Raw genomic sequence first — 115,343 nt, 5'->3', positions numbered from 1 at the left:
CCTCATAACCTCCGTTTAAACTGACACTCAGGTATTTGGCCACCTTAAAGTTGGTGCCAATGGGAATACGGTGTCTGGCCCCGACCCGGGCACCTTCGAACATTTTGCTGGTAAAAAAATCCTCCTCATTGGTGGTGATGCTGTTCTGGGCGTTCACATCATATTGAAAGTTGATGTTCTGCAAGATTCCCTTTTTTATTCCATCGCGTTTCGCAAATGGGAAAATACGTTCCATACTGGCCTGAAAGGTTGGTAGGGACATATTGATGGTCCTTTCCTCTGTACGGGTATTTTGGGTATGTGTCAACGTAAGACTGGCATTCACGGAAGGGTATTCCGGAAAGGTTTTGGAATAACTAATGGAAGATGCAAAGGTGTTCGTCTGCGAATTGTTCCTATTTATTTGATTGAGCGAGTTGGTGTAATATTGGCTACTTCCTAAGTTCACGGATGCCGAGAACCTCGAATAAGGACTGGCCTTTGGGTCTTGGGTGTGCGATATACGGATGTTGTAGTTGCTCGTTCTACTATAATCATCAAAGCCTTTTTGACTTTGGATCAAGTTTTCGAAGTTAAAATTGACATTACCCCGGAACTTATAGCGCTTGGAATATTCTGATTGTCCCCGGAACCCATAACTGCCGTTGGTGTAGAAGTCCCCTGTAACGCTAAGGTCAACATACTCACTGATGGGTAAATAATATCCCCCATTCTGAAGGAAATACCCTCTTTGGGGGTCGTTTCCAAAAGTGGGGAACAAAAGCCCTGCCACCCGACCTGTCGTTAGTGGAAAATAGGCAAAAGGCAATGCTACCGGGGTGGGAACATCCACTATATACATGTTACTGAACCCAGCAATGATTTTTTTCTTGGGCACAAACTTGGCCTTTCGTACCCGTATGTAATAATCGGGATCAACCGTATCCTTTGAGGTGGTGAGTTTGGCCTCACTTAAAAAGTAAACCGAGTCGTTCTCTTTTTTGGTGACTTGGGCATATACTTTCATGGCATCACTGCCCAATTGGCCCAAACCGGCCTGTTGTTCCGTTCGGGAATTCCAGATAAGGGCCTTCTGGGTATCAAAATTAAAACGAATGGAGTCCGGGCGGACTTCATTGCTCCCTTGTTTAAAATAGGGAATTTGTGAGTAGGTGCCCGTGGAGTCCTTCATCCGGCCCGCATACACCTCATTTTTCACATAATCCATTATAATGACACCTGCTTTGAGCTCGGTATCTTGATAATAGATTTCAGCCTCGTCATACAGATAAATTTTGTTATCTTTCTGACTGAGTTTTACATATTCCTTGGCTTTATATTTAATTTTATCCAATAACAAAGGTTGTTTTTGGGATGCGGAATCCACCTCAACGGAATCCACCTCATTGGGGCCTTTTAGGAAATCTGAAGTAAGGATGGGAGCCGTTATACTATCCTTGATGGCTTTGATGGGCAAAGGGGTAATGAGGTCTTCCTGAGCCACCGAGGATATTGTGCCACAAAGAAGAACAAATAGGAAAACTAAAAGATGTTTGTTTGATTGCAACGTGATAAATCCTATTTTTGTGCTGGTTTGGCTCAGTTTTTGGGCTCAAACTTACATATATTTTTTGTTCTGATTATGGCTGATTACGATATTTTTAACCATTACAGGACACTATAATTACTCGGTTCTTATGAATAAAAGCAGGTCAACATTTTTGGTTTTTCTCCTTACACTCCTCACACTGACATCTTTTACCAAAAATAATACCGAAGTACCTCCCAAGGATAAATTCATTGTGGTTTTGGATGCCGGTCATGGCGGACATGATCCAGGGAACCTTGGAAATGGGTATCTGGAAAAGGATATATCATTGAATATTGTGCTGAAGGCTGGAGAAGAACTGAGCAAGGACCCCAACATAAAAGTCATATACACCAGAAAGGACGATACATTTGTTGACCTCTTCAAAAGAGGGGAAATTGCCAATCAGGCCAATGCCGATCTGTTCGTTTCGGTCCATTGTAATTCCCATAGTTCGGACGCCAGTGGAGTGGAAACCTTTGTTTTGGGAATTCACAAGAACAAGCAAAATTTTGAAGTGGCCAAAAAGGAAAACTCCGTAATCTATTTGGAAGATGATTATGCACAGCGCTATGCCGAGTATGACATCAATTCCCCTGAATCTGTGATTGGCCTTACCATTATGCAGGAAGAGTTTTTGGACCAAAGCATCATGTTGGGAAAAAGACTTCAGGACAATTTCACCAAAAAATTGAAAAGGAAGGACAGAAAAGTAAAACAGGCAGGGTTCATTGTGCTGCACCAAACCTTTATGCCCAGTGTTTTGGTGGAAGCGGGTTTTTTGACCAATAAAGGGGAAGGCAGTTACCTGAACTCCTCAAAAGGACAAGGTGAGATGGGCAAGGCCATTGCCAATGCTGTTTTGGCCTACAAGGCAGATATCAGTGGGGCACCTGGACCACGGGAAACAAGTCTCGAAATTGAAGATAGCGAAGTTGCCGTGAACCTCCCTGAAGAAACCAAACCCATACAGGAGGAAAAGAAGGAAGAGCCCAAGCCTCAGTCCACATCCCCGGTGGAAATCAAAAAAGAAACGGTGACCCCAACCACCACCAATAAATCGGATGTGGTATTTAAAATCCAACTTTTGGCCAGTGCCAAGAATATTCCGCTCAATGGTCAAAATTTTAATGGTTTGGACCAATTGTCACGGGAGCCGTTTAAAAATCTATATCGATACATGTATGGCAATGCAAGTACTTTGGAAGAGGCAAAACGCCTAAAATCCAATGCCGATGCTAAGGGGTATACCACTTCATACATTGTGGCCTATAAAAACGGAAAACGCGTACCCATATCACAGGCGGTAAATTAGGTGTGTAAAAACAATGACAGTCTTGTTAAAATTATTCCTAATTTTGTTTAGAACCATAAACCGAATCTTTTGAAACTATCCAGGGAAATCAAAACTGGGATTATAGTACTCGTTGGGATTTTGGCCTTCATCTTTGGGCTGAGTTATCTTAAATCCGCCTCCCTTTTTGAAAACAATAAAACATTCTACGCAGTTTATGACAATGTTGGTGGACTGCAACCCGGTACCCAAGTGTCCATCAATGGATTCACCGTGGGTAACGTGAACAATATTAAGTTCAAGGACAGCTCGGGAAAGCTGGTGGTTACCTTTACCGTGAGCAATGAATTTGATTTTTCCGGGAACAGTGTGGCTGAACTTTATGATACCGGTATCATTGGCGGAAAGGGAATCCAGATAAATCCCGTTTTTGATAATGCCCCTCTGGCAAAATCAGGAGATACACTTACTTCAAACATAAAACCTGGAATCACGGAACTGGTACAGCAAAAACTCACCCCTTTGCAGATGAAGGTGGAAGGAGCGGTTTCCAATGCCGATTCACTGCTGATGAACGTAAACCAGATTTTGGACGATCCCACCAAAAAAGAACTCAAACAGACCATAGTGGCCCTTCACGAAATGGTAAATGCCTTTAAGGGAAGCGCAGATAAGCTCAATGGGTTGTTAGCAAACAACAAGGAAGAATTGGATAATTCCTTGAAGAATGTGGACAAAATCACTACCAATTTTTCAAAACTGTCCGATTCATTGGCCAATGCAGGTCTGGCCCAGACGGTCTCCAATTTTCAGGTTACGGTGAACCGATTGAACTCGGTGCTCGAAAAAATCGAGAAAGGCGAAGGGTCTTTGGGAAAGCTTACGCAGGATGAGCAACTGTATAAAAACCTAACGGATGCCTCAAAGGAATTGGACCTTCTACTACAAGACTTCAGGCTTAACCCTAAACGATATGTAAATGTATCCGTGTTCGGGAAAAAGCAGAAAGAATATGCCCTTCCCGAAAATGACCCTGCCCAACAACAGGAAAACTAGCCTATGGAATACCTGCCCAACATTCTTTTTCTTATTGCCCTTATTGCGGGAATAGGTTTTTTTACAAGAAATGTGAAAAAGCTGTCCAGAAACATCAAATTGGGGAAAGATGTTGATGTAAGCGATAACAAGTCGCAGCGTTGGCAAAACATGATGCGTATTGCATTGGGGCAGACCAAAATGGTGGTTCGTCCCGTGGCCGGTCTAATGCACATTATTGTGTATGTAGGATTTATTATCATCAATATTGAAGTATTGGAGATTATCCTCGATGGGATTCTAGGGACCCACAGGCTGTTTTCATCTTTGGGAGGCCTTTACGATTTCCTCATAGGTTCTTTTGAGGTGTTGGCCCTATTGGTAATTGTGGCCGTCGTGGTTTTTTGGATCCGCAGGAACATTATCCGATTGAAACGGTTCATCAAACCCGAAATGAACGGATGGCCCAAGAAAGATGGGAACATGATCCTGTACATCGAGTTTGTTTTGATGTTGCTGTTTTTGACCATGAATGCCGCCGATTTTCAACTACAACAATTGGGAGCGGAACACTATACCAAAGCAGGCGCTTTTCCAATAAGCCAATTTATAGTACCGCTATTGGACGGATTGCCCGTATCCACATTGATGGTTATTGAACGCACAGCATGGTGGTTGCACATTTTGGGAATATTGGCCTTTTTGAACTATCTCTATTATTCCAAACACCTGCACATTCTTTTGGCATTCCCGAACACCTATTACGGAAGGGTAAAGCCCCAAGGGGAGTTCAATAACTTGGAATCGGTGACCAATGAGGTCAAATTGATGATGGACCCATCGGCAGACCCATTTGCCGCACCTGCGGAAGGGGATGCTGCAGTACCTGAAAAGTTTGGGGCATCGGACGTCATGGATTTAAGTTGGGTGCAATTGCTCAATGCATACACCTGTACGGAGTGTGGCAGATGTACTTCCGAGTGTCCGGCCAATCAGACCGGAAAAAAACTGTCCCCAAGGAAGATCATGATGGACACCCGCGACCGTTTGGAGGAAGTGGGCAAGGTCATGGATACCAACAAGGGAGAGTTTATCCCAGATGGTAAGCAGCTTTTGGGAGACTATATCAGCCATGAAGAGATATGGGCGTGTACTACGTGTAATGCTTGTGTGCAGGCTTGCCCCGTGAGCATAGACCCCTTGTCCATTATTGTGGAAATGCGAAGGTATCTGGTAATGGAACAATCTGCGGCGCCAACGGAGCTGAACAATATGATGTCCAATATAGAAAACAACGGGGCGCCTTGGCCATACAACCAAATGGACCGTTTAAATTGGGTGAACGAATAATTTTAGGACTATGAGCGAGCAATTGACAGTGAAGACCATGCAGCAATTCATGGCCGAAGGAAAACAGCCGGAAATATTGTTCTGGGTGGGCTCAGCTGGTAGTTATGATGATCGTGCCAAAAAAATAAGCCGGGCCTTTGTAAAGTTGTTGAATAAAGCCAAGGTGGATTTTGCCGTCTTGGGACCTGAGGAAAGTTCTACCGGGGATGTAGCCAAAAGGGCGGGAAATGAGTTTTTGTTCCAAATGCAGGCCATGATGAACATTGAAGTGCTGAACGGCTACGAAATAAAACGAATTGTAACCTGTGACCCGCATTCCTTCAATACCCTTAAGAATGAATATCCAGGCCTTGGTGGAAAATACGATGTAGTGCACCACACCCAATTCCTAAAGGAATTGTTGGATTCTGGACGTTTGACCATTGAAGGCAACACCTACAAGGGAAAACGCATTACTTTCCATGACCCTTGTTATTTAGGTCGTGCCAATTCGGTTTTTGAAGCCCCAAGGGAAGTACTATCCAAAACAAATGCCGATTTGGTGGAAATGAAGCGGCACAAGAGTAGGGCATTATGCTGTGGAGCAGGAGGGGCGCAAATGTTCAAAGAACCGGAAAAGGGAGATATGGACATTAATGTCTTACGAACGAAAGATGCTTTGGAGACCCAACCCAATATTATCGCAACAGGATGTCCCTATTGCAACACCATGATGACGGATGGCATCAAAGCCCATGAAAAAGAAGATAGCGTTTCGGTTTTGGATGTGGCCGAACTTTTAGCAAACTCCATTTAGTATGTTGACAGATTTTAAAGACCTTCCAGGTCACTCAAGAATATGGATTTATCAATCCAATAGAAGTTTTACGGATGCTGAACTCGAGGAAATTGAAGAAAGCTTATCGGCATTTTTAAAGGAATGGACCGCACATGGCAGTGAACTACATGCTGGTTTTGAGATTCGGTATAAAAGATTCATCATCATCGGGTTGGACCAATCCAACACAGGAGCTTCGGGATGTTCCATTGACACATCGGTGCACTTTATCCAAAGTTTGGAACAGAAATACAATGTGATTTTACTGGATAGAATGAACGTCTCCTTCAAACAGGGAGAATTCATCGCGTACAAGCCATTACAGGATTTCAAACGAATGGCCAAGGAAAAGGCGATATCCAAAAATACCATCGTCTTTAACAATTTGGTGGCCAGTAAATTGGAATACTTGGAGAATTGGGAAGTCCCTGCCAGCGATAGTTGGCATGCCCGTTTTGTGTAGCAATACTCTTAAATTATCTTAATTTCCGTGCATTCTTCGATGAAATGCAATATTTTTATATGCGATAAGTTCATGTCATAGGCAAGATATTTATGCGATTAAACTACTACTTTCCCCTTCTTTTATTGTTCAGTGTGTGCCTTCGCGGTCAAAATGACCCTTTGGTTGTAAAAGATTCCTTGGCCCAAGCCCATTGGGTGGAAGCACAATACCAGAAAATGTCCTTGGAAGAACGGGTGGGGCAACTGTTCATGGTGAGCATTGCTTCGAACCAAGATAAGGCTTCCACCGACAAAATAACCACATTGGTGAAGGAACAGGCTATTGGCGGGGTTATTTTTCTACCGGGTAGCCCTGTCAAACAGGCGAAATTGACCAATGCCTACCAATCAGAATCCAAAATTCCTCTTTTGATCGGGTTGGACGCTGAATGGGGACTCGCCATGCGATTGGATTCGACCTATGCCTTCCCTTGGAACATGACGCTGGGAGCCATTCAGGATAACAAAACCGTGGAAAAGGTAGGATATCAGATAGGAAAACATGCCAAACGCTTGGGGGTACACATCAATTTTGCGCCAGACCTGGATGTGAACAACAATCCCAAGAACCCTATTATTGGAAACCGTTCTTTTGGGGAAGACCCCATAAATGTGGGTCAGAAGGGTGTGGCCTTTGCAAAGGGTATGGAAGCCGCTGGAGTTCTTTCATGCGGAAAACACTTTCCCGGTCATGGAGATACGGCTACGGATTCCCATAAGGCATTGCCCATCATCGCTTCAAATAGGGAACGATTGGATTCCATTGAACTCTATCCGTTTAACAAGGCCATCAATAATGGTCTGAGTTCGGTGATGATTGCCCATTTGGCCGTTCCAAGCTTGGAAGAAAGGGAAGGGTTTCCGTCCTCACTTTCTAAAAGTATTGTGGTGGACCTACTTCAAAATGAAATGGGTTTCAAAGGATTGGTCTTTACCGATGCTCTTAATATGAAGGCCGTTTCCGAGTTCGCGCCGGACGGAGAGGTGGAACTACAAGCATTTTTGGCTGGAAATGATATGTTGTTGATGCCCGTGGATGTGCTATCGGCCAAGAAAAAGCTTATGGAGGCCTACGAAGCAGGGACCATTACCGAAGAACGTCTTGCTCATTCCGTGAAAAAGATTTTGATGGCCAAGTATAAAGCTGGGTTGTCTGATTATAAGCCCATTGATCTGGAAAATCTTTATGAGGATCTCAATGGTATTGAAAACGATGTCATTTACGAGGAAGCGATAGAAGGAGCCATTACGGTGGCTAAAAATAATTTCTCCCTGATGCCCATCAAGAAATTGGAGAACAAGAAAATAGCCTATGTCCAGTTTGGGGATGATGATGGAGCACCTTTTTTGGATGCATTGAACCAGTATTTCAAGGTTACGGCCATCAAGGCAAAGGATATTGCTGGATACCGGAAAGAGTTGGCCAACTATAATTTGGTGATTATAGGGTTTCACAAAAGCAACGCAAGCCCTTGGAAAGGGTATAAATTTTCCAAGAATGAGATTTTTTGGCTGGAGGAAATATCGCGTATGCGCACCAGTAATACCATTTTGACCCTTTTTGCCAAACCCTATGCCCTTTTGGATGTATTGAATTTTGATGCAATGGATGGCGTGGTGGTAGCGTATCAGAACAGTAAAATTGCCCAAGAAAAAGCGGCAGAGGTCATCTTTGGTGCCATTGGCGCCGATGGTAAACTTCCCGTCTCTGCACATCCAGAATTTCCAGTAAACACAGGAGAGAAACTGGAATCTTTGAAGCGTTTGGGGTATAGCATCCCGGAACGGGTAGGGTTGAGTTCCACAGGACTTGCCGAAGTAGATAGTTTGGTACATTCCGGTCTGGATTCCCTAATGTTTCCCGGAGCCCAGGTTTTGGTGGCCAGAAAAGGTAAAGTGGTCTACAATAAAAGTTTTGGAAAGCCTACTTATGATTCCACGAGACATGTGAATGCCAATTCCATTTATGACTTGGCTTCGTTGACCAAAATATTGTCCACCCTCCCGTTGATCATGAAAATGGAGGAAGAGGGAAAAATTGCCTTGAACAATACTTTTCAGGAATTGGTGCCAGAATATGGAGAGACGGAACTAAAGGACGTAACCGTCCTCAAGGCTTTGTCCCACTACGGGCGTCTTCCGGCTTGGATCGCTTTTTATCTGGACACGCTTACCAAGGAAAGAAAACCTTCCGATGAATTTTATAGAAAATCACCCACTGAAGGGTATTCTTATCAGGTGGCCGACCATTTGTATCTCACGAATGCCTATAAAGACTCCATCTACGATAGAATAGGTAGACAAAGTCTGAAATCCAACCGGTACCGATATAGTGACGTGGGCTACTATGTTTTTAAAAAATATATTGAGGACACCTATGGCAAGCCTATTGATGAGCTTATCAATGAGTTTCTCTATACGCCTTTGGGATTGCAGCATACCGCATTTAATCCCTTGCATAAGTTCCCGAAAGATGAAATAATCCCTTCAGAGGAGGATGACTATTTTCGATACCAGACCATTCAGGGATATGTGCACGATATGGGAGCTGCCATGCAAGGTGGAGTAGGGGGACATGCCGGACTGTTCAGTACGGCCAGTGATGTAGCCAAGATCATGCAGATGTACCTACAGGGCGGATATTACGGAGGGGTTCGTTTTTTGAACGATAGGACCGTAAAGAAATTCAATACCTGTTATTTCTGCAATAAAAATGTACGACGCGGGGTGGGATTTGATAAACCCCAGTTGGAAGAGAGTGGCCCAACTTGTGGCTGTGTATCCCATAAGAGTTTTGGGCATAGTGGCTTTACCGGAACGTATACGTGGGCAGACCCGGACGCGGAGTTGGTCTATGTGTTTTTGTCCAATAGGACGTATCCATCGGCCACCAATACCTTGTTGATCAAGTCTGGTCTTAGGACGAGAATACAACAAGCTATTTATGATTCCATTATAAATTAAGAAGCAAATATTACCGTAGCTTTGTTTTCATGAAAATTGCAATTGTTTGTTATCCCACCTTTGGAGGGAGTGGTGTAGTGGCCACCGAATTGGGAATAGCCTTGGCAGAGAGAGGGCATGAAGTACACTTTATTACCTATAAACAACCGGTTCGATTGGGGCTTTTGGGTAACAACATCCATTTTCATGAGGTCCATGTTCCCGAGTATCCCCTTTTTCATTATCAACCCTATGAGCTGGCATTATCCAGTAAGTTGGTGGATACCATAAAAATGTATGAGATCGAGTTGCTGCATGTACATTATGCCATCCCCCACGCTTATGCGGGCTATATGGCCAAAAAGATGCTTCAGGAGTATGGGATTTTCATTCCCATGATCACCACTTTGCACGGAACCGATATTACTTTGGTGGGAAAACACCCTTTCTATAAGCCTGCAGTTACCTTCAGTATCAATAAATCCGATGTGGTCACCTCGGTTTCCGAGGCCTTGAAAAAGAGCACTTTGGAGTTGTTTGAGATTGAAAGGGATATTGAGGTAATTCCAAACTTTATAGAAAAAAACAAGTATAGCACAGAATATACGGATTGCCAACGCTCTTTGATGGCCAAGGACAATGAGCGTATCATTACCCACATCAGTAACTTTAGAAAGGTAAAACGGATCCCTGACGTCATTAAGGTTTTTCAGCGTATTCAAAAGGAAGTGCCTTCAAAATTGATCATGGTGGGAGAGGGGCCCGAAAAGGAAAATGCAGAGCAGATGTGCGATGATTTAGGTCTAAAGGATAAGGTGTTGTTCTTGGGTAACAGTACCGAGATAGATAGGATTCTCTGTTTTTCAGACCTCTTCCTGCTACCTTCGGAAACGGAAAGTTTTGGTTTGGCGGCCTTAGAGGCCATGATTAACAAGGTTGCGGTCGTTTCCAGTAATACGGGAGGTATTCCAGAAGTGAACATTGATGGAGTTTCAGGTTTCTTGTCCAATGTTGGCGATGTGGATGATATGGCCTCCAAGGCCCTCCAGATATTGAAGGACGACCAGACTTTGGAGAAATTCAAGCAAAATGCCTACAACGTTGCTTCCAAGTTTGATATTGTCAATATATTACCCCTGTATGAAGAAATCTACGAGAAAGCCTATAATTCCAGATTCAAGAATACCGTCTAATATATGAGATATGCTGTGTCTTTACTCATGTTGATCGGTTTGCTTTCCTGTAAGGCGCAATCCCTATATGGTGAAAAGATGGAAGATTTGGTTTTGGTGACACATGATGGATATAGTGGTATCCCAGAGTATGAGACCAAGGTAATACAGGATACCAAATCGTTGAACAAATTCTATGCGCAGATCAACAAGACTAGAAAGCCTGGTCTTCCTGTTCCGATTATTGATTTTTCCACGGAAACAGTTTTGGTAGTCTGCTTGGGAGAGCTTCAAGGAGAAAAAGAGCCACTTTTGTCAAGAATTCAACAAACCGAGGATGAACTATTGGTGGCAATAGAGCTGTCCACACCGGCTAAAAAAGGAGAATCCCAAGCTGTTTCGCACCCTTTTTATTTATATAAAATGCCACACTCCTCAAAGGAAATCTATTTTAAAAAGGTAGGGTGGTAAAGCCAAAACAAATCACTCATTTATTGCGTCTCATCGAAAATTAAAGCACTTGAAAGTGCAAAATTTATCTTTTTGAACAGTTGGTATAGCTTTGTTCTTGATAACCTCAAATCTTACATAATGAATATTTCAAGATTGGCCTGCGTGGCTTTGGCATGTATTTTCACCACATCTACTTTTTCCCAAGAACCAGAATTGGAGCTGACCAAGAAAGATAGTATTGTAAATAGCTATTGGCTTGTTTCTTTGGGAACCAATATGGTGGACGACTCTGGCCATGAATTTAGCAGACTTTTTGATATAGAAGGTGCTTGGAATATGGTTCCATATCCATCCAGGGTCAGTGTGGGTCGCTATTTTAAAAATGGATTGGGTCTGGAAGCCATCGGCAGCTACAACAAGTACAAAGAAGGAAAGATTGTTGATCAAGTGATAAACCCAGAGGATAAGGATTATTTTGGACTTGACTTTAGGGTGAGCTATGATCTTAACAAGATATTAGGGGAGACTGGTTTTTTTGACCCTTATATAGGAATTGGTGCGGGGTATACCGATGCAAACAACCAGGGTAGGGGGACCTATAATGCTGTAGTAGGATTTAGAACATGGTTTTCGGACCATTGGGGTCTAGATTTTAGTTCTACAGGGAAGTGGGCCATGAGTACGGAGAATGCAACCAATCATATACAGCATGCCGTAGGAGTTGCATATAGATTTGAAGTCGAAAAAGAACTTTCCCGTAAGGGCAAGGAAAAATTGGCCTTATTGGAAGAAATGGAAAAAGAGCAGCAAAGGGTACAGGATTCCATAGCGAAAGCTGAAGAGGCCAGACTATTGGCAGAGCGCCTGCAAAGAGAAAAGGAGGCTGCGGAACTTGCTGCAGCTGAAAAGGCCAGAAAAGATGCCGAAGATGCTAGACGCGCCGCTTTACAGAATAAAATCAACCAATTGGGCAATGTATACTTCAAGTTGAATTCATCATACCTTACCAGTAAGGACAAAGAATTGTTGGATGAGCTTGTGGCCATTATGGAAAATGAGCCTACCATAACCATAAAGATTACCGCCCATACGGATTCCCGAGGAACCCATAAATACAATCAATGGTTGTCAGAGAAAAGAGCTGAGCGTACAGTGGACTATGTCATCTCAAAAGGAATTTCTTCTGATAGAATAGAACATGATGCTTTCGGAGAAACCCAGCTGATTAATGATTGTAAGGATGGGGTGTATTGCACCGAGGAGGAGCATTCCAAAAACAGAAGGTCAGAGTTTATGATAGAAAATTATTGATTCAAGTGCATCATCGAATTAAAATTAAGTTTCACCGATAATCTGAATGCTTCGTAAAATAAGGGTTTACCTTAAAGGTTTTTATGAAAAAACGTTCCCACTCACTTTAATTTATTATTAATATGGTCATACTGGGATTAAACTATTTTTTTCATGACTCTTCTGCCTGTGTGGTAGAGGACGGTCAACTCAAATCTGCAATAGAGGAAGAGCGTTTAAACAGGGATAAACACACAAGGGAGTTTCCAAAGCTCGCAGCTAAAAGATGTCTAAAGGAATCTGGATTATCTTTTGAAGATGTTGATTACATAGCAGTTTCTATAAAGCCAAAACATAACTGGTCCAATAAGTTGATATATGTACTTACATATTTTCTTGGATTGCTTAGGTCAGGGAACCTTTTGCGTTTTGTTGGACATCATGTTGGACATACCTATCTGATGCAGAGAAATTTTTGGGCTTGGTACAACGAGAATTGGGGAAAGAGCGATAAAAAGCCGAAAGTATATTTTATTGAACACCATTTGACACATGTTGCGGGTTCTTTCTATATTTCTCCTTATGAAAGTGCAGCACTGTTGGGAATAGATGGTGCGGGAGAATGGGCAACTACTTGGATTGGCCATGGGAAAGGAAATGAAATTAACAAGATAAGTGAAAATTTTTACCCACATTCCTTGGGTTCTTTTTACGAAGCTGTGACCCAGTTCTGTGGTTTTAAACCAAATTATGATGAGGGTAAGACAATGGGACTTGCTCCTATGGGTAATCCAGAAACCTATTTGGAAGAAGTAAATAAGATAATAAAGGTAGATCATAAGGGAAGGTTCAAAATAGATTTGAGCTACTTTAATTTTCAGTATTTGGCGGCCAAGCGATATTCAGAAAAATTTGAAAAGGTGTTCGGTCCTGCTAGAAAACCAGATGAGAAGTTTACACAGAGACATCAGGATGTTGCAGCTGCTTTCCAAAGGGTTTTGGAAGATAAGGTCTTGGAGATATGTGAAATTCTCTACGAAAAAACAAAGGAAGATTATCTGGTTATTGCAGGAGGGGTTTCACTTAATAGTGTAATGAATGGAAGAATAGTAAGGGAAAGTAAATTCAAGGACGTTTACGTTATGCCTGCTGCAGGAGATAACGGAACGGCCCTTGGAGCTGCGTACTATTTGTATAATGGTCTACTGAACAAGGAAAGAAACTTTGTACATGACAACCCTTATTTGGGAACAGAATATTCCAACGAAGAGATTAAGGCTGTTTTAGATGGGGCCAAATTGAAATACAGTTATGTAGAGGATGTTTGCGACCATGCTGCAGAGTTACTGCAAAAAGGCAAGATAATTGGATGGTTTCAGGGCAAAATGGAAGTTGGGCCAAGGGCATTGGGAAGTCGCAGTATTCTTGCCAACCCAGCTTTTCCAGACATGAAAGATAAGATAAATGCAGAAGTAAAGTTCAGGGAAGCCTACAGGCCTTTTGCCCCATCGGCTATTATTGAGGCAAAGGACAAATTTTTCGACCTTGAAGTCGAAGCACCGTTTATGCTCAAAGTATGTAATGTTCTTGAGGAGAAGCAGAGTGTCATCCCTGCGGTTACCCATGTGGACGGAAGTGCAAGGTTACAGACTGTCCGAAAGGAATTACATCCCAGATATTATGAAGTTATCGAAAAACTTGGGTCAAAGACAGGGATTCCTGTAGTTTTGAACACAAGTTTCAATATTCAAGGTGAACCTGTGGTAGAATCCCCAAAAGATGCCATTCGGTGTTTCTGGTCAACTGGATTGGATGCTCTGGTCATTGGTAATTATGTTTTAACAAAGTAATCCTACTGTATGCTTTTTAACTCGTTGGAGTTCTTTATTTTCTTGCCAATAGTATATTTCGCGTATTGGTTTTTGAACAAAAAATCTTTAAAGCTTCAAAATTTATTGGTCCTTGTGGCCAGCTACATTTTTTATGGATGGTGGGACTATAGGTTCTTATCTCTCATTCTATTTTCAACCATTGTGGATTATTTTGTAGGTCTAAAGATGGCAGAGAGCAAGAATGTGAAGTCCAAGCGAATGTATTTATGGATTAGTTTGGCTTCCAACCTTGGCTTGCTCGGCTTTTTTAAGTATTACAATTTCTTTGTTGATTCTTTTGTAAATGCCTTTACATTTTTTGGTTATCAGATAGAGAATGTATGGACGCTTAATATTATTCTTCCGGTTGGGATTTCATTCTATACTTTTCAGACCCTTTCCTATTCATTGGATATTTATAAGGGTAAATTGAACCCAACAAAGGATTTTATATCATTTTCAACCTTTGTTGCATTTTTCCCGCAATTGGTAGCAGGTCCTATTGAGAGAGCAACTCACTTACTGCCACAAATAGAACTTCCGAGAAAGTTTTGTGGGGAACAACAGCGAGAAGGAATCAAGCTGATGTTATGGGGATTGTTCAAGAAGGTGGTAATTGCGGACTCTTTAGCCCCAATTGTGGATGACATTTTCATGAATTCTGCAGGATATCCATCTTCGACTTTAATCTTGGGAGCCATATTTTTTGGTTTTCAGATTTACGGCGATTTTTCCGGATACTCAGATATTGCAATTGGTACCGCCAAGTTATTTGGGGTTGAACTGATGTCCAATTTTAAATTTCCCTATTTCTCTAGGGATATTGGGGAATTCTGGAGAAGATGGCACATTTCACTATCCACATGGTTTAGGGATTATCTATATATACCCTTGGGGGGGTCTCGTACTTCCAAGCCCAAAGCAGTACGAAATATCTTCATCATTTTTTTGGTGAGTGGATTTTGGCACGGGGCCAATTGGACCTTTATTTTTTGGGGACTTTTTCATGCTTTTTTATTTGTCCCATTGTTCTATGCTAAAGCAAATAGGAGGTATTTGGATACTCCTGATGTTTTTGAATCGTTTAAGAGTTTTGCTTTAGCTGGAGGGCGTATAGTAAAAACATTCTTTTTGGTGACCTTGGGTTGGGTATTTTTTAGAAGCAAAGACCTTTCAACAGCTTTCGATTACCTTAATAATATGTTGTTAGGATTCACTTACGAACCATATATGCATCCTAGGGGATATAGAATAGTGGATTATATCATTTTGTTAATCGCATTTATTGTTTTCGAATATGTTATAAGAAGGGATGAGCGAAACCCGTTTCGTTTTCAGAATAGGTACATTAGGTTTTTCATATATGCATCTTTGGTTTTTCTAATGTTGCTGTTTTATGATGATGGTGTTGACCGTTCCTTTATATATTTTCAATTTTAGACATGAAAAGATTATTGCCAAAAATAGTTTTGTACGGAATTTTAATGTTGGTCTTCTTTGAAGTACTGGTACGCGTTTTTCATTTGTATGATGATCGCCCTATCCGATACACTGATGAAAAGGGAATCCTTAAATGGATACCTGGCCAAACTGGTTATTCTGTGCACGGAAACCGTAGACAAAACTTTGCCGAATACCATATAAATAATTCGGGCTTCAATTCCTTTAGGGAGTTTGAACCATCCGCTGATAAACTTGAACTGGCGATAATTGGGGACTCTTTCATAGAAGGGTTTCACCAAGATTATACCAACTCACTAGGGAAAAAAATTGAAAACCAACTACAGGGTGTAGAGGTGTATGAATATGGGCACTCCAGTAACGATTTTGCTGATGCCATGCATTTGATTGAATCCTACAAGCAAGATTTTGGCAAGATTGATAAAATAGTCATATATCTGGACTATGAAGGAGATTTGGATAGAGCAGAATATAAGTATGTTGAAAGAAAACTGACCCTTCCATTTCTAAACTATTCCAAGTTGTATGTGTATGCAAAAATGATTGGGCTTTTTGATCCAGTTAAGAATATGGCAAAGAACCTAATAACACTTAAGTTTTTAAAAAAAGACACTAAAAAAGAAGACCATCTTGAAAGACCAGATACCTTTCCAATAAGAGCTGGCAACTTTGAATCGGTAATAGAGAAGTATGGATTTGACAGAAAAAAGATGATTTTTTTGTTGAACTCAGATCAGACCGATGAACGTTTCGTATCGTATCTTAAAAGCCAGAACTATGACTATATGGATTATGCCAATGTTTTTAAAGAATCAAGGGAACCTACCACATTGATATATGACCAGCACTGGAACAATAATGGTCGGGAATTGTTGGCAAAGCTGATTTCAGAAAGGTTGGCATTGGAAGGTTTTGCGGTAAAGAAATAGACTTCAGCGCGATTACAAAACAAAAAAATAGCCTCTTTGAGGTTATTTTTTTGTGCCGACAAGTTTGAGTTTATGAAACCAGTATAGATCAACAAATTTTGATCATTCTATCACATTTTGAAAAGATTAAACCATGCTGGTAATTATCGAATTGAGTTACATCATGGTTTCCTTTGAGCCACGATATATAAATAGCAGCTGTATTGATACCCGCTTCGTGTGAAAAGGGGTAACCACCCCCAAATCGCGGATTAAGTTCCAAAACATAGGTCTGACCATCTTTAACAAAGACATCGCAGTCCATATTGCCCAAATGTTTGGAATTTTCCCCTAGAGTTTGACCAATTTGGGATAATGTGTTATCAATGAAAGACATGGCTTTATCTGTTTCTCCAGATCGCATCGATAATTTTTTCCGGGCAAAAGTTCCAAAATACTCCCTGTTAAAATCATTGAGCACATCAATGCCGAATTCTTCTCCGGTGATTTTTTCCTGGAAAATAAAAGCATTTTCAATGTCGATGCTACTAGCGATATTAAGGATAGACTTTTTAAGCTTTATGTTCAGTAATTCATGAATCAATTCCAGTTCACGCATACTTTCTGGAAATTCGATTCCTATGGAGGCGCTTCCCCACCTAGGCTTTACTACTAAAGGAAAATTAAGTGTTCCTTGCTCTATAGCTTTGATGGTATCAGAAAGAGTTCGGTAAGTCTTAGGAGATTTAAGCCCTATTTTTTCAATAAATTTTACCGTCTCCCACTTATCAAAAGCAATGTCTATAATTTCCGGATCGGAAACTAAAACCTTGGTTCCTTGAGCTTCCAATTCGGACCTATGGCGCGAAAGTATTGGAAGCTCCAAATCGTTCAGTGAAATGATGGCGTTTATCTCGTATTCCTTGGCTTTGCTCTTTAAGGTATCAATATAGTTCGGGGAATAAATGCTAGGCACTTTAATGGCAATGTCAGCATCTACCATTGCCGGAGCAGACATGTTTTGATCTGCAGCCAGTATATGGCCCTCACCATTCAAGGCTTCCTTGAAATAGTTAATGAGATAATTTCGCCTTCCGGCGCATGTAAACAGTATATTCAATTTCCTTGTATTTTACACTATCCTATATCGGGGGAAAAAATCAGAGTCTACACTCTTTTGAAAATCAGTTTGTATAGACTCGTAGATATCTGGAATTGCGATATACTTCCATATTCTATAATCTATATAATTTTGGGTAAATGATGATTTAAATTTCATTAAAGAACCTTCTCTGCCTCCACTACCTCCACCAAGAACCAAATATTTTATTTGCTCATTCTTCAATATTGCCCTTGCTTCGTCATAAACAATCCTAGATGGTCCATATTTACTAAAATCTTCATTTGTACATATCAATTCAAGATGGCAAATTTCACAGGAATGAGTGGCGAATGCAGCTGCAATTGTTTCCTTGGTCTCATCATCAATCGCAAATAGAATCTTACAATTAAACAGATTTGAATTTACTAATCTATCAAAATATTCGTTACCATAGTAAAATTTTTTATGAGCTCCAAGACGGTCCATGGTTTGATGATATATTTTGATGAAATCATCAATGTCTTTGGGAGTTTTCCTTTCTACGACTGTTGCGGTCTGTCTTAACTTCTTTAAGCTTCTCCGTGTGTTGCGGCTATAAAAGGATTTTTGTGTTTCATCATCCATCTGTTGATCAAAATAGACTAACTCCCCAATGGCCTCTATATTTCCTAGGGCATTGAGCACTTCGTCTTGTCCTTTAATAAAGGGATTAAGTTTGGAGAAAGCGGTAATGATGTTTTCGGAAATCAACAGGTTTTCAAAACTGGATTTAAAACCAGCATTGTCAAAATCCGAATCAACGTTGCACTGTATTGGCCCTAAGTAACCATGAACACTGGTAATGTCTGAGTATTTTCCATATACATTTTTCTTAATGAAGGGAAATGCAATTTTTTTCTCCTGTTCCCAATATACAATAAGTATAGGTATTTCACCTTTTTTGGCAAGGGCCACATGGTAGTCATAGGTATGATAGAAATCATATTTTCCAATTTCCAACAAAACCTTGTTCCAATCCTCTTTTTTGTATATAATGTCTATCATACGCCAAAATAATTAAACATGCCCCCGGTATACCAGAAAAGGATATCACCGTCCACGGGATTTTCTTTCAGTATTTCTTGCATTCCATAAAACGCTTTTCCAGTATATGTAGTATCCAACAGGATGTCGTAATATGAAAGGGAGTACTTTGCAATATTTTCTATAGCATCATTGTACTTTTGGTATCCACCACATAAGAAACTATCATCGACAATGATTTCCCCATTACAAGGAATATCATATGCTTCACATAATCGATGGTAAAATTCTTCAACCTCTTTTTCTGCCTTTATTTTGGATCTTCCAACCGAAATGCCAATCACTTTGGTATTTGCACCGGACTTAGAGATTCCCGCTAAGATTCCCGCCTGTGTGGAACCTGTTCCAGTGGGTAAATAAATCTGTGCGGGTGTAAAACCGTTTTCTACCATTTTCACCACGGCATCGATATAAGCCTTTCCGCCATCCAGCGTGTGCCCCCCACCATACAAGTAGAAGGGTTTGTAGCTATTTTCCTCATATTCCCGCATCGCGGCGTCCATGGTTTCGGATATCTCATCCGGATCACAGAAGTTAAGGCTCGCGTTTGTATCACGAATTATTTTAGCATTTCCCAATTGTCTGTGGAATTCAGATTCATTGCCATGCAGGACCAATGTACATTCCATTCCATATTTTTGGCAATAAACAGCGGTAGCCCTGCAATGATTGGACTGAATACCTCCTGTTGTCACGATAGCATTGTATCCTTGGGTTTTGAGTACTTTATCAAGCGCCATCATCTTCCTTGCCTTGTTTCCTCCACCCAGTGAAGGATAAAGATCATCCCTATAGATGAAAAAATCTTGTACTTTTTGTATGTTCTCGGATATGAAACTCATCTTACATCGAACAGTAATCGTTTATATAAATATTGCGTTATTGTAGGTTGCGAATAGTATCTGCTAGCGGAGGAGGCAACAACCTGGTATTTCTTGTGCTTTTTTGAAAAAATTTTCTTTATGGCAATATCAAAACAGCCTAAAGCTTTGATAGTCTGAAGTATTGGATATGTGCAGAAATTATCCTTTTTAGATTTTTTAATTCTTTTTTGAACTATTATTTTTCCGGTGTCAATTCCGGTGTCCACAAAATGAATTGTTGTGCCAAAATTTGAAGTGTCCCCATGGTGTAAAGACCAATAGCCTCCGTGAATCCCTCTATATTTTTGGGTTATGCCAATATGAAAATTGATAATGGGGCAGCTGATGTTTTTTAGAAAATTTTCATTGATAATCGATGTTCCATGAACAATTATAAGGTCTGGATTGTTTTTATTTACAAAGGATAGAGTGTGTTCTGAGTTAATGTCTTTGGCCCTATAAAGATTGCCATGATGCTTTGGTTTTCTAAGGGTAACTTTTTTAAGAAGCTTTTTTCTTCTGTTTCTGGATTCATATTTTAATATAGGGACGCAGACTTTGGTAAAGCACAGTTGCAGAAAGACCTTGATATACCCATATTTTGAAATCCTCTTTTTTACCTTTCCTATTCTAGATTGTTTTTTTTTATAAGTATCATCAATGACCACAGCAGTAATATTGAACCTCCTGTTGAGATATCCATATACAATGTCGCATTGTAAACCTTGACCAGAAAGTAGTACTATTTTCATTTTTTTGTTGTTCGGTACTCATCAAAAGTTTGCATGGTGTCATCCAAGATCACATTAGAGGCCTTAAAAACTTTCTCAACGGTCTTAAATAATATGGATATATCCGTGGCCATGGATAGATTCTCAACGTATTCAACGTCTTTTTCCAGTTTTTCGTCCCACCCTATGGCATTTCGTCCGGACACTTGCGCCAAACCGGTAATGCCAGGCCTAACCGTATGGCGTAGTCGTTCTCTTTCCGTATAATAGGGGAGATAATGTGTCCTTAAAGGCCTAGGGCCAACTAGACTCATATCTCCTTTGATAACGTTGATCAATTGAGGTATCTCATCCAATGACGATTTGCGCATAAAATTACCCAGTTTGGTCAATCTTTTTTCATCTGGAAGCAAATTCCCATTTGAATCGCGCTCATCTGTCATAGTCTTGAACTTGACTATTTTGAATACCTTTTCATTTTTTCCAGGTCTTTCTTGAAAGAACAGTGGATTTCCCTTGTTAATAAAAAGAACAATTAAATAGAGTAAGGCAAATACAGGGAATAAAAGTGTAAAGCCTATTAACGATAGAATAAAATCAATAAATCGTTTTATGTATTTAGAGTACACGTTGGTTGATTTGGTTTGATGGAACAGATAAGCTTCCATTTAATTTGTATTTAACAATTTCCTTGACTTACAAAAAAAAAGACTTGCTTCGGTTAACGGATTTTTTTTAGCCCAAAGGCGAAATAATAAGTTAAATTGCAACTGACGTCACGTTAACGAAATAGATACTTCTGTTGCACCAACGGTTGGCCAATTTTTTTGGTGCTCTAATATTCTATTTATAGGTGTATATGCAATAAAAAAGGTGCGGTTGAACTACGGTGTCGTGTTATGGTGCATAACAGACTTGATTACTTTTCCTGGGTTTCCAACAACAACGGAATATTCGGGAACATCTCTAATGACTACGGCCCCAGCTCCAATTATGGACCATTTTCCAATAGTGACCCCTTGAATAACCGATGCGCCGATTCCTATGTGTGCCCCTTCCTGAATATTCACAAAACCAGCGACAGCACTATTTGGTGCCACATGGACAAAATCACCAATGGTTACGTCATGACCGATAATGGCACCAGCGTTTACAATACAATGTCTACCAATCGCTGTCATTGCTTTTATGGAACACTGTGGCATGACCACGGTTCCTTCCCCTATGCTAGAATATTTGGAAATAGTACTAGAGGGATGAATAAGTTTGGGATAATTGACCTTGAAAGTTTCAGATAAATCTTTTCTTGTTTGATTGTTTCCAATGGCGATATGGAAGTCTTGGTTCTTCGAAAACTGATGGTCATTGATGTTGCCAACAGGTATTCCCATTATCTTACCATTTTCATTATCGTCGAATAGACCGTCAACATCAAACTCAGAATCAGAGACGACTAAATCTATTATGGCCTTTCCATGACCGCCAGCGCCAAATATGTACATGCAGTAAATTATTTTTTGGTTTTAAGCTATATGATATGAGGTGTATAAAAATACTTCTATGAATATACGTTTTCAATGAGCGTTTAGTTGACAATGAACCTCTTTTTTTTTGAGCTATCTATTATGCGAATCATACCTCCTCCTTTATCAATGACCGATAGTTTAGTAATATTTCATTGTGGACATAATTTCTGGAATAGTTATCAATCATGAATTGCCTTATTTCATTTGAACTCTCCAAGTCATTTTCACACATTATATTGACCATTGCGGATTTTAACTCAGGTATGTTTTTTACTGGTATGACAAGACCATTTTTTTTATCTCGAATGAGTTCATTGCAACCATTGATATTGGTTACCACACTTGGAATGCCCATAGCGCAAGCCTGCATTACTACATTGGGAAACCCTTCTCTATAACTTGGAAAAATCAAAGAATTGGAAATGGAAAAAAAAGGCCTTACATCGGTTTGCCAGCCAACTTCAATTATGAAATCCGATTTTTTGATATAGTCTTCGTTCTCTGGGAGTATGGGGTCCAATTTTTTTTCAGGTGCGCCAACGAGCAATAATTTAATATTTGCATATTGAATTGTAAGATCTTTGAACGCTGAAACGAGTTCATTAATTCCTTTATCGCTCACAATTCTACCTACAAAGATAAAGACATAATCATCGGGCTTTATATTAAATTTTTTCCGTAATGCTTGTTTATCGTCATTGCTGAATAGTTTTGGATCAAAGTAATCAGTATCTATTCCATTAGAGCTACCTTTACCGATAACTTTGAGCTTTCCTTCATTCGTATACTTATTGTTTAATATTATTTCTTTTAGGCCAAATGAGTTCGGGTACACTTCTGTGGAAAAGCGATAAGTCAGCTTTTCTACGAGGTCCAATATTTTTCTTTTGTTCCCTTTTGCCTCCAGAAGGGGTAATCCAGCAACAGTGTGTAATCTATGCGGTACTCTTGCCATGTATGCTGCTATCATTCCCAAGGTTCCGGCCTTTGGTGTGTGTGTATGGACTATTATAGGTTTTTCTTCCATAAATATTCTATATAGCTTCCAGACGGCAATTAAATCTTTCAGGGGTGTGATTTTTCTTGTCATTTCAACAGGAATGACCCTAATGCCTTCTTGTTTACTTACATCAGAAAGGGACCTGGAGTCTCCTGGGGAAGAAATTCCAATTACTTCAAAATAATGGTTCATAAACTTCAACTGCCCTTTTAAGAGTCCTCCCAACGATCCGGGAACAGTAGTGATCCTAATCAATTTTGGTTTAGCCATTATTTAGATATGTAGGTGTTGAAATACCATTTTTGAAAGCAATAGAAAGTCCATACCTTAAAAGTGTTGTCCGCAGTACCTGACAGGTGCTCCCTGACAAGTTTGGTAATGGTGTCTGCATTGAAAATACCTTGTTTCTTAAGCTTGTCAGTTTCAATATATGATTTTAACTCTGCACTAAGCGAAGTTCTAAGCCAATCCCCAACCGGGGCGCCAAAGCCACTTTTTGACTTGTCCAGAAAGCCTTTAGGGAATTCATCTTTGAATGCCTCTTTTAAAAGAAATTTTTTGTTCCAACCATTGAGCAAAAAGTTTTCAGGTAGTGTATTTACATAATTCCATAACTGTTTGTTGAGAAATGGAGCCCTGCATTCAAGTGAGTTCAGCATGCTGGTTCTATCTACTTTGACAAGCATATCCCCTTCAAGGCTTATATGGCGATCAACCAACCGAAAATCAGTTAAACTTTTTGGTGAATTAATTCCTAAGGTGTCTTTGTATATTTTGAACGGGGTGGCAACTTGGTTTTCGGAAAGCAAATATTCATTGATTTCACCGTTGGTATATCCCAAAGAGATAATATCCCAATAAAAACCTCCATTATAGTCAAATGAGTTCAGTAATCGTTTAATTTGATACCTTCTACCTCTGTTGTCATTTGAGGTGTTCAAAAAAGGCATACTGATATTTTTAACAACATTATGGAGTGGTTTAGGAACCCAACTTGTATATCTGCTGTTCAATTTGCCCATGTAGTATTTGTTGTACCCTCCAAAAACTTCATCGCCCCCATCTCCAGTAAGCGCAACGGTTACATGTTCCCTGGTTTTTTTGGAGACCAAATATGTAGGGAGTGCTGATGAATCTGCAAATGGTTCATCAAAATTATTCAAGATTTGATGCAAATCTTCTTTGATATCCTTTTCGTCAATTATAAACTCGTGATGGTTACTATGAATCATCTTGGCAACCAACTGGGATTTATCGGTTTCATCAAAAGACTTTTTCTTAAAGCCAATTGAAAAAGTTTCAATAGGTTCGGATTTGTATTGGGATAGGCATAATGAAACTATGGATGAGTCAACCCCACCGGAAAGGAAGGTGCCGAGAGGAACATCTGAAATAGATCGGGAAACAACACTGTCCCTCACAAGGTCTCTTACATTGTTTTTGGCCTTGTCCAAACTGATTTTGGAGTTGGTTTTGTCAGGATAGGTCTCGGCCTCTATCTCGCTTATTATATAATTGTTTTCTGATAAGTCGTATGTGATATAAGAGTAGGGAGGGAGCTTATGTACACCCTCGTAAATACTATATGGCGCTGGAATATAAGTTAGTCTAAGATAAAGGTTGAGCCCTACTTTGTCTATTTTCAGAGGGGTGGCAGCATCATTGGTTATGGACTTTAATTCCGATGCCCATTTAAAACTTCCATTACTCTGCGTATAGTATAGCGGCTTTTCACCAAAAAAATCACGGGCAATGAATACCTTGTTCAGTCCTTTGTCGTAGATACTAAAGGCGAACATGCCGTCCAACCTTTTAAAAGATGAGACACCGTAATTCTCATACAGTTTTAAAATAACCTCCGTGTCACTGTTGGTCTTGAAGGTTACACCTTTCTTGATGAGTTCCTCCTTTAGTTCAAGGTAATTGTATATTTCCCCATTGAAAACAATTACCAATTGGTTGTCTTCTGAAAAAATAGGCTGCTTTCCGGAATGAAGGTCAATAATGGATAACCTGCGCATACCCATGGCAATCGTGGTGGTTCCATTATTTTCATGGAATATGCCATCGTCATCCGGCCCCCGATGAACAATCAGGTCGTTCATGTGGTTTATCCTAGAAACCGATTCTTTTTCAGATAAGGTTTTTCCGTAACTAATAAATCCGTTAATGCCGCACATTTATCAATATATTTTTAAATAAAACTCTTGTAAGTTTCTTGCGTTTTCAACAATATCATATTGCCCTTGAACGATGCTGTTCAACATATTCTTGCGTTCATAGGTTAGATTTTTGTCAACTTCTTCGGCCCAATGATCAATGGGGTCTGTTAAGCCACAGAATGTGATCAAACCAGTTAGGTCCACTTCATTGGTGATGGTATCTGAAGCTACAATTTTCAATCCCGAAGCCTGTGCTTCAATTAGGGTTACGGGAAGCCCTTCATATAGGGACGGGAACAAAAAGAGGTCAAAGGCCTGCAATAGTTCGGGGATATCCTCCCTAAGACCCAAAAAGACCACTTCTTTGGTAATTCCCAACTGTTTCACCTTATTCTGAATCTTTGACCTTAGGTTGCCGTCTCCGACCAATAGCAATGTACAGTTGGGGTTTTTCTGTAAAAGGCTATGGAAAATATCAATGAGGAGAAAATGATTTTTTTGCTCATTAAAACGCCCCACATGCCCAATGATTTTTCTACCCTCCAGTCCCAACTCATTTTGAACTTTTTTTCGGATTTCGGGGTTGTATAGAAAATCTTTGGCATTTACTGCATTGTTTATGATTTCCACCTTATCCCTGTTGGATTTTCCGAACAACCAGTCTCCGGCCTTTTCCCCACAAGCAAAATAGTGGGTGGCTAGATGTCTTACCCTTCTACGGATAAGTGATTGTGTGCTGTCCTTGATAGTCGCTTTAATATCGGTGTTTGGCTTGAACACCTTTAAAAATACAAAAGGTTCAACCGCTAAATGGCTATGGGCAATCCGTGTTTTTATACCTTTTTTCTTGGCCACCCTAAAAATAATGGAGCTCAATGCATTTAGATGGGAATGCACAACTTGGTATTCTGGGTGCTCATCAAAAAATTGTTCCAGTTCCTTTTGGTACTTGAAGTAGTTTTTAGGTGAAATGGAGGGCATTCTGTAAATTTTTCCTCCAAGGGACAGGATTTCATTATCAAAAGCGCCGGTTTCCTTTCTATGGAGCAAAAAGTCAAATTGGACCAATTCCCGGTTAATGTTCCGGTAATAGTTCATGACCATGGTTTCGGCACCTCCCCGGTTCATAATGGTTAAAACATGTAGAATTCTAATTGGTCTGGCTTCCATGTACCCTAAGGTTTAAATAGATTTTCGTATTGTCCAAGAATCTTCTTGGGCTCAAATTTTGAAATAACAGATTCCCTGATTTGGGCAGGGGGAATGTATTTATGGTTTTCAAGACACTCCAAATAGCTATCCTCATCCTCCACCAAAAAACCGTTTTCATTGTGCGTAATGATTTCTTTGGTTCCTCCCGGCACGTTGAATGCCAGTACGGGGGTTCCTACCATGCAACTCTCCAAGACTGTATTTGGAAAACCTTCCACATAGGATCCTTGCAGAAAAAGGTCGTTTTGTTCCAAATAGCCCTGAATGTCTTTACTGTGATCCACAAAGGTTATCTTTCCCATGAGCCCAAGGGAATCGGCCAGTTTTAGGAGTTCCTCTTTTTGGGGACCGTCCCCGAGAATTGTATAGTGGAAATCCCTTTTGAGCTTTGATAGAATTTTTAGCAACCTTGCCTGTCCCTTTTCTTTACTTAGCCTGCCAATTGTAATGACCTTTAATGTACGAGAATCACTTTCTACACTTTTTAATTGGAGTTTTGATGTAAGTGGGTTGGCAATGGTTGTAATTTTTCCTTCTACACCCGGATAGTTTAATGCAAAATCTTTTGCCATGTCTTTGGATTGGCATATTATCCCTGACACCCTATTGTATGCAATTATTGCAAGACGCCCCCTTAAACGACTCTTCCTTTTGGAGTATTTACCCATGCTACTGACTACACTGGCCTCCCTTATGAAAACTTTTGTACGGCCAAGAAAGAAAGATAAAAGACCCAATACGGTATTTAGGTGACCTATTGAGCTTAGTATAAAATCAGGTTTCTCTCTAAGAAGAAAAAAGTATAGTTTAGGCACAGCATGGAGTACCCTCTTTTTATTAAAGAAAATCAAATCGATTCCTTCCACGCTAAATGCGGATGAGCTTTCATCTCCCAGGATCAATAGTTTCGAATCAAAGCTATTTTTATCAAGGTTTTGCGCTATAAAAGAAATAACTCTTTCGGCGCCACCAGCTGTTAAAGTTGGTAACACAAAGATTATTTTTTTGCGGGCCATATTAAAAGTTATTTTTTGGGGACATAATGGCTTTGGGCATGGATAAAAGCCAACAATGGTTGGCTTTATATGTTTGTAAAAACACTATTATATATGTTTTATTATCTTTTTGATATCGATTTCCTTTATTTTTTTTGCTGGATTACCCGCAATCAAGATTCCTGTTTCTTCAAAGGATTTGTTCACAACGGCATTTGCACCTATAGCACAATTATTGGCAACATTGATTTTGCCATAAATTTTGGCGCCAGGGGCTATGTATACATTATCTCCAATCTGGGGCGCGTGACTTGTTCCTCCCGATGCACCGATATTGGTACATGCATGTATTCTGCAATTTTTACCAATCCTTGCATTTGTGTTGACAACGATGGTACCATAATGTACAATGGCCAAACCCGGGCCAAATACGTTTATGGGTATTGAAAACCCCAATTTGATTGATATTTTCCTGAATTTATACTTTAAATAGTAATACGTTGGTTTGCTCCAAAAGCTGTTTTTACAATTGTAGTAGTACTCCAATTTTCGAAGGGTTTGCTCAAATCTCCAAATGTAATTGGGAAAAAGGAAGTCTTTTATTTTTGAAGAAAAATGGTCATTACGGACTCCCAATGCAATCCTATCCTGTTCTAAATATGACTTATATTCACTGTAGGAGCTGATCATACTAAAGTGTTGTTTGGTTCATTATAGATTCTTCGTTTCAAGGTTTCATCAAAATATTTTTCCCCGTAGTTCAGACTATCAAAAAATGCAACACAGATAAGGACCGCCCTTTCATAAAATACGTTGTGGGCAATAAGCCCTTCAAAAACGAAAAGAGAATAGAAAACAAAACAATAAAACTGATTTCTACTGATGGATATCTTTATGCCATATCCAATTAGCCACAAGTACAATACCAGTCCCAAAATACCATAATTCACGGCTAAATAGAGGTATTGGTTATGGGTGTTCAAACTATTAAACTCCCTGTCATCGGTAAATCCCGTCCCATATCCCAAAGGATTGGACATGAAGTCATCCATGTACTTTAAAAATAAATCTCCACGACCGCCCCCTGAACCGGTATCCTCGGCAATTACCCCTTTGTCACTTTGCCCCAATAAAAGATCCATACGCTCACCTGCAGCCCCTCGGGTAAATGCTGGGAAGTTTTCCCGAATCACACCGGCTAATGTAAGCAATGCCACATAGAGCACGGAAAATAGAATAACAATTCTAAAGAAACTTTTTATGAGCCTTTGCACATCGATTTGGAAGGTTGATTTCCAATTGTTCATCGTGCCAAGGATTAAGATAAGAACGGCAGAAACAGTTCCACTTCGCGAAAAAGTGATGAAAATTGTGGCTACCAATATGGTAATGACCAGATATTTTTTTGTTTTGGAGTGTTCCAGAAAGAAAAGGACGCCAAGTGCCAAAAACTTTATTCCGGAAGCAGCTTTGTTGGGGTTTTCACCAAAACCACCCTTTCTGACACTTTCGGCCAAAGTTCTGTTGTATTTTGGTAATCCAATCAGGAAGTCATACCAAACACTGCCAGCAAGTACAATCAAGGAAATAAAGACAACTATAAATACGGTTTTCTTGTCTTCCTTGATAAAGAAATGGAGCATAAACAGATAAAGTATCAGGGTGATGACATCAAGTGAGATATTTGTTCTGATGACTTCAGGATCCGCATTGGAGAAAGCAGAGAAGATGGTGGACAGCATAAGCATCAAAAAGAAAAACTTCGCTGTGTGCGATTTAAACAGCGATAGAACCTCCTTCATATTATACCTTAATACGAACGCACCCATAAATAGGGGGATGAGAAGTGAAGCAGGAGGCAAAGGGTTAATGCCTACACGATATAAAAATATATCTGAGTAGGTTGCGAACAAAATTATTAAGACGCCTAGTACATATTTCATTTCATCAATAAATTAATCACTTTATTTCAGAGTTTATTTTTGATGATACCATAAAACCTGTTCACAACATGTCTGAACCCCTTGCTCAAAGCCAATAGGATCAGAAAATAAATGCATGAGAAAAACATGCCCAACTGTATCAAATGGACCAATAACTCAAAAATCCCCGTATTTTTTGACATATCAAAGTTACGGGATGCCATTAAAAATAGAAGTCCGGCTATGGATAAATAAATCAAATGCATTAAAAATCCTTTCCAGTAAACCCTTGAACTGATTTTCATCCCGGATGTAAACAAAAAATAAGGCCTCCATATCAAAACAATGGCCACCTGACTGACTATGGTCCCGATAAAAACGCCAATGATTCCATATTCCAGGACCAGAACAACGGACAGTATTAAATTTAAGACACTTTGAACCACAGGGGACCAAATGTCATCAAAAAGCCCATATGCCTGTTTAAAATCATCTACAGGTTGCCTGATCTGTAAAATAAAAAATATGGCAACCAATGCTAAAAGTATTGTTTCGGAAAGAATATACTTTTCTCCCAACCACAATATTATAAAATCATCAAATCCAATGTACATAACCAATGAGGCGGAACCGGCAAAGAAAAACCTTAGGGCCATCATTTCCCAAAAAACCTTCAGGGTGTTTTTCAGGTTGTTTTCTGCCACCAAGTTCCCAACACCGGCCTTGGTGCCTTCGAACAGTTTGCTTACCAATATATTGATATTGTTCATTACCATTTGATAATTTCCAACGTAGGCCACTGTGGCTGGATTGATAAGTGCGAATATCAGTATGTTATCTGTTCCCGTAGACACGAAACTTCCCAGTTTATGAAAGCTGATCTGTTTTATTTTGGTCAATAAGGACCTGTTTCTTTCCTTAATGGGTTGGGTTACCTCAAATTTAAGATGCAGCCAGGGGTAAGCTTTCCGTATCCGTTTTCTAAATATAAGGGCATATAGGAACGCGGAAAGCAACTCAATTGATATCCAAACGATAATGTTTTCAAGATAGATAAGAACAAAGCACTGAACGACTAGTTTTAAGATATAAGTAGACCTATTGATGGTGGTATTGATATATCCCCTTTGATCGGCTTCCAAGAGAAACATATGATAGGTGAAAAAATAGTTGATCAGATTGCTTGTCAACAGCGCTAAAAACAGAAAAATGACTATTCCAATGTTCACTTTTTCATCATCAAAGAACAGCGGAAAAAACAATATGAGCACTACACCGCCCAAGAGCACAAACAAACCGATCCTTTTGTATAGGTAACCCAGATAACCAATGAGCTCATTTATTTTTTCACGGTCTTTGTTAAACAACGGTTTGTATAGGGCAAAACCTACAGCAGTACCTATCCCAAGCTCCGATAAATTTAGAAACATCAATATGCTTTTCAGGGTGCCTTCAGTTCCTACAAAGTCATCACCCAGATATTCCAAAAAGATATTCCGGGAGAAGAACTGGGTCACAATATATGCCAACTGAAAAACTAGGGCAATCCAGCCATTTTTTAAGGTCAATCTCAGTCTGGACATGTGCGATAAAACTATTTTAGTTTCTGATTTACCGAAGATATGATTTCTACAATCAAAGAGGGCATGAAGATGACCAGGAAGGTTCGTAAACTGAGTCTTTTGAAATTTACCGCATCGAGGATTGCCTTCCTGATTTTTCTCCTATATTTTTTTTGTGGATCTACATGTTTGTTTCTACTTAAAAGAAAATAATGGTCGGTATAGTATGAAACCACATAATTTTTGACCACCTCTTGAACGGACGGATTTTTTGGTGTGTTCTCTATAATATATTCAGTGGCCCTTATTCCTGTTTCAATCTTGTTCTTTGAATACTTACTTCTAATAATGCTCAGGTTTTCTGTATTGTAGAAATAGAGAGGACTATTTAGGAAACCTATGGATTTTACCTTGTTCATAACATCAATGGTAAAGAAAACATCTTGATGTATGATTCCGGGAATAAACCTCATGTTTTGGACAACCTCTTTTCTGTAGATCCTCCGCCATACCGAAAAACATGCACCACGAAGGATTCTCTTGATTGCAGTATTGCCATCCTCGATGGCAAGGGTGTTGTCAAAGCCATTCTTGTTACCGAAAATTATTGGGGAAATTTCCACAACATCCAGATCATTACTTTCCATGATGTCAATCATCGTTTGAAACATAGATTTGTCTATATGGTCATCGCTGTCCAGAAATGCTATCACATCGCCGGTACAAATTTCCATCCCAGAGTTTCTCGCCACACTGGATCCACTATTTTCTTGATTGACTACAATAATCCTTTCATCTTCTTGTGCATACCTTTCACAGATTTCCTTACTGCTATCAATAGATCCATCATTGACCAGAATAACCTCCATGTTTTGGTAGGTTTGACCAATAATGGATTCAATGCACCGTCCAAGATATTGCTCGACATTATAGACGGGGACAATAATGCTGATTTTGTTCTTTTGCTCCATTATCCTTCGCTAAATGATTTAAATTGGACTGAAAAAAGTGTTTTTATATTCTATTATTTCGGCCAATACCCTATAAGCGTCCATTATATTCTTTGGCAACCCCTTTTACATCATAAATAATACCATCTGGATTTAAAAGGTCTTTTAGATTTAAATCAGTGAATTCTTTATGGGAAACGTTAAGTACAATGGCATCAAATGTTCCATTGGGCATTTCTTGGGTTGTGGTTAGGTCGTATTCTTTTTTTACATCCTCAGGTTTGGCCCAAGGATCGTAGATCATTACATCTGTACCGTAAGTTTGTAAATCCTTGATTACATCAACGGCTTTGGTGTTTCTTACATCGGGGCAGTTTTCCTTAAAAGTTATGCCTAATGCTAGAATGCGAGCGTCCTTGATTCGAATGTCATTTTTCACCATTAGTTTGATGATTTCCGTAGCCACATATTTGCCCATACTATCATTGACTCTCCGTCCGGCTAATATAATTTCTGGATGATATCCAACTTCTTGGGCTTTTTGCGCAAGGTAATAAGGGTCCACACCAATGCAATGGCCACCTACCAATCCAGGTTTGAATGGTAAAAAGTTCCATTTGGTACCAGCAGCTTCCAACACGGAATGAGTGTCAATATCCATTAGATTAAATATCTTGGCCAGTTCGTTTACAAAAGCAATGTTTATATCGCGTTGTGAATTTTCTATTACCTTGGCAGCTTCCGCTACTTTAATGGTGGGGGCTAAATGTGTTCCAGCGGTAATGACTTCCGCATACAATGCGTCGATTTTTTTTCCAATCTCGGGTGTTGATCCAGAGGTTACTTTCAGAATTTTCTCAACTGTATGCAGTTTATCTCCTGGATTGATTCTTTCTGGGGAATATCCAGCATAGAAGTCTTCATTGAATTTCAGACCGCTCACCTTTTCCAATACGGGAATACATTCATCTTCCGTTACTCCTGGATATACTGTGGATTCGTAAACAACGATATCCCCTTTTTTCAGGACCTTTCCAACCGTTTCACTGGATTTATATAGAGGGGTCAAATCGGGCCTGTTATTTTTGTCTATTGGGGTGGGGACGGTAATGATGTAATAATTACAGTCTTTTATTTGGTCTATGTCGTTTGAACAAAAAAGGCCTTGGCCTTCAGGGGCACTTTCTTTGATTACACTCTGCAGGTCTTCATTACTGACCTCAAGAGTGCTGTCCACCCCTGATTGTAATTCTTGTATACGTCCCTGATTGATGTCAAAGCCTATTACAGGATATTTTGTGGCAAAAAGGCGAGCCAAGGGCAAACCTACATAACCAAGTCCAATTACTGCAATTCTAGTTGTATTCATAGATATTATTTTTTTCCTATTTGAAAATATTCAAAGCCTTTTTTAGAAAGTGTTGTATGGTTGTACTGATTACGACCATCAAAAATTATGGGTTGTTTCAGTTGTTTTTTCAATTCCTCAAAATCTGGGGATCTAAACTCTTTCCATTCAGTCAAGAGAATCATTGCATCGGCATTTTCAAGAGTTTCATATTTAGAGTTAAAATATGTAACGTTTTTATTTCCTTTTAAATAGAAACTCTCGGCCTCCTCTCTTGCTTTGGGATCATAGGCCTGTATCTTGGCTCCTTTTTGGGTGAGATGGTTTATAACATAGATGGAAGGTGCCTCACGCATATCATCTGTTTCCGGTTTAAAGGCAAGACCCCATATCGCAAAGGTTTTTCCTTTCAGGTCTTCACCAAATCTGGAAACAACCTTTTTGGCAATGACCAATTTTTGCTTGTCGTTTACGTTCTCAACCGCTTCTATTAGATTTGCGGTATATCCATTTTCCGCCGCGGTTCTTTTTAGGGCTTTTACATCCTTTGGAAAGCATGAACCGCCATATCCACTGCCAGGGTAAATGAAGCTATAACCAATTCTACTGTCAGACCCGATTCCAATTCTAACTTTGTTGACATCGGCATCCACCAATTCACAAATGTTTGCAATTTCGTTCATGAATGAAATCTTTGTAGCCAACATGGCATTGGCAACATATTTGGTCATTTCGGCGGAACGTACATCCATAGTGATCAGGCGATCAGTGCTACTTCGAAAGAAGGGGGCATATAATGCCCGTAATTTTTCTTCTGCCTCCACATTGTCTGACCCAATCACCACTCTGTCCGGCTTCATGAAGTCGTTAATGGCATCCCCTTCCTTTAAAAATTCTGGATTTGAGACCACATGGAATTCAATTTTCTCTCCTCTATTTTCAAGTTCTTTATTGATGGTGGCTTTTACTTTATCCGCGGTTCCTACAGGAACTGTGGACTTATTGACAACAACAAGGGGGGTGGTCATGTACTCACCAATTTCTTTGGCGACCTGCAGTACATACTTTAAATCTGCAGACCCATCTTCTCCCATAGGTGTGCCAACAGCAATAAATGCAATGTCCGTATTGTGCAAATGATCTTTAAGGCTCGTACTGAAACTTAAAGTTTTATTATAAATGTTGCGGGCAACCATAGGTTCAAGACCTGGTTCGTAAATCGGGATTACCCCTTGCTTTAATTTTTCAATTTTTTGGGTATCAACATCAATACATGTTACGGTGTTTCCCATTTCGGCAAAACAGGTACCACTTACCAAGCCTACATAGCCGGTTCCAATAACGGTTAAATTCATTCTCTGTGTTTTTTATTTAAGGTTTTCCCAATACCAGTCCACGGCTTCTTTGAGGCCGGCTTCTATGCTATATTGAGGGTTGTATCCCAATAGTGTCCTTGCTTTTTCAATAGAGGCCAGTGAATGGGGGACATCACCTTTTCTAATAGGCCCATATGTAACTTCAATATTGGATATTTCGGGGTCAAAATTACTTAAATACTTTTTCAACAGGGCCACTAGCTCATTGAGGTTGGTTCTTTCCCCGTACGCGGTATTGTATACCGTATTGATGGCTTTGTTGTTGTTGGACACAATTGACCTCACATTCATCTCTATTACATTGTCAATATAGGTGAAGTCCCTGGAATAGGTACCATCGCCATTGATATTGGGAGATTCATGATTCATCAGCGTCATTACAAATTTCGGTATTACGGCGGCATATGCTCCATTGGGATCTTGTTTCCTCCCAAAAACATTGAAGTAGCGCAATCCAATGGTTTCCAAGCCATAAACCTTGTTGAAAATATCGGCATACAGTTCATTCACATACTTTGTAATAGCATAGGGGGAAAGGGGCTTTCCTATGACATCCTCAACTTTGGGCATACTTTCCGAATCGCCATAGGTTGATGAACTTGCGGCATATACAAATCGTTTTACGTTGGAATCCTTGGAGGCAACCAGCATATTTAAAAAGCCACCTACATTGACTTCGTTGCTCGTAATAGGGTCATTTATTGATCTTGGGACTGAACCCAACGCCGCTTGATGTAAAACATAATCTACCGTCTTACATGCATCTTTACAGTCTTCAATATTTCTGATATCGCCTTCCTTTAACGTAAAGTTTGGATTGGAAAGCAAATGTTGTATATTTTTTTTGTGACCTGTCGCAAAATTGTCCAAGCAAGTCACTTTATTCCCATTTTTTATTAGTGCTTCACACAAATTGGAACCAATGAACCCGGCACCTCCGGTAACTAAAATATGATAATCACTGTTTAAATTTAACCCTCTAATATCCATTTATAATTTATTTCAGTTGTAAAGATGCAAAGCTAAAATTGGTTTAAATTAAATTTTGCTATGAATTACAATATATAATCGTTAAGTGAACTTCTTACCAGCGGTACTATAGACCTATTTTAAAATAGGATTTGTACCATTCTATAAACTTGCCCACTCCTTCCTTGATTGAAGTATTTGGGCGGTAATCATAATCTTTAATGAGATCGTCAACATTGGCCCAAGTTTTTGGAACATCTCCAAGCTGCATGGGAAGCATCTCTTTTCTACCCTCTTTTTTCAGATTCCGTTCAATTTCTTCAATAAAATCTAACAGTTTAACTGACTTATTATTGCCAATATTGTAAATCTTATACAAGTTTTGTGGGTCAATTTTGTCCGTAACAGGTTTTTCAATGATCTTGACCACACCTTTGACGATATCGTCGATATAGGTAAAGTCGCGTTCCATTATACCGTGGTTAAAGATTTTCAAAGGTTTATTGTGTATTATGGCATCTGTGAAGAGGAACATTGCCATATCGGGTCTGCCCCATGGTCCATATACCGTAAAAAAACGCAGTCCTATAGTTGGTATTTGAAATAAATGGCTGTAAGTGTGGGCCATAAGTTCATTACTCTTCTTGGTGGCAGCATAGAGACTGATAGGCTGATCAACGCAATCAGTTACTGAGAAAGGAATTTTTTTAGATAGACCATATACGCTGGAACTGCTTGCATATACCAATTTACTTACCTTATGGTTCCTACAGCATTCCAAAATGTTGAGAAACCCTGTAATGTTACTATCCACATAGGTCTCGGGATTTTCAATACTATATCTGACACCTGCTTGGGCGGCTAGATTACATACTACATCAAATTTTTCGGAAATAAATAATTTGGGCAAAGCTTCACGGTCTTCCAAATTCATTCGCACAAACCTAAACTCAAAGCCATATTTTGTGCTTGCATTGATACTTGAAAAAGAATGCGAATCTTCCTTTTTAATTCCCAGTTCATGGAGACGAGCATATTTTAGGTCAACATCATAATAGGAATTTATGTTGTCCAAACCTACAACTTGATGACCCTCTTGAAGCAGCATTTTTGAAACATGGTAACCGATAAATCCTGCTGCACCAGTCACTAATATTTTCATGGATAAAAGGTTTGTATTGCAAATATGATAAGACTAATCCTAATTCTACGGTTTTTATTGTGAAGAAAATATTTATGGGTTTGTTTCTTTCGTCTAAAGATGGATGCAAAAGAAGTCTTAGTTGTTAACAAAAGGTGTATTTCATCGATTAAAAGAATATAATCTGTTAAATCAAAGTTAAGGCGAAATCCTAGGGCGTTAACCAAACGTACAAGTCAGAGTATCAAATAAATCTAAAAACAGCCCTAGTGGCTGCATTTCATCGAATAATTAAAACATTTTATCTAAAAAAATTTTTTATACACTAATTTTGAACCCCAATATCCCTATACCCATGACAAAATCATTTTTAGCCTTTTGCCAAATGTTGCTTTTACTTGTTTTATTTTTGACTTTTAATTCTTGTTCAAAGGATTCCGATATATTTTATGAATCAATCAGTGAAGAAATCGATGATAATATCGGAGGGGGAAACTCTGGCGAAGGTGGGCAGGAGCAACCCGATGGTTCAGGTGATGATTCGGCCAATAAAGATGATGTTATTTCTTCTGAATTAAAGGCATTTCCAACCGCATATGGGGCAGGAGCCTATGCAACTGGTGGTAGAGGAGGCAATGTTTACCACGTTACCAACCTGAACAATTCTGGTGAAGGTAGTTTTAGATGGGCGTTGGGTCAACCAAGACCAGCCACCATAGTTTTTGACGTGTCAGGAACCATTGAACTTACCTCATGGCTTACTGTTACAGGTAGAGATTTGACCATTGCCGGCCAGACGGCACCTGTTGGCGGTATTACCATTACTACTACCAACTACTCAAGGTTCTTGTTCGATGAGGTTGAGAACATCATCATCCGGTATATTAGAATAAGAATGAAAGACTCTCCCAGTGTTGCATTGGATGTCTATGGCAATAGGGGAGTGGCACGTAACCTGATGTTTGACCATATGAGCATCTCCTATGGGGGGTTGCAGGCCTTTGTTATACGAGGTAACGAGAGTCGGTATGTTACCTTTCAAAAAGGATTGATAGCCGAAAGTAAGACCGGTGCTTTATTTGGTGATAGCCAAGACCATCATTTTAGTCAAGACAATAGTTTTATCAACAATCTATTTTATAATGTATCCCATAGGCTTCCCAACTCTGGGAGTAATGGAAGGGTGGACCATATCAATAATGTAATCCAGAACTGGAAATTTAGATTGTCATTTGTTAATGGGGACATTAAACTAAACCAAATCAACAATTATTACTGTGCCGGAGGAAGAAACTCCTTGGGAACAGGTCAAAAGAATGTGAATGCCCTAAACTCATGGCATGATAATCAAATATATACAGCAGGGAATATCGTTGACAAAGGATTGTTCCCTGACCCTGATGCCGATAACAGACAACTTTGGGTTGAGTTTGATGCAGGGGTACAAACAGATTACGCGCCTGCCAGTGAGTTTGTAGATACTCCCTATGAAATTCTAGGGCCTCCGATGCCAATCAAGACTGCACGTGAAGCCTACGAAGAGATTGTTAACAATCCTGATGTTGGTGCAAATGCATCCCTAAATGGAAATGGAACCATTGTGTATAGCCCTGATGCTAATGACAGAGAATATCTTGAGGTCGTTGCAGGGGGTGAGGGGTCATATGAACCTTACACTACCGGAAACAATGGATCGGACAGGAGTTTCTATTTTGAGCAGAGGTATATTAATTTCTTAGGTGGAATAAGTTCAAATCCAATCAACTCTAGGAGTTATGATTATGACACAGACTTCGATGGTATGCCAGACGTGTGGGAAAGAAGTAAATTTGGAGATTTATCCAGAAATGGTAAAGAGGACCATGATGGCGATGGGTATTCCGACCTTGAGGAATTTCTGAATTTAGTTGATGTTGACTAAGCTATATTGCTTAAAAAAACAAAATCTCCCCTCTTTCAATCAATTTGTGTTGAACTCATTGGTCCATTTACAAAGTACATATACTTTCCATATATTGGCAGTATGATCGACTTTGCCATCCATATGATCGGACAACATCTTTTTAAACATATTCGATTTAAAATTGGGTATGCTGTTCAAGGCTTGATCGTTGAGCGTGGATAAAAATTCATCTCTCAGCTCATTCCGCATCCATTTTCCTATGGGAACGGCAAACCCTTTTTTAGGTTGATTGAAAACCTCTTCTGGAATATATTCCTTTAGAATATCCCTTAGTATTCTTTTTTGATTGCCTTTTTGATACCTAAATGAAACAGGTAACGACCTTGCGTATTCAATGACACGGTAATCCAAAAAAGGACTTCTAACCTCCACAGAATATGCCATACTGGCTCTATCGACCTTGACATTGCTATCGTTTTCCAACCAAAGTTTAATATTAAGGTCCGCTGCTTTTTGTAGAAAGTCCCTTGACCATTTTTTATAGCCTTGGTAATATTTCATATACCCTTGTCTCTTTTCCTTCAGTAAGAAGCCTTTTCGAGAAAATATGTTTTCAATAAAATCGTTTCTTGTTTTTGTGCCTAGGGCATTTCTAACTCTATGTGTATTTAGTCCCGCTAGACCTAGGAGCTTTGGGTGGGATAGCATTTTTCTCAACGGATAAGGGATGTCCATAATGAACCTATTTCTAACCAAAGAATCAAAATAAGGGTAGCCCAAGAAACTCTCATCCCCTCCATCTCCTGAAAGAGCCACGGTTACATATTGTTTGGTAACTGAATTCAGCAGCAAGGAGGGTAGGGCAGAACTGTCCGCAAAAGGCTCATCGTATACAGAGATGAGCTTTGGTACCAGTTTAAGGATATCATTTGGCTTGCAAATAGTGGTCTTATGGTTGGCGCCAATAATTTCAGCATATTTTTCTGCAATTTTACTTTCATCGAAATCAGCCTCCTCGAATCCAATGGAAAAGGTGTTTATTGGTTTATCCGAAACTTCAGATGCTATACTGGATACCAATGCCGAATCTATTCCCCCGGACAGGAATGAGCCAATTGGGACATCGGATTGTAATCGAATCTTTACGGCATCTTTTAAAAGTTCATGCAACTCCTTCTTGGCCTGGTCATAATCAATTTTCCGGATAGCCACATCCTTGAGGTTCCAATATTCTGAAACTTTTAAATCGCCGGTGTTCAGATTAACCTCCATGTAGTTTCCTGGAGGTAATTTAAAAACATCTTCAGCAATAGTATAGGGGCTTGGGATGAACATGCAATCCAAGAATATGGATATGGCCTCATCACTTATTTTTTTACTTTCAAGAAGAGGTCTGATTTGGCTGCAGATTTCTAAATTGCCCTCCTTCCAATAATAGTAAAACGGTTTTACACCAAGTCTGTCCCTAGCACTGAAAATAGTGTTGTTCAACGAATCATAAATGGAAAAAGCAAACATACCATTGATTCTTGATAGAATATCCTTACCCCATTCTTTATAGCCCAAAAGGAGCACTTCGGTATCACTCTCGGTGTTAAAGTTATACCCGATTTTGGCTAGGTCTGCCTTAAGATCTTTATAATTATAGATTTCACCATTAAATACAATTTCGAGGTGGTCTTCAGCCATAGGTTGATTTGACCTGGGGTCAAGATCCAATATGGATAGGCGCAAGTGTCCCAATGTTACTTGATTCACTTTTTTTATGCCAGTATGATCAGGTCCCCGAAAGGAAATTGAATTCAGTTTTTGCTTGACAGTAGTGTCATCGTATTGTATGTTGGTCAAATAGATACCGCACATATAACTTAGGTTTCTTAATTGCGATTATTGTTTATTCCAGTACTCGGTTACATTTTTTGGGGTTAGGGCCATTAAATATGGTTCATCCACCAATTCTAGAAAATAACGGTCCGATGCCCTATCCCCATATCCATAGGTGTAGCTATATTTTTTACCTTTAAGATAATTTTCTAAAAGACTTCTTTTCTGATTTCCATAGCAGTTTAGACCATCTATGCTACCCGTAAATCGGTCATCTGTCCTTTCAAATTCGGTACCTATTAGAATATACCCCTTTGAATCGCACCATTTTTTTAGCCATAACCCCGAAGAGGCGGTCAAGATCATAATGTCATGCTTTTTTACGGTATGCCAAGATAGAACAATAGAGGCAGATTCACGACATAGCGAAGGGAGTACTTTTTCTGAAAATTCCTGACCCTTTTTTTCAATTTCCTTATAACCATGATTGGATAGATAATAAGAAAAAAAGAGTTCTTTGAGTCTTTGGTTTTTAATAATTCCCAAATAGAAAAGAATAACATAAGGAGACAAGGCCACCAAACCTAAATAAAACCGGAAAGTGCCGTTTACATATTTAATGAACTCTAAATAGGTATCCTTTGAGGTAATGGTCCCGTCCAGGTCAAAAACCGCAATATGGTTGCTATTTGTATTGGTGTCCTCCATTTGGTAACAGAAATAACTATACTATTTTGTTAAATAAATATGTAAGAAACCCATCTAGGACAAAACCATTTTTAAAGTGGTACACCCTCCAAGTCAACAGCAAAATAATGTACATAACGGCCAAGCTATATTTCCATACGGGGAGGCTGGTCTTTTTTATTACGGATTCTTTGGTTTTTGTTGGTAATAAAGTGGCCAGCACCAATAATAGTAAGACAAAATGAATCTGGATCCATCTTCCCCAATCACATACCAGAATAAAAAGTGGCAAGGAATACCCGATCAATAGCAGGAAGCTCCATAGTATTCTTTTTGACTCGGAAGGATGTTCTTTACGTAGATAATAGTATACATGCAACAGTCCTAGTATAAGGGATACTGAATAGAGGGAGTACCCCCATGGAGTTTCCAAATACCGATCTATACTGGATAGCAGGTCATTGGAAAAGTCAAATATGCTAAGTTGTCCACTTCCGAACTCTATCCCCCTTTGTTTTAAGATATTCAATGATTCTCCTTCGTTGATGGCCTTGCCAAAAAAGAAAACTATACAGGTGGGTATAAGGACGGACAAATAGAGGCGGGCTCCCTTCCAATAGTCTACCTTCTTATTGAAAAGCCATAGGGTAAGCACAAAGTATGGGGCATAAAAAATGAAGATTTCATGAAATAAAACCCCTACAAAAAGTAAAGCATAGACCAAATATTCTTTAAAGCCCTTGAATTGGTCTTTGCTGAGCAAATGGACAAAGAATGCGAATATGACAAATAAAATAATCTCTTTGCGTCCTACAATATGGATGTCATTTATGAAAAAAAGCAAGGTTAACGGTGAAAATATAAGGGAAACGAATAGTAAGGTTACTTTTTTCTTTTGTATTATCTTGACGAATAGAACAAAAAACAGAAAATATAAAACCATTTGTCCAATAAAGACAATCGTTTTTAGTCTTAACCCCGTAACATCTTGAATCATGAAGAATAGACTTCCCGTGAGCCCTCTTCTTTTAAACCCTCCGTCATGGTAATTAACCAACCAGTCCCCAAGAATAAATCCATGACTGGTCTCTATGAATTGATAGGTATGGTATCCAATCCAGCAAAACAAGAAGACAAAAAATGTGTAAAGTCCGTATTTGTATATGTTATGCCAGTTTTGGGATTCCATTGGGAGGGGTAAATTATTTTTGAAAATAGATAAAGTAAGCAAAGAGCATCAGCCAGACCAATAAGGTTGCCTGCAGAAAAACATCTCTACTTAAGATCTTTATGGGTGACCCCGATTTGTTCTCAACCAAAGAAATTTGTAAATATCTCATGATACCTATAAATACGGGTAATGATGTGATATATAGCTTGTCGGTTCCTACTCGGGCTATGACTTCTTCAGAAATTGTGTACAAAATATAGGCCATAAGGGTCACCGAAAAACAAATACTTTTGGCAATGTCTATAAAAGCCGTTGTGTATCCGCTTTGTGATTTCCTCAAGGTAACCCCATTCTGAATCGTTAGATCATCCCTGCGCTTTGCAAAACCAATGGACATACTCAAAAGAAAAACAATGATTATCATCCACTTGCTCACAACAATACCTAGTATAAGCCCACCGGCAAGAATTCTTATCAAAAACCCGATACTTATGCAAATGACATCAATTATTGCTATGTTTTTTAAAATGAAGGCATATAAAACATTCAGGACAAAATATCCTATGACAAACCATTTAGAATCATCCAGCGAATAAATAAGAGATACCGAAAGAACAAAAAGAAACAAGGCAATTGCCACTGCCTGTTTTATGGAAAAATAACCGCTGGCCAAGGGGCGGTTCTTTTTTTCTGGGTGTAATCGATCCTTCTCTACGTCAAGCGCATCGTTTAATATATATATCAGCGAACTGGTAAGGGAAAATGCAAAGAAAAGAATGATGGCCTTATAAATACTATGATCAAACAATACTTCGAGGAGTCTTCCAGAGAAAAAAACGGGAAGAAAAATCGCTAGATTTTTAACCCAGTGGTGTACCCGAATAAGTTTTAATATTTGTTTGATCATTTGTTGACCTGAGGTTTGGATGCAAAGAAAACAACAGGGTTCCTAATGTAAACATTACAAAGACGAAATACGGGTAAACTCGATAAAAAGAATGGTAATACAGGAATGGAAGTCGGATTTAGGTCGTAAGATTTTACTTTCCAGGAATATTTGATATTCTTTAAACCAAGGAAATGTTTTTAATGGTAAGTTGATCCAATAAGTTGTTGAACTACCTTGCTTGAGCATTTTTTTGAATGTACTCACCCTAAAATAGGGGTTGATCGGATGGATGGAATCAACACTTAATCGATTTTTTTTCATCTTGGGCGAATAGTAAGTGGAAAAGGGGCAACAGCTAAATTTTACTGTTACTTTTATCCTGATTAAAGTTATAATCACACCTACTTATATCAACCCAAAACTGAAATGGAAACTACTACTTTGAAAAAAATTTGGTTATCCTCGCCCCACATGGGGCATAATGAGGAAAACTATGTAAAGGAAGCTTTTGAAACCAATTGGATTGCTCCTTTAGGTCCCAATGTTCAACTTTTTGAAGAATCTATATCCGAATTTATTGGTAACGAGGTAAATGCGGCTTGTCTGAGTTCCGGGACCGCGGCAATTCATCTTGCCCTTGAGCTTTTGGGGGTTGGCAATGGCGATGAGGTTTTGTGCCAAAGCTTTACTTTTTCGGCCTCGGCAAATCCTATTACATATTTGGGAGCGACCCCAATCTTTGTTGACAGCGAAGAAGATACTTGGAACATTAGCCCTGAACTTTTGGAAGTTGCCATATTGGACAGGATAAAATTGGGAAAAACACCCAAAGCAATTGTTGCTGTACACTTATACGGCATGCCTTACAAAGCCCAAGAGATTCAGGATATTTCCAAAAAATACAATATCCCTGTTGTAGAAGATAGTGCTGAAGCCCTTGGAAGCATCTACAAAGGAATTAAATGTGGTAGTTTTGGGGATTTTGGAATCTTGTCATTCAATGGCAACAAGATAATAACCACATCAGGTGGAGGTGCTTTGCTAAGTAAAGATAAAGAGGCCAAGGAAAAGGCCATTTTTTTGGCTACCCAGGCTAGGGACAACGCACCGCACTATCAGCATTCAACCGTAGGTTACAACTATAGGATGAGTAATGTATTGGCTGGCATAGGGCGAGGTCAAATGGAAGTTTTGGAAGATAGGGTGCTTGCCAGGAGAAAGAATTTCGAGTATTACAAAAATCATTTATCGGATGTTTCAGGCATTCAGTTTTTGGATGAGCCAAAAGGATGCCTATCCAATAGATGGCTTACCTGTATCCTTACCCAGTCCTTTGAAGACCGGGAAAGAATTAGATTGGCCCTTTTGGAGGAGAACATTGAATCCAGACCGTTATGGAAACCGATGCATTTGCAACCCGTTTTTCAGGAGAATCCAAGTTATGTGAATGGTGTCAGTGAACATCTTTTTGACAAGGGGCTATGCTTGCCCAGTGGTTCAAACTTGGATGAGGATGACTTGGAGAGAATTTGCAATATCATTAAAAACGAACTAAAATGATAAGAAAATACTTGTTGTTTGTCAATCGTAGGCATTATGCTTCCAAATGGACGGTATTGTTCATTGACCTGTGCATTGTAGCGGTTTCGTTTATATTGGCATATTTTATCCGATTTAATTTGAGCTTTGGTTTTGATGTTCAAAAACTATGGACCCAATTGCCCATTGTGGTTGTTTTGTTCTTTTTGTCCTTTTTGATGTCAGGAAGCTACAAAGGTGTGGTAAGGCATACGGGAATCAAGGATGTCTATGCTATTTTCAACGCCACATGTATGGCCAGTATCGGGGCAATAGCGGTTGTGCTCGTTAATAGGTCCATGGATTTTATGGATGGGTTTACTATACCATTGTCAATCATCATTATCAATAGTCTACTTACGTTCATAACACTGACCTCATCAAGATATGTTTTCAAGATATGTTATGAAAGTCTGTTGAGCAGCAACGAGGCCCCTACCAAAAACCTTTTGATATATGGAGCAGGGGAATCAGGAATTATTGCATACAATACATTGACCAACCATTCAAAGGTTAGAGCAAAGGTTATCGGCTTTGTGGATAGCAACCAACAGAAGGTAGGTAAACAGATCAATGGGGTTAAGGTTTACGATAAGTCTATTCTTACCAAGGATTTTATCAGGTTCAATAATATTGCCGAGGTTATTTTTTCCATACAAAGTATAAGTCCAAAGCAATTACGTGTACTGGTCAACGAGATTGTGGATCTTCCGGTCAAGGTGAAGATTGTACCCCCCGTAGAGGATTGGATCAATGGGGAACTAAAGGTCTCACAGATTAAAAGGGTACAGATTGAAGACCTTTTGGACAGACCACCAATTGAAATCAAGAACAGTAAGGTTGAAAGGGATTTTGAAGACAAGGTGATCATGGTCACAGGTGGGGCAGGTTCAATAGGAAGTGAATTGGTAAGGCAAATCTGTAAGTACAATTACCGATCTTTAATTGTAATAGATCAAGCGGAATCAGCATTATACGATCTTCAGCAAGAATTGAAACAGGCCGGTTTCTTTAATTTTGTTCCCTTGGTAGGTGATATCAGGGATAAGAATAAAATGCGGGTTCTCTTTGAAGAGCATAGACCGGATAGGATTTTCCATGCTGCAGCCTATAAACACGTGCCACTTATGGAACAGAATCCGTATGAGGCTGTTAAGATAAACGTTGCTGGTACCAAGACCATTGTGGATCTTTCCGTGGAATATAATGTTGAGAAATTTGTATTTGTGTCAACGGATAAAGCTGTTAACCCAACAAATATCATGGGGGCTACCAAACGTATTGCAGAAATGTATATTAGCAGTAGACAGCAGGAGGGAAAAACCAAGTTTATCACTACCCGGTTTGGAAACGTTCTTGGATCCAATGGGTCGGTCATTCCACTTTTCAGAAAACAGATTGAAAAGGGTGGTCCCCTTACGGTTACCCACAAGGATATCACTCGTTATTTTATGACCATTCCGGAAGCATCCCAATTGGTACTTGAAGCCGGTGCCATGGGTAAAGGTGGGGAAATATTCATCTTTGACATGGGAGAGTCCGTTAAAATTATGGACTTGGCAAAGAATATGATCAGACTTTCCGGTCTTCATTACCCGGATGATATTGACATTAAGATAACCGGACTACGTCCAGGTGAAAAATTGTATGAAGAACTTTTGGCCAATGGTGAGAATACTTTACCTACCTATCATGATAAGATAATGATCAGTAAGGTTAGGGAGATTGACTATATCCAAACTAGGACAATGATCGATGAACTTTGCATATCCAATCTGTTCTTTAAGGATAACGTGGTACAACTTATGAAAAGAATTGTGCCAGAATATATATCCAACAATTCCGATTTTTGTAAATTGGACAAAAAGAAGAATACAAAAGAAGAACCCTTACATCAACTTAACAACTAAACTAAAAGTATATCTTCATGTATAAAAAAATAAATATTGCATACATGCTTGCGATGGTATGTCTTGTCTTTTCGTGTACACCTTCTAAGGATGTGGTTTATTTTCAAGATGCGAACCAATTTGAAACTTTGGTGGATGATGATTCCTTTACAAGTAAATTTAAGGTAGATGATTTGGTGAGTATCCACATATCAACTTTAGACGCCGAGGCTAGTGCTCCCTTCAATCTATTTAGAGGTGCGGAAGAGGGGGGGATACGTGCGGAACAAGTTAACTATTTGGTGGATAAAAATGGGGAGATTGATTTTCCTGTTATTGGGAAGGTGAAGATTGAAGGGCTTTCTCCGAGTGAAACAAAAGAGCTTCTTCGAGAAAAACTTGCGGATTACCTTAAAGACCCTATCATCAATATACGGATAAGAAACTTTACGGTTACAGTTATGGGAGCTGTTAGTAGACCAGGAACATATCCGGTCAACGGGGAGAAAATAAGCATTATGGAGGCATTGGGATTGGCTGGGGACATTACCATTAAAGGTAGACGTGACAATGTAATGGTGCTCAGGGATTTCGATGGAGCCAAAGTATATAATAGGATAAACCTTAATAGTAAGGAAGCTTTAAAATCCCCAGTATATTATCTTACCCAAAACGATGTGGTGTATGTGGAACCCAACAAATCAGGGAAAACACAGTCCAACTTGGACCAAAGGGCTTCCATTGCTGTATCGATTCTTTCTGTATTGATTACCTCCACGGTTGTGTTGTTGACAAGAAATTAATCATAATAATTGATTTTTCTGATAGTTATATATTATATACTCTCGAAGTAGATGAATAAAATGGAATTGGATTTAAAGGGCCTTTTAGACTCATATTTAAAACATTGGAAGTGGTTTGGTCTTAGTGTATTTATTTTGATTTTGTTGGCCTATGCCTATTTAAGGTATAGTACTCCACAATATAAGGCATCGGCCAAAATTCAAATAATAGAAAATAAGGGAACATCTTCAGAATTGAGCGTTCTTCAGGATTTGGATGTTTTTTCGGGTGGAAAGACACAGATTGAGGATGAAATTGAAATTCTTAAATCCCGGGGTAATTTAACCCAAGTTGTAAAAAAGCTTAAACTCAATGTGAGGTATTTTGTTGTAGGGAATATTCGAAATAGCGAATTGTATGGAGGAAACTTCCCTTTTAGCATTAATTTTATATCTCCCGATTCCATTGTCAATAAATCCGAACATAGTTTTTTTGTAAATCTTAATTCAGATACTTCATTTGAATATGGGGAAGAAGAGGACGCCCCTTTTAAGAAATATGATTTTGGCTCCAGGGTCAAGACAAAAATTGGTAGTATAATCCTTGTACCGGATGGTGAATTTCTTGATACATACAAAGGTAATCGGCTCAAGGTTGTCATAAGCCCAATTCCAAATGTTGCAGATGGCTACAGACAAAAGATAAGTGTTAGCCCTGCAGCAGAGTATTCCAATATTATAAATATTGCCTTGGTCGACCCAATTCAAAAAAGAGCCGTGGATGTTATCAATGAACTTATTTTAACGAATAACTCCAATGCTGTTGCAGACAAGAAAAATATTGCGGACCGCACCACAAAGTTTATAAATGATAGGATAACTGAAATTTACAGTAGTCTTTCATCGGTTGACCAAACTGCGGAATCTTTTAAAGAAAGTAGAGGTATTGCAGATCTTGGATCTCAATCCAATGTAAATTTCAGCCAAAGTGCGGCAAGTGAGCGACAATTACAGGAGACCAGCATTCAGTTGAATATTGCCAGTTCCATGAAAGATTTAATCAGCGATCAGGAGGGCTATGACATAATACCCACCAATGTAGGGTTAAATGATGCAGGAATAGCCAATGCTGCTCAAAAGTACAATGAATTGGTAGCCCAAAGAAATAGATTGCTGGAAAGCTCCAACGAGAAGAACCCAGTTATTCGAAAATTGGACCAACAGCTTGAGGATCTGAAAAGAGGGATGCAATCCAGCTTGAACAACGTTACCAACAATCTTGATTTACAGGTAAACAGTTTGAGCAAACAGTTGTCTCAGATTAATTCAAGAATATATGCTGCACCGAGTAATGAAAGAGCTTTGAGGGATATTTCAAGGCAGCAGCAAACAACGGAATCCCTTTATCTTTATTTGCTGCAAAAAAGAGAGGAGTCCCAGATTACTTTTGCCTCGGCCGCGCCAAAGTCCAAAATAGTGGATTCTGCATATGGTCTCAACCTTCCTGTTTCACCAAAGCCCAAATTTGTTTATTTGGCAGCGATCATGGCAGGTCTCCTGATACCTTTTTCCATTATCTATACTAGGGATTTGTTGGACAACAAATTGCACAATAAACTAGATTTGGAAAAAATTGTAGGAGATATCCCAGTACTCGCCGAAATCCCAAAAATTGGAAAGAAAGCCAGTAAATTGGTTAAAAAAGAAGACCGCTCCGTACTTGCGGAATCCCTAAGGATTTTAAGGACCAACTTGGACTATATCCATAAGTCCAAGGGAAAAACTGAAAAAGCCAATATTATCTTTGTTACTTCCAGCGTCCCTGGAGAAGGAAAGACCTTGATATCCTCCAACTTGGCAAGTATCTTTGCCAATACAGGAAAAAAGGTTCTGCTTATAGGAGCGGATATTAGGAACCCAAAATTGTATACGTTTTTTTCAGGAGACCTTGATGCCCCTGATTTTAAGCCCAAAAGGGAAGTGAAAATGGGACTGACGGAGTATTTAAGCAATTCAGGTGTACATTTAAAGGATATCGTTAATCCTGCACAAGATCTGTATGGCAATGTAGATTTGGTATATTCAGGTAAAATACCACCTAATCCTACAGAATTGCTAATGAACGATAGAATGAAAGAGTTGTTCGAAGAAGTATCTGAACTTTATGATTATGTTGTTGTGGATACTGCGCCTCTTATGGTGGTTACGGACACGCTTTTGATTAGTGAGTATGCCAACCAAATGCTGTATGTGGTCAAAGCAGGTGCTACGGAAACAAAAGTCCTTGATTTCCCTTTAAAACTCAAAAAGGAAGGGAAGCTCAAGAATCTCTCCTTTGTAGTCAACAATGTGAAGCAGACCAATTTAGGATATGGGGGTAAATATGGCTACGGATACGGGAAGACCGTTAAAAAGTGGTGGAATTTTGGTTAATCATATCAATAAAAGGTCTGTATCGTATTTTCAATGATCGGAAGTAAAAGGTTTAGGTTGCTTCTGGATATCTTGGTTTCCTTAATGAGGGATAATTGCCTAATGTTATGAACATCCGAACCCACATAGTCGATCAACCCATCGCTCAATAGTTTCAAGGCCGTTTTTTGAACCTCTTTCCCATAGGCAAGTGGGCTAAGCGACTGAAGATTCAACTGAAACAAAATTCCTTGTCGCTTTAAGGAAGGGTAGATTTTGTACTTTCTATGGTAATATATATAGCGTTCGGGATGGGCAAAGATTGGGAAATAGTTGTGCAGGGCTATCTTATCAATGGCCTCGTTAAAATTCAGCGAAGGCTGTAGGTAGGACATCTCTATCAAAAGATATTCTTTTTTAAGGGCCATGACCTGCCCACGTTCCAGTAAATTTTCAAAATTGTCATCAACCATGTGCTCAGCCGCCGGTTCAAGCGAAATATTGGCCATTTGCTTGGATATTATCTCATTCTCAAGCAATTTATGGGCCGCATGTATGGTGCTGGGGGTATTGTCGTAATGATTGTGCATGATATGGGGAGTGCACACAAAAGTTGTAATACCCAGCTCAGAAAAGCCATTCAGTAAATCAATGGAATCTTTTATGGTGCCGGCCCCATCATCTATACCGGGGAGGATATGGTTATGTATGTCCACCAAGCCATGCAGATAATCGGCCAAGAAGTATTTTTTTTGAAAAAAATGAAACATGCTTAAAATTTGGAAAACAAATATAAGGGATATGTGAAACAGGCTACACAAACCTTTCCCTATAAAAGAAGAGATTAAATAAAGAAAAGGGTACAATTAAAAAGGCCAATCCAATGGATTGACCTCTTCAGTGTTTTTCGGAAAAAGTTACACTACTTAATTCTTTATTAACTAAACTCAAGGGTAAAAATAAGGACTTGTCCAGTAACTTGGGATTAACAAAAAAACAAAAAGATTAATGAAAGATTAATCTACTTAACCAATGGGTAAATTGCTGGTGTTTTTTTACTTATTTCGCAATATGCTGACAAAGAGAAACGTATATGTTGTTGTTTTTGTGGTCTCTGTCATTGGACTTTTGGTGGTACAGTATCAATATTTGAAGGTAGGGTTGGGCTTGGCCCGGGTACAGTTTTCAAAAAAAATAGACGAAGCAAGAAGTCATATCAATGAGGAACTTTCCGAGTTCAATACGCTTTCCTATACCCTTGCCAATGCCATAACCAAGGATACTTCTGAAGTGAGAATCGGTTTGGACAGTCTGGAAAGAGCCTCACAGTTTTACCTGAATGATTACATATCCTATCAACTGGGCGTGTCGGGGATAGACGCTCCTTTTACGTATGCCTTGTACGCTAGGGACTCCACGCAATACCTTAGTTCTCAAAAGCCACATGTAAAGGGCAAGGACATACTCACCTATCCTATAAAGATTGAAGGGTATCTTCCCGAACATCTACAAAAGGAAGTAATCTTGGAGCTGGGCTTTGAGGATATCAATACGTATTTCTACCGTCAGCTGAATGGTCTTACCATTCCAGGGCTGTTATTCCTTTTGGCTATTATAGTGGTAGTGTTTTGGGTGTTGCGATCTTTTTATTGGCAGAGCAGTATCATTACCACCACCAACGATTTTATAAACAATCTTACCCATGAACTCAAGACCCCGGTATTTTCCATAGGCTTGGCAAGCAAAATACTGGAAGATGGTCTTCCGGAGGATAAAAAACCGGTCTTGGAGCTTATTCGTAGAGAAACAGATAGACTCAAACAGCACATAGATAAGGTCTTGGAGTTGGCTAGCTTGGAATCGGGGAAAAAACTGATGCAGTTCACCGAATTGGATTTTAGGCCTGAGCTTAACCGGATATGTGAGGATTTTAAAATGCTTGCACAGTATGAGAATACGGATTTTGAATATCAATTGGAAGAAGGTCCGTATCATATGCGCTTGGAAAAATTCCATTTGGAAAACGCCATTCTCAACCTATTGGAAAACGCCAAAAAGTATTCGGACGACCCCAAAGTACGGCTAAAGGCCCATGTGCATCGAAGGAAGTTGACCATTGCCATTTCAGATAATGGACAAGGTATTTCAGAAAAGGAACGAAAACGGATTTTTAGAAAATACTATAGGGTGCAAAATGGTGGCCTACACAAAGTAAAGGGGCATGGTATTGGTTTGTCCTACGTGCAAAAAATTGTGCGGATGCACCATGGTCATATTAAGGTGGATAGTGAATTGGGAAAGGGGACTACGTTCACGCTTTCTTTTAACCTAACAAAAAATGGATAACACGTATAAATTGATTTTGGTGGAAGACGATGCCTCCTTGGGGTATTTGCTTTCGGAGTATTTGGGGATGAAAGGCTTTACGGTCTCATGGGCCAAGGATGCCAAAGATGCACTCTTAAAAGTCAACGCCAATGTGTTTGATTTGGCCGTTTTGGATGTAATGTTGCCAGATATGGACGGTTTTGAACTATCCCAAAAGATTAAAAGCATAAACCCCCAGCTTCCCTTTATTTTTCTAACCGCACGATCCTTAAAAATAGATGTGTTGAAAGGGTTTTCCCTAGGTGCTGTGGATTACCTGAAGAAACCCATTGATGAAGAGGAGCTGGTGGTAAGGATCCATGCGCTTTTATCCCGTTTGTCAAGTACACAACCAGAGGAAGGGCAAGTATCCAGTTATCAAATAGGCGATTACACCTTGGACACGGATAGATTTAGTCTGAGATATAAAGATGAGGAGATAAAACTTACAGGTAAGGAGTTTGACCTTTTATCTTTACTGGCGATAAATATGAACCAACTTTGCACACACAAGGAAATCCTGACCACCATTTGGGATAAGAACGACTACTTTAACAAAAAGAGCCTCAACGTTTTCATCTCACATTTGCGAAAACATTTGGGCAAAGATCCCAGAATAAGTATTGTGAATGTAAGCAGGAGAGGATTTATGCTCCGCGTGGAAGAAAGGAAATAATCTTTTCTATTTTAAAGTCATGGCCCGGTTTTTGTGGATTTCTCTGGATAATCCAACCAACCATTTTAGTTAAATGTTTAAATTTTTACGTAGCGAATCAAAAAAAACACCATTGGCCCATTTGGATGAACTTTTTAAGCAAACCATTTCAAAGTTGCCGGTCAATGAACAAATTGCCTATTGCCAAAGACTTATAGAAAGTTCCAAATTCCAATTGACACAGCAATGTCCCAAAAAGGACTCATCCTATTTAAAGGGCCTCATTTTGGCAGCTGACGATGAAATCCAAAAATTAAGTTCAATAACCACAGATTAACTACACTTCCGTTTATAGTACCCTTCCATTTTGTAGATAGGAAATTAGTAATTTGCAAACAAAGAGAAAGCTTTGCATACTGCTGAAGAAAAATTAAGGGAACGGATTAAGGAATTGACCTGTTTGTATGAGGTAACGTCTTTGATCGTAAATTGCGACTATGAGCAAATTGAAGAGGTATTGCGGGCAATAGCCCATTGTCTTCAGCGTGCCTGGCAATTTGATGCCGATGCCCTTGTGGAGTTACAGACTTCATCGTTGAACATTAAAACAGATGAAGAAATGGGGAAATCTGTCTTTTTGCAGTCCTCCATCAAGGTTTTTAATGAGCAAGAAGGTTTTATCAGGGTAGGGTACCCTTCATCCAAATACACACAGTCCGATTTTCTTATAGAGGAACAACGGCTTTTGGACAATGTGTGTCTTGAAGTGGGAAATCTCTTGGAACGTAAGGAAATCAAGGAAAACCAAGTGGATATCCGTAGACAGGTAGAGCAAGCAGACCGCCTGCGTATTCTTGGGGAGATTACAGCAGGGATTGCCCATGAGCTGAATACACCATTGGCCAATATTTTAGGCTTTGCCGAATTGTTGCGGGAACGGATTGAAGGTGACGCTGATGCAGAAAAGGATCTGGACAAGATCATCTCCAACGCCATATTCTCTAGGGAAGTGGTCAAAAAGCTGATGTTTTTTGCCTGCGAAATGCCTCAGGAGAGGGCCAGGGTCAACATAGTACCCATTATTAAGGACGCCATTGACCTTTTAGGCACCACACTCAGCAGAAATGAGGTGAGTTGCGAATTGGAGGTCAGTCAGGAAAACATCACCCTAAAGATTGATAAGATCCAGTTGACGCAGGTACTTTTTAACCTTATTGTGAATGCCCTGTATTTTTCCCCTCCGAAGGGTAAGATAGTGGTAGCCGTCTGTGAACATCAAGAAACGGTGGTCCTTAAGATTTCGGATGAGGGAATTGGCATACCTGAGGACATGGCGAATAAAGTTTTCGACCCCTTTTTTACGACCAAACCCGTGGGAGAGGGTAGTGGATTGGGATTAAGTGTGGTGCACGGTATTGTAAAAAGCCATCAAGGCACCATCAAACATATGCCCAATAGCCCCAGTGGCACTATCTTTACCATAGAATTTCCCAAACTATAAAAAAAGTCAGGATGTTGAAGAAGGAAAATATACTGCTGGTAGATGATGATATACAGATTTTGGAGCTGCTGCAACGGCATTTAACATCCATGCACTACCATACCTATAGCGCTGTTTCGGTCAAGGAAGCACTGTACATTTTAAAAGATACGGCAATTGACCTCTTGATTACCGACATCAACATGCCGGACATCAATGGCATTCAATTGATCAAATATATGGCGGAACATTATCCGGATATTCCCAAACTGGTAGTTACCGGATTTCCATCAATCGATGATGCCATGAGTGTAATAAAATCCGGGGCCACGGAATATATTACAAAGCCTTTCACGAAATCGGAATTGGCCGATGCTGTTCAAAAATCCTTGGAATGTACCCAACACCGAAAATCCAAAGAGAAGGTGTTTCCAAAGGCACAGCAAGGCTATGGGGAAATGATCGGCACCTCGGAGGCCTTTAAAGAGGTTGTGGAGATCATTGAACGGGTAAAGGACAACCATGCCACCATTTTGGTCCAAGGTGAAAGTGGAACAGGAAAGGAGCTTGTGGCCCGTTCCATTCATTATTCGGGCAAGTTTGCAAGAGCTCCCTTCATTGCCGTCAATTGTGGGGCCATACCCGAGAATCTTCTTGAAGCCGAACTTTTCGGATACACCAAAGGGGCATTTACGGGTGCTTTTGAAACCCGGAACGGTTTTTTTCAGGCAGCCAATAATGGAACCATTTTTTTGGATGAAATTGGGAACGCCTCCCTAGCTGTTCAAGGGAAGTTGTTACGGGTTTTGCAGGAAAAGGAAGTTACCAAAGTAGGTTCACAAAAATCTGAAAAGCTTAATGTACGAGTCATTGCTGCCACCAACAGCAGCTTGACCGAACTTATCGAGAAGAAACTTTTCAGGGAAGATCTGTATTATAGACTCACAGTGGTCTCCATATCCGTACCTCCCCTTAGGGAGAGAATTTCCGATATTCCTATGTTGGTATCCAAGTTTCTTCAAAAGTATGGAGTGGAGTATAAGGACCGATTGGTAGGAATTGCTCCAGATGCGCTTGAAATACTGGAACGCTATCCATGGCCGGGAAATATCAGGGAATTGGAGAATGTTATCCAAAGAGCCGTTATAATGAGCGATGGCCAAGTGACCGTAAAACATTTACCTGAGCAGGTGAAATTTCAAATAGATTTTCCGGAGCAGGCCTTGAAACCGCTCAAGCAAGTAGAAAAGGAATATATAGAAAAGGTGCTGGTAGCTACCGGGAACAACAAGACAAAAGCGGCTGAAATTCTACAAATCGACCGTAAGACCCTTCGGGAGAAATTAAAATAGAGGTGAGGAGAAATGCACCATGCGGGTAATTTTTACCCATTCCCTAATTACGGACTTCCAAGAGTGGTATTTGTAATAGTCTAATTTTCAATTATTTATTATTTACAATGGTGGATGTGGTATTTTAGGCACACACTTTGCTTAAATCTGGAAGTATTGTCATGTGCTTATGTCACGGAGGCGAAGTAATATGGTAACTCAATGAATTGCTATGAAAAAATACATATTTGCGTTGATGTTTTCTGTTTTCACCCTTGGGCTTCAGGCCCAATCTGTCCATAAGGGTGAAATTGCTGTTGGGGATATTCTTGAGGTAGGTAAACCAGAATCCTCCCAATACGCGCACATTGAATTTCCCAAGCCCAATTTTATCATTAAACGTGGTGGATTGGCCAATTACAAAAGGGTAGAGGGGAACAAGGTTGTGGTTACTTCCGTTAAGGAGAAAAAAGATGGATCCCTACGGATAAAAATAAAAAAGACCGATGGCAGTCGTTTTTTTGGCAGCCATTGGCAAGTAGCGGCCAATGTCAAGGAAGCATTGGAGTCTGGCGAGCTTAGAAGAATCTAGTTTATTGATTGATGTGTTGTGCCCGACCCTGTTTCTCATTTGTTTGCTTTAAAGGTTAGTTACTGGGGTCGGGCTTTTCATTAAGCCCTTTTTTTTCTTTCACCGAATATTCTTTTGTGGCATAACCCAAGCGGCCATCTTCCGAAATGGCCTCCACAATGATGATGTATTCTCCCAATATATCCCCATTATAGAAACTACTGGAGGTATTCTGTGTTTGGTCCATGAAAATATTGGGTTGCCAATGTATTACCGATCGTAGGTCTGGTTTATCCTCTTGGGATGGAACGGGTTTGTCATATTTGGGAGCATAAAATTGTTTCACCGGTGTAAATAGGGATATTGCTGCCTTGAGGGTTCCTGGCTCTGGTCTGATAGGGGCCTGGACTCCCACGCCACCTTTGGTGGTTATGGAAATGATATGCCCCAAAGATGGTATTTCAAATAAGTCGGCCTGCGGAAATACGGTAAGGTATCGAGATTTGAAAAACTTGGCGTATTTTATGAGTTCCACGCGTTCCACTATCTCGGGAGACATGCTGGGGACATATTCGTAAAGATGGTTTTCCAGCAATTTTCCATCCACCATCAATAAAGTGGCTTCCCTGCTGCCGCCCCTTACGTGCGCCAACATAAACCCGTCCGGGAATCGCTCTATGGCTATTTGATCACCATAGTTGAACAAAAGGATGCTATATAATCCATACGACCATTCTTTTTCTTTGTCCCGTATATCATCACCAGAAATGATCACATCCGGTTCTCCGTATTTTTCATAAAGTTTTGCCCGCTCGGGAGTAAGAAAATGGTCTGAAACCACCACTTCGTCCAATTGGGTAACCCCATAAAGAGAGTCAAATACCATCTCGGTACGAAGTCTTTCTTTCCCAGCCTCCACTACGGCCTTGACCACGGTGTCCGATTCTCGTATGATAGGTTTCTGTGTGTAGGTAACCTCAGGTGGGCTTATCGTGTCCAAACGTATATTGTGGTTGACCTTTTTCCCCTTGGGGTCTACAGTGCTTAATAGATATTGCATTTTTGGACCGTAATCGTCATCCAATACAAAGCCGAATCGACCTAAACTATCGGCTTCCGTGGTGTAAAATTTGGTTGCTCTCCCAAAAGTGGCCAAGCTAACATTTATAGGTTCTGATGTATTTGATTTGTTTCGCAAAACTTGTACAGCCCCATTGATTTCAAGGCCTTTTTCCGGCCAAAAAAAAGTAGGCCCCCTTCGTTTTATGGGATATTGGTAATTTCTCCAACCCTGGGTAAGCAATAGTGCGTCCAAAGCCTCGAAACGTTCAGGGGTTTGAGCCCTAAAATAATAATCCGGATCTTCTATGTCACCCCGTATTTCTGAATCCAACAGAAGATAGGAACGGATGGTATTGATGGATTCTGGTTGAAAGTGTGCTTTGTTCAGGACAAGGACCGATAAACTGATGTTTTTTGATTCGGATGGTGGCCCAAGAATGTGCATGTTCAATTGGGTCTTTTCCCTGCGATCATATACGTTTTTATCTGTCTGGATTGAAATGTCCAAAGCTTCCCCATCTTTATGATTAAAGAAAAGTCGTTCAGCAATAGGCTGTTTAGCTTGATCCATAAGGGTAAAAACCAAAATCCCTTCAGGAAGTTCATTAGATGGCATATCCTTTACCAGTTTCCCATTTTTTAATGGGCCCTCCAGTAAAAAATAATCCTTCCCCCTACAGGCAACCTTGATATAAATTTTTCCTTTCAAGTGGTTTGAGGAGATTCGGGTCCAGATTTTTTCGCCAACTCGGGATACCGATAGGGTACTCCCTTTCGGGGATACCTTGGGCAACGGATGGATATGGGTAGTTGTTCCAGTGGAATCATTGGGTTCCGAAACTTTGGCATAATAGGTTCTTGCACTGTCAACCTGTATAGTCAAGGTTCCCATTCCTAAATGATTGGTTGAAAAATCACTGATAGGTTGCCCCTTATCGTTAAAAACAGTACCCTTTAGACGCGTTCCTTTGCTATCTATCCCTAAGGACTTAACGCCCAATTTGTTGAGGAGCCCATGAACCAGCTGCCCACTTTCCGGAAAAAACTGTACATCAACGGATTTTTTCCTTAGTATGATGGTTTCTGAGTGGTAAGAATCAGGGTTTTCTCCGATGGACAAGGTTATCCAATCCACATTTTTGGGAGTCTCATAATCCAAGGTATAAACCCCATCTTTCTTCTTTAGCTCCAAGGTATCCTTTCCCACTCCATAATTGAGATACACAGGAATTTGTTTTTGGTCGGTGACTCCGATAGTGGAGTTGATTTCTCCAGTCAACAGAAATTTACCGGATTCCAGTTCGGTGGTGGTCAATGTATGTAAAATGCCTTTTTCAGGTTGGGAATTGGGTGCGACGATGTTGACATAGTCTTCAAAAATGAAATCATTGCCAAAATTTCTGTTCCATTGGGTGTAGGCGCGAATGAGGTAAAGGCCTACAGGGTAATTTTTACCCAGTTCAAAGGAACCATTACCCAGACCAGAAGTCAGTTTGGTCAATTTGTGTTCAATGACCTTTCCGTTGGGGCCAATTAAATCAACATACAATACTTGACTTGTTGTACTTGGCAAGTGGTTTTCGGAGTCCACCACAATAGCTTTGAACCATATGTCCTGGTCCGTGGCATAGACCCCAGAGCTAAGTTGGATATAAATCTTTTCAGTTAAAGAAACATCTAATCGCTCATTGGTCTGTGCCATGGAAAGCAATGGAAATACAAAAAAAACTGCGAGTAATCCATATACGGATAGGGTCCAAAAGATTAGGACTGTCTTTTTATGTTCACGTATTCTCTTTTTGGGCAAGATGCAAGTGATTTAAATTGCTGAAATTTGGATGCTTACACTAAAATAGGGATTTGTTGGAGACTTTAGGCATGGCAACGCATATGATGCTTAAATGGGATCAAATCTTTGGCCAAGGGTAAATTTGGAGGTTTTAAGGAATTTATTTTCCGATGCAGAAATTGGAGAATATATTCCCCAATAAATCATCCGTGGTGACATTTCCAGTAATTTCACCAAGATGAAAGAGTGCTTGCCTGATGTCTATCGCCACAAGGTCACTTGCCAAACCAACATCCATGCCCTCCTTTACCTTTTGTATTTCCTCAAGCGCTTTCAACAGGGCGTCATAGTGTCTGCTGTTGGAAATGATAGTACTGTCCCCACTCAATGCCCCCGAGTCCACAAGACTTAGAAGTTTGTTTTGAAGTTCCTCCATACCGGATTGATGCTTGGCAGAAAGGAATAATAGGTTTGGGATTTCCTTTTTGAGCTGGCCCTTTTGTTCATCATTCAAAAGGTCTACCTTATTGCAAATAACCAAAAGTTGTTTATTGGGATATTTGTTCTTGATTTTTTCCAGCTCTGAACGGTCAAAATCAATGTGATCAAACAAGAAAATGATCAAACGAGCCTTTTCAATCTTGTCAAAAGTCCGCTCAATACCAATTTTTTCAACGACGTCCTCGGTTTCCCGTATCCCAGCGGTATCTATAAACCTAAAATTTATACCATTAAGACTGATATGGTCCTCCACTGTATCGCGGGTAGTTCCCGCAATGTCACTTACAATGGCCCTTTCTTCATTCAACAGGGCATTGAGAAGGGTAGACTTACCCACATTGGGCTGACCCACAATGGCCACGGGTATACCATGTTTGATGACGTTGCCCAAAGCAAAGGAGTCGATTAGTTTTTTGAGTACTTCGCTGATTCGGTTCAATAGTGCATTGAACTGGGTGCGATCGGCAAATTCCACATCCTCTTGTGAAAAATCGAGTTCCAATTCTATCAAAGAAGCAAAGTTGAGAAGTTCTTCCCTGAGTTTTTGGATTTCATTGCTAAAGCCGCCCCGCATCTGTTGCATGGCTATGTCATGCGCCGCTTCACTATCGCTGGCAATAAGATCGGCCACGGCTTCAGCCTGGCTCAGATCCATTTTACCATTCAAAAAAGCTCTAAGGGTGAACTCCCCGGCAGAAGCTGTTCGGCACCCTTTCTGTAGTATCAATTGTATGATCTGTTGTTGGATGTACGGAGATCCATGACAAGAGATTTCCACCACATTTTCACCGGTATAGGAGTGGGGTCCCTTAAAAATGGAAACCAACGCTTCATCCAAGACTTTACCATCATCAACAATATGCCCCAAATGAATAGTGTGACTCTTCTGCTTGGACAATTCTTTCCCTTTTACCGATTGAAAAACGGAATCGGCCATGGAAATGGCATCTGGACCCGAGATGCGAATCACGGCTATGGCCCCAGTTCCTGATGGTGTGGCAAGGGCAACGATGTTATCATTGTACAACATGGGGTCAAAAGTACAAATTAACCATGGGTTGTAACATTTTCCATAAAAAGGACACTAATAAAGTACATCATCAAAAATCAATCAGAAATGGAAGTCATCAATCAAAACGTTATTAGGAAGGACAATACCTTATTGGCCTTCACACACTTATCACAGCTATTACATTATGTTACTGGATTTGGAGGATCATTGTACCTCTTGCTCTTTGGCTGTCCACAAGACGAACGGTTGAAGGAATGGACGAGCACGGTAAGGCTATTATTAATCTACAGTTGAGTCTGTTACTGTACTTGATCATAAGCATTCCTGCTATTTTAGTCTTTGGGTTGGGACTGTTGGGACTTATGGGGGTTGGAATCTTAGGGTTTGTCCTGCCTATTGTAAATGCAGTAAAGGCGGCCAACGGCGAATCACCCATTTATTTTTTCACCATACGTTTCCTATAAAAAATGGGAGCCCTTTTAAAGGGCCCCTATTTCAAAGAAGTGATATCTTAAATGTTTTTTAGTATGAAAAATATGTTGCCCAATTGTTCCCCGGAAAGCTACACCCATCAGCCCATGCAGTTTCTTCACAGTCGGAGCACTCTATTGGATAACTAATAAGTAATGGTTGTTTGCCGGTATCATCAGGTAATATAATCAGACCTAACAATTCGCCACAATCTGGCATATAGTCTGTACCATTTATATTTGCTAAGTCTATGATTTCTTGTGCACGTTCTTCACTCCATTCACCTACATTATTACCACAAGTAGGGCATTGAGCATTTTCAACAAAACTCCAAATTGCTACTTGAACATCTCCAAAAGTAAAGGCTTCACCATTACTTGCCAGTGTACCAACAAAATCTTGGTTAATGATCCAGTTTACCTGATTCATATTATCTGTATATGCTATTGAAGTACTGCTCAAATCTGAATAACTTGAAACAACGGAGCCTTCGGCGCAAATAATCCCCAGTGGTTTGTTTGCATCCAAACACCAAGCATTATAATCGCCGGCTAAAAAAGAATTGGATATATTGATGCTCCAATAGCTCAAACCAGTATTAGTGCCCCTGTCAACTGCACAAAAGTCAATATCAACGGGCAAGTTTTCTGCGATACTTTCAGCCGACTCATTCAAACAATTAACCACAGCATGAGCGGCAATATAAGGACCCTTAGAAGTAGGCACCTCATAGGTAACCGTTTTGGCACAGTCAAAACTGTCCTTGTACTCAAAGTTCCCATTCTTTGGATTACCCGAATTGGTCATGGGAAAATCTTCGGGAGAGTTCACTACAGATAAATGGGTTTCCGAGATACACCATTCATCATTGGTAATTTCATAGGTTATAATATAATTGTCACCGGATTCGGTTACAGTTACCTTACCTACTTCCGTGTGTTGACCGGCTAAAAGAACTGCCTCGGATTTTTGACAATCCTCCGATAAGTCAAACTCTATTTGTGAGTTCGTATTTTTTGCAGCTTTTCCTTTCGCATCCACGCTTGTTAAGTCTTCACTCCCTGCAGACTCAACTTCACATGAGGATAAAACAAATGCGAAAATCGCAATTGCGGCTAGTGTTAATTTTTTCATGTTCAAAAGTTTAAGGTTAAAATCATTAATTGAATAAAAGTATAAAACATCTTATTCAGCGGATTTTATCCACGATGAACACAGGTTATAATCGATGAAAAGCACACATGGTCTGTGGGGTCACATGAAAAAAGTAAAAACTGTAGGAAACCCCTTTAATTATTGAGCATTACAGGCATAACCAGCATGGTCACGTGCTCTCCTTCATCCAGTCCATCAATAGGGGTAAGGATACCCGCCCTGTTGGGCAAGCTCATTTCCAATGAAACATCATCGGAAGAAAGATTATTGAGCATTTCTACCAAAAAGCGTGAGTTGAATCCAATCTGCATATCATCCCCTTGGTAGGAGCAGGACAGACGTTCCTCGGCCTTATTGCTGTAATCCACATCCTCGGCGGATATGTTCAGCTCGGCTCCAGCAACCTTCAAACGGATTTGGTGCGTGGTCTTGTTCGAAAAAATGGAAACCCGTCGCACTGAACTCAAGAATTGATTTCTGGAAATGGTCAGTTTATTGGGGTTTTCCTTGGGAATTACCGCCTCATAATTGGGGTATTTTCCATCAATCAATCTACAGATCAATACTGAACTGTCAAAAATGAATTTGGCATTGCTGTCATTGTACTCGATGGTTACCTCGGATTCCGAACCGGCCAAAATCCCCTTTAACAGATTCAAAGGTTTTTTGGGCATAATGAATTCGGCCACTTCCGAAGCGGTCACATCCTGCCTTTGGTATTTTACCAACTTGTGGGCGTCTGTGGCCACAAAGGTGAGATTCTCCGGGGAGAACTGGAAGAACACCCCGCTCATTACCGGGCGGAGGTCGTCATTCCCTGCGGCAAAAATGGTCTTATTGATGGCCGTTGCCAAAATATCACCCAAGAGCGTGGTAGAACTTGGATTGGAAACTTCAACGGCTTTTGGAAATTCTGCACCATCCGCGTAGGCCAAGGCATATTTACCATGGTTGGAGCTTATTTCCACTGTATTGTTATCTTCAACAACAAAGGTCAAAGGTTGTTCTGGAAACGTTTTTAGCGTGTCCAACAACAACCGGGCAGGAACCGCAATGGTGCCTTCGGCATCTGAATCCACTTCTAGTACCGAACTCATGGTGGTTTCCAGGTCGGACGCTGAGACCGTAAGTTGATTTTGTTTTAGATCAAATAGGAAATTGTCAAGGATGGGCAAGGTGTTGCTATTGTTGATAACTCCTCCCAAAACCTGCAATTGTTTCAATAAATATGTACTGGATACAATAAACTTCATCAAAGAAATTCTTTAGCTATGTTGTCCGTTGGATGTTTCATCCAAGTAAACGGGCCGTGTAATCGACAAAAGCAAATATATCTTAAAACGATTAAGCAGAGAAACAAATTTATTAACAGCTACACTGTGAATTTTCGCTTTCTCACATAGTTGAAGAAAATACCAAAAACCAATGTCAATACAACTGGTATACCGATGTTTATTAGCTGCCATCGTGTTTTTTGGGTTACGATTTTTTCAACATCCAAGAGTGGGATGGACACTTTCCTGTTTCGAATGTTTATAAGTCCGGTATTGTCCAAAAGGTAATTGGTGCAGTTCACCAAGAATTCTTTGTTGCCATAGAAACTATTGGTCCATTTGTCATACCCAAGTTCCAAGGGTCTGCCGTTACGCAATTGGTTTTTGATGACATCCCCATCGGAGATGACGATCATTTTGTTTTCTGGACCTTGTTCCTCGGTATTTTGAAGTTCCAAAGGCTTAACCCGGTTCTTGTACATGGAAACAAAATCTCCCTCAATCAAAACGGCCAAGGGTAGGTCACCATTAGTGTACGATTCCCTATCCGGAGGATTGTTCAAAATATCCAAACTGATCTGTCTGGGGATACCATCGGTTTTTGATAGAGGAGAGCTCTGGAGCAAAACGGTCTTTTGGTAATCATTGTCCAATACCTCCATGGGACTGGTGAACTGGTATCGAACCGCTTCTATATTGGTGTTGATGGGGTGGTTGTTCCTTGAAAACACCATGGGATTGTAATACCAAGGAAGGGGATTGTATTGGGAATCATTTCCTTCCCCTGTGGCCAACACAATTTGGGTAAAGTACATGTCGTTGACCAATACCGGGTTAATCCTTACCCCATATTGAAAGAAAAAATCCTTGAGGTTAAGGTCACGTGGCAAGGCAAATGCACTTCCTTCGCCACTATAGATGCTATCCATTTCCATGGCCACTTGATCCATCAACCAAATGGATTTACCACCCTGCACCACAAATTGATCCAATACGTACTTTTCTTGATCGGTAAAGGCTTCTGTGGGTTTGGCCACCACAGCCAAGTCAAAGTTTTTAAGTTGGTCCAGGACCTTTTGGGGGCTGGTTGCCACGGAATCCAAAGTAATGGCCCCAATATTATAATAATCGCGAATGGTGGTCAGGTAATCGGCCAAATATAGATCATCGAGCTCTCCATTTCCTTTGATCACGGCAATACTCTTTTTATCCGTAATGCTCAGCTTGGTAAAGGCATCGGCAAAGGCGTACTCCAATTGCTGCACCGAATTGTTGATGCGGTCTTCGGCCGTTGAGCCGAGTTTGTTCTTTAAAAGAGGGACTTTAACGGTATTGTCCCTATAGTTGACCATGGCCCATGGGAATACCAATTCTTGGGAAACCTTTCCGTTCTCTTCAACCGTGACATTGGCGGGTTGAAGTCCCAGACCTTGAAGTTCTGCAATGGTCTGTTGGGCCTGACTCTCATCTTCCAAAGGATCTACCAAATTATATTTGATGTTGCTGTTTTTTGAAGCAAAAGATTCCAATAGCTGAATGGTCTCGGTTTTGAGTTTGGAAAATTCTGGAGGGATGTTTCCATCCAACAATACATCCACAATGACAGGGGAATCAAACTTTTGGACCACCTCCACGGCAGGTTGTGACAAGGTGTAGCGTTGGTCTTCGGTCAAGTCCAATCGGGTATATACAAAACCGGCAATAAGGTTCAGTATAATGACAACAACAACGGCCTTGAGCACGGAAACAAAAAACTTTGACATCATCTGGGCAATTGTTTTAAGCGTTGATGGGTGAGGTACAGAAAAAAGAGGGTCAGGGAGATAAAGTATATCAAGTCCCTGGTGTCCATGACCCCTCTGGCGATACTGTCAAAATGCGATTTGGCTCCCAGACCCTGTATCCATTGTTGGGTTTCCCCATTGGAAAACAGAGAGGACAAGGCATCAAATCCATTGAAAATCATGAAACAAATGAGTATGCCCACCAAAAAGGCAATGATCTGGTTATCCGAAAGGGTAGAGGCAAAGATTCCAATAGAGGCATAGGCCGCTATGAGGAACAACAATCCAAAATAGGAGCCGATAACCACTCCTAAATCAAAATTACCCTCAATGACCCCCAAGTTGGAAATCGCAAAAACATAAATGATAGTGGGAACCACGGCAATGACACATAACAGAAATGCGCCCCAGAATTTGCCCAAAACCAACTTCCAGACCGAAATGGGTTTGATCAGCAACAACTCCAAAGTACCCATTTTACGCTCCTCTGAAAAACTCTTCATGGTAATGGCCGGAACCAAAAAGACAAAAATCCATGGGGCCAACAAAAAAAAGTTGCCCAAATCCGCAAAGCCGTAATCAAAAATATTGTACTCCCCTTTAAACACCCATAGAAAAAGGCCATTGAGCAGTAAAAAAGATCCTACGATCAAATACCCAATGGGGGATGTGAAAAAAGACTGGACCTCTCTTTTAAAAATTGCAAACATTATTCTGGAGTTGAGGAATTTACCTTGGCTACGCTCCAAGCTTCCGGTTTATCGGCAAAAAGGGTTTTGGTATGTCCCCAAACCGCTCTAAAAAAATCTGATGTCCTATAGTTTTCCAAATCTGATTCCTTTTCCCAGAAGCTGTACGTAAAAAACACGCTTGGATTCTTGAGGTCTTGGTAAAGGTCCACCTTGGAACACCCTTCAAAAGCCAAAATCCCGTTTTTCGATTCATCAAAAATTCGCTCAAAACTAGGAATATTTTCGGGTTTAAAGGTGAGTTTTACGATGCGTATCAGCATTTATGAAAAATTTATGGTTACAATGTCCCTGTAGTTCAATCCCAAAAGGGTAGAAGCCCCTCCTACGGAATTCAAGTCACTTTTATAAATGGCAAGCTCAATATATCCGGCAGAATTGAACAAGGCCAGGGCGTCACCGGGACCTTTTCGTTGACTCCTGTCCAAGTCGAAATTGATAATGCCGTTATAGCTTTTCTGGATTTCCTTGATCTTGGTGGTGCGGGCGGTCAGTTCATAGTCCCGTCCATTGCGATAGGCTTCAAACAAGCTTCGCTGTATGTTGGTGACCACATTGCCGTAGTTGTCAATATAAATGACATTTCCAGAAATGGTCCTTCCATCATTGGAGACACGGGGTTCAAATTCCTTGAGTTCCTTGAGTGCGGCAAAAGGTTTTCCAATCACCTCCAATTTACCGCCCCGGGCAATATGGCAGGCCACTTGTACAAAGACATTCAATACGGGAAAAGAACCGGATTGGGTATTGGGCAGTTGTATTTCCACTACTTTTTCGGGAGTCACCTCCGATGTGATCAATGAAATGACCCCACTATTGGCACTTACAAAATAATGTCCATCCACCTGCACCACAATATGCTGGTTTTCAGGGGACAGTTCGGAATCCACCCCAACAATATGCACGGTACCCTCAGGAAAGGAACGGTAGGCATTTTTAAGGATATAGGCACACTCTTGGATATTGAATGGGCTTATAGCATGGGAAATATCAACAATGTTCACCTCGGGCAGACTACCCAGAATGGTCCCTTTTACAGCACCTACAAAGTGGTCTTTATAGCCAAAATCTGTAGTTAAGGTTATGATTGCCATGCAATACTGTTGATATGTTTTTCCACGCTCGAATTGATTTTTGGTTAAGTTTGTGGAGTAAAATTACATTAAAAAAGAAAGAATCCAATTCTTCAAAAAATAACTCTAAACACCCCGTTTTTTGAACGAACTTATAATTGAACTCACGGATATAAGCCCACAGGACTTCTTCGGGCAACAGAACGAGAATATTGAATTGCTCAAAAAATATTTCCCAAAACTGAAAATCGTTGCCCGTGGCAATAAGATAAAGGTGTATGGGGATGAAGAACTCTTGGAAGAGTTCGACAAGCGATTTGATATGCTCACGAGCCAGTTTGCCAAGTACAACAAGCTTGATGAGAACATGATCGAGCGCGTACTCACCAGTGATGGAAATGAGGACCATGTGGCATCCAAAAGCAGCGGGGACGTCTTGGTCCACGGTGTAAGCGGCAGATTGATAAAAGCCCAGACCGTAAACCAAAGAAGAATGGTGGATGCTTGCAAGGTGGATGATATGGTCTTTGCCATTGGTCCGGCCGGTACAGGAAAGACCTACACAGGAGTGGCCTTGGCCGTAAAAGCCTTGAAGGAAAAGCAGGTACGGCGCATCATCCTTACCCGTCCCGCTGTGGAAGCAGGGGAAAACCTTGGTTTTTTGCCTGGTGACCTGAAGGAAAAACTAGATCCTTATATGCAGCCTTTGTACGATGCCCTCCGGGATATGATTCCCGCTGAAAAATTGGCAAAGTACATTGAGGATGGCACCATTCAGATTGCTCCCATGGCCTTTATGCGGGGACGCACCTTGGACAATGCCTTTGTGATCTTGGATGAGGCGCAGAATACCACCCATGCCCAAATGAAGATGTTCCTTACCCGTATGGGAAAGAACGCCAAGTTTTTGCTAACGGGTGATCCTGGGCAAATAGATTTGCCGCGACGCGTCATTTCGGGCTTAAAGGAAGCTTTGCTTATCCTTAAGAATGTGGATGGCATCAGTATCATTTATTTGGATGACAAGGACGTCATTCGCCACAAACTGGTCAAAAAGGTTATCGACGCCTACAAAAACATAGAACACCAAAACCAATTCTAAACAAGATTATGGGGCAAAATACAGTAATGGCCACGGATTTTCATTTTCCGGGCCAAAAATCGGTATACAAAGGAAAAGTAAGGGAAGTATATACGCTGGAGAACGATATTCTGGTCATGGTGGCCACGGACCGACTTTCGGCTTTTGACGTGGTCATGCCCAAAGGCATACCTTACAAAGGGCAGATTCTGAACCAGATCGCTACCCAGATGATGAAGGACACCGAAGATATTGTGCCCAATTGGTTAATGGCCACCCCGGACCCCAACGTGGCGGTAGGAAAGGCCTGTGAACCCTTTAAGGTTGAAATGGTGATACGTGGATATCTTTCTGGTCATGCGGCCAGGGAGTATAAAGCAGGAAAACGTTTGCTATGCGGGGTACCTATGCCCGAAGGGATGAAAGAAAATGATAAGTTCCCAGAACCCATCATCACCCCGGCCACCAAGGCGGAAAAGGGAGATCATGATGAAGATATTTCCAGGGAAGCGATTTTGGAGCGCAGCATTGTCTCGAAAGAGGACTACGAAGTTTTGGAAAAATATACCCGGGCCCTGTTTCAGAGAGGGACAGAAATTGCAGCCAAACGTGGATTGATTTTGGTGGATACCAAATATGAGTTTGGGAAGACCAAGGATGGGGAGATTGTACTCATCGATGAGATCCATACCCCCGATTCCTCACGCTATTTTTATGCAGATGGATATGCAGAATTACAGGCTAAAGGAGAACCTCAAAAACAATTGTCCAAAGAATTTGTACGTCAGTGGTTAATTTCAAATAATTTTCAAGGTCTGGAAGGTCAGGTTGTGCCCGAAATGAGTGATGCCTACATCGAATCGGTTTCCGAACGGTATATTGAACTGTATGAGAGTATTACAGGAAAAGATTTCGAAAAAGCAGATGTTTCAAACATTGATGAACGCATCAAATTCAACGTTTCGGAGTATTTAAACAAACTTTCTTGAAAATGTTATCCCTTATAATTTTGAGTGGTCTTTTCTGAAGATTTCATATATTTCAGCCACTAAAATTATAAAATGGACATTAAGCAGAGAGAAAAGTATTGGAAAGAAAATTTAAAGTACCTGGGCATTCTTCTTGCCATTTGGTTTTTGGTTTCTTTTGGGTTTGGGATCCTTCTTGTGGATCAACTGAATGCCTTTAAATTGGGAGGCGTTAAATTGGGCTTTTGGTTTGCCCAACAAGGATCGATTTATGTATTCGTGATCTTGATCTTTGTCTATGTCCGACTCATGAACAAATTGGATAAAAAATATAACCTGGACGCATAATGGATATACAAACTTGGACGTTTATTATCGTCGGGCTCACTTTCGCTTTATATATTGGAATTGCTATTTGGTCCAGAGCGGGATCTACCAAAGAATTTTACGTTGCAGGAGGAGGAGTGTCTCCCTTGGCCAATGGATTGGCCACAGGCGCGGACTGGATGTCCGCGGCATCTTTCTTGGGAATGGCAGGAATTATTGCTTTTGCAGGATACGATGGTTCCGTATACCTTATGGGATGGACCGGGGGATATGTGCTTTTAGCATTGTTATTGGCCCCTTATCTGAGAAAATTTGGAAAATTTACGGTTCCTGATTTTATCGGAGATCGTTATTATAGCAACGTGGCCCGTACCGTGGCCGTTGTTGCGGCACTGTTCGTGTCGTTCACCTATGTGGCCGGGCAAATGCGTGGAGTGGGTGTGGTCTTTTCCCGTTTCTTGGATGTAGAAGTGAATACTGGGGTGTACATAGGTATGGCCGTGGTATTTTTCTATGCGTTCTTAGGAGGGATGAAAGGGATCACCTATACACAGGTAGCACAATATTGTGTGTTGATTTTCGCATTTATGGTACCTGCCATATTCATCTCGCTAATGGTTACTGGAAATCCAGTTCCTCAATTAGGGTTTGCATCTACAGGAGAAGATGGGGTGTATTTATTGGATAAATTGGATGGGTTGATGACTGAACTGGGCTTTACGGCCTATACGGATGGAACCAAGTCCATGACCGATATGTTGTTTATCACCGCGGCCTTGATGATGGGTACCGCAGGATTGCCTCACGTGATCATCCGCTTTTTTACAGTGCCAAAGGTTAGTGACGCCCGTAAGTCTGCCGGTTACGCATTGCTGTTTATCGCTATTTTGTATACCACTGCTCCGGCCATAGCCGTATTTGCACGTACCAACCTAATCGAAACCGTGGAGGATACTCCCTATGAGGAAATTCCAGCTTGGTTTACCAAATGGGAGAATACTGGTCTCATCGCATGGACGGATAAGAATGGGGATGGAAAGATCCAATACCTTCCGGGTTCAGCGGTTGAAGGCAGACAACCCGAGTTTGTTGAAGGTAGGGGAGCACAAGGACAACGGATGATTTCCAATGCCAGCGCTTCAGCCAACGAATTGTATGTGGACCGTGATATCACCGTTTTGGCAAACCCTGAAATTGCAGGATTGCCCAATTGGATCATCGCTTTGGTTGCCGCAGGAGGATTGGCAGCAGCTCTATCTACTGCAGCAGGATTACTTTTGGTAATTTCCACGTCAATTTCGCATGATTTGATCAAAAAGCAGATTGCTCCGGACATTTCGGATAAAAAAGAACTATGGGTTGCCCGTTTCTCAGCACTTTTGGCTGTAGTGGTAGCCGGATATTTTGGTATTCACCCTCCAGGCTTCGTGGCCTCGGTGACTGCCTTGGCCTTTGGTTTGGCCGCATCTTCATTCTTTCCGGCCATTATCATGGGAATCTTTAGCAAGCGTATGAATAGGGAAGGAGCCATCACAGGTATGGTAGCCGGACTTGGTATTACATGCTATTACATTGCCCGTTTTAAACTCGGATGGATTGGAAACCCGGAAACCAGTACCCAAGAGCACTGGTGGTGGGGTATTTCACCTGAAGGTTTCGGAACCATGGGTATGTTGGTCAATTTTGCTGTGTCTATTTTAGTTTCAAGATTTACACCAGCTCCTCCGGAAGAAGTACAGGGTATTGTGGAAAACATACGTATACCTAGTGGGGCCGGAGAAGCAATTGAGCATTAATTCTGGTGAAAGTCCCTCTCTTTTTTTAATTTTAAAGGCACATAAAAATTTACTATAACTAATGAGTAATTACCATATTAAGCATCTGGAAGAATATTTTCAGGTGTATCGTAAATCTGTTAGAAACCCTGAGGATTTTTGGGAAGAAGTAGCGGAAGAACATTTTTTTTGGAGAAAAAGATGGAACTCCGTTTTGGAATGGGATTTTACAAAGCCCGAAATTAAGTGGTTTGATGGAGCACAGCTCAATATTACCGAAAACTGTATAGACCGCCATTTGCGTAGTCGTGGCGATAAAACTGCCATTCTTTTTGAACCCAATGACCCCAATGAGGAAGCAGAGCATATTACCTATCGTGAGTTGCACGAAAGGGTTTGCAAATTTGCCAATGTTCTCAAAGATCAAGGAATAAAGAAAGGAGATCGTGTGGTCATTTATTTGCCCATGATTCCTGAATTGGCCATCTCATTGTTGGCCTGTGCACGTATCGGTGCAGTTCATTCCGTGGTGTTTGCAGGATTTTCTTCAACGGCCTTGGCCACACGTATCAACGATTGTGGAGCCAAAATGGTATTGACTTCGGATGGTTCGTACAGAGGCACCAAAACCATCGACCTAAAAGGTATTGTGGACGAAGCGTTGCAGCATTGTCCAAATGTGGACACCGTATTGGTGGCCAAACGCACCGGAGAAGAAATCCCGATGCAAAAAGGTCGTGACAAATGGTTACAACCTCTTCTGGACAAAGCATATTCTGATTGTGTTCCGGAAATCATGGATGCGGAAGACCCGCTTTTTATTCTGTATACTTCCGGTTCTACAGGTAGACCCAAAGGAATGATGCATACCACTGCAGGGTATATGGTCTACACGGCCTATACTTTTAAAAACGTCTTTCAGTATAAGGAACAGGATGTATATTGGTGTACGGCAGATATCGGCTGGATTACCGGCCACTCCTATATTGTATATGGGCCTCTGGCCAACGGAGCTACCACTGTAATGTTCGAAGGTGTGCCTTCCTATCCTGATTATGGTAGGTTCTGGGAAGTGGTTGAAAAGCATAAAGTTACCCAATTCTATACGGCACCAACGGCAATTAGGGCCTTGGCCAAGGAGAATTTGGATTTTGTGACCAAGCATGACCTCTCCAGCCTTAAGGTTTTGGGAACCGTTGGAGAACCCATCAACGAAGAAGCTTGGCACTGGTACAACGATCACGTTGGGGAGAAAAATTGTCCCATTGTGGATACGTGGTGGCAGACAGAAACAGGAGGAATCCTGATTTCACCCATACCTTTTTCAACACCTACAAAACCCACATACGCCACACTGCCTATGCCCGGTGTGCAGCCTGCTTTGGTGGATGAGAATGGGAAGGAGATAAAAGGAAACCAGGTGGAGGGTAGATTGTGCATTAAATTTCCATGGCCTTCCATTGCACGGACTATTTGGGGAGACCACCAGCGTTATAAAGACACCTATTTCTCTGCTTTTGAAGGGAAATATTTTACAGGTGATGGTGCCCTTCGGGATGAAGTAGGCTATTACCGAATTACCGGTAGGGTGGATGATGTGATTATTGTTTCCGGACATAATCTGGGTACGGCACCCATAGAAGATTCCATCAACGAACACCCAGCGGTGGCAGAATCTGCCATTGTTGGTTTCCCTCACGATATTAAAGGGAACGCGTTGTATGGCTATATCATCTTAAAGGAAACTGGGGAGACCCGAAACAGGGACAACCTCAAAAAGGAAATCAACCAATTGATCACGGAACATATTGGACCTATCGCCAAGCTGGACAAGATTCAGTTTGTGCCTGGTTTGCCCAAGACCCGTAGCGGTAAGATCATGAGACGAATCTTAAGAAAGATTGCTTCCAAGGACACTAGTAATCTGGGAGATACTTCAACTTTGTTGAACCCGGAAGTGGTCGAGGTAATCATGAAAGAAAGTCTATAAGACTTAAAGCCCAAATTTTGGGGGATTTTGTTTTTTGAACAGATCTTTCAAATTTTTGGGCTTTAACTTTTCCACAATCGCCAGAAAAGCAATGGCAGTGATCAACGTGTCGCCTAAAGCGGTATGTCTATCTTTTTTTGAAATCCTGAACTTTTCGGCAAGCTCATCCAAAGAATACGTTTCTTTCTTTCGAAGTACCGTGGAAATGAGTAAGGTACGTTTATAGAGCAGACCGGTATCCAAGGTTTTATTCAGCAATTGGGGGAGACCGTTCCGTTTAAGGGCAGCATTGACCATACCCACATCAAATAGTACATGGTGGCCTACCAGTATATGGTTTTTGGCATAGGCCAAAAATTGTTGCAATGCCTCCAGTTCGGTTACCCGCTCCTTCTTGCTCTTCTTCAAGATTCCATGGATTTCGGCACTTTCAGCATCATAATGCTCCTGCTCCACATATACTTCAAAACTTTCCTTTACGACTATGGTGTTGTCCCTGAGCTTTAAGGCACCGATGCATAGCATTCGGTCTTTGGTCATATTGAACCCAGTGGTTTCGGTATCGAGCACCACAAAAGTGTTCTCGGATATCGTTTCCGGAAGTTTATCCTTGAAACAATTGGCATAGGTTTCCCAAAACCCGGGAAGTTCCAAGTGCTTCTTTTTTGAGAAAAACCCCATCATCGCAAAAGATTTTTTACTTGAAACCGTATTTGCAATAGCTCTTGGATTTCTTTGATGGTCTTGAACGTACGTTTGAGCTTTATTTTTTCCTCCTTGTTCAATTGGTCCAAGGCGATGTATCTACCAGAATCATTATGTTGTAGGCCCTGTCTTGTCCTGAACTTTAAAAGAGCCTTGCTGGCATACGAAGCTGCTAAATAGAGTTCTTTGTTTTTAGGCTCCAGTTCGGCCAGTTTTTCATAGCGTTCCGCAGTGTTGTTGATGGATTTTATGGCATGGGAAAGGATAAGGACCCTTGCGGCATCAATAATAGGCATGAGGGCACGAAGTTTCAAATCAAAGAAATCCTTGTGTTCTCCATCTTGTTCTACCAAAAAGTCTCTAAAAAATCCGGATGGGGATGGATTTTGAAGTGCTCCACTGGCCAAATGGGTCAGGAACTGGGGATACTTTTTCGCATTCTCAAAAATGTGCAGCGAAAGTTCATCGGCGAGTGCCTTTTCCCCATAGTTCACATTGAAATCGAAGAAAATGGAAGATAGGAGGATCTCATCCGGACCAGGATTGTTCATCCAGTGGGATGTAACCTCTTTCCATTCCTCCAAACTATGGCACCACAGCGGATTGGAGGCCATCATTTCAGCCGGACAATATTCAAACCCTACCAGGTTCAGTTCTGTTGAAATTCGTTTGCCCAACCGTAAAAAATAGGTTTGGGTCTCTTCCTTTTTTTCCAATGGTACATCTTCGTAAAGGATGGCATTGTCCTGATCGGTAGTGAGTAACTGCTCGCCCCGCCCTTGACTCCCCATGGCCAACCATGTAAACTTTACGGGAGGAGGGGTCTCCATCTGGTCAACACAAATTTGTATGACTTGTTTGATGGTGGCATCATTGAGTTCGGAAATGATTTTGCAGACCAATCCCATGGGAATGTTCTGTTCCAAATAGCCCTGCAATAGGTTTAAAATACTATGCCGAATGGTCCGTAGTCTTTGGGAATCCGTGGCCCGTTTTATGGCCCGCATGAGTACGGCAGGGTTGTTTCCAAGGGCCACCATGACATCGTGTTTGGAAAGAATGCCAATGGCGGGAGTGTCCGTGGTTCCATCCTCAGTTAGGCACAGATGACTGATTTGACTTTTCATCAATGCCATTTGAGCTTGGGTAATGGTCAGGTCCTTGGAGTAGGTAATGACTGGGGAAGACATAATGGCTTCGGCATTTTCCATTATGGAAACCAATCCTGTGGCAACCTTGTTCCTTAAATCTTTATTGGTGATGATTCCAATGGGAAGTCCATCTTGGGTAACCAGAACACAGCCTACATTTCTTTGGGTCATGGAAGCGGCCAACGATTTTATCTGGGTTTCCTTGGAACAGGTCACCAAATTGGTGGAGTAACGAACGGGCTGTAGGTCCAGCATTTTGGTTTCGGGGTTTCCTTCCGCTTCATTGGGAACCCCGTACAATTTGCCCCTATGTTTAAGGGAATAGGGGTTCCGCGTGTTGGAGGCAAAGCTTTCTATTAAAAAATCCCCAACTTGTTGATTCTCCAGAGCAATGGGCTTGAACTCTTGAATGGGAATGGCATACAAAATGGTTTCTTCGCGTGCTGTGGCCTGAAGCTTGTAGTTTTCGTGCGCCAATAAGGGACGGAGACCAAAAATATCTCCTTCGTCGCAAATGTCCAGCATTTGTTGTGACCCTTTTTTGGTTAGGGCCACAGCCCCTTTGTGCACCACATAAAAGTAGTTATGGGGAGGCTCCTTTTCAGAAAAGACCAGGCTATTGTTCTCCTTATGGATAATGGTGACCTCGTAGGACAATTTTTCCAATTGGTGTTCCGCCAGAATATTGAAAGGAGGAAATTTTTTTAAAAAATCGGCAACTCTTTCAGAAATGGTGTTCTTCATACCATAAATGTAATGGTAAAACCCATGGTAAGGATGCACTTCAAAAGAAAAAAGACCATCGAACAGGACGGCCTTCCAAATATGTATACGGAATTAAGGTAGTTTTTTCTAGAGTGTTGAATAGATATCTTATAACAAGGCCAAACCTAGGCCTATCAATAGCATGGAAGCTACCATAAGGATTTGAACTGTTTTTGTTTTCCCTCTTTTTGTAAGTAAGATTCCTAACATAATTCTCTTATTTTGAATTAAGATACGATTTTGTTTTTATATACCGCTTAAGAATGTGGTTCCATATACGGATTAAAAAAGGTTAGGAAGATGAGCTTACAAACAAAAAGGGGAGAATTTTTTGTGGGAAATGCACAAGAAAGGTGATAAAAGAAGAAGGGCCAACAATTTGATAAACAATTGGTTGACCCTCCGTGAATGTAGCGAGAGGGAGACTTGAACTCCCGACCTCAGGGTTATGAATCCTGCGCTCTAACCACCTGAGCTACCTCGCCGTGGTTTCGCTAAGCGGGTGCAAATATAAAGTTTAATTTTTGCTGAATCAAAATTCAGGATTAATTTATTATTTGATATTTATTTTTTTATCTTCCCAAATTATATCAATTGTTGAAAAGGGATAATAGAACAGTATAATGAGCGATAAGGTAAAATTTGAAATTGAGTTTGTAATCCAAGCATCCCCACAGTTGCTTTACCAATATATTTCCACTCCATCCGGACTTTCCGAGTGGTATGCCGATAATGTGAACTCCAGAGGTGAGATATTCACTTTTATTTGGGACGGGGCCGAAGAACAGGCCAAAATGTTGAAACGAAAAAGTGAGGAATTTGTCAAGTTCACTTGGGTGGACAATGAGGATGATTCCTTTTTTGAGATGCGTATCATTGTGGATGAAATCACCAAAGATGTCTCTCTCTTCATAACGGATTTTGCCGAAGACGATGAAGTGGACGAGGCCAAGATGCTCTGGGAAAACCAAATCTCCGATCTTAAACAGGTATTGGGCTCCAAATAGTGGTATTCTCAACTAAGCCGTATATTTGACCTTGATTTTTCAAGGTTTTTTTATGGTAAATTTCAACGGAGAACTTTTTTCAGCTGAATCGGATATCCTCACTTCTGCCAATAGGGGGCTTAAGTATGGAGATGCCCTTTTTGAGACCCTCAGGTGTGTCAAGGGAGACCTTTTCTTTTGGGAAGACCATTATTTTAGGTTGATGGCTTCCATGCGAATGCTACGTATGGAAATTCCCATGACGTTTACCTTGGAATTTTTGGAAGCGGAAATCAAGAAGACCATTAGCGGAAATCAATGGGATGATGAAGCCGTAAGGGTCCGTATCACTATTTTCAGGAATGATGGGGGATTGTATGCCCCATTGACCAATGATATTTCCTATCTGATTGAAGTGGGGGCGATGGTATCTCCATTTTATCTCATCCAAGATGACGGTTATGAGGTGGAGCTTTTCAAGGACTATTATGTCAACAAGGATATGCTTTCCACACTAAAGACTACCAATAAAATCCTGAATGTGGTGGCCAGTGTATATGCCCAAGAGAATGGTTATGCCAATTGCTTATTGGTGAATACGGATAAAAATGTGGTTGAAGCCATTAATGGCAATCTTTTTTTGATCAAAGGGAATACGGTAAAAACCCCGCCACTGGGTGATGGATGTCTCAATGGAATCATTCGAAAAAAAATCATGGAGATAGTGGAGTCCATGGAGGGCTTTCAAATGTTGGAAGAATCTGTCTCACCTTTTGAGCTTCAAAAGGCGGATGAGCTTTTTATAACCAATAGCATTATCGGCATTCAGCCCATAAGCAAATACCGCAAAAAACAATTTGTAAACACCGTCAGCAAAGGTCTTGTGGGCAAATTGAATGCCAAGGCCCGAATGGCCCAGACTAGTTAAGAGAAGGGTTTTCAGGAGCATTGGACCATAAGAGGTAATCGCCACCCAATTCCACCATTTTTTCTTTCCAGAAAGAAATTGAGGATTTCCCCAAAATACTGCTTTCGTACTCGTTTTTGACTACTACCCAGGACTTGGAGGAAAGCTCGTTGTCCAATTGCTGCGATCCCCATCCGGAGTACCCCAAAAAGAAGCGAATGTCCTGTTCGGTAATGATGCCGTTATTGATGAGCTCAACGATTTTCTCAAAGTTTCCACCCCAAAAGATACCATCGGAAATCTCAACACTGTCCTCAATCAATCCGGGAACTTTGTGGATGAAATAAAGATTGTCCTGCTCCACGGGACCGCCATTGAATACTTTGAACGGAATGGTAATTTCGGACACAAGGTCACAAATGGTATAATCCAACGGTTTGTTAAGGATAAACCCAACAGAGCCTTCATGGTTATGCTCGGCAAGTAAGACCACGGATCTATTAAAAGAAACATCACCCGTGAGCGAAGGTTCTGCAACAAGCAATGTGCCTTTTTCTGGTTTTGGACTTACCATTTTCATGGACTACTTGACTTTAATTGCAGTATAATATACAACATTTACAAAAACAAAAAACCCTTATAACTAAAAAAGCGCCTCCCTAGGGAGGCGCTTTTGTATATTGTAATTACTAATTGATTAGTTTACTGCACCGCTCAATTCTGCTCCTGCTTTGAACTTTACTACGTTCTTAGCTGCAATTTTGATGGTCTTACCAGTCTGTGGATTTCTACCTTCCCTGGCGTTTCTTTTAGAAACGGACCAAGAACCAAAACCAACCAAGGAAACTCTGTTTCCTTTTTTAAGCGATCCCTCTACATTTCCCAAGAAAGATTCCAATGCTTTTTTGGCTGCTGCCTTAGTGATGCCCGCATCGGCTGCCATAGCATCGATTAACTCTGTTTTGTTCATAATGGAATTAAATTAATTGTTGTTAAAATAATTTTAATGCTGAACAAATTTATACGGATTTGCATTTAACGCAAGTAAAACCGCGGGAAATAGGGGTTTTTGTTGATAACTTGAAACGTTTGTTGATAAAGTCAGAAAAAACAACCACTTTTTTCCCAGCCCTTTCATAGCAAGGGTTTAGCGCAGATGGGCATTTTCATCCAAGTTCAATCCATTCAAAACTTCGGAAACCTTCATTTTGCGCTTGCCGGGCAACTGTAGTTCCAGAATCTGTAAATAACCTTCCCTTACGGCAACCTTGAGCGTTTTTTTGTCCGCCAAGAGTTTTCCTGATTCCAGATGGTGTTCGCCGAACTCCATATGAGTCCCGTAAATTTTGATGGGCTCTTCCTTACCGTCGTTTACCAGATAGGTCCAGGCAGCAGGATAGGGGCTGAGACCCCGAATGAGATTATGTATATCCCCCAATGGAACATTCCAGTCAATCTGGCAAGTCTCCTTATGTATTTTATGGGCTGGCTTAAGAGGGTTGATTTCCTTTTGGGGCAGACCATCCACGGTGCCGGCAGCTATTTGGTTACAGGTCTCCACGACAAGTTCGGCTCCAAGTTCCATAAGCCTATCATGCAATGAACCCGCATTGTCTTCTGGTAGGATATTCTCTTCCCTTTGAAGAATAACACTTCCGGTGTCAATCTTATTATCAATAAAAAAGGTGGTCACCCCTGTTTTGGTCTCTCCGTTGATGATGGCCCAATTGATGGGTGCCGCCCCACGATACTGGGGCAGGAGTGAGGCATGTAGGTTAAACGTACCGTACTCGGGCATTTGCCAGACCACCTTGGGCAACATCCTAAAGGCAACCACTACATGTAAGTTGGCATTTAACCCCCGTAATTCATCCAGAAAGGATTCGTCCTTTAAATTGGTAGGTTGCAACACCTTGATATGGTGTTCCTCAGCAAACTGTTTTACAGGAGATGTTTGGACTTTCCGTCCGCGACCTGCTGGCCGGTCAGGAGCCGTGACTACCCCGACGACCTCAAAACCCGCTTCTAGGATACTTTTGAGACTGGCCACCGCAAAATCTGGGGTGCCCATAAAAACAATTCGCAATTTATTCTTTGATGGTATACTCATTAATTTGGTTTAAAACAATCACTTCATCCTCCAAAAGTCCCTGTAAGGCCAATAATAGCACTTTTTCATCCACTCCGGTAGCCTTTTCCAACTTTCTGGAAGTGCTTGGGCCAAGTTTCAGAAGGGCCAAGATCCGTTCCTCTAACTTAATGGGGGATTTTAACTTGTTCTGTTTGGTGCAAATATCGCAAGTGCCGCACTTTTCCTTGGCATTTTCCCCAAAATACTTTAGTAAATAAACGCTTCTACAGATTTTCTTGTTTCTGATATAGCCTAGCATTGCCTCCATATTTCCTTCTTTCACGGCATTGAGCTCCCGAATCCTTTTGGCAAATGGGTTTATGGTGTGGTCGTCTTCCCTGGGCACCAAAAAGGTAATTTCAAGGTCGCTGGTATTGTTTTGGTATTCCACGATACCGTCATCCTGCAACTGTTTTAGAAGTTTTTTCAAGGATTTTTCGCTCTTGTTGGTTTTCTTGGACAACAAGTACAGATTTATCTTTGTTTCATATTCTGTAATCCCACCGTAAGTACGAAGTATGGTCTGAATGATGGGAGCCGATTTACGGTTTTTATCCAGATATGCAAAAATACCTGCCTTTGGGGCTACAAACTGAAGCAAGGTCTTTTCCCTAAAATTCTCCGAAAGGGCTATTACAGAGTTTTGGTCCAATACTCGTAAGGCGTTGAAAGCCTTGTTGGGATTGAATCCATAGCGGTTACAGAATTTATTGAACTTAAAACCCAAAGGTTCCTCGACCCATTCCCCGTAGGAAATTTGAAAAAAATTGTTCAGCTTGGAATATACGGTCTTCACAAAAGCCACATCGGGTAAACCTGACAGAAACTGTTGCTTGGCCCTTTCTTGGTCTTCCTTGGTGGTTAATATAATAGCAGTGGACGGTTTTCCATCCCTTCCAGCCCTTCCGGCTTCTTGAAAGTAACTTTCCAAACTGTCCGGAACTTGATAATGCACGACCAAACGAACATTGGGTTTGTCAACCCCCATACCAAAGGCATTGGTGGCCACCATGGTATTGATGTTACCTTCCAACCAAAGGTTGAGTTTTTCCTCCTTCTCGGTTTTGGAGATGCCCCCATGAAAAAATGTAGATCGAATCCCGTTCCGGTTCAAAAACTCCGCAAGTTCTTGGGTCATTTTTCGGGAACGTACATAAACAATGGAGCTTCCAGGGAATTTCTCCATATATTTTTTCAACTGATATAGCTTGTCTTCGGCACGCTTTACCTTAAAGGCAATGTTGGACCTGGAAAAAGAATCCTTAAAAATGGTAGCATTGTCCAGTTTCAAGTTTTGGACAATATCCTGAACTACTTTAGGTGTAGCCGTAGCCGTCAACGCAATGGTGGGAGTATCGGGAACAAGTTCTTTAAGTAGGGAGCAATCCAGATAGGCCGGTCTAAAGTCGTTACCCCATTGCGAGATACAATGGGCCTCATCAATAGCGATAAGATTCACGTTCATTTCTTGGATACGCTCCTGGATCATGGATTGTTGTAACCTTTCCGGGGACAGATAGAGAAACTTGTAATTGCCATACAGACAATTGTCCAAAAGGTCGTTGAGCTCCTCAAATGGGATTCCTCCGGTTAGGGCAATGGCCTTAATACCTCTTGCCTTTAATTGTTTTACCTGATCTTGAATCAAGGCCACCAAAGGTGACACCACAATGCAAATGCCATCCATGGCCAGTGCGGGGACTTGGTAGCAAATGGATTTTCCACCACCCGTGGGCATCAATGCCAATACATCCTGTCCGGAAATGACTTTGTCTATAATGGATTTTTGGGATCTCCTGAAATCATCATAGCCCCAGAATTCCTTTAAAATAACCTTTGCTTCTTTTTGCACTAAAGTTGATTAAGGGTTTCCAAAATAAAATCAATCCGCTTAGGGACTGCATCTTTTGGCACTTCAATGGGGTTATAGCCAAATTGGGTATACGTATTCATCAGCGCATCATGGATATTCTCAGCCTCTTCAAAGGTTTCCAGACGCTCATTGTCCGAAACATAAATTTCCTGCCATGGCGGAACAATAAAAATGGTGTCGTATCTATTTTTCTCACAAGTATCAATGAACTCCTTGCTATAGGATTGTCCAAAGAAATCCATGTAAGCCAATACATCTGGGATTCCCCTGTCAAAAAAGCTCAGGGGAACGTCCATCTCTAGGGACTTTTGATAATGCTTTGCCCTTCCATAAAGGAGGTCCTTGTTGAACTGCATGGCATCTTCCACAAACACCAAAGGATTTGAGATGTGGGTGTGTTCCTCCCCTTCAAGCCTGGCCTTGGAGGTCATGTCCCTTATAATTTCATGGAAACAATGGAACCCTTGCTTTTCCAAACCGTGGATTATGGATGTTTTTCCGGTTCCCGGAGCTCCCGTTACAACTACTTTGTTCTTGCCCAAACACTGTGATTTAGTATTACAAAGTAATGAAATCAGCCGATGGAAAAAAAATTGGGCCGTAAGCCATATATTTGTAAAAAAAAGATGGAAAAAGACAATCCGGACGAATTCTATGCGCGGCTCAAGGAGCAATTATTGGAAACCACCAGTTGGCCTTCCAATTATTTGTTCAAATTTATTGTGCCCACGGACGAAAAGCGCATTGGTGAGATCAATGCCATTTTTGACAATACGGGTGCGGTAATTGAGTCCAAGAAGTCAAAAAAGGGTACATACACCAGTATTTCCATCACCGTGAACATGAAGGATCCGGACGAGGTGATAGCCAAATACAAACAAGTTTCCACTGTGGAGGGCGTTATTTCCCTTTAAAACCGCAGATTGCCATAATTTTATTATTTTGCAGGCGTTATCGGATAGACTTCCCGATAATTTAATTTCAATAAACATTTCAATTTGAACCTAGTAGAGAATTTAGAATACAATACAGAGCGCCCGAAGCTCTTCATTCCCGAATATGGCCGTCATTTTCAAAAAATGGTGGATCATGCTGTTTCCATAGCGGATCGGGAAGAACGCAATAAAGAGGCCCAGGCCATTATCAGTGTCATGGGAAATCTTCAGCCCCATTTAAGGGATGTCCCCGATTTTCAGCATAAGCTTTGGGACCAATTGTTCATCATGTCCGATTTTAAATTGGATGTGGATTCTCCTTTTCCGATCACTTCCAAGGAAGTGTTGCAACAGCGTCCCGAACCTTTGGAATACCCACAGAACCACCCTAAGTATCGATTTTATGGGAACAATATCAAAAGAATGATCGATGTGGCCGTAAAATGGGAGAAAGGTGATATGCGCTCCGGGTTGGAGTATGCCATAGCCAACCACATGAAAAAGTGCTACCTTACTTGGAACAAGGATACTGTGGAGGATACGGCTATTTTTAACCATTTGAAGGAAATGAGCAATGGGGAGATTGATTTGGCCAATGATGGCGAAAACCTGACCGAGAGCGGACAGTTCCTTAAAAATAGACAGGCCAAATCCAACAGGAGTAATGGCAGTGGCAGTAAAAAAGGGCAGCGCAACAGGAAAAAAAGGTATTAAATTCCAAAGGAATCCATGGGAACATTTCGAATAGAGGGTGGACATCAATTACATGGTGAAATTACACCCCAAGGTGCCAAGAATGAAGCACTTCAAATTCTTTGTGCCGTACTTCTTACCGAAGAGAAAGTCACAATCCATAACATCCCGGACATTGTCGATGTAAACAAACTGATTGCCTTGCTGGAAGATTTGGGGGTAAAAATCCAAAAGAAAGGCAAGGGATCTTACTCGTTCATTTCGGATGACATCAATCTGGAATACCTGCAATCGGCCAAATTCAAGGAAGAGGGTAGGGGACTTCGTGGATCCATTATGTTGGTGGGACCTTTATTGGCCCGGTTCGGCAAAGGATATATTCCAAAGCCCGGAGGCGATAAGATCGGAAGACGTCGATTGGACACCCATTTTGAGGGATTCATAAAATTGGGCGCTAAGTTCCGCTATAACAAGGAAGAATATTTCTATGGCGTGGAGGCCACAAAACTCAAAGGCACCTATATGCTTTTGGATGAGGCATCCGTGACTGGTACGGCCAATATCGTTATGGCCGCTGTTTTGGCGGAAGGCACCACTACCATCTATAACGCAGCCTGCGAGCCTTATTTGCAGCAATTGTGCAAGATGCTTAATCGCATGGGGGCAAAAATTTCAGGGGTTGGTTCCAATTTATTGACCATTGAAGGTGTGGACAGATTGGGTGGTACGGAACACACCATGTTGCCCGATATGATTGAAATTGGCAGCTGGATCGGATTGGCAGCCATGACCCGCAGCGAACTGACCATCAAGAATGTAAGTTGGGACAATTTGGGACTTATCCCCAGTGTTTTCCGTAAGTTGGGTATTACTCTTGAAAGAAGGGATGATGATATTTTCATTCCCAAGCACGATAAGGGTTACCAAATCCAAAATTTTATTGATGGCTCCATATTGACCATTGCCGATGCGCCATGGCCTGGGATGACACCGGATTTATTGAGCATTATTCTCGTAGTGGCCACTCAGGCCAGGGGAGAAGTGCTCATCCACCAAAAAATGTTTGAAAGCCGACTGTTCTTTGTGGACAAGTTGATCGATATGGGAGCTAAGATCATTCTTTGTGATCCCCACAGGGCCACGGTGATCGGGCACGACTTTAAATCGACTTTGAAGGCCACAACCATGGTTTCCCCCGATATTAGGGCTGGGGTTTCCCTATTGATAGCGGCACTTTCGGCCAAAGGAACTTCCACGATCCACAATATTGAGCAGATAGACCGTGGTTACGAGAACATTGATGAACGCTTACGGGCCATTGGGGCCAAAATTGTAAGAGTTTAAAACCTCAATGTGATTCGGTATACTTCTTGAAATTGTTTAAAATGGCCTGCCAGCCATTCTTTTGCATCTCCAGAGAGTTCTCTTTTTCAGCATCGAAGGTAATGGTGACCTTGGTTTCTGCATTGGATTCTTCAAAAAGGACAGCTGTTTTTCTTCCGTTCTCAAGAGTGAAGACCATTTTCTCTTCAGGAATTACTTCATCGTAAACTGCTTCAAAGTCAAAGCCAAAACTGCCATCCTTGGCTTCCATCCTGGCTAGGTATTTTCCGCCTTTTCGCAAATCATTTTTCGCGGATGGGCAATGCCAACTATCATCGGCAAAATTCCATTGGGTAATATGTTCCGGTTTGGTATAAAATGCCCAGACTTTATCCAAGGTTGCAGCAATGTGGGCGTTTATTGTAATGGGTGTTGTATCCATGTCTACAGCTGGTTTAGGATTGGAACATTGGTTTGTATTTGGGCCAGTTCTCAATAATGACCCAAAGGTTGATGGCAAACAAGGGAAGTGCAATGGGAAGTCCAGAAGTGTCGGTTACGGTATTGATTAACAAGATACCCACCATTACGGGAAGAATGACAATGGCCCCGAGTGCCCTGGTCCTTTTGAAAAGGAAAAGGATACCGCCCAAAAATTCCACAAGACCTACAAGTGGAATCAACCATCCTATGGTCATAATAGCCTGCATCATTTGTAATAGACTTTCCGGAAGATCTTCGGGAACGGGCATGTAGTTGAAGAATTTGTTCAAGCCTGCATTGATGAACATCAGACCGAACAGCACACTGACAACAGCGATGATTTTTTGTTTCATGATTGAGATGATTTATGAATTTGACAATAGGGAATCCAATCCTTGCAAAGCAATGGTAAAGCCTTCTTTGAATCCAAGTTCGATTATTTTTTCCAAATCGGCCAAGTTTTTATGCTTGATGGTAATATATACCAAGGTCGTATCTCCTTGATTTACAAAATCCAAGTTCCAGTCCGATCTTGGAAATTCGTCGTTGATGTTTCCGTCCGCATCACAGAAGGCATCCAAATACTGAAAGTTGGTTTTTGGCGAAATGGAAGTGAAATCGGCCACGGCCCAATGTTCCTCTCCTTCGGGGCCGCACATGGCATAAAGACGTCTTCCACCTACCTCAAAGACCATGGACTTGGTTTTGGAAACCCATGGTTGTGGGGCCCACCATTGGTCCAAGATTTCCGGTTTGGTAAAAGCATCCCATACCACGTCCTGTTTGGCGGCAAACTCCCGCTTTACATGTACGCTGTTGTTTTCCTTGTTTACGGTAAAATCAAATAAGAGATTGGTTTTCATAGAGAAAGTTTTAATTGGGATATATAGTGTTCAAGTTTGGCGATATTCTGTTTCATACCCTCATCAGCTTTGTGGGCCTTGATTACGGTCTGTAGCATTTCCTCGGTATCAAACACTGCAGTCCAGGACATATGGGTTTCCTCTCCGTTGGGTTCAAAGACAATAGTGGTAATGAAATGTGGATTGAAGTGCTCAAACACAATTCTTTCATGGGGAACTATTTCCTTAAAAATGCTTTGGTTGGGGTAGTTGGTGCCATCTGGTCCGTGCATGGTCAGTTTCCATTCACCACCTTCCCTAAGGTCCATCTGCTGTATGGTATTGGTAAAGCCATCGGGCCCCCACCATTGTGCAATGTGCTCAGGGTTGGTCCATACTTCCCATACCAAGGCAATGGGAGCTTTCAGGGTTCTTGAGATTGATAATTGTCTACGTTCAGTGTTTTCCATTCTTTTTTGCGTTTTGGAGGTCGGCCAAGTACCTATCCAGATTATCGAAACGGTTTTCCCAGATTTTCTTGAACTGTTCCAGCCACAGATCAATTTCCTGCATCTTGTCAACCTTCAACTCATAGAAGATTTCCCTACCCTGTTGATTGGATTTGACCAAATCACATTCGTTTAGGATTTGAAGATGTTTGGAGATGGTGGGTCGAGCCGCATCAAAGTTTTCCGCTATGGCCCCAGCGGTCATGGTTTGTGATGCAAGTAGGACCAATATGGCCCTGCGTGTTGGGTCGGCAATGGCTTGGAATGGATCTCGTCTCAATTTCATCATGAAGCAATTTAAAATATGAAGCTATTTGACTACAAATATATATGTAGCTATTTAACTACGCAAATAATTTTAGCAAATTTCACCTACGGTTAGGGAAGGTGGTGGCTCTCTTTCAGATAAATAGGAAGATTTACGAGTCTTTTTCCACTAGAGAGCCATCCGGATATAGTGCAAATCTACCTCTATCCTTATCATGGACATTATCCGGATAGGGCCAAGGCCAACCCCCAAATTGGGTGAGCTGGTATTCTTCCATGGCCTGCTGGATTTCCTCTTGGGTATTCATTACAAATGGGCCATACTTGGCTACGGGTTCGCCAATGGGCTTACCTTGGAGCATCAAGAAATGGGCTTTTTCCTCACCCACTTTAAGCGTGACTTCTTGGGTAGGGTCCAAAGCGATGCCAAATTTGGAGTTTACCTTGCGGTCCCCAATAAAAATTTCGGACCCTTCGTAAAAGTACAGGGTGCGATTAGTTCCAATGCTTGCTTTTGGTAGGGTAAATTGGGTATCGGCCTCTACCAGAATATTCCAAACGGCCACCTCATTTTCTGGATTGGCCGCCCAGGAATCTGGGGCAGGGGAAAGGGCAGGAGTACCTTTGTAATCCCCTGCGATGACTTTTATTTGTGCTCCGTTCTCTTTTACCACAGGAATATCCTCATGCCAGAGCATTTTAAAATGGGGGTCCACAAATTTGCTGGCCTTGGGTAGGTTCAACCAAATTTGGAACAGTTCCATGGGGTTGTCCGTATCATCATGGAGCAACGGAAACATTTCGGAGTGTTGTACCCCTCTACCGGCCGTCATCCACTGTACATCACCTTCACCAAACCTACCAGCAGCGCCCAAAGAATCTGAATGATCACAGTATCCTTTGTTCACCACGGTGATGGTCTCAAACCCACGGTGCGGGTGATAAGGGAAACCAGGTATGGTATTGCCATGGTACATGCGCCACTTTTGGGTAGGGTCAAAATCATTGCCTATATTTCTTCCCCTGAGTAGTTCAGGGTCGGGCCCCATTTCGCCATTTCCCTTGGGAAAATGGTCTAGGTGATATACGCAAAAGAGGAAGGGGTCCTGGGTGTGCCAAGGAAAACCCAACGGAAATGTATGTAAAACAGGATTGTTCATAATGATCAAGGTATTGCTGTGTTGATTTCAATCCAGTACCCTTCCGGGTCTTGGATGTAGATTTGTTTTGCGCCATCAGAGCGGTCGGTAATGGAGTTTTTGTTTCCCGGTCGGTCGTAAAAATCAATGTTCATTGCCATCAAGTGCTCAATGAAATTTTCCAGATCTTGAGTGGATAAGCACAGATGCATGCTCTTGTCTTTCGTAAATCCGTCCACATCTTTTTTGATCAATTGCAACTGGGAATTTCCATGTATTTGAAACCACCTAAAACCAGGAGCGTTATCGGGGTGGGGAATTTCGGTCAATCCAAATACATCCCGATAAAAATCACCGGTTTCCATCAACTTGTCCACGATGATGGAATAATGGTCAAATGTAAAACCAAAATCAGGGATATTCGCCTTGAATTGAGTTTGAAGATAAGTTTGTTCCCAATTTCCATCCTTGTAACTGCCCACCGTAAAATTATAAGTGTTCGCATCCACATATTGCCAATAATCCGTTACCTGTGAGTCGCCATATTGATAGGTATAGACGATGTCCTTGCCTTTTTGGACCACGTTACCTTTGGTGACACCGCCAAAAACATCAAACTCCCAAAAAACAAGGGATTGGGTCTGGGCATCGTATTTTCTGATGCCATGGTTTCTATCTCCGTACGTGGTCTGCTCCTGATTGGTGAACCCCTTGCTGTGCGATACCACCAAGGTTTGGCCCAAATCATAGGCAAAGGTGATTTCCTGTATAAACTGGGAACCATCTCCCCAAGTACCTTCAGCTTTCCATGTTTTTCCGATGAGAGGTTCAAAAATGGAAAGTGCGGCACTCTGGGCCTGCAAGTTGAAAAAGCCTGCGAGAAGCAGGCTTAAACATATTGTTTTTTTCATTTTCTATTGTCCTTGGATAGGGGGTGGGCCATCGATCATAGCCTCATATTTTTCATCTCCTTTACGGGTCTTGTACTCTTCTTTTACCTTATCCACCAATTTTGGATTTTCAAAAAGGTCCAACATGGTCATTCCCATAGCTTTGGCGGCATAGACCATTCCTTTGTGGCCAATGCTCATTCCACCACAGGCCACTACGGCCCAGGAGTGCCACGGGGTATCTTTGGGGGCAACGGTGACACTTAGGTTGATGTTGGGTACATTCCAGCTCACATCACCCACATCGGTAGACCCACCACCGGGAAGTTCTTCGGTTTCCCGCAATGGATTGATGTCACTGTCCATACCTACTTGCGGTTTTCCAGTAGCCTCTTGAATGGATTTGCCATAGGCAATCTCTTCATCCGTATAGGTAATGGGACCTAAAAGCTCCAGATTCTTTTGCATGATTTCACCTCCGGAACGGTTCACCAAGGTCTCATAAATTCCGGAAACCAAAGAGATTTTGTAATCCACATTGGCCATGATTGCTGCGCCTTCGGCCATTTTTTTCACTTGTTCGTAGGTGGGAAGCATTACTTTACGCTTGGGATCACGAACCCGTACCCAAATCCGGGAATAATCGGGAACCACGTTCACTACTTGGCCTCCATCTTGTATATGATAATGGATTCTTGAGGTAGGTCGTATATGCTCCCTATAATAGTTGATTCCCGTGGTGTACAGTTCCAAGGCATCGGAAGCACTACGTCCATTCCATGGATCGGCCGAGGCATGGGCCGCCTGTCCGTAGAACTCCACAATAAAGTCGATTAACGATAGGCCACTTTGTACATCGGCTTCGATACTGGCCCCTGGGTGCCAGCTTACGTTCACATCCACATCGTCCCAAAGTCCGGCTTCCACCATCCATACTTTGGCAAAGTATTTTTCTTCGGCAGGGGTGCCCAAAAACTTGACGGTACCTTTTATTTTTCCAGCTTCAATCTGTTCTTTGATAGCAATCGCTGCACCCAAGCTGGCCGCTCCGAACATGTTGTGTCCACATCCATGTCCTGGCGCCCCTTCTATACGTGGATCTTTGGTGGGAACCGTATTTTGTGACAATCCAGGGAGGGCATCAAACTCTCCCAAAATGCTGATTACCGGTTTTCCCGAACCATAGGTGGCCGTGAATGCTGTAGGGATATTGGCCACGCCACGGGTGACGTTCATCCCATTCTCTTCGGCATATTTAGCCAATATTTCGGCGGATTTTGATTCTTCAAAGGCTGTTTCGGCCAAGGCCCAAATGGAATCACTGATTTTAATCAGGTTATCTTTATGCTGTTCTACGGAAGCAATCAAGGCCTTTTTGTTTGAAGTAAGTTTTTGCGCAGATAGGTTCAATGAAATCAAACCTAAAAGGAGTAAGGTTGAAATTTTTTTCATTTTCAAAATGTTTGAGTCGGTTAAACATGGTGAACAACCTCAATGCCAATATTTAATATGGCAAGGGATTGAACGAATTCTAAAAATACTGAAAATGCATTAACCTACCGCCTCTTTGTATACTTTTAAGCAGCGCTCCCTGGCCATTTTATGGTCCACTATTTTTTGTGGATAGCTAAGTTCCTGCAATTCGGGAACCCAATGATCAATATATTGCCTTTGTTTGTCGAACTTTTCAATCTGGGTCATGGGATTGAAAATCCTAAAATAGGGGGCGGCATCCACTCCACTACCAGCGGCCCATTGCCAATTCCCCACATTACTGGCGAGTTCGTAGTCCAACAATTTTTCGGCAAAATAGGCTTCTCCCCAACGCCAATCGATGAGTAGGTGCTTGCACAAAAAGCTGGCCACGATCATCCGTACCCTGTTGTGCATGTAGCCCGTGGTATTGAGCTCCCGCATACCGGCATCGACAAATGCATACCCTGTGTTTCCTGTTTTCCACAGTTCAAAATCGGCTTCATTGTTTCGCCATTCCACACGGTCGTACTTGGGTTTAAAAGCTTTGTTTACGGTATGGGGAAAATGCCATAAGATTTGCATAAAGAATTCCCGCCAAATAAGTTCGTTCCAAAACACTTCGTTTTCTTCAGAAATGGCTTTTTGTACCATTTTACGGATAGAGACCGTTCCAAATCGTAAATGGGGTCCTAGTTTGGATGTTCCATTGGAAAGGGCAGGAAAGTTTCGGGTTTCTTCGTATTGCTCTATGAAATTTGGTGTTGCGGTGTAATCAAGAACATGGATGGTTGATTTAATAAATCCAATGTCTTGAAGACTTACATTGGGTAGATTATCATCTTGTAATAGGTTTTCTCCAAGTAGATTATACGAGTCATATCCATTGATATTTTTGGATGGATTGAAGTTTTCCTTCCAACGTTTCATGTAAGGTGTGTACACCACGTAAGGGGTCCCATCATCCTTGACCACCTCATTTTTTTCGAATATCACCTGATCCTTATAGGTGTTGAATCCAATCCCATGTTTGTCCAAGAGTGCTTTTACTTCAGCATCCCGCTTTTGGGCATAAGGTTCGTAGTCGTGATTGGTATAGACGGAATCGATATCATAATCGGAAATTAGATCCTGAAAAACTGAAATGGGGTTGCCATAAAAAAGAGCCAAACTTCCTTTGAATTGGGTTTGTAGGGTCTCCCGGATTTTTTGAAGCTGCTCGTGGATAAAGGTGACCCGGGCATCATCTTTAGGAAGTTTGTCCAGTATTTCCGTGTCAAAAATAAATATGGGGAGTACCGGGGGCCCATTTTTTAGGGCATGGTGCAACCCAACATTGTCATCCAACCTTAAATCCCTTCTGAACCAAAATATGGAAATGGTTTTCTTCATTCCGTTACATTAAATGCGCTTGAGTTCCAGTGCATTCTTGGTTTCTTGGACCTGTCCAAAAAGTTGGATCAGTTTTTCTTCCCGATATTTAAAAATATGCTTCAGTTGTTTTTTTATCAAAAAGGAATGGGCCAATCTGCCCAAAATACCAAAGGGAAGCTTATAATCCACAACGTCTTCCATAACCGTCCCGTTCAAGGTTTCCCTTAAAAAATGCTTGTGGTGCCAGAACACATAAGGACCAAAGCGTTGTTCGTCAACAAAATAGTCATTTTCCACTACATGGGTAATCTCCGTGACCCATCGTACACTGGAAAACGGAAAGGGCTTTACCTTGTATTCGATAATTTGACCGGGATACATGGGTCTATCCGCCCCACTTAAAATATGGAAACCCATACTGCTGGGAGTAATCACTTTCAGGTTTTTGGGGTTTGATAGAAATTCCCAAGCCTTTGATTTGGTCACAGGTACTATTTGTAAAGCTCTTAGTTGATACACCTTCACGAGTTTAATGTGATACAAAAATACAAAATGTTTAACTTTATTGTAAATAAATTAAACAAAATATTTATTTGTGAATTGTCTCAGTAGTAGCTTGAAGTTTTTGAGAAGCTATTTGTTTAGGAATTTCTTAACAAATGGGACATGTCTTTATATTTAGTTTTGTTCAGCTAACAATTAAAACACTATTCCTATGAAAAAATTTGCACTAGTAGTATTTACGGCATTGCTTTCGGTTTCCTTGCAGGCCCAGATACAGACCCCACAACCCAGTCCATCTTCAAAATTGGAGCAAGTGGTAGGACTTTCCAATGTCGTTGTGGAATATTCCCGTCCCTCCATGCGTGGTAGGACTATTTTTGGAGACTTGGTTCCATATGACGCTCTTTGGAGAACAGGAGCCAATAAGAACACCACAGTTACCTTTAGTGATGATGTAGTAGTTGAGGGGAAAGAGATAAAAGCTGGCACCTACGCTATTTTTACAAGACCAAGTGAAGCCGTTTGGGAAGTCATTTTTTATTCGGATTCAGAGAACTGGGGAACTCCTAAAGAATGGGATGCATCCAAAGTGGCTGCAACGGTCAAAGTGGAGGTTTATCCTATGCCCGTTCCTATTGAAACCTTTACCATGACCATTGATGACCTTCATAACAATGGAGGTTCTTTGGGTATTATGTGGGAAAAAGTATATGTTGGAGTGAAGTTTGTTGTGCCCACCGTGGCCAAGGCCACGGAGAGCATTGAAGCTGCTATGGCATCTCCCGCCAATTTAACCGCCAATGACTATTTTTCTGCTGCCTCTTATTACTTCAGTGAGGGCGTGAATATGGGCAAAACCAAGGAGTGGATAGACAAAGCGGTTGCCATGAACGGAGGAAGTGCTTATTGGATGACGCGTCTTCAATCCTTGATCTATGCCAAGTTGGGCGACAAAAAAGGAGCCATTGAAGCCGCCAAGAAATCTTTGGTGGCGGCACAAGCCGAGGGTAACCAAGATTATGTAAAAATGAACAAGGACTCCCTAAAAGAATGGGAAACCGAGTAAGCATTTTTTTAAAGATTTTTGGAAGCCCACTTTATGTGGGCTTTTTTTATGTTTCTATGGGAGAATTCCCCAAGAAGTTGTCAAAGGCTTGGGTGATAAAGGCCAATATAATGACCAGAACACATCCGAAGGCATTGAGCCATAGGTAAGACATCCAATCCATATACCAACCTATGATCACAATGATCTGGGTGACTATGGCTGCCACAAAAACAGCATTGCCTTTCACAAACTTGAAGAAAAATGCCAAGAGGAAAATACCCAATACGTTGCCGTAAAATATGGAACCTATGATATTCACCAGTTGGATAAGATTATCAAATAAACTGGCCACACAGGCAATGGCGATGGCAATAATTCCCCAAAGAAGTGTAAAACCTTTTGTGGCAAAAAGGTAATGTTTGTCATCCTTGGGTTTCTTATTGTTCCTTTTGTAAAGGTCCAATGCAGTGATGGTCCCCAATGCATTGAGCTCCGAAGCCGTGGACGACATGGCCGCGGACAAGATAACGGCCAAAAGTAACCCAATAAGCCCCGTAGGAAGGTTGTTCAATATAAAATGTATGAAGACATAATCCTTGTCATTGGTTTCCACCGTGGTGCTAGCTTTGGAAATCAGTTCTTTGGCGGTGTCCCTACTGGCCCGTTCCTTTTCATTGATTTTGATGATATTCTGTTTGGCCTGTTGAATGGCATTGTATTCCTTGAGTTCCAGCGCTGCTGAAAAGGCATTTTGGGCAATCCTTTTCTCCATTTCCAACTCCAGATGGTCTTCCTCCAAGGCCTTGTAATCATCCAAATATTCGGATTGCATTACCGCTTCAGTGGCCGCTGGGTTGAAATTCAAGGGAGAGGGATTGTACTGATAGAACACAAAGACCATGGCTCCCACCAATAGAATAAAAAACTGCATTGGGATTTTGAGGATTCCATTAAAAATCAATCCCAATTGGCTTTCCCGAACCGATTTTCCTGATAGGTAACGTTGTACTTGGCTTTGGTCGGTACCAAAATAGGCCAGGGCCAAAAAGAAACCACCTGTGATACCACTCCAAAAGGTATAGCGGTTGTTGGTGTCCAATGTAAAATCCAGGATGTCCAATTTGTTGTTGGCCCCTGCAATCTTCAATGCCTTTCCAAAGGAAACATCCGTAGGGAAGGATCCCAAGATGAAGAAAAAGGCAAAGAACATCCCCATCATGATGATGAACATTTGCTGCTTTTGGGTAACGCTTACCGCCTTTGTACCTCCGGATACGGTATAAATAATGACCAGAATGCCAATGATGATGTTCAGGGTCCGTAAATCCCAACCCAACACGGCCGAAAGGATGATGGAAGGGGCAAAAATGGTGATTCCTGCGGCAAGACCACGCTGTACCAAAAACAGAAATGCGGTGAGTGTCCGGGTCTTTAGGTCAAACCTTCCCTCGAGCATTTCATAGGCGGTAAAGACCTTCAGTTTTTTGTAAATGGGAATGAACACCAGGCAGATAACGATCATGGCCAACGGAAGTCCAAAGTAAAACTGGACAAAGCCCATTCCATCATGGAATGCCTGGCCAGGTGTGGATAGGAAGGTGATGGCACTGGCCTGAGTGGCCATTACGGAAAGCCCAATGGTCCACCATTTGGCATCATTGCCACTTAAAACATAATCGTCAACATTTTTACTCCCACGGGTCTTCCATACGCCGTACCCAACAATAAAGAGCAATGTACTACCAAGAATGATCCAATCTAATAAGGCCATTAAGGTTTAATTATTTAGTATCATGATGAAATAAAAAATAAGGATATAGATCATGTTCAAAAGAATGACAATGGTGTATTCTTTCTTCCACTCGAATTTGGTATTCATGTTATCCTTTGACATGACTTTCTTTTTTTACTTCATCCTTTCCCACGGAAAGCATATTGGCAAAAAGTTTATAGGCTCCGGAAACCCCTGCCGGAAGTTCCCTGAAAAAACTGAGCCCCGTGTAAATATAATGACCTTCTCCATAAGGTGCCACCAAAAGACTTCCATTTTTAGGGGATTCATCCTCATCGTGCATGGAAAGTACCGGAGTGAACTCCGAACTCCATTCCGTGGGGAAATATAACCCTCTTTCCTGGACCCATCCATCAAAGTCACTTTCTTTAATGGTATTGGGGAAGTTTACCAAGGAATTGTTTGGGGCAATGATGTCCACTTTGGCAGTCTCATCGGTTACACGATCTCTGGACAGGGTGAGGTCATAAGGAGCGATGTTCTCAAATTGCTCGGCCCAGCGTCCAGCAGTATTATACTGCACAATCATATTTCCACCATTTTTTACATAGTCGAATAAAATGGGCTGTTTAAATTTCAGGTCATCCACTACATTGTAGGCGCGAATACCCACAACAACAGCATCGTACTTGTCCAATGACCCCTTTTGAATGTCACTGGGGTCAATAGGATGCACTTGGTAGCCAATTTGCTCCAAGCTTTCAGGAACTTTATCACCAGCACCCATAATATATGCAATATGCTCTCCTGATTTTTGAATGTTCATGCGAACCACTTTTGCTTCCGAAGGCAATAGAATGGATTGCTTTGGAATATGTCCGTAAGTAATCTCCACAAGTTCCTTGCCATACGTTTGGTTTCCTATGGTAACTATTGGGGAAATTTTCCCTTCACTCTCCGAGGAAGGCGGGGTAACGGTAAAGGTCACGGTTTGTTCCTGACCTTTTTGCGCAATGGAGAAAGGAATGCTGGCAGGGGAGACCACCCACCCTGAAGGATGGTTCAGGCTCACCTGTCCATTAACGCTTTCAGTTCCCGCTTTTACTTTTACCTGGATTGCTTTGGAAGATGCATCGGAAAAAATCAACACTTTTTCATCGATTTTGGAAGTGGCCTTTGGCAAAACCACGAAAGGTTCATACAATTCGCCTTTGTCTGGTTTTGAAAAATGGTGGACCAAGTCCTTTTCAAAATTGATGGTCATTCCATTGAAATCCAACACAAACTGGGCTTTAAAAGCACTGGGCGTTTCCGGTTTTCCAATGAGATTCTGATCGGTTACCGTGTACATTCCCAAAGTTCCGGGCTCATTTAGCCAATACGGACTGGAATACTGGGCAGTATTCGGGACGGTAAATTCCATGGAAAAGTTTTCCTTTTGGTTATTTTCAAGTGCTTCGTTGGGTTGTATCGTAGCAGTGGCGCCAATAAGTTTTACCTCCTTGAGCACGATATGCTGTGCGCTACGGTTGACCGCCTCAAGATTTATTTTTGCCGAACTTCCCGGTGTGGTGGATGCCTCTTCAGAATTAGCTTCCAAATACAGACCTGCGCAGGCAAGTATCAGATCCTTGAGTTCTTTGGATTTGATGGATTTCCAGTGTTCATCCTCTACTTTTTGCAGAAGTTGGTAGGCTTTTACCAAATCCGGGACATGCTTGGAAGGATCGGTGAAGTCAAAATTTTTCTCAATGGGGTATAAAATACTCCCTATGGCCGCACCCCCTTTAATGCGTGACCAACTGGTATCAATGCCATCAAAAAGACTGGTACCGGAAGGAAGGTCACCTTTCAGCAATTCCACATATTCATCCGTAGAACCTCTATCCGTGAGTCTACCAAAACCTTGGCACAGGTGTTGGCTACTGGCCATGGCGGCTATTTCATTGTTGGAGAGTCCCAGTTCGGGATAATAGACCCCAACATCCAATTTCAACATTTTGGACTTATCGGCTTTTTCAAAATTTTCAGGACTACCATAAAACCACCATGAGGTGTTGAAGAATACCCTTCTGGGTTGCCAGGTCGAGGTAAGGCTCAATTGCTCTTGGTAGGAGTTTGGATCATTGGCCAAATCAAAGGCTTCCATACTCAACATGGCCGAAGAGGTGTGGTGTCCGTGTGTGGATCCCGGGGTTCGGTGGTCAAATCGATTAATGATCACATCGGGCTTTAAATTACGAATGGTCCTGACCACATCGCCCAAAACCTTATCCTTCTCCCAAATTTTGAGGGTTTCCTTGGGGTGTTTTGAAAAACCAAAATCGTTCGCACGGGAAAACCGTTGTTCCCCACCATCTATGCCTCGGGCAGCCAAAAGTTCCTGGGTTCTCAATACGCCCAACAGCTCCCTAAGTTCGGAGCCGATTAAATTCTGTCCACCATCGCCACGGGTCAAGGAGAGGTATACTGTTCTAGCTTTATCGTGGTTGGATAGGTATGAAATGAGCCGGGTGTTCTCGTCATCTGGATGGGCAGCAATATAAAGCGCAGTACCCAAAAAATTCAATTTTTGCAGGTCGTGGTAGATTTCTGCTGAAGTAGGTTTGTCCGGTTTTTGGGCAAAACCATTGGATAGTACCCCAATGATTGCCAAGGTGCAAACCAATAAATTACGCATAGTTTGGTTTTTGTGGTTTCCCAAATATAGAAAGTTTAGCAGCAGGGGTCGGTACTTTAGAACATCTTTAACAAGCCGCTCCCCAGTTGTTAACTATAGCCCCAAACTGTCGCGGAGCACCAAATCTTGATTGCTGTTCTGACCCCAATATGCCGTGTTGATGGACTTCATTTTAGTGGCCTTGGTGGTCAGGACTTTGGCATTGGGCCCGAATCCGCTTTTGAAACTTTCCGTCCATCCCTGTATGGTATACGGGAACTCGGGAGAAAAATCAATTTGTAAAGTTCTGTCCAAGCTGGGGTAAGTCAATGTATAAGAGGCCATGCCCTCATTGGATGAAAGTGAACCCACTGCATTATATGCCTCAATCTTTGTATGGCTCAAACGGAGGTATTCCAAGGAAGGAACAACTTTAATGTCACCAATGGGAAGGTCAAAAGGGTTGATCCTCAATTTGGTCCAAACCTCATTTTCCAACATGGCTTTGTCCAGACTCAATTCTTGGTCTGCCTCCTTTTCAAAATACGAATGGGAGGTGTATTCAAAAGTGTTTCTGTTGTTGATCTGTGCATAGACATGCCCACACCATTCCTGAACGGACAAACTGGTCTTTAGGGCATGTTGGTTGTCATGGACCGGATAAAAAGTACTGCTTAATATGGAGTAGGGGTATATACCCGTTAAAAAGTTTTTGGTGGCATTGAGTTTTAAGACCGATACGTTGCCAGGATTGCTATGGTCCGCCTTGACTTGTTTTTCAGGAAGGAATGGCTCGGTAACATAAATAAGGACCGCGTTCCCATCCCGAAGTTCCCCATAACGTGCTTGCTCCAAGGCATAGGAAGTAATCTCGGCCTTACCTGCATACCAGTAGCCCTTAAACGCATTGGAAAGAGGTTTCTTGGGAGCTACCGTTTCCAATATCACCTCCTCATTGGAGACAAGCATAGCTTCATCCGTGGAACTGGATTTTTGTTTACAGGAAATTGAGACAACAAGGAAGGATAAGAGGAAAATAGTAGCGCGTATGGGCGTCATGACACTGGTTTTCAGTAAAGTTAAGCATCCCTACTTAAGAAACCATGTCCATTAACGTTTTGTAAACCAAATGGGTGGGAAGCCCCACTACATTGGTATAGGAACCCCGTATTTCAGAAATTCCCACCATACCGATCCATTCTTGGATTCCGTAAGCCCCGGCTTTATCGAAGGGATGACAGTTTTCAATATAAAAATTGATTTCCTCATCGGTAAAATCCATGAATTTCACCTCAGTGGTCTCGTTTACGGTCTTTTGATTGGCTTTGGTGGTAAAGCACACGGATGTAATGACCTGATGCCAATCTCCCGAAAGGGTCCGAAGCATGGAGAAGGCCTCTTCCTTGGTGGAGGCTTTGGCCAGAGAAGCCCCATTGTACCATACTACGGTATCGGAAGTCAATACAATCTCGTTTTCGTTTAACTCGGTTTTAAAGGGAACAGCCTTGAGCTCGGCGAGATAATCCGAAATTTCATGTCCTTGCAAATGCTCCGGATAGACTTCATCCACAGATTTGGGTCGGACCACAAAATCCAATCCCATTTCCTCCAAGAACATTTTTCTTCTAGGAGACCCTGAGCCTAAAATCAGCGTGTATGCTTTGAGTTTTTTGTTGAGCGGGTTGTCAGTCATTTTCTGCACTGAAGTTGTCATTCCAGTCCCCGCGGACTTTTAGAACCTGTTCAATAATGTCCCGTACGCAACCATCACCACCATTTTTATGGGAAACATAGTCGGAAATGGCCTTGACTTCCTGTACCGCATTTTGTGGGGATGTGGCTACCGCTACTATCTTCATGGGGGGAATATCCGGCATATCATCACCCATATACAGTACATTTTTTGGGTCTATACTATAAATGTCCAAGTATTCTTCCAAGGGGTCTTGCTTGTGGTGCGCTCCCATATAAAAATCCGTCACCCCAAGACCTTGTAAGCGCTCCTTGACCCCTTCATTGGTGCCTCCGGTAATGATACATACATTATATCCTTTCTGAATGGCGGTCTTGAGTGCATAACCATCCTTTACGCTCATTCTGCGAAGCAGTTCCCCTTTTGATGTCACCAATACCGAGCCATCGGTAAATACACCATCAACATCAAACACAAAAGTGGTGATGTCACTCAACAGTTCCTTATAATTCTTTTTCATAAGCGTTTTCTATAGCCTCGCTGCACAAGGTGTAAAGTGCTATTTGGTTTTTATTTTTCAAAAGTTTCAAGTGTTCTTGCATGCTCTTTTGGTCCCCTCTCCGAGCCGGTCCGGTTTGGGCCATTTTCGGGGACATGGACTGTACTTTTTCCGCAGTTTCCTTGATCAACGGTTTCAAGAGGTCGAAGGATAACTGGTTTTCCAAGCAAATTTCTTCGCCCACCCCAAATAGGTGATTGGTGAAATTGTTGACAAAAACGGCCGCAAGATGCAATTTTTTCCGTTGGTCGGAATCTATTTGTTGGACATTATCCGATAGGCCATTGGCCAATTTTTGAAGGACCAAAGTATCTTCAGGGCTGCTACCTTCAATGCACAAGGGAATCGATTTAAAATCCAATTTTTTCCCTTCCGTAAAGGTCTGTAAGGGATAAAATACCCCTTTTCGTTCTGCCGCAATGGCAGTTAGGGAAACCGCTCCCGAGGTATGGGCTACCACGCCTTCTTTATGGGATAGGGCTTGGGAGACCTCCGTTATGGCATCGTCCTTGACGGCTATGAGATAGACATCGGCTTCAACAACGGAAGAAAAATCATTGGAAATAGCGGTCTTTTCAGAAAACCATTTCAGGCGATCACGGTTTCTGCCTACCACCTGAACCACTTGGGCACCATCAGTTTCGGTAATGGCAGTGAACAGATGTTTGGCAAGATTTCCGGTCCCTAATATCACAACGCTGAGCATGCCCAAAACTACAAATTTTGAATCGATGGGATGTTTAAAGAATTAACAAAATTGTTTGATTTTTTGTTGATGGCACGAACCACCAAGTTATAAAAAGGCCGTATTTTTGCATGTTGAAAAGTACACCGCATTTACATGATCAACATTCTCAAGAAAACCCTCTTTTCCACTAGACTTATGGCCGTTCTTTTTTTGGTTTTTGCCACGGCAATGGCCATCGGTACATTTGTGGAGAGTCGGTACAGCACGGAAACCGCACGTATCTATATCTACAACGCCACTTGGTTTGAAGCGATCATGGTCTTTTTTGTGATCAATTTTATCGGGAATATTTTCCGGTACCAGTTGTTGCAGTGGAAGAAATGGGCTGTGCTTGTCCTGCACCTTTCTTGGATATTGATCATCTTGGGTGCATTTGTTACCCGATACATCAGTTATGAAGGGGTAATGCCCATTCGAGAGGGGGCCACTGAGAACAAAATGTTTTCGGACAAGACCTATCTGACCGCTTTCGTGGATGGCGATTTTAATGGAGAGACCCGGCGCAAAGTACTTGAGGACAATCTGATCGTAACGCCTGAAGGCCGTCGCTCTAGCCTTCCCTGGAAATCCGATTTCAATGGCCAACCTTTTTCTATTGAATATGTTGACTTTATTGCAGGTGCGGACGAAGGATTGGTTCCCGATGAAAACGGAAAGGAATATTTAAAGATTGTCGAGGCAGGGGATGGACAACGCCATGAGCATTATCTAGAAAATGGCCAGATTGCCAGCATACATAACGTTTTGTTTGCCCTGAACAAGGAGACCGAAGGCGCTATCAATATTTTTTATGATGGCAATGATTACGAGATAAAAACCCCGTTTGAAGGAAACTTTATGCGGATGGCGGACCAATTCCAAGGCAATGTGGCGAACGATAGCCTGCAAGCCTTACAGTTGCGTTCCCTCTATTCATTGGCGGGAATGCAGTTTGTAATTCCCGACCCCATAGTGAAGGGAAGCTACGGAGTGGTCAAGTTGCCCAAGGAGCAGGTAGATGAAAGTTCCAAGGACGCGTTGATCGTTTCCATTACGGCCAATGGGGAGACCAAACAGGTGGAGTTGTTGGGTGCGAGAGGTTATGCCGATTTTTCGGATAAGATTACCGTAGGCGGTTTGGATTTTTCATTGAGTTACGGTTCCAAGGTATATGAGCTTCCTTTTTCGATCAAACTCAATGATTTTATCGCTGAGAAATATCCTGGAACCGAGACAGGCTATGCCTCGTTTATGAGCAAGGTAACGGTAGAGGATGAACGTCCGTTCGACTATGATATTTACATGAACCATATATTGGACCATAGAGGCTATCGCTTTTTCCAATCCAGTTTCCATCCTGATGAGAGAGGTACCGTTCTGTCCGTTAACCACGATATGTGGGGAACTTGGATTACCTACATAGGCTATTTTTTATTGTATATTGGGTTGATGGGTATCATGTTCTTTGGAAAAACCCGCTTTAGGGATTTGCAACAGGCCATTGAAAAGGTCAAGGCCCAAAAGGCGGCACTTACCGTAGTTGTCTTACTGTTCACTGCAACTTTGGCCAATGCTCAGGACAATGAAACTGGTCACGAGCATGCAGGTATGCCCACACAACAACAGGTAGATTCCATCATTCATTCCGCAGTGGTTGCCAAGGAACATGCCGAAAAATTTGGCGCCTTGGTCATTCAGGATGAAGGGGGTAGAATGAAACCAGTCCATACGTTTGCCTCCGAGCTCTTACGCAAATTGAGTGGTAAAGACACCTATAAGGATTTATCGGCCAATCAGGTTTTTCTTTCCATGATGATGAACCCCGGAGTATGGTACAGTACAGAGTTCATTGATCTTGCAAAACGGGAAAACGATAGTATCCGGGAAATTGTAGGGGTGCCAAAAAACACGGAATATGTCAAGGCCACGGATTTCTTTGATGAAAAAGGTAGGTACAAGCTACAGCCGTATTTGGAAAAGGCAACATCGACCAACAACCCTTCAAATTTTGAAAAGGACTTTAAGAAGGTAGGGGAGAGACTCAGCTTGTTGGACATAGCGTTGAGTGGTCGGATAGTCAAGATTTTTCCTTTATTGGGAGACGAGAACAATAAATGGGTTTCGGCAGTGGAATACCGTTCCGGCCAATACCAAATGCAGGATTCCCTGTATTCCAACTTTGTGCGGAACGCAATGCCCTATTACTTGGGTTCCTTGCAAGAAGCCATAGCTACGGGAGATTATTCCCAACCGGACAAGTTGTTGGATGCTTTCAAACAGAATCAGAAAAACCATGGGGAGGAAATATTGCCTTCCGATAAAAAGATAAAGATTGAGATTATATACAACAAGCTGGATATCTTCAACCGATTGTACAGGTATTATGGATTGGTAGGAGGCCTCCTTTTCCTTATACTGATATTGAAAATCTTTAAGGAGCGGAAAATCTACGATGCATTGGCATACCTTCTCAAGGGGACCATTATCCTCATGTTTATATGGCATACGGCCGGACTGATCTTGCGTTGGTACATTTCGGGTCATGCGCCTTGGAGTGATGCTTATGAAAGTATCCTCTACGTGGCTTGGGCCACCATGGGAATTGGCTTGGCCTTTGCCAAAAAGAGTGAGCTCACCATTGCGGCAAGTGCCTTTGTGACCTGTATGCTTCTGTTCATTGCACATCAAAGCTGGGTGGATCCAGCTATATCCAATTTGGTTCCTGTTCTGGACAGCTATTGGCTTATGATCCACGTGGCCGTTATTGTGGGCAGTTATGGACCGCTTACCGTTGGGATGATTTTGGGCGTTGTGGCCCTTATCCTGATGATATTGACCACGGAGAAGAACAAAAAACGAATGGCCCTCAGTATCAAGGAGCTGACCATTATCAATGAGTTGGCCTTGACCGCTGGCTTGGTGATGCTTACCATTGGAAACTTTTTGGGCGGACAATGGGCCAATGAGAGTTGGGGACGGTATTGGGGATGGGACCCCAAGGAAACCTGGGCCCTGATTTCCATAATGATCTATGCTTTTGTGCTCCATATGCGTTTGGTGCCCGGTCTTCGGGGGAAATGGATTTATAATTTTGCCAGTATCCTTGCCTTTGCCAGTATCATGATGACTTATTTTGGGGTTAATTTCTACCTAGTGGGATTGCACAGTTACGCCAGCGGAGATCAAGTGATAACACCCACTTTTATTTGGTACACCGTACTTGGGGTATTTATCTTGGGAGGGGTTAGTTTGTGGCGGTATAAAGTGCACTACGCAAAATAATTTGCCCTGTATTCGATTTCACTTGAAAAAAAATTGCATATTTGCTTCATCATGAAGTTATAAGAATTATGTACGCTATAGATGTCATCTTTGGCTTTACGCCAAGAAAGTAACCGAAATACGTTTCGGTCTTATTGACATTACTTCTTTTTTATACACATAATTCTTTTTAAAATGACACAATCAAATCATACAAACTTTTCAGTAAAGAAATATCTTAAGTATTTCTGGATTGCCGTATCCGGCAAGGAAACCGAATTTACCAGTGGGAGCATCCGCAAGGCTATTTTTATGCTATCCATCCCCATGATTTTGGAGATGTTGATGGAATCCATCTTTGCTTTGGTGGATATTGCCTACGTTTCCAAAGTAAGCGTAAATGCCGTGGCCACCATCGGATTGACCGAATCCGTCATCACCTTGGTGTATGCCCTGGCCATTGGGCTGAGCATGGCCGCAACGGCAGTAGTGGCCCGTAGAATAGGGGAGAAAGATGTTGACGGGGCCAAGATGGCTGCCGTACAGGCCATAGGCTTGGGTGTTTTGGTTTCCCTCGTTTTGGGCGTGGTCGGAATTCTATATGCCAAGGAAATTTTGGCGCTCATGGGAGGAGAACCCGATTTAATTGCCGAAGGATACGGGTACACCAAACTTTTGATCGGAGGGAACATTACCATTATGCTCTTGTTCTTGATCAATGCTATTTTTAGGGGTGCCGGTAATGCCTCCATGGCCATGTGGACCTTGGTGCTTTCCAATGGACTCAACATTATTTTGGACCCCATTTTTATCTTTGGTTGGGGACCCATTCCCGAGTATGGGGTCATGGGTGCGGCCATAGCCACTAATATTGGGCGTGGTACCGCGGTCTTGTTCCAATTGGGAATCCTCTTCTTTGGATGGGGAAAAATCAAATTGGTACTTCAGGATTTGGTGTTGAACGTCAAGGTCATGGTCAATTTAATCAGGGTTTCACTAGGGGGTATTGCCCAGTTTTTGATAGGCACTTCAAGTTGGGTATTCCTCATGCGGATCATGTCCGAGTTCGGCAGTGAGGTGTTGGCCGGGTATACCATAGCCATTCGGGTGATGATGTTCACCCTTATGCCCTCATGGGGTATGAGCAATGCCGCAGCTACCTTGGTAGGACAGAATTTGGGCGCAAAGCAACCCGATCGGGCCGAAATATCCGTTTGGAAAACAGGGAAATACAATGCCTATTTTATGGGTGCTGTGTCTTTGGTATATCTCATTTTTGCCAAAAGCATTATCTCTTGGTTCAATGCAACTCCCAGCGTGGTGGAAAATGGAGCCCTTTGTCTACAGGTCATTGCCTTGGGATATGTTTTCTATGCCTATGGTATGGTGGTCAGTCAGGCCTTTAATGGGGCAGGGGATACCAAAACCCCTACCAAGATCAATTTGATATCGTTCTGGTTGTTTCAGTTGCCCTTGGCCTATGTGGCCGCCATGGTTCTGGGCTGGGGAGCGAAAGGTGTTTTTATTGCCATTACCTTGGCCGAGGTGCTATTGGCCATCATGGCCATGGTCTGGTTCAAAAAAGGAAAATGGAAGCAGGTTCAAGTATGACGGGTTTCGTATCTTTAACCTTATAAAGATATACCGTCATGAATACTAAAAATAAAGGGATTAATACCATTTGCACCCACAGTGGTCAATTGAACGATACAGCCTTTGGAGGTGCCGTGTCCCCGTTGTACATGGCCACATCCTATCCTTTTGATGATGTAGACATAAAACGATACCCAAGATATTTCAACACGCCCAACCAAGAAGCGTTGTGCAAAAAACTGGCGGCCTTGGAACATGCCGAGGCCGCTTTGATTTTTGGCAGTGGTATGGCGGCCATCAGCACAGCCTTGATGGCTTTTCTGAAGGCAGGTGACCATATTGTGTTGCAGCAGACCATGTATGGAGGGACCTATCATTTTGTGGTGACCCAACTCAACAAGTACGGCATAGACTATTCCTTCACCAACGGATGGGCGGTGGAAGATTTTGATAAAGAAATCAGACCCAATACCAAGGTGGTGTATTTGGAAACTCCTTCCAATCCTTTGCTTACCATTACGGATATCAAGGGGGTGGCCCAGTTGGCCAAATCCAAAGGATTGATTTCCATGATAGACAACACCTTTGCAAGTCCCATCAACCAAAATCCTATTGATTTTGGAGTGGATGTAGTGTTGCACAGTGCCACAAAATATATGGGAGGTCATTCCGACATTTGTGCCGGGGTGGTCGCGGCTTCACAAGAACATATGGACCAAGTATTCCAATCCGCCATATGTTTTGGAGGAAATCTAAGCGATTATACCGTTTGGCTCTTGGAGCGAAGCATCAAGACCATGGGAATCCGGGTGAAGGCGCAAAACGATAATGCCCTAAAAATGGCCACGTATTTAGAGAGTAACCCAGACGTGGAGAAAGTATATTATCCCGGGTTAAAGAGTCATCCCGATTATGAATTGGCCCAATCACAGATGAGTGGCTTTGGGGGAATGCTTTCCTTTGAATTGCCCCATGTGGACATATCCCAATTCTTTAAACAGTTAAAATTGATAAAACCGGTAATGAGTTTGGCCGGGGTGGAAAGCACGATGATTTTGCCCGTGACCACTTCCCATGCCTTGATGAGTCCTGAAGACCGGGAGAAGCAGGGCATCAAGGATTGTTTGATTAGGTTCTCTTTGGGCATCGAGGATATTGACGACCTCATTGTAGATATTGAACAGGCCATTGCACAGGCTAAAACCATGACCATACCCGCATAATAAGACCTATGAAATTAGATATTTTAGTTTTTGGGGCCCATCCGGATGATGCCGAGCTGGGTGCCGGAGGTACCATAGCCAAAGAAGTTTCCCGTGGAAAAAAAGTGGGGATTGTTGATTTGACCCGAGGTGAACTTGGAACCCGGGGTTCCGCTGAACTAAGGGACAAGGAAGCCGCCAAGGCAGCAAAAATTTTGGGCATTGCCGTTCGGGAGAATATGGAATTCGATGACGGCTTTTTCGTGAACGATAGGGAGCACCAAATGGAAATCATCAAGATGATTCGGAAATATCGCCCGGAGATTGTGCTTTGCAATGCTGTGGACGATCGCCATATTGACCACCCCAAGGGAAGTAAATTGGTCAGTGATGCCTGCTTTTTAAGTGGACTGGTTAAAATTGACACCCAAATGGATGGGGATGACGAATGGCAGGAACCTTGGCGTCCGAAGTTGGTATACCATTTCATCCAATGGAAGAATCTGGAACCGGATTTTGTGGTGGATGTTTCTGGTTTCATGGAAACAAAGGTCGATGCGATTATGGCCTATGCGTCCCAATTCTACGACCCAGACAGTGATGAACCGGAAACCCCTATCAGTAGTAAGAACTTTACGGACAGTGTTATTTATAGGGCGAGGGATTTGGGTAGGTTGGTAGGCGTGGAGCATGCGGAAGGTTTCACAGTGGAACGCTATGCGGCTGTGGATAATTTGGATGCCCTTATTTAATTTGGATCAACTGGCTTGCTGATACCGCTTTTCGGCCTTTGGAACGGTGAAAAAGAACGAAGTACCTTTGCGAGGAACACTTTCTACCCATATTTTGCCCTTGTTTTTTAGGATCATTTCCTTACAGAGCGACAGTCCTAGACCGGTACCTCTTTCGTTGTTGGTACCATAGGTGGTGATATTGGAGGAGTCTTCGAATATCTTTTTCTGGATTTCCTTGTTCATTCCAATACCAGTGTCCTTAACGGTTACCTGCCACATACCGGACTTTTCTGCAGCTTCAATGGTGATCAGGCCATTGTCCGGGGTAAACTTGATGGCATTGCTCAGGAGATTTCGAATCACAATATCAATTTGGTTTTGATCGGCCCATATTTGGGGGTTTTCTGGCAATTGGTTGATGATCTTAATGGATTTTCCAGAGGCTATCTCGGAAAGCAACTGTATGTTGGCGTTCACCAAATTATCCAAAGAGACCCGTTTGGGTTTGGTAACTACTCCATTTAGCTGCGTCTGCCCCCATGATAACAGGTTGTTCAAAGCAAAGGAGATGTTCTCAACATCAATTTTAAGTTTTGGGATGAACGATACAAATTCATCTTTGTTCACCTCACCATCCGTATACAATTTCAATAATCCATGTAACGCCCCAATCGGACCCCTAAGATCATGCCCGATAATGGAAAAGAGCTTGGTCTTGGTCTTGTTCACTTCGTTCAACTGGCTTTCCCTCTCGGTTACGGCCTCGGTTTTTTCGTGAAGTTCCTTGTTCAGTTTTTTCTGGATTTTCTCACTACGGCGTATCACAAATGTAATCACACTAAGAATCAATAAGATGATTACCGTAAAGTAGATATAGTTCCTTTGCTTGGCCAAAGCCGCTTCATTGATCGCTATAAGTTGTTGTTTCTCCTGCTCGTACTGTATTTTGGTTTCCAAAAGGGAAAGACTTTGTTTGTTCTTGTCCCGGAACAAGGAATCGGAAAGTGCTTTGAAGCTTTCAAGATAGTTGAGGGCGGCCACATGCTCCTCATTGTTTTTGTAGACCTTATAAAGCGTTTCGGAACAATCTATCTGGCCTTGCAACGATTGTATTTTTCTGGAGATTTCAAGACCTTCATTGGCATACTTCATGGAGAGACTGTCCCTTCCCAAGCCCAAATACACCTTGGCCATACCGTTCATGAGGTTGATTTTTTCCCGGTCGTCATCCAGTTGTTGGTTGTGAAGCATATTACTCTGGTCATACCAATAGAGGGCCCACTGATATTTTTCCTGCTCCAGGTATATGCTTCCCTTTACCTCATAGGCATAAGCCAACCAATCATATACTTTGTTTTTTTCAAACGTATTGATGCTCTTATTGATGTTGAACATGGCTAGATCAAAATTCTTGGCATCCTTGTAGAGTGAGGCCATGTTGCTCGAGGTTTCGGCATCTATGATATCATTGCCGAGTTTACGGTTGATCCGTTGTACCGTATCATAAAAAATAAGGGCGTTCTTATAATCTTTTTGGTCGGCATACAAGCTGGCTATATTTTCATTTAATATGGACAGCATTTCTTTGCAATCTATACGTCGGGCCACATCAATTCCCTTTAGGTAAAGATTTAAGGCTTCGGCGTAATTGCCTTCGTAACTATAATCATGGGCCAGACCGTTAATGATGTCCAATTCGGAAATTTCATTCCCGGTTTCTTCGGTAAGGATAAGCGCCTCCTTAAAAAGGGCCATGGACCTTTCGCGATTCCCCTGATCCGAATTGTAATTGGCCATTCCGCTCAACGCTTTTATGATTCCTCCTGTATACTCTATATCGGTGCTATATTTTAATACCCTTTGCGAAATGGCATTAAGACTATCGCTATTGACAAAGCGATATGAATAGGCAAGATCGGAAAGCAGGTTGATATGGGTAGTGTCCTTAGTGTTGAACCGATTGGTAGATTGCAACCTTTTTAATTTATAGGAAAGACTATCCTTTTTGGTCAATTGGGTGTGTCCCAAGGATGACATTAGAAGTGCGCACCAAAGAATGGCAACTTTCCCAAGTTGGAATTTGAATAGTGAGAGGTTGAATTTTTTATGGGGCATACTTCGCTAATCTAGCAAGTGTAAAAATACCTTTCCATACGCGTTGTAAGAAACTAAATGTTGTGAAAGGGCAAAAAATGTGTGTTTTGTCCATTTAAAAGTGCATTTCATCGATATTTGTAGGAAATTGACTTCAATTCATATGGTGTTGGCTTTATGGGATTTAACCAACAGTAAGTGGACACGATTAAAAAAAGTTGATTTTACTTTCGGGAAGTAGTAAATTCTTTTGGTTGAATCAATACAAAAAAGTATTTTTGCATCCGCTTTTAATGGTGGTTGTAGCTCAGCTGGTTAGAGCGCTGGATTGTGGTTCCAGAGGTCGCCGGTTCGAACCCGGTCTTCCACCCTTAAGTTTACTTGAATCCCAAGCCAATAGGTTTGGGATTTTTTTGTTTGGGACATAAAAAAAGCCCTCATTTAGAGGGCTTTGCATAAAGTATTTCCACTTATTCAATGGGTTTGTCCACCAGAACCTTATTAGGCCTGTTCGCCACTTCCCAGGCCGTATGGAAAATAAGACGACTTCGGTTCTCCAAAAGATCGTAGTTGATCTTGTCCGGGGTATCACCTGGTCTGTGGTAATCCGCATGGGTTCCATTGAAATAGAAAATTATAGGGATATTGTTTTTGGCAAAGTTGTAATGGTCACTTCGATAATAGAACCTATTGGGGTCGCTTTCATCGTTGTATTTGTAATCCAACTCCAGATGGGCGTATTTTTTATTGACTTCCTCAGAAAGGTTATGCAGTTCTGTGCTCAGTTTGTCGGAACCAATAAGATAGATATAGTTCCGGTCCCCATTCCTGTTGGGGTCTATACGGCCAATCATATCTATATTGAGGTCGGCCACGGTTTCGTGTAAAGGAAATATAGGGTCTACATCCGTATAGTATCTGGAACCCAACAGTCCTTTTTCCTCTCCGGTCACATGCAGAAAAACTATGGACCGCTTTGGTCCATGGCCAGCATCGGCCGCTTGCTTAAAGGCTTGGGCTATTTCCAAAAGGGCCACGGTCCCGGAACCATCGTCATCCGCGCCGTTGTTGATATCGCCATTGGCATTGACCCCAATATGATCTAAATGCGATGAAATAATCACATACTCATCGGGCTTTTCGGACCCTTTCAATACCGCAATGACATTTTCAGAATCGATTTTTTCGTTTCCACTCTCCACACTCAATTTTAAATCTACCGTGATTTTTTCCGGTGTGGCATTGACATCAATATCCTTTTTAAGTGTGGTGGCGGATTTTTCATTGAGCATGATCAAAAACACCTCGCTGTTGTCCCCGGCCAATTCCATTTTACCGGTAGTGTTGGTTTTCATAAAATCAAAATACCCTTGGTATCGAGGGTAGTTTAGGGAATCATAATACAAGATTCCACGTGCACCCTTATCAATGGCCAGATTGGCTTTTTTTTCCATACCATCGGACATACTCCCCCAGACTGATTTTTGATCGGTACCGGTCACTACATAGGTTCCATCCGCATTGGCGGGTTCCCCTGATTTAATGAGAACTACCTTTCCATTTACATCCAGTCCGGTATAATCAGAATAGTTATCGTCTTCGACCCCATAACCTACGTATATGATTTCATTATAATCCCCATGGGCCACCGTAAAGGTCACGGCATCTTCCCCTAAGGGGAAAGTGGTATTGTTGATACGGATACTACCATTGGGGACACTGGTCACTTCAAGCGGAACTTTTTGAAAATAGTCGCCATCTGCCTTGGCCGCAGGAATGCCCATGGCCTCATATTGGGCTTTTAGGTATTCCACGGCTTTCTTTTGACCAGGTTTACCGGTTTCCCTACCCTCAAACTCATCTGAGGCATACGTATATAAGTGTTCCTTTAATTCATCTTGGGTAATGGTATGGGCGTAGGTAATGGACAAATCCGGTCCTTGCTGGGTTCCTGTTGATGGATTCTCTGAAACTGTTTTTTGGGAGGAGTTGCAGGCAAACATCAGGCCCAAGGCAAACAAGCAGATTTTTTTCATTGTGTGATCGGTTTTCAAAATTTACCAAAAGTAGTTAAAAGATTACGAAAGAAATGAGCGGTACCCGATTAACTTTTCCGCGCCCTTTATGTATCTTGGCTCCCTATTTTAGAGCTTTGTGGATAACCTAAAAACAGGGCGATATTTTGCCTTGGAAATGATAAAGTATGGGTAAGAACAAGAACGTCATAGTGGTCGGTGGAGGCATTGTTGGACTCTCAACAGCCTATTTTTTGCATAAGGAGGGACATCAGGTAACGGTTTTGGACAAGTCCGATATTACCTCTGGGGCCTCTTTTGTCAATGCGGGCTATTTAACCCCGAGCCACATCATTTCTTTGGCCTCACCGGGAATGATTTCCAAGGGAATCAAGTATATGTTCAATTCTTCCAGTCCATTTTACATGAAGCCCCGATTTGATATGGACTTTTTCAAATGGGCTTGGTACTTCAAGAAATCATCCACCAAGGACAAGGTGGAGCGGTCCATGCCGATTATCAGGGACATCAACCTGATCAGTAGAAAGTTGTATGAGGACATGAAGGCTTCGGGCGATTTGGGTGACTTTCATTTGGAAGACAAAGGTCTGCTCATGATGTATCAGACCGATCAGGCAAGGGACCATGAATTGGAGGTTATGGAAAAAGCCGGCGCACTGGGATTGGAGGGAAGGCATTTGAACAAGTCCGAACTCCAGAAGATGGAACCCAATGTTGAATTGAATGCTGAAGGCGCCATTTTATACGAATGCGATCGTCATACCACCCCTCCCCAGATTATGAAAAGTATGGTGGACTTTCTCTCCAAGGTGGGGGTGACCATTAAAAAGGACGAAGAGGTGGTAGACTTGAAGATTAAGGGAAATACCATTTCGGAAGTGATCACCAACATGGGAAGTTATACCGCTGATGAAGTTATTTTTGCGGCAGGTTCATGGACTTCCATTCTCTCCAAAAAATTGAAAATAGAACTTCCGCTTCAGGCGGGGAAGGGCTATCGCATCAATGTGGAAGCACCAACAGGAATATCCATGCCCGCGATTTTAATGGAATCCAAAATGGCGGTGACCCCAATGAAAGGCTTTACCCGTTTTGCCGGGACCATGGAGTTTTCAGGAATCAACAGCATTATTCGCAAAGAAAGGGTGGAAGCCATTGCCAAGGGAGCGGCGCATTATTATAAAGGACTTACCATATCGGAAGAGGACCAGAAGAATGCCCAGTGTGGTTTGCGTCCGGTTACTCCTGATGGACTTCCTTATATTGGACGCCCCAAAGGGTTTGATAATCTCATTATAGCCACAGGCCATGCCATGATGGGCTGGAGTTTGGGCCCTGCAACAGGTAAATTTGTAACCGAGTTGGTTTCTGGGGAAAAGCCGTCCATGGACTTAAGTGCGTTTCATCCCGACCGTAAGTTTTAAAGTCCATATTTTCTTTGGGTTAATTTAGGCACGGTATGTGCCATAAATTTTTTAGTTGCTCTTTTTAAAAGTAATTTTGTCCTATGATAAAAGACTACACCATACTTTCATTCTTTTTCTTTTTTCTGAATCTCAGTCTATACCCCCAAGAGGTCCGCATATTTCATGTGGAGGATTTTGACCTGAATGGGAAGGTGAAGTCGTGTCTGGTGATCACGGATTATGGTAGGGAGTCTTTCGAGTTTAATGAAGAGGGGGTGTTGAAACGTACGGTGACCCAATACAACGATTCCGATCAAGATATTACCTACTATAAATATGATGGTGGGGAATTGGTGGAAAAACGTATGGAAAGTTATAAGAACAATGCATTGGATACATCCACCTCCATGGCCAATTTCTACACCATTGATACGGTGCCACAGCGCAAAGTATTGGAAAAAATCGTTTCCTATGACAAGCAATTCTTGGAACAGCAGGAATACCAATACAATGAAGAAGGTAGGTTGGCACGGATCATTACTTCCAATGCCGAAGGAGTGGATGAGACCACGTTTGAATATACCCCGTATAAAAATGAAATTACGGTAAGTACTTTTACCAATGGTATTTTGGAGAAATCCGTACGTACATCGGAACGGAAAAGTGCAAAGGGGGTTCAAGAAGTGATCTTGACCAAGGAATATATAGATGGGGAACCTAACCGTGCCACCGAGGAGGTTTTTAACCCAAATGGTAAACTGGTGACCAGCGAGGACTTTTTGTACAATGTGGCGGAAAAAGAGTTTATCTCACAGGAGAAACGCTTTTACCATTATTCGGATGGGGTATTGGGCAAAGTGGTGACCAAGACCGTGACCACGGAAGCTGTTGAGGAATACATATTTCAGTTTGATAACCACCAGGAGAAAAACTGGGTAAAGCAAATCATCACCCCAAACAACACCTACATTACCCGGGTGATCACTTATTACCCAGAGAAAGAAGAAACCCAACAGGGGCCCAATGACAAGAAATAGAGGTTAGACCAAACCCCGAATGAGTTTTGGTTTCACCTCATGACCACCTTTGAACATCAGAACTTCAGCCTTTCCTTGAAACAAGTCCTCAATCTTGACTTTTTCAGTGGCTAACCGTTCCGGGGTTATAAATTCATCTTTGTCCCCATACATAAGTTTTACTTGTGTAGTGTCTCGATCAAGGAAATCAAAATCCTCTTTTTTGAGTTCGTTGGGAATTCCTCCTGCATACAGAATCAGGGCGTGACATTTTAGTTTTCTATGGACCAAGTATCGCGTGGCCACCGACACCCCTTGGGAAAACCCAAAAAGAATGAGGTTGACGTGGGAGGGAAGCTGTTCCGTTTGAAGAACCGCATCCACATAGTGGATGACATTGTCAATCTCCATAGAGGTATTCTCCTTGGTCAGCCAACTGGCCCCAACATATTTGTACTCGTTCTTCAGATAATATTTTGAGGGAGCTTGGGGAACAATAATGTAGTTTTCTTCAGGGTCAAGACCTTCAAAATATTTTACAAAGTATCGACTTAGATACCCTATACCATGGAATACCAACCAAACATTTTTGGTTTTTTCTCCAAGGGTATTCTGTGTAAGATAGGTGTTTTTAGCGGTATACGTAACCGTTTCTTCTTTGGGGAACATAAAGTGGATTGTAGGGGTACTATTGATAAAGCTTTGTGTAATTTTACAAAAAAATAGAACGATGGAAGCGCATAAAGCGAAAATTCTATCCGTTTGCAACGACATTTGCAAGGGGACATTGATGGAAACGTTGGATATAGATTACATAGATGTAGGGGAGAATTTTTTACTTGCCCGTATGCCCGTGACCCCAAAAGTACATCAACCCGATGGTGTTCTGCACGGAGGGGCCACAGTAGCATTGGCCGAGAGCGTGGGCAGTGCCGCCTCCTATATTTTTTTGGATGGAAAGAAATTCTTTGTGCGGGGCATTGAGATTGCCGCCAACCATGTCAAGTCCATAAAGGAAGGCTATGTGTATGCGCGCGCTTCCATGTTGCATAGGGGAAGGACCACCCAACTTTGGGAAATCAAGGTCACCGATGAAGAAGGAAAACTCATTTCCAACTGTAAACTTACCACCATTGCCCTACCCAGAGAATAAGGATTTTAATACCGTAATGGAAAAAGTAGGCCTTTGCTTTCAAAAGGGTCTACCGTTCTGCATCTACCGGAAACCTAAAGAGGAGCAAATAACGGCAGTATTCCAAGCGGATGACCGCTTGCACCCCGTTGTGGATTTTACGGAAAGTGGGTTTGTCTTTGCTCCGTTCCGTTTGGAGGATGGAGCGGTATTGCTGAAACCGGATCAGATCTATTTGTGTAAGCATACCAGTAGTGTTCATGCCAAGGCCGAAGAGGTTTTGGTTACTGAAGCAGGCAAGCAGGCCCATCTTGATTTGGTTCAAAAAGGGATTCAGGAAATCG

General features: G+C 41.7%; 100 protein-coding genes, 2 tRNA genes and 1 pseudogene (2 of these 103 only partly in view). 44 read left to right on the top strand and 59 right to left on the bottom strand.

Going from position 1 to position 115,343, the window contains the following annotated elements:
- Window positions 1–1,546, bottom strand: the 5' portion of a protein-coding gene (locus DN53_RS11845) for a putative LPS assembly protein LptD (RefSeq protein WP_129654488.1). It extends 1,157 nt beyond the left edge of the window; 1,546 of the gene's 2,703 nt are visible here — the first part of the coding sequence; its start codon is at window positions 1,544–1,546; its stop codon lies off the left edge, out of view.
- Window positions 1,547–1,676: 130 nt separating this feature from the next.
- Between DN53_RS11845 and DN53_RS11840 the strand changes: the two genes are divergently transcribed.
- From DN53_RS11840 to DN53_RS11785, 12 genes are all read left to right on the top strand, one after another.
- The gene (locus DN53_RS11840) at window positions 1,677–2,882 is read left to right on the top strand and encodes an N-acetylmuramoyl-L-alanine amidase (RefSeq protein ID WP_129654487.1); all 1,206 of its coding nucleotides are present in this window, start codon (window positions 1,677–1,679) and stop codon (window positions 2,880–2,882) included.
- A 69-nt stretch (window positions 2,883–2,951) separates the two neighbouring features.
- Window positions 2,952–3,917: an MlaD family protein gene (locus DN53_RS11835; RefSeq protein WP_129654486.1), complete on the top strand. Its 966-nt coding sequence runs from the start codon at window positions 2,952–2,954 to the stop codon at window positions 3,915–3,917.
- A 3-nt stretch (window positions 3,918–3,920) separates the two neighbouring features.
- A complete protein-coding gene (locus DN53_RS11830; RefSeq protein ID WP_129654485.1) occupies window positions 3,921–5,246 on the top strand; it encodes a 4Fe-4S dicluster domain-containing protein in 1,326 nt (441 codons plus the stop codon).
- A 10-nt stretch (window positions 5,247–5,256) separates the two neighbouring features.
- Complete coding sequence (locus tag DN53_RS11825; RefSeq protein WP_129654484.1) at window positions 5,257–6,042, top strand: (Fe-S)-binding protein; 786 nt, start codon at window positions 5,257–5,259, stop codon at window positions 6,040–6,042.
- Between the two features lies 1 nt (window position 6,043).
- Window positions 6,044–6,526 carry an ABC transporter ATPase gene (locus DN53_RS11820; protein ID WP_129654483.1) on the top strand — a complete coding sequence of 161 codons (483 nt, stop codon included), beginning with the start codon at window positions 6,044–6,046 and terminating at the stop codon, window positions 6,524–6,526.
- Between the two features lie 92 nt (window positions 6,527–6,618).
- The gene (locus tag DN53_RS11815; RefSeq protein WP_129654482.1) at window positions 6,619–9,531 is read left to right on the top strand and encodes a serine hydrolase domain-containing protein; all 2,913 of its coding nucleotides are present in this window, start codon (window positions 6,619–6,621) and stop codon (window positions 9,529–9,531) included.
- Between the two features lie 29 nt (window positions 9,532–9,560).
- Window positions 9,561–10,703, top strand: a complete 1,143-nt coding sequence (gene bshA, locus DN53_RS11810; RefSeq protein WP_129654481.1) for an N-acetyl-alpha-D-glucosaminyl L-malate synthase BshA — start codon at window positions 9,561–9,563, stop codon at window positions 10,701–10,703.
- A gap of 3 nt (window positions 10,704–10,706) precedes the next feature.
- Window positions 10,707–11,153 carry a hypothetical protein gene (locus DN53_RS11805; RefSeq protein ID WP_129654480.1) on the top strand — a complete coding sequence of 149 codons (447 nt, stop codon included), beginning with the start codon at window positions 10,707–10,709 and terminating at the stop codon, window positions 11,151–11,153.
- Between the two features lie 120 nt (window positions 11,154–11,273).
- Window positions 11,274–12,446: an OmpA family protein gene (locus DN53_RS11800; RefSeq protein ID WP_129654479.1), complete on the top strand. Its 1,173-nt coding sequence runs from the start codon at window positions 11,274–11,276 to the stop codon at window positions 12,444–12,446.
- Window positions 12,447–12,568: 122 nt separating this feature from the next.
- Complete coding sequence (locus DN53_RS11795) at window positions 12,569–14,275, top strand: carbamoyltransferase family protein (RefSeq protein ID WP_129654478.1); 1,707 nt, start codon at window positions 12,569–12,571, stop codon at window positions 14,273–14,275.
- Between the two features lie 114 nt (window positions 14,276–14,389).
- Window positions 14,390–15,736 (top strand): MBOAT family O-acyltransferase, encoded by a 1,347-nt coding sequence (locus tag DN53_RS11790; RefSeq protein ID WP_313790139.1) that lies wholly within the window; start codon window positions 14,390–14,392, stop codon window positions 15,734–15,736.
- Window positions 15,737–15,738: 2 nt separating this feature from the next.
- Complete coding sequence (locus DN53_RS11785; protein WP_129654476.1) at window positions 15,739–16,686, top strand: hypothetical protein; 948 nt, start codon at window positions 15,739–15,741, stop codon at window positions 16,684–16,686.
- An 88-nt stretch (window positions 16,687–16,774) separates the two neighbouring features.
- Here the strand turns inward: DN53_RS11785 and DN53_RS11780 are convergent, their stop codons facing one another.
- From DN53_RS11780 to DN53_RS11695, 18 genes are all read right to left on the bottom strand, one after another.
- Entirely contained in the window at window positions 16,775–17,785 is a 1,011-nt protein-coding gene (locus tag DN53_RS11780) for an ATP-grasp domain-containing protein (protein ID WP_129654475.1), read from the bottom strand.
- 12 nt (window positions 17,786–17,797) lie between these two features.
- Window positions 17,798–18,811 carry a GNAT family N-acetyltransferase gene (locus tag DN53_RS11775; protein ID WP_129654474.1) on the bottom strand — a complete coding sequence of 338 codons (1,014 nt, stop codon included), beginning with the start codon at window positions 18,809–18,811 and terminating at the stop codon, window positions 17,798–17,800.
- On the bottom strand, window positions 18,808–19,692 hold the full coding sequence (locus DN53_RS11770; protein WP_129654473.1) for a 1-aminocyclopropane-1-carboxylate deaminase/D-cysteine desulfhydrase: 885 nt from the start codon (window positions 19,690–19,692) through the stop codon (window positions 18,808–18,810). Before DN53_RS11770 ends, DN53_RS11775 begins: the two co-directional genes overlap by 4 nt.
- A complete protein-coding gene (locus DN53_RS11765; protein ID WP_129654472.1) occupies window positions 19,689–20,465 on the bottom strand; it encodes a formyl transferase in 777 nt (258 codons plus the stop codon). The genes DN53_RS11770 and DN53_RS11765 overlap by 4 nt, the downstream gene beginning before the upstream one ends.
- On the bottom strand, window positions 20,462–21,112 hold the full coding sequence (locus DN53_RS11760; RefSeq protein ID WP_417935928.1) for a sugar transferase: 651 nt from the start codon (window positions 21,110–21,112) through the stop codon (window positions 20,462–20,464). The genes DN53_RS11765 and DN53_RS11760 overlap by 4 nt, the downstream gene beginning before the upstream one ends.
- Before the next feature lie 216 nt (window positions 21,113–21,328).
- A complete protein-coding gene (locus tag DN53_RS11755; protein WP_129654471.1) occupies window positions 21,329–21,946 on the bottom strand; it encodes an acetyltransferase in 618 nt (205 codons plus the stop codon).
- A gap of 130 nt (window positions 21,947–22,076) precedes the next feature.
- Window positions 22,077–23,240 (bottom strand): glycosyltransferase family 4 protein, encoded by a 1,164-nt coding sequence (locus tag DN53_RS11750; protein ID WP_129654470.1) that lies wholly within the window; start codon window positions 23,238–23,240, stop codon window positions 22,077–22,079.
- Window positions 23,240–25,150, bottom strand: a complete 1,911-nt coding sequence (gene asnB / locus DN53_RS11745) for an asparagine synthase (glutamine-hydrolyzing) (protein ID WP_129654469.1) — start codon at window positions 25,148–25,150, stop codon at window positions 23,240–23,242. Before asnB (DN53_RS11745) ends, DN53_RS11750 begins: the two co-directional genes overlap by 1 nt.
- A gap of 3 nt (window positions 25,151–25,153) precedes the next feature.
- Window positions 25,154–26,302, bottom strand: a complete 1,149-nt coding sequence (locus DN53_RS11740) for a glycosyltransferase family 1 protein (RefSeq protein WP_129654468.1) — start codon at window positions 26,300–26,302, stop codon at window positions 25,154–25,156.
- Window positions 26,303–26,307: 5 nt separating this feature from the next.
- Window positions 26,308–27,360 carry a glycosyltransferase gene (locus DN53_RS11735; protein WP_129654467.1) on the bottom strand — a complete coding sequence of 351 codons (1,053 nt, stop codon included), beginning with the start codon at window positions 27,358–27,360 and terminating at the stop codon, window positions 26,308–26,310.
- A gap of 87 nt (window positions 27,361–27,447) precedes the next feature.
- Window positions 27,448–27,885, bottom strand: coding sequence for a serine O-acetyltransferase (locus DN53_RS11730; RefSeq protein ID WP_242502126.1), 438 nt, complete (start codon window positions 27,883–27,885; stop codon window positions 27,448–27,450).
- A gap of 140 nt (window positions 27,886–28,025) precedes the next feature.
- Window positions 28,026–29,141, bottom strand: a complete 1,116-nt coding sequence (locus DN53_RS11725) for an O-antigen ligase family protein (RefSeq protein WP_165357405.1) — start codon at window positions 29,139–29,141, stop codon at window positions 28,026–28,028.
- A 167-nt stretch (window positions 29,142–29,308) separates the two neighbouring features.
- Window positions 29,309–30,844: a lipopolysaccharide biosynthesis protein gene (locus DN53_RS11720; RefSeq protein WP_129654464.1), complete on the bottom strand. Its 1,536-nt coding sequence runs from the start codon at window positions 30,842–30,844 to the stop codon at window positions 29,309–29,311.
- Between the two features lie 11 nt (window positions 30,845–30,855).
- Entirely contained in the window at window positions 30,856–31,794 is a 939-nt protein-coding gene (locus DN53_RS11715) for a glycosyltransferase (RefSeq protein WP_129654463.1), read from the bottom strand.
- 70 nt (window positions 31,795–31,864) lie between these two features.
- Window positions 31,865–33,142: a nucleotide sugar dehydrogenase gene (locus DN53_RS11710; RefSeq protein WP_129654462.1), complete on the bottom strand. Its 1,278-nt coding sequence runs from the start codon at window positions 33,140–33,142 to the stop codon at window positions 31,865–31,867.
- A gap of 5 nt (window positions 33,143–33,147) precedes the next feature.
- Complete coding sequence (locus DN53_RS11705) at window positions 33,148–34,476, bottom strand: UDP-glucose dehydrogenase family protein (protein ID WP_129654461.1); 1,329 nt, start codon at window positions 34,474–34,476, stop codon at window positions 33,148–33,150.
- A gap of 12 nt (window positions 34,477–34,488) precedes the next feature.
- Complete coding sequence (locus tag DN53_RS11700; protein WP_129654460.1) at window positions 34,489–35,487, bottom strand: SDR family oxidoreductase; 999 nt, start codon at window positions 35,485–35,487, stop codon at window positions 34,489–34,491.
- Between the two features lie 106 nt (window positions 35,488–35,593).
- Window positions 35,594–36,628, bottom strand: a complete 1,035-nt coding sequence (locus tag DN53_RS11695; RefSeq protein ID WP_129654459.1) for an NAD-dependent epimerase — start codon at window positions 36,626–36,628, stop codon at window positions 35,594–35,596.
- A gap of 388 nt (window positions 36,629–37,016) precedes the next feature.
- On the opposite strand from DN53_RS11695, the gene DN53_RS11690 reads away from it, so the two are divergent.
- On the top strand, window positions 37,017–38,528 hold the full coding sequence (locus tag DN53_RS11690; protein ID WP_207211116.1) for a pectate lyase family protein: 1,512 nt from the start codon (window positions 37,017–37,019) through the stop codon (window positions 38,526–38,528).
- 39 nt (window positions 38,529–38,567) lie between these two features.
- On the opposite strand, the gene asnB (DN53_RS11685) is transcribed toward DN53_RS11690, so the two are convergent.
- From asnB (DN53_RS11685) to DN53_RS11670, 4 genes are all read right to left on the bottom strand, one after another.
- Window positions 38,568–40,373 carry an asparagine synthase (glutamine-hydrolyzing) gene (gene asnB / locus DN53_RS11685; RefSeq protein ID WP_129654457.1) on the bottom strand — a complete coding sequence of 602 codons (1,806 nt, stop codon included), beginning with the start codon at window positions 40,371–40,373 and terminating at the stop codon, window positions 38,568–38,570.
- A 24-nt stretch (window positions 40,374–40,397) separates the two neighbouring features.
- Complete coding sequence (locus DN53_RS11680; protein WP_129654456.1) at window positions 40,398–41,042, bottom strand: HAD-IB family phosphatase; 645 nt, start codon at window positions 41,040–41,042, stop codon at window positions 40,398–40,400.
- 16 nt (window positions 41,043–41,058) lie between these two features.
- On the bottom strand, window positions 41,059–41,865 hold the full coding sequence (locus DN53_RS11675; protein ID WP_129654455.1) for a hypothetical protein: 807 nt from the start codon (window positions 41,863–41,865) through the stop codon (window positions 41,059–41,061).
- A gap of 358 nt (window positions 41,866–42,223) precedes the next feature.
- The gene (locus DN53_RS11670; RefSeq protein ID WP_129654454.1) at window positions 42,224–43,099 is read right to left on the bottom strand and encodes a UbiA prenyltransferase family protein; all 876 of its coding nucleotides are present in this window, start codon (window positions 43,097–43,099) and stop codon (window positions 42,224–42,226) included.
- A gap of 408 nt (window positions 43,100–43,507) precedes the next feature.
- On the opposite strand from DN53_RS11670, the gene DN53_RS11665 reads away from it, so the two are divergent.
- Genes DN53_RS11665 through DN53_RS11650 form a run of 4 tightly spaced genes read left to right on the top strand, consistent with a single transcriptional unit; the run spans window position 43,508 to window position 49,763 of the window.
- Window positions 43,508–44,641 (top strand): DegT/DnrJ/EryC1/StrS family aminotransferase, encoded by a 1,134-nt coding sequence (locus DN53_RS11665; protein ID WP_129654453.1) that lies wholly within the window; start codon window positions 43,508–43,510, stop codon window positions 44,639–44,641.
- Window positions 44,638–46,569, top strand: coding sequence for a polysaccharide biosynthesis protein (locus DN53_RS11660; protein ID WP_129654452.1), 1,932 nt, complete (start codon window positions 44,638–44,640; stop codon window positions 46,567–46,569). Before DN53_RS11665 ends, DN53_RS11660 begins: the two co-directional genes overlap by 4 nt.
- A 44-nt stretch (window positions 46,570–46,613) precedes the next feature.
- Window positions 46,614–47,351: a polysaccharide biosynthesis/export family protein gene (locus DN53_RS11655; protein WP_242502125.1), complete on the top strand. Its 738-nt coding sequence runs from the start codon at window positions 46,614–46,616 to the stop codon at window positions 47,349–47,351.
- Window positions 47,352–47,402: 51 nt separating this feature from the next.
- Window positions 47,403–49,763, top strand: coding sequence for a GumC family protein (locus tag DN53_RS11650; RefSeq protein ID WP_313790138.1), 2,361 nt, complete (start codon window positions 47,403–47,405; stop codon window positions 49,761–49,763).
- Window positions 49,764–49,768: 5 nt separating this feature from the next.
- Here the strand turns inward: DN53_RS11650 and DN53_RS11645 are convergent, their stop codons facing one another.
- Window positions 49,769–50,512 carry a tyrosine-protein phosphatase gene (locus DN53_RS11645; protein WP_129654450.1) on the bottom strand — a complete coding sequence of 248 codons (744 nt, stop codon included), beginning with the start codon at window positions 50,510–50,512 and terminating at the stop codon, window positions 49,769–49,771.
- 301 nt (window positions 50,513–50,813) lie between these two features.
- On the opposite strand from DN53_RS11645, the gene DN53_RS11640 reads away from it, so the two are divergent.
- The 6 genes from DN53_RS11640 to DN53_RS11615 all read left to right on the top strand — a co-directional run bounded on the left by DN53_RS11640 (window position 50,814) and on the right by DN53_RS11615 (window position 56,167).
- Window positions 50,814–52,088, top strand: coding sequence for a sensor histidine kinase (locus DN53_RS11640; RefSeq protein WP_129654449.1), 1,275 nt, complete (start codon window positions 50,814–50,816; stop codon window positions 52,086–52,088).
- Window positions 52,081–52,785, top strand: a complete 705-nt coding sequence (locus DN53_RS11635; RefSeq protein WP_129654448.1) for a response regulator transcription factor — start codon at window positions 52,081–52,083, stop codon at window positions 52,783–52,785. The genes DN53_RS11640 and DN53_RS11635 overlap by 8 nt, the downstream gene beginning before the upstream one ends.
- Before the next feature lie 73 nt (window positions 52,786–52,858).
- A complete protein-coding gene (locus DN53_RS11630) occupies window positions 52,859–53,101 on the top strand; it encodes a hypothetical protein (RefSeq protein ID WP_129654447.1) in 243 nt (80 codons plus the stop codon).
- Between the two features lie 72 nt (window positions 53,102–53,173).
- Window positions 53,174–54,265, top strand: a complete 1,092-nt coding sequence (locus DN53_RS11625) for a sensor histidine kinase (RefSeq protein WP_129654446.1) — start codon at window positions 53,174–53,176, stop codon at window positions 54,263–54,265.
- 11 nt (window positions 54,266–54,276) lie between these two features.
- Window positions 54,277–55,596 carry a sigma-54-dependent transcriptional regulator gene (locus DN53_RS11620; protein ID WP_129654445.1) on the top strand — a complete coding sequence of 440 codons (1,320 nt, stop codon included), beginning with the start codon at window positions 54,277–54,279 and terminating at the stop codon, window positions 55,594–55,596.
- Window positions 55,597–55,807: 211 nt separating this feature from the next.
- Window positions 55,808–56,167 carry a hypothetical protein gene (locus DN53_RS11615; RefSeq protein WP_165357401.1) on the top strand — a complete coding sequence of 120 codons (360 nt, stop codon included), beginning with the start codon at window positions 55,808–55,810 and terminating at the stop codon, window positions 56,165–56,167.
- 55 nt (window positions 56,168–56,222) lie between these two features.
- Here the strand turns inward: DN53_RS11615 and DN53_RS11610 are convergent, their stop codons facing one another.
- Window positions 56,223–59,015, bottom strand: coding sequence for a hypothetical protein (locus DN53_RS11610; RefSeq protein ID WP_165357399.1), 2,793 nt, complete (start codon window positions 59,013–59,015; stop codon window positions 56,223–56,225).
- A 142-nt stretch (window positions 59,016–59,157) separates the two neighbouring features.
- Entirely contained in the window at window positions 59,158–60,528 is a 1,371-nt protein-coding gene (gene mnmE, locus DN53_RS11605) for a tRNA uridine-5-carboxymethylaminomethyl(34) synthesis GTPase MnmE (protein ID WP_129654443.1), read from the bottom strand.
- A gap of 87 nt (window positions 60,529–60,615) precedes the next feature.
- On the opposite strand from mnmE, the pseudogene DN53_RS11600 reads away from it, so the two are divergent.
- Window positions 60,616–60,974, top strand: a pseudogene (locus tag DN53_RS11600) (DUF4870 domain-containing protein).
- A 58-nt stretch (window positions 60,975–61,032) separates the two neighbouring features.
- Here DN53_RS11600 and DN53_RS11595 read toward each other — a convergent pair.
- The 6 genes from DN53_RS11595 to DN53_RS11570 form a co-directional block, all read right to left on the bottom strand.
- Complete coding sequence (locus DN53_RS11595) at window positions 61,033–62,115, bottom strand: hypothetical protein (protein ID WP_129654442.1); 1,083 nt, start codon at window positions 62,113–62,115, stop codon at window positions 61,033–61,035.
- A gap of 155 nt (window positions 62,116–62,270) precedes the next feature.
- Window positions 62,271–63,389, bottom strand: a complete 1,119-nt coding sequence (dnaN, locus tag DN53_RS11590; protein ID WP_129654441.1) for a DNA polymerase III subunit beta — start codon at window positions 63,387–63,389, stop codon at window positions 62,271–62,273.
- A 119-nt stretch (window positions 63,390–63,508) separates the two neighbouring features.
- Complete coding sequence (gldG, locus tag DN53_RS11585) at window positions 63,509–65,173, bottom strand: gliding motility-associated ABC transporter substrate-binding protein GldG (protein WP_129654530.1); 1,665 nt, start codon at window positions 65,171–65,173, stop codon at window positions 63,509–63,511.
- The gene (gene gldF / locus DN53_RS11580) at window positions 65,173–65,904 is read right to left on the bottom strand and encodes a gliding motility-associated ABC transporter permease subunit GldF (RefSeq protein ID WP_129654440.1); all 732 of its coding nucleotides are present in this window, start codon (window positions 65,902–65,904) and stop codon (window positions 65,173–65,175) included. The genes gldG and gldF overlap by 1 nt, the downstream gene beginning before the upstream one ends.
- The gene (locus DN53_RS11575) at window positions 65,904–66,206 is read right to left on the bottom strand and encodes a putative quinol monooxygenase (RefSeq protein ID WP_129654439.1); all 303 of its coding nucleotides are present in this window, start codon (window positions 66,204–66,206) and stop codon (window positions 65,904–65,906) included. Before DN53_RS11575 ends, gldF begins: the two co-directional genes overlap by 1 nt.
- Window positions 66,207–67,037, bottom strand: coding sequence for an SAM hydrolase/SAM-dependent halogenase family protein (locus DN53_RS11570; protein ID WP_129654438.1), 831 nt, complete (start codon window positions 67,035–67,037; stop codon window positions 66,207–66,209).
- A 121-nt stretch (window positions 67,038–67,158) separates the two neighbouring features.
- Between DN53_RS11570 and DN53_RS11565 the strand changes: the two genes are divergently transcribed.
- The 5 genes from DN53_RS11565 to acs all read left to right on the top strand — a co-directional run bounded on the left by DN53_RS11565 (window position 67,159) and on the right by acs (window position 73,157).
- Window positions 67,159–68,118 carry a PhoH family protein gene (locus DN53_RS11565; protein WP_129654437.1) on the top strand — a complete coding sequence of 320 codons (960 nt, stop codon included), beginning with the start codon at window positions 67,159–67,161 and terminating at the stop codon, window positions 68,116–68,118.
- Window positions 68,119–68,126: 8 nt separating this feature from the next.
- Complete coding sequence (locus DN53_RS11560; protein WP_129654436.1) at window positions 68,127–69,086, top strand: phosphoribosylaminoimidazolesuccinocarboxamide synthase; 960 nt, start codon at window positions 68,127–68,129, stop codon at window positions 69,084–69,086.
- 72 nt (window positions 69,087–69,158) lie between these two features.
- The gene (locus DN53_RS11555) at window positions 69,159–69,413 is read left to right on the top strand and encodes a DUF4212 domain-containing protein (RefSeq protein ID WP_129654435.1); all 255 of its coding nucleotides are present in this window, start codon (window positions 69,159–69,161) and stop codon (window positions 69,411–69,413) included.
- Window positions 69,413–71,188, top strand: coding sequence for a sodium:solute symporter family protein (locus DN53_RS11550; RefSeq protein WP_129654434.1), 1,776 nt, complete (start codon window positions 69,413–69,415; stop codon window positions 71,186–71,188). The genes DN53_RS11555 and DN53_RS11550 overlap by 1 nt, the downstream gene beginning before the upstream one ends.
- Before the next feature lie 61 nt (window positions 71,189–71,249).
- A complete protein-coding gene (acs, locus tag DN53_RS11545; protein ID WP_129654433.1) occupies window positions 71,250–73,157 on the top strand; it encodes an acetate--CoA ligase in 1,908 nt (635 codons plus the stop codon).
- A gap of 3 nt (window positions 73,158–73,160) precedes the next feature.
- Here acs and DN53_RS11540 read toward each other — a convergent pair whose 3' ends face one another.
- From DN53_RS11540 to DN53_RS11530, 3 genes are all read right to left on the bottom strand, one after another.
- Window positions 73,161–73,841: a 3'-5' exonuclease gene (locus tag DN53_RS11540; RefSeq protein WP_165357397.1), complete on the bottom strand. Its 681-nt coding sequence runs from the start codon at window positions 73,839–73,841 to the stop codon at window positions 73,161–73,163.
- Window positions 73,838–75,757 carry a DUF294 nucleotidyltransferase-like domain-containing protein gene (locus DN53_RS11535; RefSeq protein WP_129654432.1) on the bottom strand — a complete coding sequence of 640 codons (1,920 nt, stop codon included), beginning with the start codon at window positions 75,755–75,757 and terminating at the stop codon, window positions 73,838–73,840. The genes DN53_RS11540 and DN53_RS11535 overlap by 4 nt, the downstream gene beginning before the upstream one ends.
- A gap of 432 nt (window positions 75,758–76,189) precedes the next feature.
- Window positions 76,190–76,263 (bottom strand) — tRNA-Met (locus DN53_RS11530).
- Window positions 76,264–76,401: 138 nt separating this feature from the next.
- On the opposite strand from DN53_RS11530, the gene DN53_RS11525 reads away from it, so the two are divergent.
- Together DN53_RS11525 and DN53_RS11520 are read left to right on the top strand one after the other, a co-directional pair.
- Complete coding sequence (locus DN53_RS11525) at window positions 76,402–76,785, top strand: START-like domain-containing protein (RefSeq protein WP_116218958.1); 384 nt, start codon at window positions 76,402–76,404, stop codon at window positions 76,783–76,785.
- Window positions 76,786–76,837: 52 nt separating this feature from the next.
- On the top strand, window positions 76,838–77,692 hold the full coding sequence (locus DN53_RS11520) for an aminotransferase class IV (protein WP_129654431.1): 855 nt from the start codon (window positions 76,838–76,840) through the stop codon (window positions 77,690–77,692).
- Here DN53_RS11520 and DN53_RS11515 read toward each other — a convergent pair.
- The 5 genes from DN53_RS11515 to DN53_RS11495 all read right to left on the bottom strand — a co-directional run bounded on the left by DN53_RS11515 (window position 77,685) and on the right by DN53_RS11495 (window position 82,217).
- Entirely contained in the window at window positions 77,685–78,245 is a 561-nt protein-coding gene (locus DN53_RS11515; protein WP_116219329.1) for a YqgE/AlgH family protein, read from the bottom strand. The genes DN53_RS11520 and DN53_RS11515 overlap by 8 nt on opposite strands.
- A gap of 123 nt (window positions 78,246–78,368) precedes the next feature.
- On the bottom strand, window positions 78,369–78,641 hold the full coding sequence (locus tag DN53_RS11510; protein WP_129654430.1) for an HU family DNA-binding protein: 273 nt from the start codon (window positions 78,639–78,641) through the stop codon (window positions 78,369–78,371).
- Window positions 78,642–78,818: 177 nt separating this feature from the next.
- A complete protein-coding gene (fmt, locus tag DN53_RS11505) occupies window positions 78,819–79,781 on the bottom strand; it encodes a methionyl-tRNA formyltransferase (protein ID WP_129654429.1) in 963 nt (320 codons plus the stop codon).
- Window positions 79,759–81,654, bottom strand: a complete 1,896-nt coding sequence (locus DN53_RS11500) for a RecQ family ATP-dependent DNA helicase (RefSeq protein ID WP_129654428.1) — start codon at window positions 81,652–81,654, stop codon at window positions 79,759–79,761. Before DN53_RS11500 ends, fmt begins: the two co-directional genes overlap by 23 nt.
- A complete protein-coding gene (locus DN53_RS11495) occupies window positions 81,654–82,217 on the bottom strand; it encodes an AAA family ATPase (RefSeq protein WP_129654427.1) in 564 nt (187 codons plus the stop codon). Before DN53_RS11495 ends, DN53_RS11500 begins: the two co-directional genes overlap by 1 nt.
- Before the next feature lie 84 nt (window positions 82,218–82,301).
- Here DN53_RS11495 and DN53_RS11490 point away from each other — a divergent pair, with 84 nt between their 5' ends.
- From DN53_RS11490 to murA, 3 genes are all read left to right on the top strand, one after another.
- The gene (locus tag DN53_RS11490) at window positions 82,302–82,589 is read left to right on the top strand and encodes a DUF493 family protein (RefSeq protein WP_129654426.1); all 288 of its coding nucleotides are present in this window, start codon (window positions 82,302–82,304) and stop codon (window positions 82,587–82,589) included.
- A gap of 84 nt (window positions 82,590–82,673) precedes the next feature.
- The gene (locus DN53_RS11485; protein ID WP_129654425.1) at window positions 82,674–83,324 is read left to right on the top strand and encodes a DUF4290 domain-containing protein; all 651 of its coding nucleotides are present in this window, start codon (window positions 82,674–82,676) and stop codon (window positions 83,322–83,324) included.
- A 15-nt stretch (window positions 83,325–83,339) separates the two neighbouring features.
- On the top strand, window positions 83,340–84,647 hold the full coding sequence (murA, locus tag DN53_RS11480) for a UDP-N-acetylglucosamine 1-carboxyvinyltransferase (protein WP_129654424.1): 1,308 nt from the start codon (window positions 83,340–83,342) through the stop codon (window positions 84,645–84,647).
- A gap of 4 nt (window positions 84,648–84,651) precedes the next feature.
- On the opposite strand, the gene DN53_RS11475 is transcribed toward murA, so the two are convergent.
- The 10 genes from DN53_RS11475 to DN53_RS11430 form a co-directional block, all read right to left on the bottom strand.
- Window positions 84,652–85,068: an SRPBCC family protein gene (locus DN53_RS11475; RefSeq protein ID WP_129654423.1), complete on the bottom strand. Its 417-nt coding sequence runs from the start codon at window positions 85,066–85,068 to the stop codon at window positions 84,652–84,654.
- Between the two features lie 13 nt (window positions 85,069–85,081).
- The gene (locus DN53_RS11470) at window positions 85,082–85,462 is read right to left on the bottom strand and encodes a DoxX family membrane protein (RefSeq protein ID WP_129654422.1); all 381 of its coding nucleotides are present in this window, start codon (window positions 85,460–85,462) and stop codon (window positions 85,082–85,084) included.
- A 12-nt stretch (window positions 85,463–85,474) separates the two neighbouring features.
- Window positions 85,475–85,972, bottom strand: a complete 498-nt coding sequence (locus DN53_RS11465) for an SRPBCC family protein (protein WP_129654421.1) — start codon at window positions 85,970–85,972, stop codon at window positions 85,475–85,477.
- On the bottom strand, window positions 85,969–86,421 hold the full coding sequence (locus DN53_RS11460) for an SRPBCC family protein (RefSeq protein WP_129654420.1): 453 nt from the start codon (window positions 86,419–86,421) through the stop codon (window positions 85,969–85,971). Before DN53_RS11460 ends, DN53_RS11465 begins: the two co-directional genes overlap by 4 nt.
- Window positions 86,408–86,746 (bottom strand): metalloregulator ArsR/SmtB family transcription factor, encoded by a 339-nt coding sequence (locus DN53_RS11455; protein ID WP_116219327.1) that lies wholly within the window; start codon window positions 86,744–86,746, stop codon window positions 86,408–86,410. The genes DN53_RS11460 and DN53_RS11455 overlap by 14 nt, the downstream gene beginning before the upstream one ends.
- A 133-nt stretch (window positions 86,747–86,879) precedes the next feature.
- Window positions 86,880–87,887 (bottom strand): pirin family protein, encoded by a 1,008-nt coding sequence (locus DN53_RS11450; RefSeq protein WP_129654419.1) that lies wholly within the window; start codon window positions 87,885–87,887, stop codon window positions 86,880–86,882.
- 5 nt (window positions 87,888–87,892) lie between these two features.
- Window positions 87,893–88,777: a VOC family protein gene (locus DN53_RS11445; RefSeq protein ID WP_129654418.1), complete on the bottom strand. Its 885-nt coding sequence runs from the start codon at window positions 88,775–88,777 to the stop codon at window positions 87,893–87,895.
- A 3-nt stretch (window positions 88,778–88,780) separates the two neighbouring features.
- Window positions 88,781–90,208, bottom strand: a complete 1,428-nt coding sequence (locus tag DN53_RS11440) for an amidohydrolase (RefSeq protein WP_129654417.1) — start codon at window positions 90,206–90,208, stop codon at window positions 88,781–88,783.
- Window positions 90,209–90,307: 99 nt separating this feature from the next.
- Window positions 90,308–91,621 (bottom strand): cryptochrome/photolyase family protein, encoded by a 1,314-nt coding sequence (locus DN53_RS11435; RefSeq protein WP_129654416.1) that lies wholly within the window; start codon window positions 91,619–91,621, stop codon window positions 90,308–90,310.
- A gap of 9 nt (window positions 91,622–91,630) precedes the next feature.
- Window positions 91,631–92,128 carry an SRPBCC family protein gene (locus tag DN53_RS11430; RefSeq protein WP_129654528.1) on the bottom strand — a complete coding sequence of 166 codons (498 nt, stop codon included), beginning with the start codon at window positions 92,126–92,128 and terminating at the stop codon, window positions 91,631–91,633.
- Between the two features lie 190 nt (window positions 92,129–92,318).
- Here DN53_RS11430 and DN53_RS11425 point away from each other — a divergent pair, with 190 nt between their 5' ends.
- Complete coding sequence (locus DN53_RS11425; RefSeq protein ID WP_129654415.1) at window positions 92,319–93,173, top strand: DUF2911 domain-containing protein; 855 nt, start codon at window positions 92,319–92,321, stop codon at window positions 93,171–93,173.
- Window positions 93,174–93,219: 46 nt separating this feature from the next.
- On the opposite strand, the gene DN53_RS11420 is transcribed toward DN53_RS11425, so the two are convergent.
- The 6 genes from DN53_RS11420 to DN53_RS11395 all read right to left on the bottom strand — a co-directional run bounded on the left by DN53_RS11420 (window position 93,220) and on the right by DN53_RS11395 (window position 100,504).
- A complete protein-coding gene (locus DN53_RS11420; protein ID WP_129654414.1) occupies window positions 93,220–94,926 on the bottom strand; it encodes a sodium:solute symporter family protein in 1,707 nt (568 codons plus the stop codon).
- Window positions 94,927–95,035: 109 nt separating this feature from the next.
- Entirely contained in the window at window positions 95,036–97,567 is a 2,532-nt protein-coding gene (locus DN53_RS11415) for a PIG-L family deacetylase (RefSeq protein WP_129654413.1), read from the bottom strand.
- 93 nt (window positions 97,568–97,660) lie between these two features.
- Window positions 97,661–98,605: a septum formation inhibitor Maf gene (locus DN53_RS11410; protein ID WP_129654412.1), complete on the bottom strand. Its 945-nt coding sequence runs from the start codon at window positions 98,603–98,605 to the stop codon at window positions 97,661–97,663.
- 34 nt (window positions 98,606–98,639) lie between these two features.
- Window positions 98,640–99,260, bottom strand: coding sequence for a Maf family nucleotide pyrophosphatase (locus DN53_RS11405; protein ID WP_242502124.1), 621 nt, complete (start codon window positions 99,258–99,260; stop codon window positions 98,640–98,642).
- Window positions 99,232–99,759 carry a KdsC family phosphatase gene (locus DN53_RS11400; protein ID WP_129654411.1) on the bottom strand — a complete coding sequence of 176 codons (528 nt, stop codon included), beginning with the start codon at window positions 99,757–99,759 and terminating at the stop codon, window positions 99,232–99,234. Before DN53_RS11400 ends, DN53_RS11405 begins: the two co-directional genes overlap by 29 nt.
- Window positions 99,743–100,504 carry a Rossmann-like and DUF2520 domain-containing protein gene (locus DN53_RS11395; protein ID WP_129654410.1) on the bottom strand — a complete coding sequence of 254 codons (762 nt, stop codon included), beginning with the start codon at window positions 100,502–100,504 and terminating at the stop codon, window positions 99,743–99,745. Before DN53_RS11395 ends, DN53_RS11400 begins: the two co-directional genes overlap by 17 nt.
- A 135-nt stretch (window positions 100,505–100,639) precedes the next feature.
- Here DN53_RS11395 and DN53_RS11390 point away from each other — a divergent pair, with 135 nt between their 5' ends.
- The 4 genes from DN53_RS11390 (at window position 100,640) to bshB1 (ending at window position 107,333) form a co-directional block, all read left to right on the top strand.
- Complete coding sequence (locus tag DN53_RS11390) at window positions 100,640–103,807, top strand: cytochrome c biogenesis protein CcsA (protein ID WP_129654409.1); 3,168 nt, start codon at window positions 100,640–100,642, stop codon at window positions 103,805–103,807.
- Window positions 103,808–103,981: 174 nt separating this feature from the next.
- The gene (locus tag DN53_RS11385) at window positions 103,982–105,397 is read left to right on the top strand and encodes an MATE family efflux transporter (RefSeq protein WP_129654408.1); all 1,416 of its coding nucleotides are present in this window, start codon (window positions 103,982–103,984) and stop codon (window positions 105,395–105,397) included.
- Between the two features lie 38 nt (window positions 105,398–105,435).
- On the top strand, window positions 105,436–106,602 hold the full coding sequence (locus DN53_RS11380) for a trans-sulfuration enzyme family protein (RefSeq protein WP_129654407.1): 1,167 nt from the start codon (window positions 105,436–105,438) through the stop codon (window positions 106,600–106,602).
- An 8-nt stretch (window positions 106,603–106,610) separates the two neighbouring features.
- Complete coding sequence (gene bshB1, locus DN53_RS11375) at window positions 106,611–107,333, top strand: bacillithiol biosynthesis deacetylase BshB1 (protein WP_129654406.1); 723 nt, start codon at window positions 106,611–106,613, stop codon at window positions 107,331–107,333.
- Window positions 107,334–107,339: 6 nt separating this feature from the next.
- Here the strand turns inward: bshB1 and DN53_RS11370 are convergent, their stop codons facing one another.
- The gene (locus DN53_RS11370; RefSeq protein WP_129654405.1) at window positions 107,340–109,430 is read right to left on the bottom strand and encodes a tetratricopeptide repeat-containing sensor histidine kinase; all 2,091 of its coding nucleotides are present in this window, start codon (window positions 109,428–109,430) and stop codon (window positions 107,340–107,342) included.
- Window positions 109,431–109,704: 274 nt separating this feature from the next.
- On the opposite strand from DN53_RS11370, the gene DN53_RS11365 reads away from it, so the two are divergent.
- Window positions 109,705–109,780, top strand: a tRNA-His gene (locus DN53_RS11365).
- Window positions 109,781–109,879: 99 nt separating this feature from the next.
- On the opposite strand, the gene DN53_RS11360 is transcribed toward DN53_RS11365, so the two are convergent.
- The gene (locus DN53_RS11360; protein ID WP_129654404.1) at window positions 109,880–111,445 is read right to left on the bottom strand and encodes a M28 family peptidase; all 1,566 of its coding nucleotides are present in this window, start codon (window positions 111,443–111,445) and stop codon (window positions 109,880–109,882) included.
- Window positions 111,446–111,612: 167 nt separating this feature from the next.
- On the opposite strand from DN53_RS11360, the gene DN53_RS11355 reads away from it, so the two are divergent.
- Window positions 111,613–112,869, top strand: a complete 1,257-nt coding sequence (locus tag DN53_RS11355; RefSeq protein ID WP_129654403.1) for an NAD(P)/FAD-dependent oxidoreductase — start codon at window positions 111,613–111,615, stop codon at window positions 112,867–112,869.
- 83 nt (window positions 112,870–112,952) lie between these two features.
- Window positions 112,953–113,888, top strand: a complete 936-nt coding sequence (locus DN53_RS11350; protein WP_129654402.1) for a hypothetical protein — start codon at window positions 112,953–112,955, stop codon at window positions 113,886–113,888.
- A 3-nt stretch (window positions 113,889–113,891) separates the two neighbouring features.
- Here the strand turns inward: DN53_RS11350 and DN53_RS11345 are convergent, their stop codons facing one another.
- The gene (locus tag DN53_RS11345) at window positions 113,892–114,536 is read right to left on the bottom strand and encodes an alpha/beta hydrolase (protein WP_129654401.1); all 645 of its coding nucleotides are present in this window, start codon (window positions 114,534–114,536) and stop codon (window positions 113,892–113,894) included.
- 61 nt (window positions 114,537–114,597) lie between these two features.
- On the opposite strand from DN53_RS11345, the gene DN53_RS11340 reads away from it, so the two are divergent.
- Entirely contained in the window at window positions 114,598–115,020 is a 423-nt protein-coding gene (locus DN53_RS11340; protein ID WP_129654400.1) for a PaaI family thioesterase, read from the top strand.
- On the top strand, window positions 115,001–115,343 hold the start of the coding sequence (locus DN53_RS11335; protein WP_242502123.1) for an isochorismate synthase. The gene runs 719 nt beyond the window's last position; only the first 343 of its 1,062 coding nucleotides appear in the window; it begins with the start codon at window positions 115,001–115,003; its stop codon lies beyond the right edge, outside the window. Before DN53_RS11340 ends, DN53_RS11335 begins: the two co-directional genes overlap by 20 nt.

Source organism: Flagellimonas olearia, from assembly GCF_004150225.1.
In the GTDB taxonomy this organism is placed as follows: Bacteria; Bacteroidota; Bacteroidia; order Flavobacteriales; family Flavobacteriaceae; genus Flagellimonas; species Flagellimonas olearia.
The sequence above is the reverse complement of the archived record's forward strand: the minus strand, read 5'-3'. Positions and strand labels throughout refer to the sequence as shown.

Excerpts from the sequence above, each read along its gene's own strand:
- DN53_RS11840 (WP_129654487.1), top strand. The coding sequence starts at position 1,677 with ATGAATAAAAGCAGGTCAACATTTTTGGTTTTTCTCCTTACACTCCTC.
- DN53_RS11830 (WP_129654485.1), top strand. The coding sequence starts at position 3,921 with ATGGAATACCTGCCCAACATTCTTTTTCTTATTGCCCTTATTGCGGGA.
- DN53_RS11825 (WP_129654484.1), top strand. The coding sequence starts at position 5,257 with ATGAGCGAGCAATTGACAGTGAAGACCATGCAGCAATTCATGGCCGAA.
- DN53_RS11820 (WP_129654483.1), top strand. The coding sequence starts at position 6,044 with ATGTTGACAGATTTTAAAGACCTTCCAGGTCACTCAAGAATATGGATT.
- DN53_RS11815 (WP_129654482.1), top strand. The coding sequence starts at position 6,619 with ATGCGATTAAACTACTACTTTCCCCTTCTTTTATTGTTCAGTGTGTGC.
- bshA (WP_129654481.1), top strand. The coding sequence starts at position 9,561 with ATGAAAATTGCAATTGTTTGTTATCCCACCTTTGGAGGGAGTGGTGTA.
- DN53_RS11805 (WP_129654480.1), top strand. The coding sequence starts at position 10,707 with ATGAGATATGCTGTGTCTTTACTCATGTTGATCGGTTTGCTTTCCTGT.
- DN53_RS11800 (WP_129654479.1), top strand. The coding sequence starts at position 11,274 with ATGAATATTTCAAGATTGGCCTGCGTGGCTTTGGCATGTATTTTCACC.
- DN53_RS11795 (WP_129654478.1), top strand. The coding sequence starts at position 12,569 with ATGGTCATACTGGGATTAAACTATTTTTTTCATGACTCTTCTGCCTGT.
- DN53_RS11785 (WP_129654476.1), top strand. The coding sequence starts at position 15,739 with ATGAAAAGATTATTGCCAAAAATAGTTTTGTACGGAATTTTAATGTTG.
- DN53_RS11775 (WP_129654474.1), bottom strand. The coding sequence starts at position 18,811 with ATGATAGACATTATATACAAAAAAGAGGATTGGAACAAGGTTTTGTTG.
- DN53_RS11770 (WP_129654473.1), bottom strand. The coding sequence starts at position 19,692 with ATGAGTTTCATATCCGAGAACATACAAAAAGTACAAGATTTTTTCATC.
- DN53_RS11765 (WP_129654472.1), bottom strand. The coding sequence starts at position 20,465 with ATGAAAATAGTACTACTTTCTGGTCAAGGTTTACAATGCGACATTGTA.
- DN53_RS11760 (WP_417935928.1), bottom strand. The coding sequence starts at position 21,112 with ATGGAAGCTTATCTGTTCCATCAAACCAAATCAACCAACGTGTACTCT.
- DN53_RS11755 (WP_129654471.1), bottom strand. The coding sequence starts at position 21,946 with ATGTACATATTTGGCGCTGGCGGTCATGGAAAGGCCATAATAGATTTA.
- DN53_RS11750 (WP_129654470.1), bottom strand. The coding sequence starts at position 23,240 with ATGGCTAAACCAAAATTGATTAGGATCACTACTGTTCCCGGATCGTTG.
- asnB (WP_129654469.1), bottom strand. The coding sequence starts at position 25,150 with ATGTGCGGCATTAACGGATTTATTAGTTACGGAAAAACCTTATCTGAA.
- DN53_RS11740 (WP_129654468.1), bottom strand. The coding sequence starts at position 26,302 with ATGGAAGCCAGACCAATTAGAATTCTACATGTTTTAACCATTATGAAC.
- DN53_RS11735 (WP_129654467.1), bottom strand. The coding sequence starts at position 27,360 with ATGGCCCGCAAAAAAATAATCTTTGTGTTACCAACTTTAACAGCTGGT.
- DN53_RS11725 (WP_165357405.1), bottom strand. The coding sequence starts at position 29,141 with ATGAAGGAGGTTCTATCGCTGTTTAAATCGCACACAGCGAAGTTTTTC.
- DN53_RS11720 (WP_129654464.1), bottom strand. The coding sequence starts at position 30,844 with ATGTCCAGACTGAGATTGACCTTAAAAAATGGCTGGATTGCCCTAGTT.
- DN53_RS11715 (WP_129654463.1), bottom strand. The coding sequence starts at position 31,794 with ATGGAGCAAAAGAACAAAATCAGCATTATTGTCCCCGTCTATAATGTC.
- DN53_RS11710 (WP_129654462.1), bottom strand. The coding sequence starts at position 33,142 with ATGAATACAACTAGAATTGCAGTAATTGGACTTGGTTATGTAGGTTTG.
- DN53_RS11705 (WP_129654461.1), bottom strand. The coding sequence starts at position 34,476 with ATGAATTTAACCGTTATTGGAACCGGCTATGTAGGCTTGGTAAGTGGT.
- DN53_RS11700 (WP_129654460.1), bottom strand. The coding sequence starts at position 35,487 with ATGGATATTAGAGGGTTAAATTTAAACAGTGATTATCATATTTTAGTT.
- DN53_RS11695 (WP_129654459.1), bottom strand. The coding sequence starts at position 36,628 with ATGAAAATATTAGTGACTGGTGCAGCAGGATTTATCGGTTACCATGTT.
- asnB (WP_129654457.1), bottom strand. The coding sequence starts at position 40,373 with ATGTGCGGTATCTATTTGACCAACATACAATACGATGACACTACTGTC.
- DN53_RS11680 (WP_129654456.1), bottom strand. The coding sequence starts at position 41,042 with ATGGAGGACACCAATACAAATAGCAACCATATTGCGGTTTTTGACCTG.
- DN53_RS11670 (WP_129654454.1), bottom strand. The coding sequence starts at position 43,099 with ATGATCAAACAAATATTAAAACTTATTCGGGTACACCACTGGGTTAAA.
- DN53_RS11665 (WP_129654453.1), top strand. The coding sequence starts at position 43,508 with ATGGAAACTACTACTTTGAAAAAAATTTGGTTATCCTCGCCCCACATG.
- DN53_RS11660 (WP_129654452.1), top strand. The coding sequence starts at position 44,638 with ATGATAAGAAAATACTTGTTGTTTGTCAATCGTAGGCATTATGCTTCC.
- DN53_RS11655 (WP_242502125.1), top strand. The coding sequence starts at position 46,614 with ATGCTTGCGATGGTATGTCTTGTCTTTTCGTGTACACCTTCTAAGGAT.
- DN53_RS11650 (WP_313790138.1), top strand. The coding sequence starts at position 47,403 with ATGAATAAAATGGAATTGGATTTAAAGGGCCTTTTAGACTCATATTTA.
- DN53_RS11645 (WP_129654450.1), bottom strand. The coding sequence starts at position 50,512 with ATGTTTCATTTTTTTCAAAAAAAATACTTCTTGGCCGATTATCTGCAT.
- DN53_RS11640 (WP_129654449.1), top strand. The coding sequence starts at position 50,814 with ATGCTGACAAAGAGAAACGTATATGTTGTTGTTTTTGTGGTCTCTGTC.
- DN53_RS11635 (WP_129654448.1), top strand. The coding sequence starts at position 52,081 with ATGGATAACACGTATAAATTGATTTTGGTGGAAGACGATGCCTCCTTG.
- DN53_RS11630 (WP_129654447.1), top strand. The coding sequence starts at position 52,859 with ATGTTTAAATTTTTACGTAGCGAATCAAAAAAAACACCATTGGCCCAT.
- DN53_RS11620 (WP_129654445.1), top strand. The coding sequence starts at position 54,277 with ATGTTGAAGAAGGAAAATATACTGCTGGTAGATGATGATATACAGATT.
- DN53_RS11615 (WP_165357401.1), top strand. The coding sequence starts at position 55,808 with ATGAAAAAATACATATTTGCGTTGATGTTTTCTGTTTTCACCCTTGGG.
- mnmE (WP_129654443.1), bottom strand. The coding sequence starts at position 60,528 with ATGTTGTACAATGATAACATCGTTGCCCTTGCCACACCATCAGGAACT.
- DN53_RS11595 (WP_129654442.1), bottom strand. The coding sequence starts at position 62,115 with ATGAAAAAATTAACACTAGCCGCAATTGCGATTTTCGCATTTGTTTTA.
- dnaN (WP_129654441.1), bottom strand. The coding sequence starts at position 63,389 with ATGAAGTTTATTGTATCCAGTACATATTTATTGAAACAATTGCAGGTT.
- gldG (WP_129654530.1), bottom strand. The coding sequence starts at position 65,173 with ATGTCAAAGTTTTTTGTTTCCGTGCTCAAGGCCGTTGTTGTTGTCATT.
- gldF (WP_129654440.1), bottom strand. The coding sequence starts at position 65,904 with ATGTTTGCAATTTTTAAAAGAGAGGTCCAGTCTTTTTTCACATCCCCC.
- DN53_RS11575 (WP_129654439.1), bottom strand. The coding sequence starts at position 66,206 with ATGCTGATACGCATCGTAAAACTCACCTTTAAACCCGAAAATATTCCT.
- DN53_RS11570 (WP_129654438.1), bottom strand. The coding sequence starts at position 67,037 with ATGGCAATCATAACCTTAACTACAGATTTTGGCTATAAAGACCACTTT.
- DN53_RS11560 (WP_129654436.1), top strand. The coding sequence starts at position 68,127 with ATGGGGCAAAATACAGTAATGGCCACGGATTTTCATTTTCCGGGCCAA.
- DN53_RS11555 (WP_129654435.1), top strand. The coding sequence starts at position 69,159 with ATGGACATTAAGCAGAGAGAAAAGTATTGGAAAGAAAATTTAAAGTAC.
- DN53_RS11550 (WP_129654434.1), top strand. The coding sequence starts at position 69,413 with ATGGATATACAAACTTGGACGTTTATTATCGTCGGGCTCACTTTCGCT.
- acs (WP_129654433.1), top strand. The coding sequence starts at position 71,250 with ATGAGTAATTACCATATTAAGCATCTGGAAGAATATTTTCAGGTGTAT.
- DN53_RS11540 (WP_165357397.1), bottom strand. The coding sequence starts at position 73,841 with ATGATGGGGTTTTTCTCAAAAAAGAAGCACTTGGAACTTCCCGGGTTT.
- DN53_RS11535 (WP_129654432.1), bottom strand. The coding sequence starts at position 75,757 with ATGAAGAACACCATTTCTGAAAGAGTTGCCGATTTTTTAAAAAAATTT.
- DN53_RS11525 (WP_116218958.1), top strand. The coding sequence starts at position 76,402 with ATGAGCGATAAGGTAAAATTTGAAATTGAGTTTGTAATCCAAGCATCC.
- DN53_RS11520 (WP_129654431.1), top strand. The coding sequence starts at position 76,838 with ATGGTAAATTTCAACGGAGAACTTTTTTCAGCTGAATCGGATATCCTC.
- DN53_RS11515 (WP_116219329.1), bottom strand. The coding sequence starts at position 78,245 with ATGGTAAGTCCAAAACCAGAAAAAGGCACATTGCTTGTTGCAGAACCT.
- DN53_RS11510 (WP_129654430.1), bottom strand. The coding sequence starts at position 78,641 with ATGAACAAAACAGAGTTAATCGATGCTATGGCAGCCGATGCGGGCATC.
- fmt (WP_129654429.1), bottom strand. The coding sequence starts at position 79,781 with ATGAGTATACCATCAAAGAATAAATTGCGAATTGTTTTTATGGGCACC.
- DN53_RS11490 (WP_129654426.1), top strand. The coding sequence starts at position 82,302 with ATGGAAAAAGACAATCCGGACGAATTCTATGCGCGGCTCAAGGAGCAA.
- murA (WP_129654424.1), top strand. The coding sequence starts at position 83,340 with ATGGGAACATTTCGAATAGAGGGTGGACATCAATTACATGGTGAAATT.
- DN53_RS11475 (WP_129654423.1), bottom strand. The coding sequence starts at position 85,068 with ATGGATACAACACCCATTACAATAAACGCCCACATTGCTGCAACCTTG.
- DN53_RS11470 (WP_129654422.1), bottom strand. The coding sequence starts at position 85,462 with ATGAAACAAAAAATCATCGCTGTTGTCAGTGTGCTGTTCGGTCTGATG.
- DN53_RS11465 (WP_129654421.1), bottom strand. The coding sequence starts at position 85,972 with ATGAAAACCAATCTCTTATTTGATTTTACCGTAAACAAGGAAAACAAC.
- DN53_RS11460 (WP_129654420.1), bottom strand. The coding sequence starts at position 86,421 with ATGGAAAACACTGAACGTAGACAATTATCAATCTCAAGAACCCTGAAA.
- DN53_RS11455 (WP_116219327.1), bottom strand. The coding sequence starts at position 86,746 with ATGAAATTGAGACGAGATCCATTCCAAGCCATTGCCGACCCAACACGC.
- DN53_RS11450 (WP_129654419.1), bottom strand. The coding sequence starts at position 87,887 with ATGAACAATCCTGTTTTACATACATTTCCGTTGGGTTTTCCTTGGCAC.
- DN53_RS11445 (WP_129654418.1), bottom strand. The coding sequence starts at position 88,777 with ATGAAAAAAACAATATGTTTAAGCCTGCTTCTCGCAGGCTTTTTCAAC.
- DN53_RS11440 (WP_129654417.1), bottom strand. The coding sequence starts at position 90,208 with ATGAAAAAAATTTCAACCTTACTCCTTTTAGGTTTGATTTCATTGAAC.
- DN53_RS11435 (WP_129654416.1), bottom strand. The coding sequence starts at position 91,621 with ATGAAGAAAACCATTTCCATATTTTGGTTCAGAAGGGATTTAAGGTTG.
- DN53_RS11425 (WP_129654415.1), top strand. The coding sequence starts at position 92,319 with ATGAAAAAATTTGCACTAGTAGTATTTACGGCATTGCTTTCGGTTTCC.
- DN53_RS11420 (WP_129654414.1), bottom strand. The coding sequence starts at position 94,926 with ATGGCCTTATTAGATTGGATCATTCTTGGTAGTACATTGCTCTTTATT.
- DN53_RS11415 (WP_129654413.1), bottom strand. The coding sequence starts at position 97,567 with ATGCGTAATTTATTGGTTTGCACCTTGGCAATCATTGGGGTACTATCC.
- DN53_RS11410 (WP_129654412.1), bottom strand. The coding sequence starts at position 98,605 with ATGACGCCCATACGCGCTACTATTTTCCTCTTATCCTTCCTTGTTGTC.
- DN53_RS11405 (WP_242502124.1), bottom strand. The coding sequence starts at position 99,260 with ATGACAACTTCAGTGCAGAAAATGACTGACAACCCGCTCAACAAAAAA.
- DN53_RS11400 (WP_129654411.1), bottom strand. The coding sequence starts at position 99,759 with ATGAAAAAGAATTATAAGGAACTGTTGAGTGACATCACCACTTTTGTG.
- DN53_RS11395 (WP_129654410.1), bottom strand. The coding sequence starts at position 100,504 with ATGCTCAGCGTTGTGATATTAGGGACCGGAAATCTTGCCAAACATCTG.
- DN53_RS11390 (WP_129654409.1), top strand. The coding sequence starts at position 100,640 with ATGATCAACATTCTCAAGAAAACCCTCTTTTCCACTAGACTTATGGCC.
- DN53_RS11385 (WP_129654408.1), top strand. The coding sequence starts at position 103,982 with ATGACACAATCAAATCATACAAACTTTTCAGTAAAGAAATATCTTAAG.
- DN53_RS11380 (WP_129654407.1), top strand. The coding sequence starts at position 105,436 with ATGAATACTAAAAATAAAGGGATTAATACCATTTGCACCCACAGTGGT.
- bshB1 (WP_129654406.1), top strand. The coding sequence starts at position 106,611 with ATGAAATTAGATATTTTAGTTTTTGGGGCCCATCCGGATGATGCCGAG.
- DN53_RS11370 (WP_129654405.1), bottom strand. The coding sequence starts at position 109,430 with ATGCCCCATAAAAAATTCAACCTCTCACTATTCAAATTCCAACTTGGG.
- DN53_RS11360 (WP_129654404.1), bottom strand. The coding sequence starts at position 111,445 with ATGAAAAAAATCTGCTTGTTTGCCTTGGGCCTGATGTTTGCCTGCAAC.
- DN53_RS11355 (WP_129654403.1), top strand. The coding sequence starts at position 111,613 with ATGGGTAAGAACAAGAACGTCATAGTGGTCGGTGGAGGCATTGTTGGA.
- DN53_RS11350 (WP_129654402.1), top strand. The coding sequence starts at position 112,953 with ATGATAAAAGACTACACCATACTTTCATTCTTTTTCTTTTTTCTGAAT.
- DN53_RS11345 (WP_129654401.1), bottom strand. The coding sequence starts at position 114,536 with ATGTTCCCCAAAGAAGAAACGGTTACGTATACCGCTAAAAACACCTAT.
- DN53_RS11340 (WP_129654400.1), top strand. The coding sequence starts at position 114,598 with ATGGAAGCGCATAAAGCGAAAATTCTATCCGTTTGCAACGACATTTGC.